The following is a 115,343-nucleotide window of genomic DNA, read 5'->3' as shown; positions in this document are numbered from 1 at the left end:
TACCGGCAAAGGGCGCCTCCAAAATAATAAAATATATAGGGGCCGGTGGTATGTTTTTTGCTTTTTTAATAGCAACCCCATTGCACGATATCATGATTACTATCGCTAGTACAATGTTTCTTATAGGGATGTTTTATATCACTGTTTTTGTTTTAAAGTCAAGGCTGCATTTATTTAAATGGCTATGTATTGTTTGGCTCCTTGTGTTTTATTATACGCTATACCTTTACGGCTCTGGTAGTGTTAAGTATTTACCAATAATGCAGAAAATTACGTTTGCCACTACAATAGCCCTAATTTTAGGGCTGGCATATTTTACGAAAAAAGAAGATTTTCAACAGATCAATCAGGGCAAATAAAACAGTTGTGAAGAAGTATGGGCCGTTAACATGGGCGCACTTTTCATTACCATTTTGTTTATGGCTCTTTTTCTTTTTGCGGAAGGAAACATATAACAAAGAATCTCAACAAATATATTGCGTGAATTAGAAATTATCCTCCAAACCCACCGCACAACCCAAATCACCCATAAAATAGTTCGATTTTTGTATATAATGCCTACATTTAACTCATATGGGATTTTAATTCGAAAATATATTTTCAGGCGGGCTAATAGTCATTAAGTTTCGGGCCGGGAAGCGGTGCAGGAATTGATTTATGATATTCATTAGACCTCAATTGTTGTCTGCTTGAGTAATTTGACTATATTAGGTATTAATCTGATAATCAGTTTAAATTAACCGGCCTTTATGAATTCCTTTGAGACTTTTTTAAATGATGTCATCTTGTTTATCAAGAAGTTTTTCACCACGTTTTATGCACTGATGTTTAAACCGGGCGAAATCATAGCATCAACAGGCGATAATAAACCCCATCATTTCGTTAATCATACCATCTTCTTTTTCATAAGTCAGCTGATCTGTTTTGCTGTCTTAAAATCGCTGGCTGACGATGGAGTAATCAGCTTCATCCCATTGGCATTTTCTTCATTAAGCAACGATAGTTCGGTTGTAATATGCATGTTGTTGATCCCATGCTATTTTATCCTGTTAATCACAACGCTTGGATTAAACGCTATATTCAAAACTACGCAAAACGAGCAACAACTATTTGTAAGGTCATCTTTCTATTACGCTGCCGTGGGTATGATTATTTCGACGATAATAGTTTCTATCAGAAGTTATGTTTTACCACACTTTGATCCTTATTATATGATTGATGCCTTTGTTAATAGCGTGGATTGGGGCGGCGTAAATTATTATGTTCAAAAAATCGAATCAGACGTTTATCAATTAAAGCCATCAAATGCAGTAGAGCAATTTAGGAACTATAATCTTGTAGGTAATGTTTTCACCGCCATCGATAATATTATCTGTTTGTTAGTCCCCGCCATTTTTCTGGTTCGATACCGAAAAATAGTTGGCAAGTTTAGTCTGAAATATTTGATGCTCCTCCTGTTTTGCCTGGGTGCCTATCAAGTCAACGATTTTTTCATCAGATTTTATTATCCCCAGATTTATTCTGGCAGTGCAAATGCCGGTTTAGCATCGGTGAAATCAAACCACTCAGGCTACTTCTCAAGAAAAGTAAATATCAAGCTTAGCGAGGCGAATAAGGTTGGCCAACGTAAATTAACCTTAAATTTCTATTTCAATAATAAAACAAAAAATAAAATCTACCTGAAAAACGACATTGATGTGATGTTATTATTAAAGAGAAATGGCCCGGAAAATGACAAAGACAGCTTGCGGGAAGTTCGGTATGAAGGATTTAAATTGGATTCTGCCAATAAAAGTGACATTATCGGCTGTGATGCTCAATCCGTGTCTAATTTTCAACCCTATGACATCGCCAAGTCATTTGATTCTTATAATCTGGAAAATTGTTGCGATCGCCTCTATAATGGAAAAAAAGACAATATATATGCTTGTCTTATTAAAGTTACGGTAATAGATCTGTTTTCAGAGGAGAGGGAAATCATTACTATATTTTTTAATCCAAATGTTGCTCCTCAAAAACTATGATTTTGGAAATTCTTATTTGAACGTATAAAGTAAGGGAGATATTCAGCCGGTTTAGACATCCAATCAGGAATAGCAAAAGTGCTGGTGTAAAAACCGACTTAGTTTGATCTAATCATTTCTCCAAACCCTCCGCACAATCCAAATCATTCATAAAAGAGTTCGAGTTTTGTAGTTTAAGGACCACATTTCAACCCATCCATGTGAACGGCATGGGAAAGATTATTTGAAAGCTCTTAGATCGAAATCTAAGGGCTTTTTATTTTAGATTTCTTTATTAACTTGGTGGTATGCATAAATACCTGCTAAATATAATATCTCAAAAAGTTTTGTTAACCGAAGCTGATAATGATTTATGCAAAGCGTATTTTGAGCCGGTGCTGTTGCCTAAAAACAGAATTGTTGAGCAATCCGGCTACATACCCCAATATTTGTATTTTGTTGTAAAAGGCTTTATGCGCATTTTTCATTACAATGAAAGTGGTGACGAAGTAACAACTCATATTAATTGTCCCCCGGGCTTTTTAACATCTTACTTTCATTTTATTAATCAAACTAAATCTGATGAAAGTGTAGAATGCATTACGGAATGTGAATTACTTAGGATCACAAAGCCCAATTTAGACTGGCTTACGAGTCAAAGCGCAGCCTTTAAAGATTTTAGCATACAGATATTTCAGCAATCAATAACATATAATGAAACCCGGTCAAGAGAATTAGCCACATTGACTGCGGAACAGCGGTATAAAAAACTGATTGAGCACTATCCTGTTATCATCCACCATGTACCGGTGCAATATATAGCGTCCTTTTTGGGTATGAAACCGGAAAGCTTGAGCCGCATACGCAAACGGATGCTTTCCTAACATTTGTCAAGTGGATTAGCTTTCATAGTTGGCAGATTTGAACCATTAATTATTAAAAAAATAAGAAATGGAAAATCAACAACTATCATTAGTTAACGGTGCAAATGGGCACCTTGGCAACAATTTAGTACGATTGCTTATCAGTAAAGGTATTCGGGTACGTGCATCGGTACGGGATATTAGTAATAAAAAGCCCTTCGAAGGACTGGATTGCGAAGTAGTTCAATCGGACATTACAGATAAACAGTCCCTGGTAAGGGCATTGAAAGGCGTGGACACTTTTTATGCTGTTGGCGCTGCGTTTAAACTATGGGCAAAAGACCCTCAAAAAGAGCTATATGACATAAACCTTAATGGTACCCGTAATATTGTTGAAGCAGCCGCCGAAGCCGGGGTTAAGCGGATTGTATATATAAGCTCGATAGCTGCGTTAAATTATACCAATATCCCCGTAAGAGAAAGCTATGGTTATAATCCCGATCGCAGGGATTTGTACTACAACTCTAAAAACGATGGCGAAAAGTTAGCTTTTGAACTTGCAAAAAAGCATAATATTGAGTTAGTAGCTGTGTTGCCATCAGCAATGATTGGAGGCGAGGCATTTGCACCATTAAACGTATCATACAATATCATAAAGCTAATTTTGCAAAAGGAGATTCCCGTAGAAACCAATATTGCACCTAATTGGATAGATGTGAAAGACGTTGCTGAAGGCTGTTATTTGGCAGCAACCAAAGGCGTAAACGGGGAAAGGTATATACTGGCGAATGAAAAATGCACCTCCATTAAGGACACTACTAAAATAGCACAGCAACTTTTTCCTGATTTGAAAATTAAATTACCTGTTGCCGTACCGAAAATAATTTTATTCGGTATAGCTGGTTTAATGGAATTGGGGAGTAAAATAAATGGCAGAGCTCCGTTACTAAGTATTAAAGACATCGCGATGTTTTCAGGATTGCAGCAGGACTTTGACGGAACAAAAGCAAGAAAGGAGCTGGGCTTTAATCCTAAGCCTTCAGCGGAGGTTGTAAAGGAATCGATGCAATATTTGATACAGCATCAATTGGTGCAATTAAACGCATCTTAACCTCTTCGCTCAATACGGCTGGCGTGTCATTCCTCCAGATTTGCTGCATAATGCAAATCAGGCAGTCTAAGGACCACTAAGCGAACCTAACCGCTAAAAGCCACTAAAAAGTGGCGAAAAAACCTACAGACACTTAGTTTGTAGGTTTTTTATTAGCAGTTTTAAACATAGTCCGATGAGTAAATAGGGGAGTTGATTCCCCAATAATCGAACTCACCTGCTTCGATATATTTCCTCATATTTCAACTAATCCTTTTAATGGAAAGGCAGTTAATAATATTAACGCTTTTGTCTGGGTATTCCATTTCTTTAGTTTTTCATATCTTTGCAAAGAATGAAATATCTGGCTATCATATTCAGTTTATATTTTGTCCTGCTGGCTGTTCTGCCATGCCAGGACAGGGATGATATGATTGCGGGTGTAATTCATCAAACTATTCAAAAAGGTCATTCTGCTAATGACGAAAGAGGCCAGGAAACCTGTCCACCTTTTTGTACCTGTTCATGCTGTTCTACTGCAAAAACATTAACGACAACCATTACCACCGCCGTTTTCACCAGATCAGTTACACGTGAATATCCTGGTTACAGCATACCTGCTGTTCAGGAACAGCCGATCAAGATCTGGCAGCCTCCTCAAATAGCTTAATACGAAGTTTTTAGTCTTTTCGCCTGCAATCAAATTGCACGGCTTTCCGTATTCGTATTAATTTTTACAATTTATGTTTGACAAGATTATCGCGTTCTCTATCAGGAACAAGGTAACTATCGGTATCATGACACTGGTATTAATACTGGTGGGTGTTTACTCCGCGTACAACCTTCCGGTCGACGCGCAGCCGGATATTACCAATAACCAGGTACAGATCATTACACAAGCGCCGAGCTTAGGCGCACAAGAGGTGGAGCAGTTCATTACCGCTCCAATAGAATTATCCATGGCTAATATTGCCGGGATCATCGAAAAACGCTCCATATCCCGGTCGGGAATTTCCGTTATTACCATTGTATTTAAGGATGATATTGATATTTATTGGGCAAGGGCACAGGTTAATGCACAGCTCAAAGAAGCGGAAAATGGAGTTCCTACTGGTTTAGGTGAACCTATCCTAGCCCCAATTACTACAGGTCTTGGTGAAATATACCAGTATGTACTGCATGCTAAAAAGGGGTATGAAAAAAAATATACGGCAACAGATCTGCGTACCATTCAGGACTGGCTGATACGAACCCAATTGGCAGGAACGGTTGGCGTGGCCGAGGTAAGCGGCTGGGGTGGTTATGTGAAGCAATATGAAATTGCTCTGGATAATGATAAGCTCAATTCTCTGGGCCTGACCATCCCCGAGATCTTCGAAGCCCTGCAAAAAAATAACGAGAACACTGGCGGCTCTTATATTGAGCAGCAAAGCAATGCCTATTTTATCCGGGGATTGGGACAGGTGCAGAACCTGGATGATATTCGTAAGATCGTTGTCAAGAATGGCAAGGGCTCACCTATCCTTATCCGTGATATTGCAACGGTACAATTCGGCAGCGCGACCCGTTATGGTGCAGTGACCAGGAATGGTGAGGGCGAAGTGGTGGCTGGTGTTACCCTGATGCTAAAAGGCGAAAACTTTAGCCAGGTGATAGAGAATGTTAAAACCCGCATGGTGCAGATCCAAAAATCACTGCCTGAAGGCGTAGTGATAGAGCCATTTATCGACCGGACGGAACTGGTGGGCCGGGCAATCGGCACAGTAGAACGCAACCTGCTGGAGGGTGCGCTGATCGTTGTCTTTGTATTAGTGTTGCTTTTAGGAAACCTGCGAGCTGGACTGGTCGTAGCTTCAGTTATCCCCTTAGCCATGCTGTTCGCCTTTTCCATGATGCGTTTATTTAATGTTTCCGGCAACCTGATGAGTTTGGGCGCAATTGATTTTGGCCTGATAGTAGATGGCGCGGTAATTATTGTAGAAAGCGTGGTACATCATATTACCACGGGCAGTTATAAGCAAAAAGGGGTTGAAAAACTAACCACGGCTCAAATGGATGTGGAGATTAGGGACAGTGCCAGTAAACTAATGAAGTCTGCCGCGTTCGGGCAAATCATTATCCTGATCGTTTACCTGCCGCTTTTATCTTTAGTCGGTATCGAAGGAAAAATGTTCCGGCCTATGGCGCAAACTGTAGCCTTTGCCATTTTAGGCGCTTTTATATTGTCCTTAACCTATGTGCCGATGGCCAGTGCTTTGTTTTTAAGCAAAAAGACCTCCCATAAGCCGAATATTTCTGACCGTATTATAGGGTTCCTGCAAAGGATTTATCAAAAGGCGTTGGTAGTAGTGCTTAAAGCCAAGGTGATTACAGTTACTATAGTGTTTATCTTATTTGGTATTTCCATATGGGCGTTCAGCCGCATGGGCGGCGAGTTTATTCCTACGCTTGAGGAAGGCGATCTGACCGTGGAGATCTCCATGATGCAAGGCACTTCCTTGACCGAGGTTGTCAAGACCTTTGGTAAAGCGGAGAAAATATTGAAAGACAAATTCCCAGAGATCAAACAAGCAGTCACGCGCATCGGCAGCTCGGAAATTCCCACTGATCCGATGCCAATGGAAAAGGGCGATATGATGCTGGCCATGAAACCTAAAGGAGAATGGAAGACGGCTAAAACCCGTGAAGAAATGACGGAGAAAATGGAAGAAGCACTATCCATTATTCCAGGTATTAACATAGAGATATCCCAACCGATGCAAATGCGTTTTAATGAACTCATGACCGGTATCCGGCAGGATGTAGCTATCAAAATATACGGGGACGACCTGGATATACTGGCTACACAAGCTAATAAAATTGCCAAGATCATTGCGCCTGTCAAAGGCGTAAGCGAACCATATGTAGAAAAGGTAAGTGGTTTGCCGCAAATCCAGGTGGCCTATAACCGCGATAAAATGGCGCAGTATGGTTTGAATATCAGCGATGTAAATATGATCCTGAAAACGGCCTTTGCAGGCAGTGTGGCAGGTGTCGTGTTCGAGGGTGAAAAGCGATTTGATATGGTCGTTCGACTGAATCGTGACCTTAGGGAAAACATATCTGGTGTAGAGAACCTGCTCATACCCTTACCATCAGGCAACAAAGTGCCTTTAAGCCAGGTGGCTGACATTTCCTTTAAGGATGCCCCGGCGCAGGTTTCCCGCGAAGATGGTAAACGCCGCATCTATGTCGGCTTTAATGTAAAAGACCGGGATGTGGAAACAACAGTTAAGGAAATACAGGCCAAACTGAACAATGGTTTAAAACTGCCATCGGGATATTACCTCACTTATGGCGGCCAGTTCCAGAATTTACAAGCTGCTAAAGCCCGTTTATCTATTGCTGTTCCGGCAGCATTATTATTTATCCTGATCCTGCTTTATGTTACATTCCGTTCAGTAAAACAAAGCCTGCTCATCTTTACCGCAGTGCCGCTGGCCTCGATGGGTGGCGTAGCTGCTTTATTATTACGGGGTATGCCATTCAGTATATCGGCTGGTGTTGGCTTTATCGCCTTATTTGGCGTGGCAGTGCTCAATGGTATCGTCCTGATCGGTTACTTTAACCAGTTGAAGGAAGAAGGCATGGACAATATTTATGACCGGGTATTGGAGGGAACCAGGACCAGGCTGCGCCCGGTACTGATGACCGCTTCGGTGGCGTCACTCGGTTTTTTGCCAATGGCTTTATCTGGCAGCGCCGGAGCCGAAGTACAAAAGCCATTAGCTACGGTCGTGATTGGCGGACTGATCACAGCTACATTTCTTACCCTGTTTGTGCTGCCTTGCCTGTATTTATTATTTAACCGGAAAGAAACGATAAAGGTGAAAGTGCCCGGCGTACCCAAAGTGCTGGTTGTTTTAATAATGATCGGCGCTGGAATGCTGTTTCAGCCCTCAGTTGCACATGCGCAAAGTGGTGTGCCGCTGACTTTAGACAGTGCAATTGCCAAGGCACTGCGGAATAATTTACAAGTACGCTCAGCCGGGCTTTCCGTCGAACAATCGAGGGCATTGCAAAAATCGGGTACAGATATTCCTAAAACAGAATTGATGATCACCCAAGACCCGACCAGTGGCGGCAATATGGATAATTCCATTGGCGTCATTCAAAATATTGCCTGGCCGGGGCTGTATAAGCACCAGCGCAAACTCCTGAACCAGCAAACCATACTTGCGGAAAGAACAGGCAATATTACCCGTGCGGAAATTACACGTAATGTCAGGAATGCATATTACGCTTACCTGCTTAACCGGGAAACATTGCGAATCCTGAATTACCAGGACAGCATCTACAACGGCTTTGTAAAACGGGCTGAGATCAGGTTAAAGACCGGGGAAACATCCAACCTTGAACTTTTCAGCGCTAAAAATAAATACCAGGAAGTGCAGGCGTTAAAGATAGGCGTGCAAGCGGACCTGAAGAGCAATGAACTGGCTTTAAAGCAATTGCTTAACACGAGCGAACCGATCATCGTTGCCGAAAGTAAACTGCCTTTATTGCTGACGTTACCGGCGGATACCTTGAACACTGCGCGTAACGCGCAGGTAAATGCCGAATTGCAAAATATCGAAGTGGCGAATGCACGTCTCGCAGTAGAAAGATCAAAAGGAATGCCCGACCTGAAGATCGGTTACAACCAGCAATTGGTGATCTCCGGTTTTAACCCGGCAGGTATAGACCGCAGCTATTCTACCGGCACTCGCATCGCTGGTTTGCAACTTGGAGTGGCTGTACCGATCTTCAACGGGGCCAACCGTTCACGGGTAAAAGCAGAAAAAATATCCGGACAGATCGCACAAACCAATTATGAGAATGCCCAAAGCCAGGTTCGACTGCAATACGAACAGGAACTGCAGCAATACCAGAAATATCGGCAATCGGCAGAATACTATACTTCCGGTGGGCTAAAACAGGCGGATGAGCAGCTGCGCATTACGCAGGTTTCCTTTAACCTCGGCGAGATTGGCTATATCGAGTATATCTCGAACATATCTGCCGCCGTGCAAATCAAATTAGCGTATATCGAGACGGTCAGCAGGTTAAATCAATCCGCTATTCAATTACAATTTTTAAGAGGAGAATAAACATGAAATATCTAACCTATAGAGTATATATAAACGTCCTTCTGATTGCCGGGACACTATTGGCTTCCTGTTCCGGAGGTTCAGAAAAAGCGGGTAAAAAAGAGAAGGACACTACTAAAACCGAAAACAAAGAAAGCGGACTGGAATTGAGCGCCGAACAAATGAGATCTGTCGGGATTGTGACCGGCCCTATTGAGCAAAAGAACCTGGATGCGGTTGTCAGGGCGAATGGGCAGTTGGCCGTTCCGCCACAAAATAAGGCCGATGTCAGTATTTTATCTGGCGGCATTATCAGCAATATAGATGTATTGGAAGGACAGCAAGTGCACAAAGGCCAGGTATTGGCAACCATTAAAAATCAGGACTTGATCAAGCTGCAACAGGATTATTTAGCGGCCAAAAACAATTTTACTTATGTGCAGGCAGAATACGACCGCCAAAGCCAGCTAAAGGCCGCCGGGGCCGGAACGGGTAAATCATTCCAGGCTTCGGAAGCGACTTATAATGCCGAACATTCCCGGCTTACCGCTTATGAAAGTCAACTACAGCAATTGGGTGTATCGCCGGGCAGGATCAGTAACGGCCATATCGTTTCCCAATTCCCGGTCACTTCACCGATTAGCGGCACCGTTGGCTCCATCACTGCTAACATTGGGGCATACGTTCAGCCAGGTACCTCGATCATGGAAGTGGTGGATAACTCCAAGATCCATTGTGATCTTACCGTTTTTGAAAAAGACCTGATGTTGGTAAAGGTTGGCCAGAAAGTGAGTTTTCAACTGACCAACCAGGATAACGAGATCATCACAGGTGTAATCAATGGCGTTAACAAATCTTTTGAGAATGAAAGCAAGGGGGTGATAGTTCACGCGGTGATAAATAATAAGCAACACCAGAACCTGATCCCCGGTATGTATGTGACCGCCCTGATCAGTACCGGCAGCAAACTAACCGCCGCCGTACCTGTTGATGCGGTAATCCGTTCGGAGGGTAAGCAATACATTTTTGTCTCATCGATGCATAATAAAAATGGTAAAACCATATTTACTAAAATGGAAGTAACGACAGGTGTGTCAGAATTGGGTTATATCCAGGTCACGCCCTTAACCGCTTTACCAACGAATGTACAGATCGCGACCAAAGGCGCATTTTATTTACAGTCTAAGGCTGCCGGTGGTGCTGGGGAAGAATAAGAGATCATCAAAATGGAAAACGAGCACTACGCCAAATAGCAACAAAGAAATAACCGAGAGCTGATACCGGGCGCGGCCAACGCTATTGTTAAATATCAGATGTTTAAGTGATAGGCGTCATTTTAAAAAGGACTCCCAAAACCGAGCTTCGTAGGGAAGAGAATCCTGTTATGAAAAATATCCTGGTACTGACCGATTTTTCTGCATGCGCCAAGCGCGCGGCCGAGACAGCATTGCCGATCGCCGTAAAGCTCGGCGCCGATGTGCTGCTGGTGAATGTTTATCCCATTACACCTTATTTGCCGCCAGTGGATTCAGCCGTTTTGCCGGAAAGTAGTGCAGGAGCAAAAAGGGGCGAAAGTACCACCTGCCTGAACCGGGAGGTCCGGCGGCTGGAAAAACGCCTGCGGGCCATGGAGCTACCCGGCCGCGCACCGGTCATCCGGCCTATACCGCTGGAAGGCCAGCTGGCAGAGCGTGTTTCCGCATTAGCCCGGCGGAAAAACAGCGTGATGGTCATGATGGGTGTTTCCGGTAGATCCTATGGCGACCTGCTCTTCGACGGCGAGGTCAAAGCCGTTCTTCGGAAGGTCGGTTGTCCTGTGTTTGTTATACCTTTGAGCTGGGCCGGGCCGGAAATACAGCATATACTATTTGCTACCGACCTCGCCGCAGCCGATGAAGGGGTGATAGGGGAACTGGTTGGTTTGTCCACCCGCTTGAAGTCCCGCTTGAGTTTGAGCCACGTGTCCAGACCGGTACTGATTCCGGATTTTGCAGAAGAAACGCGGACCTCGGCGTTTATGGAAAGAGTCAGGAGCCTTTATCCCGGTATCCGCTGCCATCTATCACGGGAGGCCAATATAATGGGAGCGCTGGAAAAGGTTGGCGCGGAGAAACATGCGGATGTGATTGCGCTTCGGTATCAAAAACATCCTTGTTGGTACCGGCTGTTCCATCAAAATCCCCTCAGGGAAGCAATCATACAAGGAAAAATGACTCTGCTGGTCTTTCCCGAAAATTCTCATAGCCATGACTAATTTCACCAGGACTTAAGGCAAGTTTTAGGTTATAATGCAAGGATCCCCGAAAATTTGAATGAATATTATCAGCCGGTTGAAAAAAGAATGTACCAGCCCGGCCAGGGTTGAAAAGCCGTTGCTCCAATTTTTAGTTATACCCAAGCTGCAAATCGCGAGATTTGCGGCTTTTTTTGTATCGTTCATCCGCCTGGCCTTATTGTTTAAAAACGGGATCCGTGCATCCCCTAAAGAACTTGTTGTAAACTAACACGGCTGTTTCTATTGACCGCCCCTAAAAAATGAGGTTCTTAATAAAAAAAATGAAAAACTATAATTGTTTCTGTGGTCAACTAGATAAAGAATTATTTTTTTCAAAGTCAGGTGGAAAGATTAAAACTGCTAAGCCGTGTTGAGCAATGGTCTCCTTTGTTTCACTATGACCAAATACCCGAAAAATAAAATCATGATGGCCAGGCGTCATCGCGAGCAAACAGGCACCGGTTTCGTGGCAGTAATCCTGCAGCCGTTGACTGATCCGGTCGCCAGATAGTTGCCTGTAAGTTATCTGGTAGCTATCCAGGTGGTTAAGATATTTCCGAAAAGCGACCTCCGGCTGAATTTCAGTAACCACTTCGCCGGGCCGAACAACATGCACGACCTCCAGTTTAAAACCGAGCGGCGGCGCTATCTCCAGCAAGTAGTTTACCGCGGAAATATCGGCGACGCCAAAATCTGTGGCAAAAACAACTTTTTTTAGCTCGGTAAGCTCCACTTTCTCCGGGATAATCAGCACCGGTTTCCTTGCTTTCCTGATTACAGCAGCGGTGTCGCTGCCGGTAATCAAGTGATCCAGCGCTCCGCCGGATCTGCCGCCCATAACCACTAGCCGAATATCCTGCTGACCGGAAAGCGCTTTAATATTTTCACTCAAGTCCCCCTCGCCATTTACATAGCTGATTCGCGGTTGGTAACCAGGGAAATTCTGTTCCAGTGATCTGAGCGATGCCGCCTCCCTGCTCAAGTTTTCTTCAGTGTCTTTGAAAAGTATACCTGCCGTTACTGTTACATAAGAACCAGCGTTATAATCAGGGACAACCGGAATGTATTGAACCGTATGATATAACAGTAAATCGGTGTTTAATTTTCCGCAAAGACGAACAGCAGCAATGGCGGCATGGGCCGCATTTGCTGTAAAATCAGTGAGTACAAGTAGCTTTTTCATTTGCTTTTCTTTTTTAATGCCCGCCATAATTTAAGTGCTTCCTTTTGCATTTTTTTCATATGTTCTATCCCGCGGGCTTGTTCGTCTTTTTCGCACAGGGGGTATTCCGTTTCCAGCGGACGCCTGCCGCCGACAGAAGGACTCGAGTTATTCCTGTTAAGCATAATCCTGAATTTGATACCTTCAAAGTTAACATGGGCGCTGGGTTGAAGAATGATGATCGACACGCAAATAACTGATCTTAAGCATATTAAGCCAATGTATGTCCCAATCAGTACGGAAAGCAATATCATTTTTCGCCATGAAGAACAGTCTTTTATTGTTAACCTTTTTTGGGGCCGCAGCTCTGATAAAAAGGAAATGGACCTGCGCTTGACCTCCCGCGGCCTGGCCGAGAACAATAGTGATGAGTATCAGAAAAGCGACTGACCGCTATCATGGTATAATTTGCTTATAGCACGGTACTTTGCCTGTAATTAATTACATCTTAAAAGATAGGTTATGAAAACAGACATTCAAATCCAAAAAGACGTGATGGACGAACTGAAATGGCAGCCATTTCTGAATTCATCCGAGATCGGGGTTGCCGTAAAAAACGGTATTGTAACCCTTTCAGGAATTGTTGATTCTTTCCCCAAAAAATTAAGCGCCGAAAGAGCGGCGAAAAAAGTATCCGGTGTTAAGGCGATAACCGAAGACATCCAGATCGGTGTGTCACCCGCTTATCGTAAAACAGATGCCGAAATCGCAGAAGCGGTGTTTAATGCCCTTAAATGGCATTCAGCCGTGCCAGAAGAAAAAATAAAAATAAAGGTGGAAGACGGAATTGTAACCCTGGAAGGCGAACTGCAATGGGAATACCAGCGGGCGAACGCCAGGACGGCCATCCAAAATCTTTCCGGTGTACGTTCGGTGGTTAACCTGATCTCCATCAAACCAAAACTGAATCCATTTGAACTTGAACAAAAGATCACGGCTGCGTTCCGCAGGAACGCTACTGTTGATGCCGGCAGGGTAAACGTGAGCACGATCGGCAACAAAGTCATTTTGACAGGTACCGTGCGCTCATTCGCCGAAAGCGAAGACGCTGAGGACGTGGCCTGGGCAGCGCCTGGTGTTTACCAGGTGGAAAACAACCTGGCCATTGAGGAACCGGAATTTGCGTTTTGATCCATTTAAAAGCTTCTGTTAGAGAATGGCGACAAGCGTATGAAGGTAAAACTTAACGAAAACGGGGAATTTATTTAAACCCCTGACTAAAACCAACTCACAAAATGGGGAAGCTTTCGCGAATACAGTTTGCGGGAGCTTCTTTTTAAACATAAATTCTATGAAAAAGTTAATGATTGCGATAGAAGCAGAAAAACCGGACCAGCAAAGCATTGCATTCGGCTGTTATCTTGCCCGGCTCAGCCGGTCCGGGCTAACAGGTATTTTTCTGGAGAATCTTCCTGCCGAACTTACACCCGGCGTAAAATTCGCGTATGGCAGCGTCTTTGTGGAAACAATCGATAACCGCGATCTGCCTGAAACAGAATTTAAGAACCGGGCCAGCACGGAAAGTATCCGGACATTTAAAACTGTGTGCGAAGCGCAAGGCATCGCCTGTCGGGTCCACCGCGATCAGGGCATCCCAGCGGAAGAATTGATCGCCGAAAGCCGGTATGCGGATATTATTATTACCGGACCAATGGTATTCGCATCCTCGCCTTTGGATAAGCCTGCCGGTTTGGTAAAAGAGCTGTTGACTAAGGCTGAATGCCCCGTGATTGTCGCTTCTTACCAATCTAAACCGATTGACAAGATCCTATTTGCCTATGATGGGAACGCTTCATCTGTATTTGCGATCAAGCAATTCACGTATTTATTTCCTGAACTGAAGGACGCTGAAATTACAGTACTACAGGCCGACAAAGACGCGGCATTCAGCGAAGGGCAAAAGGAAAAATTGTATGAATACCTGAAGGAACATTACAGCCGGATCAATTTTAAGGACCTGCACGGAAAACCGGAGGATGAACTGTTTGATTATACGCTGCGCCAGATTAACGCATGCCTGGTGATGGGCGCGTTCGGACGGAACTGGCTATCCAGTCTTTTTAAAGCAAGCACGGCTGAAATGGTAATCAAAATTAATAACTTGCCGGTATTCATCGCCCACCGGTAAACATGATGGCGATGAGAGATCAAACTAACAAAGTTGATGAAGGGGCAAATCGCTCGGGGCTTAGGGATACCGGCGAGTGTTCAAGCCCTTTTAGGCAAGGGTATTGACCTGCCCGGAACCCTCCAGCAATATGAAAAAGAAGACAGCCGTTAAGTATTTTGACCGCGAGTGGAAAGGGATGAAAAGTTGCCTCAAATCTTATTTGAAGATAGGGGAGCAGGAGGACCTGCACAAGTTCCGGGTACAGGTCAAAAAATTGCAAGCCTTGTTGATTTTGTCGGATCAAACGAGCCATCATGCAAAACTTGTCCCCTGTTTTAAGCCGGTCAAAAAAGTTTTTAAACAGGCCGGCGAGTTGCGAAATGTGTATATCGCCGGGGAGTTGACGCAGCGACGCCAGCCGGCTGATAAAGCCGCCCAAAGCTTCCGCTTATTGGTCGATAAACATTTGAAGGACATCAAAAAAGTGCGCCACGAGCTTAAAACAAAATTGAAATCCATCAGAAATAAACAGATCCGCCTATTTTACGAAAGCCAGCTGCGGCAAATAGCACGCGACCTGGCGGCACAGCCATCAGCTGAGTATCTGCATACATGCCGCAAGCGGATCAAAGTGCTGTTGTACAATTATCAGGCGGTCCGGACAGTGGTTGCCATCAGTCTGGATACAGCGTACCTAAACCAGGTACAGGAAACGATCGGTAGATGGCATGATCAAATATTGAGCGTGGGGCTGCCCGATAACGATGCAGCCATCATCGGCCAATTGGAAGAACAACAATGCCTGTTAAAAGCAGCTATCGAGGCTCTAACCAATAATTTCTACCTTCGGGCTACAGGCCACTGAAATCCAGCAGCATCTCTAAACAAAGCTTGTTTCAGGTATCTCTTTAGGCCGTTTCAAATACTTTGATTGCTAATTATTTAAACCGTTTTCGCCTAATCCGCAATCGCCAAATAATGACGCGGGTCATTTTTTTTAAAACCAGCATTAGCTACATTCAAAAGAAATTCGTTGCCTTAAATTAATTGTGAATGTCTGAATATATACATAAAAACCTCATTGAAATGGGATTCGATGTGGCAGAACATACGAATGCAATGTTGGCCTATTGGGACAGAAACCTGGTTTGCAAGTTTGCTAACAACGCTTATAAAACCTGGTTTGGGGTTTCACCCGAAGAAATGATAGATAAAATGAATATCCGGCAATTATTGGGTCCGTTATATGAAAAAAATTTGGTTTACATTGATGCGGCGTTAAAAGGAAAAACGCAGGTCTTTAATCGTACCATAACGCTTCCATCTGGTGAGATCAGAAATTCAAGAGCAAGCTATTTTCCTGATTATAACGGTGGTACAGTAGTCGGTTTTTATGTTCATGTCGCCGATATTAGTCCATTGCACAGCGGAAATCAAAGTAATCGTAACTCACAATCGGACGAACCCGAAGACTTCCTACGGGTACAAAACAAATTTTTAGATGGTGTATTGGAAACCTTGAAGGCATCACTTTTAACTGGTTTTCCGGGAATAACGCGACTTGCAAAAATGCATTTCGTTTCTGAATCGAAGCTTAAACGGGATTTTAAAGAAGAATTTGATTTGACGGTTTTTGCCTATTTCCGAAATCTTCAAATGGAGCTTGCCCACAACTACTTTACAAAAAAAAAGTGTAACAAAAGCCAGATGGCCTTAATGCTTAATTTTTCTAACCCTTCGAATTTTTCTGCTTGCTACAAAAAATTTGTCAAAGAGAACGCTGAAAAAAATAAAATTCTTGAAATTCAAAAGGAGAATGACGAAAGGTACCGCACCTTCATTGAGCAATGTCCAATGGCAATTGCTATGCTTGATAACGAATTGCGCTTTTTAGCAATATCGCAAAAGTGGATAACGGAATTTGATCTGCGTGAGAAGAATCTTATAGGGCAACATGCTTATGATTTGCTTCCGGGATTTGAGTCGAAATACGACGAAATGCTTAAATGGTGCCTGGCTGATAATATTAAAAGCAACAGAGAAGATTTTATAGTAATGGAAGATGGGACACATGCCTGGATGAAGTGGGATGTTCGCCCATGGTATCAACGGAATAAGGAAGTAGGAGGATTAATAGTTCTCGCTGAAAATATTACCGAATTAAAAAATAAGGAGGATGAGAATAAGAAAATCTCGATTATACTAAATAAAACTAGTGAGCTGGCAAGGATTGGTGTATGGAAAAAAAATTTCAAAGTTAATACCGGCATCTGGAGCAAAGTTTTAAAGGAAATTCTTGAAGTGCCTGATAGTTTTGACCCGGGAGTTAACCTCGCTTTAAATTTTTATAAGGAAGGGGATAGTCGTAACCGGGCCAAAAAAATGTTAAAAAACGCCCTGGAAGATGGAGATGAGTTTGATTTTGAAGCCGAAATAATTACAGCTAAAGGCAATTTAAAAAGAGTTAGAGTAATTGGTTATCCTGAAATGTATAACGGGAAATGCGAAAAGATATCAGGCATATTACAGGACATTACCGATTATTTCCATATTTCGAAGTCTTCAACCTCTTAGGATACCCAAGCTTGCAATGGCTTGTGAATTTTACTTTTTAAGTATTTGTTTATCAGTGTCTTCTATAGGTAAAAAAGGGTCTTCTATAGGTTGTTAATTTCAGCCTGCAAAGCTTAATTTCACAAACGTTTGTTGATCTAAATTAGTGCGCCATGAGGAAAAGCATATTGGTTGTAGAAGAGGATAAAGTGATAAGAGAAAATATTTCTGAGCGTTTGACACTTGAGGGATATGATGTCATTAAAGCAGACAATGGCGATAAAGCCATTCAACTTGCTAACGAAAAACTGCCGAATTTGGTAATATGTGAATTAAACCTGGAGGGATTAAGTTGTTACGACGTTTTTTTATCGTTGTTCAGCAAACTATTTGCTAATCAAATTCCTTTTATATACTTCATGACAATTTACCGGGATAAATCCCAGGAAAAGGTTGAATACGTTAGTCTCGAAAATTACCTTGAAAACCGGTTTTATGACCCTAATTTATTTGTCTGCGTAAAAAACTGCCTGGCATTTACACGATAGTTGATACCGGTCGTTATGTTCATATTGATCTGCGGCCTTGTTATATAGCGGATGTGCTCATTCCTGGAAGGATAAAGGGAGGGGCTATTTGGTACAAGCATAATCCTTTATAGATTGAAATGTCTTATAAAGTTAAAAATAGGCCCTTAATAGGTAGGATTGGATTAGCAATACACGGTATTTTTAAACTCAATTTTTCTTAACTATAATTAAATGACAGTAAAATGAAGGCATACATTAAGCGCACTTTTGGAATGGCTATAAATATTTTAGCTTTTGCAGTGATAGTTTTTTTTGGAATTTTGCTTTTTTTCCTCGTGATTAATGCTGCGATCTAAACCAGCGCAACCAGCCCGGTTCCAATATTTCGCAATTTATATCAATAAATTATCCTTTCTTCCCGAAAAGAATATCAACCCAGCCCGTCCAGAATAAATTGATTCCCAAAATCGAATGATTGGGTGCCATTAAGAAGCATAAATAATATGCCGGGTTGTGGCTCATTGGCGCAAAATATTTTTTTGGTAATTTGTCATGCGGTGAAATGGGCCTGCCGTGCTAAGAAGTGATAACGATCACTTCTTAGCATGTTGATGATCAGGGAAATATAAAGTAGGTTGTTGGATTTTTGTGATAAGTAATATTTACTCCCACAAAAAAATTGATCATGAAAAAACTGCATTTATTATTATTAATGGTACTAACGCTTACGACAGGTGTTGTTACCGGCGCACTAGGGCAAACCACGTTGGATTCGGCTCACAAAGTTTTTATTAACGCCAAAGGAGGGATGTACAACCACGGTGGTACAAAACTTGGGTATATTGACAAGAACGGGATTGTCCGGAACAATAAGGGGCAAAAACTATATTTTGTTGATAAGGATGGGAATGTAACCAGTGCCGACGGCACAAAACTTGGAAAGGCTAAAAAGAATGGGGATTACTATAATATAGATGGAGAAGTTGTACTTCAGCTAAAAAATGCCGACGCAGACAAGTGCGAAATTTTAGACCCCAAAGGTCATAGTTTGGGATATGTTCACAAAAATTACAAGCTTCATGCTTGTGCCGCTCATTGTTATTGGTTAGAGCAGGCAAAATTAAAGAAGGAAAAAGAGGCACAACCAAAAACGAATTAAAAGCTCGTTGTCGTTGCTACTGACTCTTATGCTAATTTATTTTAGTCCGGCAGGTCTTTTCATAGCGAAATTCTAGCGGACTCTTTTTAAGACGAAACGCCTGTGGATATTTTCACGGGCGTTTCGGCTTTCTGTCCGTCATTTTTAATTAAATGCAGAACAGGCGATAAAGATACCTGAACTAATTTAGCTAACGGCCCAATTCGCCAATTAGAAGCCAAACCCACGCCCCGTCCATGGCAACTGAACGAGCAAGATTATCGAAACCTTTAGATGAAAATCTGGAGGTTTTTTAGTTAAATATCAAATTAAATCTCCGTATTTTAGATAACCCAATTATTACCAGCCTCTTGTAGCGTTTCCCTGAAGGCACAACCAATTTATTAAACCTGATAATTAATTCAAAAAAAATGGAACAGCAAACTAACCAGCCATCGCCTGAAAACATTATGAAAATTGGCACCGGATTTTGGGCCTCAAAAATTCTTTTGACCGCAGTGAGTTTTCAATTATTCACCAAACTTGCTGAAAAGAAAACGATGCAGGCCAAAGATGTCAAAGACATTTTAGCACTTAAATGTACAGACAGGAATGTTTATGATTTTTTAGATGCTTTAACCGTGTTTGGGTTTTTGAAGCGTGAAGGTATTTTAGATACAGCTGTTTATTCAAACACATCAGACACAGATATATTTTTAGATAAAAACAAGCCATCATATATTGGAGGAATCCTTGAAATGATGAACAATCGTTTATACGGATTTTGGGGTAACCTGGGTGAGGGGTTGCTTACCGGGCTTCCGCAAAACGAAGCAAAAAGGAGTGAGGATTTTTTCGGTCTGATATACAGTGACCCTGAAAAATTAAAGGAATTTACCAATGCAATGAGCGGCATCCAAATGGGTAATTTTATGACCTTTGCTCAAAAATTTGATTTTACAAAATACAAAACGTTAATTGATGTAGGCGGTTCGGCCGGGTTGCTTTCACTTATGGTTGCGAAGCATAACTCCCAAATGCATTGTACAAGTTTTGACCTGCCGCCGGTTGAGCCCATTGCCAGCGCTACCATACAGCAATTCGGGTTATCAGATCGTGTAAAAGCCGCAAGCGGTGATTTCTTCACTATGCCAATACCTGATGCTGACGTTGTGGTAATGGGAAATATCCTGCATGATTGGAACGAAGAAAATAAAATAGCATTAATGCGAAAAGCTTATGACGCACTCCCCGTCAACGGAGCATTTGTGGCTATTGAAGGCATAATAGATGATGAAAGAAAGCAAAACGTTTTTGGTATGATGATGAGTTTGAACATGCTTATTGAAACAGGAACAGGGTTTGATTACACATTTGCCGACTTTAACAGGTGGGCAAATATTGTCGGGTTTAAATCAACCTCACTGCTCCCTTTAGCAGGGCCATCAAGCGCGGCAATAGCATATAAATAAAACCGCGTTAATATTTGCTGTTGACGAAGGGTACTGTAACGATATTCTTAAGCAACATAATTGTCTTCCTCCACTCGTCTCACAATGCAAATCAACAATAAAAGTGTTCGGATTTTAGTCTAAAAACCTCTGATAGCTTTAAAATCTTTTAGATGAAATCCGAATGCGCTTTTTATTTATAACCGTTATGTTTAACTTAATAATTGCCAGATTATATAAATTATAACACAAAACCAGGTTTAATTTATATTTTACAGTCTGCAACAAAAAATAAATATGGCATCAGGTTTTTTTGCGATTTTGGATGATATCGGCGCTTTGATGGATGATGTGGCAGTTACAACTAAAGTGGCGGCAACTAAAACAACAGCCATATTGGGCGATGATTTGGCGGTGAATGCAGAAAAAGCTACCGGGTTTTTATCGTCGCGCGAATTGCCTGTGCTGTGGTCCATCACCAAAGGCTCATTGGTTAATAAGCTTATTATTGTACCCATTGCTTTATTATTAAGTGTATTTTTCCCGTTAGGTGTTAAAATCGCCCTGGTTTTAGGCGGTTTTTACCTGGCTTATGAGGGAGTTGAAAAAATAATTGAATACCTTTTTCATCGTTCAAAAGCGGCACACCAGGTAATTAAAGAAAGTGAACAAAATGACACCGGTGCCGAAAAAGCAAAGATTAAATCTGCTATTACAACCGACTTCATTCTGTCAATAGAGATCGTAATTATTGCGCTGGGGTCGGTCACAGGAAAGAGCCTGGTGATACAGGGAATAACTGTTTCGGTTGTTGCATTCCTGGCAACAATAGGCGTTTATGGCATAGTTGCAATTATTGTCAGGATGGATGATGCCGGCTATAAATTGATTAAGCGCTCTCGCAACAAAGGTTTTTTTTTAATCGTGGGTGTTTTACTGGTTAAATCGTTACCTGTTATTATTAAGCTGTTAGGCGTTGTCGGAACAATTGCTTTGGTCTTGGTTTCAGGTGGGATCTTCGCTCACAATATCGAATATTTACATCATTTATTGCCAAACCTGCCATCAATAGTCAGGGAGTTCATGTTAGGATTAGTTGCCGGTTTGATTGTGGTAGCAATTATAACCGGAGGCAAGAAAACGTTTTCCTTAATAAAGGGTTGATAAGGACCGGTGCTAAGTCAAGTCCGTTGGCGGCTTTACTATTGTTATCCTAATCAAAATAACCTATTTTGGTTACATTCACCCATTCAGTATTTACCAATAACGGATTTATGAAACAAACTGTGTTGAATTTCTCTGACCAGGAGCTAATCGAAACACTTAAAAGGGATACCATCAGCAGTTCGGCCATTCAGTTTTTGTACAGAAGCCATTATCCGGCCTTAAGCAATTATGTAAGGCTAAACCGTGGTTCGGAGCAGGATGCAGAAGATATTTTCCAGGAGGTTATTGTGAATTTTATCGAGATCGTGAGGAAGGAAAAATTCAGAGGGGAGGCAGGCATAGGCACATTTCTTTATTCGTTAAACCGGTTTACCTGGCTAAATGAATTGAAAAGGCGGAACAGGGCGCTGTTGCGCGAAGAGGTTTATGATAAAAAAAGCGGGGTGGATGAGAAAGATGTAAGCCAGTTTTTGGTGGAGCGGGAATCGAAAATGCTGGTTCTGTCGTTACTGGAAAAGCTGGGAGATGTGTGTAAACAAATCCTTACCAGCTTTTATTACGAGAACAAAGCGATGAAGGAGATTTTGCAGCTGGTGAATTTTGAAAATGAACAGGTGCTGCGGAATAAAAAGTATAAGTGTTTGAAAAGTTTGGAACAAATGCTGGCCGCTAATCCCGGTTTGGCACAGCGGTTTAAAAATGCGTTAGAATATGGACAGTAGCGAGCAACAAACAGAGAAAATTACCCGGTACATTGACGGGGAACTTACCGGAGATGAGCTGAAAGACTTTGAACTTTTGGTAAATAGTAATCCGGCGCTGCAATCCGAATTGCAAAACTTTGAACTGGCAAAAAAGGCAGTACGGCATTATGGGTTAAAGCAGCAGGTAGCCCTGGAACATGCAGTTATGATGCGTGAGCTGCGAGGCGGGGCAAATACCCCCGGAGGGTCTAAAATCATACCGTTTTTACGGTATACCATGCGTATTGCAGCCGTATTGCTGGTGATGATTATCGCCGTAAGCACGTACGAATTTTTGTCTGTATCGCCTAAAAATATATTATCGGCTTCAGAGCCTTATGCTTTAAGCATTGAGCGCGGCGCAGAACAAACTTCAGCAATTGAAAAAGCCTATGCCGAAAAAGCTTATCCCAATGTGATAGGTATTTTTGAGAAAGAAACACAGCCGGCAGCAAAAGATGAGTTCCTGGCGGGGGCTTCATTCCTTGCCCTCAACCAGCCTGCAAAAGCTGTCAGGGCGTTTGAGCCGGTAGTAAACGCTTCCACAACAAGTCCATACAAAGAGGATGCGGAATATTATTTGGGATTAAGCTACCTGCAAAATAATGAACCGGCTAAAGCGAAGACAATTTTGGAGAAGATCCACGGGGACAAAGACCACCTGTATCACGACAGGGTAAGTTATTTTACACTATTAAAGGTGGATCTGTTGATGCTTAAGTCGGGGAAATAAACTCATAATTAAAATCTTTTTTACAGTAACCAAAAAAAAAATAAAAAATATGGTTACATCCAATAGCGTAGCGGCTACTAATGTTAAAAGAAACAAATTATGAAAACTTCGAAAAATCAAAACATTAAAATCGCCATAGTTGCATTAGCATTGGCAACAAGTTTATTTAGCTGCAAAAAAGATAGCGGCGTATCGCCATCATCGTCGTCTCCCGCAAAAATCTCGTTTGGACTGAAAGCCGATAACCCATCTTTTTCATTGGCCTCAGCACCGGGGTTAACAATAAACTCAACAACATCTTCTGCCTCGGTCATCAACTGGACAGCCGGTACGGCAAACGTTTCCAAGTTCCAGTTTGAGGCAAAAAAGGCCGGCTCAAAGATTGAAATTGAAAGCACGGGCTTAAAAAATATCAACTTGTTTGCCATCGATCCGTCGTTTTTGCCGGTAAAAATTGATACCGGTACTTACAGCGAGATTGAAGTAAAATTAGTGCTGGCAAAATCCACGTCTGCAGCTATTCCGTTACAGCTTAAAGGTTCGTTCGCCACAGCGGGCGGAACAGTTGTGCCGGTTGAACTGGATGTTAATGACGACCTGGTGATCAAAACAGAGATCAAGAGTGTAGTTATTGATGCCACCACCGATCTGAAAACAACTTTTATGCTTCACCTCAACAAGATTTTCAGCGGAATTACTGCCGCAGATCTTGAAGCAGCAACACTTACATCAGGCACTATAGTAATCAGCAGTACCTCAAATGCTGCGTTGTTCAACAAGGCCAAAGCAAATGCTGTTAATATAGGCGGCCACGAAGTAGAAGGCGAGCACCACGGCCACAATGGCTCTGACGATAACGGAAACGACACCAGCGGAGAAGGCCACAGCGGCGAAGATCACTAGGGTTTAAGAATAAACGATTATTAATTGCTTTTTTTAGACCGGGGATTTTTTAAAAGTCCCCGGTTTTTTATGATCAGTATAACAGCTAAAGCAGTCAGGCTGATTACAAAAAACAATAGATAATTATTGCTCTTTGTTTTTTGAAAGCCGCCGATAACACGCAAATGGGCCCAATATCCGGGTTGTTTTTTTATGCCCGCGATAGCTGCATCGTCCAGGTAATCTATCCGGGCTTGTTGAAGCGCTTTGGTAATGCTGTAGCCACCCTGCAAATAGTGATGTAGTTTTATGGAAATATAGGCTGTGGAGGCATCGTCGGCTTTCCACATGCTGGTGATGATATTGTTACAGCCGGCATATGAAAACGCTCTCGATAGGCTCATTACTCCTTCGCCATTTACCAGCTCTCCTGCACCGCTTTCGCAGGCACTTAATATCACCAGCCGCGTTTTATCCAACTTTAAATTATAGATCTCCGGTAGATAAATTTTATAGCTGATATCGCTATCGCGAAGACCGGGGTAAAACGCAATGAATGATTGATCGGGATTTTTATCATTTGCATACGCGTGGGTGGCTAAGTGGATAAGATTGTAATGAGATGCGGCACTCAAAAATAATTGTTTGGTAGCCTTGATATCATAAACAGTAGTTCCACCCAATGCTTCTACTTCGTTTTTTGAAAATGGCAATCGGGCCCATGTACTGGATTGCGGCGTATTACTAAATGGGGCCATGCCCAGTTTAGTAGTGTAATTGTTGTCAGTCTCTGTGCTGTTTTGTAAAATAGTACACGAATAGTTATAAGTTATCGTGTAGTTGTAAAGCAGGCTTTTCCCTTCGTTGTTTAATAAAAGTTCAAAAGGCAGGTAATTAAGTTCGCCATCAGCAATGATCATAAGGTCGGTTTTACCGGATATAAAATTGTCCGCTGGTTTTATTAGTTGCCTGTATAAATCCTGCAAAGGAAGGCGAATTGCCCGGCTGGTATTGCCGGTGCGATATTGCACCTTTTTGTAAACGTCCTTAAGTTCCGCGTAAAAAGCCGGACTTAATGGCCTGGTAAAAAAATCAAATTTATCTTTTGTGATGACGAAGCACAGCAGGCTGTTATTGGTTAGGTGATACGATAAAACAGCGCTTTCGCCAGGGATAGTTTTTTGAAGTTTTGCAGCATCTATCCCTTTGCCGGCAATTTTCCTGACATCGTTACCAGCCAGGCTGTTTATTTTTCGTTGCACAGCCATCAACCGGATAGAATTATTGTTAAGATTCCGCCGGGCGCTCGTCAGTTTAATGCTGTCTGTTTGGGTCGAGGCTTGTAACGCCGTACGCGTAATACTTTCTTTCAGGGATTTTTCCTGCATTAAAAGTTTATTAGGTACACCACTTATCGCCTTATGCTGCGATTCTTCAAGGTAGAGCGATAGCGTATTGGCCTTATTTTCTTCGTCAAGCACGAAGGCTTGTGTTATATATTGCCTATTTTTAGTGAGGGAATATAACCGGAGGCAGATGGCAATTGGCTGCTGCCGCGATGCATACTTGCGGTCAGTTATCAGCATCCTCGATTCATCTGTTTCATAAAAACGCTGAATATGATCTGCCAGCCGATAAAAGGCAAGGTACGCCTGCAGGGCCGCTTCCAAATCTTTGATGTTATTGTTTTTGTTGTATAGTTGCTCAAACGCGTTTGCTTTGGCCAACAAGGTCTCCAATATTTCTATGCCATTAAAAGCGGTGTTAAAATTGGATGGATTGGTGTACATATCAACCGGTTTAAACCCCGGGAGTAAATTAGTTAAGGCCAGTTGGTAATAACCCATGGCTTTTGCCGGCTGGGATTGCCGCACATAAACATCCCCCATATATTTCAAAGTAATGCCGTGATCGCTATTTTGATGCGATTGGTTTAACCGGGCGTTTAGGCCAATGGCCTGCCGTAGGTAACCAAGCGCATTACTGTAATCTTTTTGCGCAAGGGAGGCTTTACCCAAATCGTTTAGTTTTTTTTGATCCTGGTATTTTACCTTTTTTAACCAGCTTATAGCATCTGCGTTTAACCCCATCGCCAGGTAAACTGCGCCGATGTTGTGGTACAATTTATCCGTCTCAAAGTTATAAGGCAATGTTTCTTTATAAAGCTTCAGCGACTCGTCATACCTTTTTAATTTACGGTATGCCGATGCCAGGTTGCTTTTGTAGGCCACCAATAAAGCGTTATCCACTCGTTTATTGGCCAGCAACGTGTTAAGCGCCTTTTGATAATAGGTAACGCTTTTGTTGTAATTGCCCGTGGAGTAGGCGATCACGCCCAGCGTGTTATATAATCTTTCCACCTCGCTTACCTGCGGGTATTTTTCTGCAATGATAAGTGCCTTATTGTACAGGTTCTCTGCCGAATCCAGGTGGTCCTGCTGGTAAAAGCTATTGCCGCAATAAACCAGCGGTTTAAACAATGCTGAGTCGGGTATACCCGGGGTATTTTCTTTCAGCCGGAATGCTTTTTTAAAATAAGGGATCGCCTCATTGCTGCGGTTAAGGGCCTGTAAAAAAGCGCCGGTGGCAATGTATGTTTTTAGCAGGAAAGGAGCATCGGTATTATTTACGGTTAGCAGGCTGATGACTTTATTATACGCTTCTAACGCTCGCTTGTCGGTGTTGTCGGTAGGTGAAGGCAGATTAGAAAGTTTTTCGGCTTCCTGGTAAAGCTTTTTGTATTGGGGTAATTGTTTTTCTGCAGCACTTGCCGGCAGGATAAGCAATTGCAATCCTAACAGCAGGCTGAAAAAAAACCGGGCATAACACATGGGTGAAATATACCCAAAAATTGGCCAATAGAAGTTAACGGCTTACTACAATTATACAGGGTGGCCGCGGTCTTGCCGGCCGTTTGGCATTCGTCGTCAGGCTGGCCAGCACGGGTGTATGGGCCGGGTTAATTGTTGCAACCTGGTTTGTGTTGAATATTATCTGCTTTCTTTCAGCTATCAGGTCGGTAAGGTATTGTGGTATTTCGCTTGCGGTGCGATAAAAATATATTTTTATTTCCAGTCCGTTCAACGCCTTGCCGCTGTTATCATTCATTCGGTAAGCAAGTTTAACTTGCTGCGTGGCACCGGTATCTATCCCCTGATTACGCACAGTTAAGGCCAGGTTTATTTTTGCATCGGCCCCATTAACTATAATGCCGGCATTTTTGCAACCGCCCGACTCGTCAAATATATTAGAACCGCCAGGGCCGGGTAATGCCAGTTTCGTGTCTGCATTGTAGATTGGCGCTGCAATGCTATCGCCCGCTGAAAGATTATAGATCTTGTCCTCGTAATTAATGCCCGATATAACCACCGTAGAAGTTTGCGCATTGCCCGTTGTTGGCGTAAATGTCACTTTATATTTTAAACCTGTTTCACTTTTGTTGGCGTCGATCTCGCCGGTAGACTCATCGATCTTTAACCCATCAGGTACGGCAGAATAGGTGCCGGACTGGGTTTTAACAGGTTTAATTAAAGCTGAATTGGCCTGGATAAAAAACAACGAATCAGCATAAATGCCTTTAGCAGTGGTACCGCCGTTATTGCCAGTTGTACCATTTGGCGTTGATTTGTCTTTTTTACACCCTAAAAAAAGGTAAATACAAGTGACGATAATAATGAATGCGCTCTTTCTCATCTTAAATTCCGCCGCGGTTAACGATTTCAAAGTTAGTAAACACTGTGGTGACTAATGTAACCAACGCCATTGATTATTTATAATGGATACGGGAATTATTAACGTTGGGTTGTTTGAAGTGATATTGAAATTCTGAGACATATTATCATACACTTAATGATTTTATTTATTTCCCTCATCATTTATTAATCATTACACCAATTTGTTTAAAACTGCTTATTTTTCATACAACCTTGATACCGCAGGCCATAATGTGCTGGTGCTATAGTATGGACGCCGGATAGGCCGGTCAAACTATGGAAGCTTAAACCCCCCGGAACTACAAAAGCCTTTAGATGGAGATCTAAAGGCTTTTGATTTATACACTACTATTTTTTACTTTGATGCTGTTAGCAAAATGGCTGCTAATTTATCGGGCATTGATATAAAAGGAGTGTGGCTGCTCGGCAATGAATATTCCTTGCTGATATGGCCATTGTTTTTCACCATGGTGTTTTGGAGTGAAAAGCTAACTGCATGATCATTTACAGTGTGGATGTAAACCTTCCTTACACTACCGAATTTCCCATCTGTTAAAGTAACCGGGGTTGCAAGAGGTGCTAACGGTTCCGGTTTAATGTTGTTGGCAATATACTCGCCAACCTGCGCAGGGGCATCGGCAGCAAATACATCAACTACGCCATCTTTTGCGACAATGGCAGAACCGGTAGCCTGGTCGATTTGTAAATATTTGCCGACATGGCTGTCTGCATCCTGCTTGGCAAGTGATAATAAACTTTCACCGTTTTTTGGCAGGTAAGCAGCCAGGTAAACTAATTCTTTGATCTGACCGGGGATTTCTTCTGCCACCTGGCTGATAACCAAACCTGCCATGCTATGACCCACCAAGATCACATTTTTTCTGTCGCCAATAGCATTTTTTACTACGTCTACATAAGATTGCAGGCTAATTTTTGCGAATGAAGTTGTATCGCTTCCGTGGCCCGGCAGGTTAACTGCGATCACTTCGTGCCCTTGTGCCTTCAATACGGGGATCACTGCCTGCCATGCGGTTGCATCGGCCCATGCGCCATGCACAAGAACGATAGTTGCTGAATTTTTGTTGTTTGTTTTTTGTGCCTGAGCAGTAAAACCTAATACGCTCATTGCCATAATTATTATTGCTGTTTTCATTTTGTTTAATGCCTAATTGTTTAGGACAGCACAAACATCGGGGTAAGCCGGCGGGATAATTTTAACCCAGGTTAAAATCGAAAAACGGGATGAAAAAAATATATACCAATAAAATAAAGGAAAATGGAGATTAGAAAGCCCGCTATTTGCCAACCATTCGTTTACGGATCCTGCTTAGCGATGGCCCCTGGATGCCGAGATAAGATGCTATATGATAAAGCGGCACGGAGTTAAAAATATTGGGGTGCTTTTCTATCATATCCCGGTAGCGATCTTCGGGTGTTTTAAACAGGAACCCTTCGGTACTGCGCATTACCTCGAAAAAAGCAGTTTCGGCAACCATCCTGCCAAACCGTTCCCATTGGTGCGACTGCCCGTAAAGCCCATTTAGTTGATCAACGTGGATATACAAGATATACGAATCGGACATGGCTTCCGTATAATACTCACATGCTGTTTGACTAAAGAAGCTGGTAAACGAAGTAACGAATTGATGGTCGGTAAAAAAAAGCATGTTCTTTTCCTCACCTGTGGTTTCATTTACACGATAGATCCTGAACACACCACTGATGATGAATCCAAGGTGTTTACAAACGTTTTTGTATTCGTTATAAAACTCTCCTTTTTTATAGTGCTTTAGTTTCCAATGCGGCACTGACAGGTTAAATTCTTCGGCCTTCATGCCGGTGGAAACCATTACGGTACGTAATAAATCTATCTCTGTTGCGCCGTTTAACATGCCATAAAAGTATCTCTTTAAATAACACCCTGCAACAATGGGCGCTATTTATTAAGTTAAGCGATCAAACTATATCGTAGCAAAACAACAATATTATCGTCGCTAATTTGGGGTGTGGTTATATCAGGTATTATACAAGCTAACATCGATGTTTTATTCAAAGCTTAAGTACTAAAGTCATCTATTAAGTGAACATTCCGACTGCCAAACCATTCTTCAATCTTATCCTGTTGGGGTAAACTGGCCCATTTGTGCCTGTATCCATCATTCGCCGAATCACAAGCATAATCCCTCATCCATTCCATGAAGTTTAAGCTGGTCTGCTCTATCGCATCCATAATGAAGTCAATTTCATGATTGGTCATCATCGGGTGAACGGAGAACCTGACCCAGCCGGGTTTGCTAAGCAGATCTCCTGCCCGAATAGCGTCCAGAATTTCATAAGATTCCTCTTGTCCCACCTTCAACAGCGCATGGCCATACGTGCCTGCACAGGAACAACCGCTCCTTGTTTGTATCCCAAAGCGGTCATTCAGCATTTGTGCGATCAAATGATGATGCGCGCCTTTAACGACGAAAGAGAATACTGCCAACCTGTCTTCGATATTTCCCTGCAGCAATTCAAGCCGCTCCATTGTCGCGAACCTCGAAAAGATCAGCTGTAACATTTCTTTTTCCCTTTGTTGTATATTTTCGGCACCCATCTGCTCCTTCAGCCGGATGCACATTGCTGCTTTGATCCCCTGCAATAAGGGTGGTGTACCACCATCTTCGCGCACTTCAATATCGGTAACATATTCACGTGCCTCCCAAGGATTGCTGTACGAAATAGTACCGCCTCCCGGCTGATCGGGAACTTTATTATGATAAAGTTTACTGTTGAAAATCAGCACACCGGGTGTACCGGGGCCACCCAAAAACTTGTGCATAGAAAAATAAACCGCATCCAATTGTGCGCCTTCTTCCGCAGGATGCATATCCATTTCAACATAAGGTGCAGAACATGCGAAGTCGACAAAACATAAACCGTTGTACCGATGGATCAGCTTGGCAATTTGATGATAAGGTGTTTGTATCCCTGTTACGTTAGAACATGCCGTAATAGCCGCTATTTTATTTTTCCTCTGTTTGTATTGGTCCAACAAATCCGCAAAATGGTCCAGGTCAACATAGCCGTCGGCGGTGCTGTTGATGATCTCTACGGTGGCAATGGTTTCCAACCAGCTGACATGGTTGCTGTGATGTTCCATATGTGTTACAAAAACAACCGGCCTTAAATCCTCATCAATCAATAACTCATTGCCATTACATAAATAATCTCTCGTGCGTTCCGGCATCCGCAGCCCTAACAGCCGCTGCAATTTATTAACCGCGTCCGTCATACCGCTGCCACAAAAGATCAGGACATCGTCATCGGAGGCGTTAACGTGCTGTTTAATAATCTTTTTAGCCTCTTCGTAAGCTTTTGACATCAGGGTGCCAGTTACCGTGGTGCTGGTATGGGTGTTGGCCCAAAAAGGCATCAATTCGTTTAGTAGCGTCTCTTCGATTGGGCGATAAGCGCGGCCACTGGCTGTCCAGTCGGCGTAAACGAGCTCTTTCCTGCCAAAGGGAGAATCAAAGGTTGCACCATAACCAATTGTATTTTCCCTGTAAACAGCGAAATAATCCTCCAACGCAGTTTTTACGCTCATATTATTTGGATTTTATAGCAAGTGCTTTAAACAGGGCGTGTGGCGTTGAAGTTAATTGCTTTTCGAAGAAATAGCCCATCAGGAAAATACAAGCCACAAAAGCAAGGACGATGAGCAACTGCGCGCCGGATGTTTTTTGGATGGGCTGTCTTGCTTTTACTTCGCAAATCTCACCAGGGCAATATTGCGCCTTTTCACCATAGATCAGCCGGTAAACTTTACATGCCAGGCAAATACCAAACACCGATTCAAAGAATAAAAAGATCAGGCACATCAGGCAGATGATCCCGGTAATGGGGCTGTAGGTATCCAGCACCACCATGAACAGGAACATTGTGCCGGATAAGCCAACGCCGACGATCCAGGCAAACTTTTTCTGTTTAGCGCCTACATATTCCGGCACCTGGTTTTTGACGATCAAACGCCCGATGATCAGCGTTGGTGAAAATTTGGGATTAATAAATACCCGGATGATAAAATCGCTAAGAAAAAGTGTGATGGCATATTTGGCCAGCGTAAAATCATTATTGAACATGATCAGCATTAAAGCCGTATAGATCACCAGGAATAAAAGACCAGCGGTCGCCCTTATTTCGCGTTCATTTAAAACCGGGATCTCGTAGCCCGGAACGTCTTCTCCAAATTGTATCACTTTTTCCATATCTGTTTTGGCTGTCTAATATTAAATGACCCGCAAAGGTCTTTGTTACAGCAACATAAAAATAAAGGCGAAGGGCAGTATAAAAAAATTTATGTGACAGGTCGCACAATTGTGCTGACAGTAGGTTCATTTCGCCGGAGATCAGGCAAGACGGGAAAATGCATATTTCCGGTTATCAAAGCAATGAGATATATTTATACTTATGTATTTGAAAAAACGCACTGTTTACGGACTTTTTTTCGTCGCTTATATCGGGGCTTTGCTTATCGAGAAGCCAAGCTACTCCGTTAACACGATAAGGGGCTGTTTTTCTTATATGTTTACGGTGATCGTTCACTTCTCGCTGTTTGCGTCGATGTTGTACGCAAATTATTCACTTTTAATACCCCGACTGCTGGAAAAGAAATGGTTCAGTGCTTACGCCGGGGCCCTGCTTACGCTCATTGCCTTCTACAGCTTCTTAACCGCCAATTACAACGGCTTTATACATGACCATCTTTTTCACGATCAACTGGTCCATACCCGCGCAGGTTTTTGGGACAATTTTGTGTACGGGCTTTGCTGTGCCCTTGTTTCCTCCATGTTGTATATTACCCAACGATGGACGGAACAGCAGGAACAGTTCAAGAATAGCCGCATCGATCAGCTGCAAACCGAGCTAAAATACCTGCGTTCACAGCTTAACCCTCACTTTTTGTTCAATGGCCTCAATACCGTTTACGGTTATATAGACATCGCTAACAACAAGGCCAGGGACATGATGGTGCAATTCTCAGATCTGCTGCGTTACAATTTATATGAAGCAGATGTGGATATGATTGCACTGGAAAAGGAACTGAAATACCTGCAGAACTATGTGGATTTACAAAAAGCCCGCAGCAATGACAATGTGCAAGTGAATTTGAAGATCGGGTATCAGAATCCGGCGGCTAAGATCGCCCCGCTCATCTTTATGACATTTGTAGAAAATGCGTTTAAATACGTAACCAGGGGCGATGATATGATCAATGAGATCACGATTTCATTGATAGAAAATGAGGGTCGGATAGATTTTAGCTGTCTTAATTCTTATGATGAGGCTGAGCCTTCTAAAGGGGGTATTGGTTTAAACAACGCCACGCGGCGGCTGGAGCTGTTGTATAAAGACCGGTACCAACTGGAGTTAAAAAAGGGGGACAACAAATACGAAGTTCATTTGACACTTATCTTATGAAAAAACTCAACTGTATTATTGTTGATGATGAACCTGTAGCCAGGAAGATACTGCATGAATTTGTGGAGCAGGTGCCTTTTTTAAACATGCAGGGAAAATTTGAGAATGCGGCAAAGGCTGAACTGTTTTTAAGAAATAACAATGTAGATCTTATTTTCCTGGATATCGAAATGCCCAAGACGTCTGGTCTCCAATTTCTGCAAAAGATGGAGTTTGAGTCCACTATGGCTATCCTGACTACAGCCTTCCCGCAATACGCCCTGGAAGGGTACGAATTGGATATTATCGATTACCTGTTGAAGCCCTTTGCCTTTAACCGTTTTCTGAAAGCGGTACACAAGGCCCGGGATTTTTATCAAATGAGAGCCGGAAGCAGTACCCCACAATCCTATATTTTTATCAAAAGTGAAAAGCGGATAGAAAAATTGGAGCTGGCAGACATCATGTATGCAGAAAGCACGGGAAACTATGTGAGCATTTTTACAGAAAACCAAAAGGTCATCGCCTACCTCACAATGAAAAGCCTCGAATGCCAGCTGCCTGAGAAAATGTTTATCAAAATCCATCAGTCCTATCTTGTCAATTGTGACAGGATCCAGGCGATCGAAGGCAATGAAATCAAGATAGGCAACAGATCATTGCCTATGAGCCGCAATTACCGCGACAACGTGATGAATATTGTTCAGCAGCGCCTGTTAAAAAGGTAAGTCCGGTTGTAACTATAAGGTAGCACTTCCGATAGTCTGCTGCATCAATATCTTCACCGGATAATAAACACATTACTTCAAACACCCAGTGCATTTTAGTTAAAGGACAGTACAGGATGGTTATGTTTACCCAACGCTTAAATTTGCGCAACGTAAATGTTACATTAAAAGTGTTGTTGTATATTTTTAATGTGGCAAGCTGCTTTGTTGAACCAGGAAATTATAAGTCCGAATCTTTAATTACCTCAACAGGCGCCTTTGCAATTAACCAATTATTGATCCTGTTTAAATTTTTGTTTCAGCCACACGGTCGCACTGTTTCTTGAACTGCCGGTTTAAGGCAAATTGTTTAAGGTTGAACTAACTAGATATTTATGCTTAATAAAGATCATATTCTTTGTTCGGATGATAGGTTGCTGGAATTATTATTGGAAGATAATAAGGACGCGTTTAACCTGATTTATGCCCGGTACTGGGAACAGCTTTATGTATATGTAGCTAAAGTTGTAACTGATAAAGACGAGGCTAAGGACATTGTACAGGAAATTTTTGTTTCGCTTTGGTCACGGCGCATGAGCCTGAATGATATTATATCCCTAAAGGCTTACTTGTTTACAGCAGCTCGGTACAAGGGATTGAGCTTTATTAAGGATAACATCAACAAAAGCAAATACCTGGAGTCGCTTACAGCATTTTTTGAATATGAGAACGATTCGGTTAATGAGCAGCTTGCAGCCAATGAACTTAGTTTAATTATTGATCGGGAAATTGATAACCTGCCAACTAAAATGCGGGAGGTATTTATTTTAAGTCGCAAGGAAAACCTGTCGCACAAACTGATCTCTGAAAAATTGATGATTTCTGACAAAACCGTTAAAAAGCAGATAAATAACGTTCTGAAGCATTTTAGACTTAAGCTGGCCGAGAAGTAATTCCTTGCAGGCCAACACATCCAAAAATTTCTTAGCAATACATAGCTTATTATTTAATAATATAATTCGCATGAAAATTTATTGGCTGATTTTAAGCTAATTGCAATTTGTTTTACTTTTTATCTACTACCAACCAACCCTATTTAAGACTTACCATTAGAACCCAAACAATGACCAACAAAGAAGCAAAGGAACTTTTAAATCGCTACAAAAGCGGCAACTGTACCCCTGAAGAAAAAGACAGGTTAGAGGCCTGGTACGATATGCTTGCGGAGTCGGGAAAATTGGAGTGGGATGCCGGGGAAAAGCAACAGGTAAATGATGAGCTGAAAAGTGCTATTGATGCCCAAATAGGCAGCCCCACGTGGCGTGTTACCAATTTGAAATTAATGATTGCCGCAGCTTCTATATTGTTTTTTTGTGGATTAGGTTGGCTTGCAATAAAGTACCGGGACGCGATCAGGAGTAGCTTTAACCGGGAAGCGTATATAGAAACCTATGTGCAGCCTGGAAAAAAAATAAGGCTCACCTTGAGCGATAGCTCAACAATTATTCTCAGCGGCGGGAGCCGGATAAAATATCCGGAGAGCTTTAACCATAAAATTCGTGAAGTTGATTTATTGGAGGGCGAGGCTTACTTTGATATTAAGCACGACGCACACAAACCTTTTATTGTTGATGTAGCGGGAACCCAGATAAATGTACTGGGCACGGCCTTTAACGTACGCGCCTATAAGTTTTTAAAAAATGTTCAAATAACGGTAACGCGGGGTAAGGTATCGGTACGGGGACTTGCCAATGTTAAATATGAAAAGGCAAAGCAAGTGGTTTTGCTGCCTAATGAGCAGGTAACCATTGGGAAGGTAAACGGCGAGATTGCTAAAAGGCATATCAACGCCAATGATTTTACAGGCTGGATCCAGGGCAAATATAAATTTGATGATGAAACCCTGGCCAATGTAGCTGGTATGCTTGAATCGTATTATAAAGTGAAGGTCCGTTTTGCGGCGGAGGATCTGAAAAGCATCCGTTTTAGTTCGGAGTTTGACAGTACCGACAAGCTGGAAGACCTGCTTTTTGCAATTTGTAAGGCTAATAATTTAACCTATACCATAAGTGGACAGGATATTTTATTGAGCACTAAACCCTGACAACTAATCTGACAATAAATAAACCTTTATTAACCCTTTAAAGAGAAGATATATGAGATAAAAACTACAAACCCACCTAATAAAAAACCGGTATGAATTTAGATTCCACACCGGTTAAGTCAATTGAATAATCAGGTCTGTAACGCCAATCACTCCCTGGTTATCAATGCGAGTTAGTAAACATTTAATATTCACTTAAACACATTCAAAGGTATGGAAAAATATACCAACTACCTCTTGCCGTTAACTTTACGCATCATGAAATTTACATTCTATATGGTCATGGTTGTTGCTTTGGGTACCCAGCTACTTTGGGCGAGCAATTCAGCCGGGCAGATATTAGAAAAAACGAAAATAAATATCCGGGCGGATAATAAAAGCCTGAAGGATATTTTAAAGGATATTGAAGGTAAAAGCAATATTCGCTTTACCTACAATGAAAAGCTGATAAAGCAATATCAGCATTTAAATGTAAACGAAACCGACCAAACGGTAGCTTCAATTTTGCAAGGCATTTTTGATAACGTGGACCTCAGTTACATTGAAAAAAAGAACAAGGTAATTATTGTTGAAAAGCAAAAGCCCGAGGTACAATTACTGGACGGAACGGAGAATGCCGCTGCAACAATAACCGTTAAGGGAAAGGTAAGCGACGATAAAGGCGAGGCCCTGCCTGGTGTAAATGTAGTGGTTAAAGGTACAACTACAGGTACAACTACCAGTGTAAATGGCGAATTTGCGCTTAAGCTTGTTGATACTACCGGCGCAAAATTGGTGTTTTCTTACCTGGGCTTCGAACCTAAAGAAGTATCGTTAAACGGGCGTACCGTAATAAATGTAAGTCTCACGCCATCTTCCAACGGTTTAAAGGAGGTGGTAGTAGTAAGTTACGGAACGCAAAGTAAGCGCGAGATCACCGGGGCAATAAGCCAGATAAAAATATCGGAGGTAAAGGATATGCCGGTGGCCAATATCGGGCAAAAACTGCAGGGTAAACTGGCAGGTGTACAAATCAACGAAAATTCAGGAACGCCTGGCGCCGAAATGAGTTTTAGGATCAGGGGGGCCGCATCCATTAATGCCGGTAATAATCCATTGATTGTGATTGATGGATTTCCGTCGCAAAGCGGGCTGCAGAGTTTAAGCCCTGACGAAATTGAATCCATTACCGTATTGAAGGATGCATCATCGGCCGCCTTATATGGCTCAAGGGCTGCCAATGGCGTTATATTGGTAACCACAAAGCAGGCAAAAGTAGGCCAAAAAAGCATTGAGTTTAGTGCCTATACCGGCGTTCAGTCGGTACCCGACCGTGGGAAGCCGGACCTGATGAATCCCGAGCAATTTGCAGAATATAAAAAGGAATATTACGAAGACGCCATAAAGTACGAAGGTTATTCAGGGGGAATCCCCGCCGTTTACGCCAACCCCAGTCAGTATGCAGGGCAAAAGGGCACCAATTGGTTCGATATTTTGTTGCGAAATGCAGTAAGCCAAAATTATAACCTGGCGATCACCTCGGGTACTACTGATTTAAAATCGGTGGTAAACCTTAACTATAATAAGCAAGAGGGTGTGATGCTTAATTCATACGACGAGCGTTTTACGGCGCGCAGCAACAATATTTACACCGCTTCGGACAGGTTAACCCTGGGTGTAAACTTAGAGCTGTCGTATGGCAACAACCAGGTAGTGCCTGGGCTGGACAACGGGCGTAACATTATTGAGAACGCGTTTTTGATGGATCCAACGTTAAACTACAAGAATGCGGATGGTTCCTATCCACTGTCATTTTCACAACCGGGAATGTTTCCTAATCCCAACTATTACCTTGTGTTAACGCAAATTGTTAACAAAAGCAAGGCTGCCAGGGTACTGGCAAACGGCTGGGCCGAAGTTAAAATTATCGATGGGTTAAAGTTTAAATCGGCGATAAATGTAAATACCGATAATACGGTCAACCGGCAGTTTACGCCTTCCACAGCACAGGGTGGATTGGGAAGCGCGCCGCCAAACCCGGCATCTGGTAGTTACAACACCAGTAATTTTGTAACCTGGCTGAGTGAAAACACCTTAAACTATAAGAAAACAATAGGCGGTAAACATAATTTTGATGTGCTGGCAGGTTATACCGCTCAAAAGTATTCTTTTGAAAATAGTAACATTGATGGGAGCCAGTTTCCTGATGATAACATCCAGTGGATAAACGCGGCTACTACCCGGATAGGGAACGTTGGGGCTACCCAATGGTCGTACCTGAGGTATATAGGGCGATTTAACTACAATTACGATCAAAAATATTTGTTACAGGTAGCCTTTGCAAGGGATGGTTCGTCGAAATTTGGTAACAATACCAAATACGGAAATTTCCCTTCTGTTAACGTGGGCTGGGTTGTATCGGATGAGGCATTTATGAAAAATATAAAAGCCATTAACTTCCTGAAAATAAGGGCCAGCTATGGAAAAGTTGGTAACAATAATATCGGCGATTATTCATACTTAGCATCGGTAAATACCACCAATTATGTTTTCAGCAACCAGGTAGTCCCTGGAAAGGTGTTGAGCGGAATAGGCAACAACAACCTAACCTGGGAAACCACAACCGGGTATGACCTTGGCTTAGACCTGGAGCTGTTTGACGGCCGGGTTTCATTTACCTATGATTATTACAAGAAAAAAACCGACGGCTTATTATACGGTATTGATATCCCCGTACAATCGGGATTTTCAACCATTACCTCGAATATTGGCCGGTTTGATTTCTGGGGACACGAATTCACTGTCAACACCCGGAATTTAACAGGTGATTTGAAATGGAACACCGGGTTTAATATTTCATTCGATCGTAACATTGTTAAGCAGTTGGGTACCAACAATGCACCAATTGGCGGCTATGGCGAATATTGGGACGATAACCGCACCGCAGTTGGCCATCCAATCGGGTTGTTTTACGGGTATATAAATACCGGTGTGTATATGACCCAGGCGCAGTTTGATTCGGAACCACATGACGCAACAGCCATGGTTGGAACAGCACGGTTTAAAGACGTTAGCGGACCTAACGGCGTTCCGGACGGAAAGATCGACAGCTATGACAGAACCTGGATCGGGAACCCGAACCCTACTTTTACTTATGGCATAACCAACAGTTTTTCGTACAAAAACCTTGACTTAAGCATTGTTATGGCAGGATCGGTAGGAAATGATATTGCCGACGATGCATTTCAATCAACAGAAAACCTTGACGGTGTGTTTAACGTGAGACAAGGCGTTGCTAACCGCTGGAGATCAGAACAAGACCCGGGCGATGGGATTTACCCAAGAACAAGGAGCGGCACCACTGCTGATTTCCGCAATTTCACCAGCAGGCAAGTATTTAAGGCAACGTACCTTGCGGTAAAAAACATAACCTTCGGTTACACCTTACCGATCAAAAAAACCAAGTATTTTAAAAGCTTCAGGGCTTATGTGAGCGCGCAAAACGCATTTATATTCACTAAATATCCGGGCATGAATCCCGAAGCCGGAATTGCGGGGCTAAACGGGCTAAACCAGGGTCGTGATTTTACCGGCTACCCAATCCCAAGGGTGCTTTCGCTGGGTATTAATGCAGGTTTTTAAGGTAATTTATTTAAAGCAACAAAAAATGAAAAAGATATCATATATATTATTGGCGGTAATGGGGTTGGTATCCTGTAAAAAGGATTTCCTCGACCTGGTTCCGCAAACAACACTAAGCTCCGCAACGTTTTTCAAAAATACGGCCGAGTTCAACCAGGCATTAACCGGGGCTTACACCAATTTAAGAGGAGTAGCCTTTACAGGCATTTACATGGATGAAATGCGGTCTGACAATACGTTTTTTACCATATACTCCGCCGACAGGGGTACATCCACAAGCGCCGAAGCCATGGCTGAATTTATTGATAATAACATATCGAGCCAGGAGCCAAATAACCCGGGGAACCGTTATGGGAATGATTATTCAGGTATTGCCACAGTAAATACCGTATTATCACGACTGCCTAAATCCAGCCTGACACAGGCAGATAAGGACCAGGTAAGTGGCGAAGCCTTGTTTTTAAGGGCATTTTACTATTATGACCTGGTGCAGCATTACGGCGGCGTACCATTACAATTGACGGAAGTTACTGATGTGGCCGGCGCGTTTTTGCCAAGGAGTTCGGCCGATGAGGTTTATGCACAAATTATAAACGATTTGAATACTGCTATACCGCTGTTACCTATTCCAAAAACTTTCCCGCAATCGGGCAGGGCAACCCAGGGATCGGCGAAAATGTTGCTGGCTTATGCGTGTATGTCGAAAACTACAAAAGATTATGCAAAGGCCGAAGCCGCATTAACCGATATTACTAAAATGAATTATGCACTGTTAGCCAAATATGCTGACGTGTTCGACCCGGTAAATAAAAACAGTTCAGAGTCGATATTCGAAGTTCAATATAAGGCGGGTAATGACGGGCAGCAGAGTGATTTTATTTGGCGGTTTATACCCAAAACCACTAATTCTGAAGCCATACTTGGCTTGCACGGTACCAATGCCCGTGGCGGACTGGCCAGCGGTGGATGGAATGTTCCTACAAAAGAACTGGTAGACTCGTACGAATCCGGCGACTTACGCCTCCCGGCTTCAATTGCCGTTGCTGAAGGTACAGTTGCGAACGAAGTGCTTACAACTACAGCCGTAAAAAGCCCTGTTAATTACACACCTACACCTGGTTTAGGATACTATTATTTTATAAAAAAGTACCTGCATCCACCATACCAGGTTGAGTATAACACGGACGACAACTGGCCCGTTTACCGCTACTCGGGCGCGTTGCTATTGCTGGCCGAATGCCTTGTTGATGAAGGTAAGGCAGGTGAGGCCTTGCCCTATTTAAACCAGGTTAGAGCGAGAGCCGGCTTGCCGGCGGTAGCTGTAGCTAACAAGCTAAATGTCTCCAACGAAATGCGTCATGAGCTTGCCTTTGAAAACCATCGCTGGACCGACCTTATACGCTATGGCACTGCTATCGATGTTTTGAACGCAAAAGGGGTTACGGAGAAGGCGCTGAACCCGTGGTTGTTACCTATTACGTTTAACGTTACCGCCGACAGGCTGATATACGCAATTCCGTTCCGGGAAATACAGATAAATAGTAAACTGACCCAAAACCCGGGATACTAATCATTTGTCTTAAATCTATCACCGTAAACGGGTAAACAAGTGAAAATTTGTTTACCCGTTTTAGTTACTAACTTTTCTAACATTAAAATTATATCTTAAACTGTAACTAAATTTAGCCTATGAATAAAATGCCTTTTCGCCAACTGAGCTTCCTGATATTTTTATTGGCACTTTTTGTTTTAAATGCCCCGAAGGTCAGCCAGGCGCAGCAAAATAAAAATGGCATTAAAAAGAATGCTTTAGGTACCGATACGTTGTTGACTTTATTTCATATGCCACCAGATTCAGCAAAGCCAAGAATTTATTGGTTTTGGGAATTCAACCGGGTAACCAAAGAAGGAATTACACGGGATCTGGAGCAGTTTAAGGTTAAAGGAATCAGTGGCGTTAACATGATTTGTACAGGAGGATATGCAGGGAAAGAACCACTTTTTGGTGTGGAGTTTCTGGGTGAGGAATGGCGTGCGCTTTTTCGTCACGCTGTTAGGGAAGCTAAAAGATTACACATAGAAATGGGATTTAACCTGGCCGGAGGGTGGACGATGATGGGGCCATCCGTTACCAAAGATAATGCCATGAAAAAGGTAATATCTGCTGAGTTGCGGGTTGATGGAGGTGCTAAATTTTCGGGCTTGCTGCCTCAACCTAAGATAGTAGATAACTATTACCACGATATTATGGTGCAGGCGTTCCCGGCGCCGGATAGCAATAAAATAATCGACCCTAAAACCATTGTTGATTTAACAGACAAGCTGCGTGCCGACGGCCATTTTGAATGGAACGTTCCTGAAGGGAAATGGGTGATTTTACGAACCGGGTACACGCTTACCGGCGCTCCATGGAGTAAATGGCATGCCTACCCCGAAGGCGATACTTTTAAAGGCGGAGAAGGCTACGAGATAGATTATTTAAGCAAGGCAGCATTAGACGATTACTTCGCCCATTTGGGTAAAACTGTGATTGAGGAAGCTAAGAAGGCAGGCGGCCATTTGGATTATTTATGGTCTGACAGCTGGGAATGTGGAAAGCTTACCTGGACACAGGATTTTCCTAACCAGTTTAACAGGTTCAGGGGATATGACTTAAAGAGTTACATGCCCGCCCTGGCCGGCTACAATGTCGTTGATGCAGATGTATCATCAAGGTTTCGTGATGATTTTGACCGTACTATCCAGGATTGTATTGCAGAGAATTATTACGGCCATTTTGAAGAATTGTGCCATGAGAACGGGATGAAGGTTGGGAATGAAGCCGGGGGGCCGAACGACATTCCACCCCAGGATGTATTGAAGAATTTCGGCCATTGTGATATCCTTTCGGGAGAGTTTTGGGTAAACGGGAACCGTAATGCACCGGGTGGGTACAATAAAAGCCCGATGGAGCGGCTCAACTTAAAACAAACTGCAACCGCTGCCCATATGTACGGCAAGACGCAGGCAGAGGCAGAAGCATTTACTGAGCAGGATAAGGACGCCACACACTGGTCCCTTGGGCCGTCAGATCTGAAGCCTTACGCTAATGACGCATTTTGCGAGGGAATCAATCGGTTTATGCTTCACCAGGCCACCTGCCAGCCGCCGTCAGATGGCAAGCCTGGATATGAATTTTGTGCGGGGCAGCATTTTACACCTAATATTACCTGGTGGGAACAATCGCCGGCATTTTTTACGTACCTCTCCCGTTGCCAGTTTATGCTGCAACAGGGAAAATTCGTAGGCGATGTTTGTTTCTACCTGGGTGAAAGGCCACCGCTGTTGGCTCCTCCCAAATATGATATCCCTTCGCTTGGCCCCGGCTATGACTGCGATTACGCCAACCCGGAAGTATTGTTGACCCGGATGAGCGTAAAGAATGGACGTGTTATTTTACCTGATGGCATGAGTTATAAACTTTTGGTGTTGCAGAATTGTGTTTCGCCGGTACCGGAAATTACAAAGCAAGTTGGCGATTACCAGGGTTTGTCGGTATCCCCGGTCCCGTCCAATGCGATGTCATTACCGGTGATTAAAAAGATCAGGGAATTAATTATGATGGGTGCAACAGTTGTTGGCCCGCCGCCTGCCGCATCCGCAGAATTGAAAAACTACCCGGATTGTGATGTTGAGGTGAGAAAAGTAGCCGCTGAAATTTGGGGCGATCTTGACGGTAAAATCCGTACCGAACGCCGTTTGGGAAAGGGGCGTATAATTTGGGGCAAAACACCAAGAGAGATTCTGGTTGCTGACGGCGTTACCCAGGACTTTACTTTTACCGGACAGACCGAAGATTCGGACCAATTCGATTATATCCACCGTACGAGTGGTGAAGACGAGATCTATTTCGTAATTAACCGCACTAATCAACATCAAAACCGTGACTTTACCTTCCGTGTGACAGGGAAACAACCCGAAATATGGGATGCGGTATCCGGTAAAACCATTAAAGCCAGTGCCTATCACCAGGCCGGTTCAGGTACAACCTTACCGCTGGAGATGGATGCATTTAGTTCTTATTTCGTCGTTTTTCGCAAGCCTGTTGCGATAAATGCAAAAGGGAAATCTGAGAGCAACTTCCCAAAACTTGCGGAAATCCGAAAGTTGGATGGCCCATGGAATGCGGCATTTGATCCAAAATGGGGCGGCCCGGCTAAAGCCAAATTTCCTGAATTGATAAGCTGGACCAAAAGATCAGAAGAAGGCATTAAATATTATTCAGGTACGGCCACGTATACCAAAACCTTTGATTTGACTAAACGCGCCGGCAGAATATTTCTTGACCTGGGAGATGTTAAGGATGTTGCAGAAGTCCGATTAAACGGGAAGAAGCTTGGGGTGTTGTGGTGCGCACCGTGGCGCGTTGAAATCACCGATGCGGTAAAGCTAACGGGCAATATATTACAGGTTGATGTGATCAATTTATGGGCAAATCGTGTAGTACATGATCTAAGTCTGCCAAAAGAAAAAAAGATCACTAAAACACATGACGCCTTCCGTTTTGACATGCTCAATGTAAATACGCCATTGCTTGAATCCGGATTACTGGGGCCTGTTAAACTGTATTCGGCGACTGACTAGTGTTGAATCACTTATAAACTGAAGTCTAGCTAATAGTATTTTTAAGAAAGTGGGTTTACACTTATTTAAGAAAAAACTATACAAGCTGTTGATTTTAAGTAATTTAAGCAAGGGTTTACATTGAATTATGTAAACCCTTGTAAACCCCCTCTTTGTTAGTTGGAAATATCTGACGCGCTGAAGGCTTTTTCAGATAGACAGTTAGCTTTTTGGTGTTAACACTTATCCTGTTGCACTTTAAAGAGGAATAAGCATAATCCAGCAGCCACCGCTGTTCCCCGGTATGTAATCGTTATAAAAAGGCCCAACCCAAAGGTCAGGCCCCAACCTCACTAGCCGATACTGATGAATGAGTAGCTAAGGGTAATCAAGTTAGCAGCAACTTATTAAGCGCCGTTTGCCTGGATCTTATCAAGCTCTTTTTGCGTTTTCTCTATCTGTTCCATTAGTTTTTTTATTTTTTTGCGATCGTGTTCCAGTTGTTTGGCCGCATCCTCGGCTTCACTGGTTTGTTTAGTGGCCTTTTTGGCCTGCTTTTCAGCCGACTTTACATCGCCCATATCGCCATCAACCGCCTGTTCCGAGCGTTTTTTACTTTTAACCTGTGCCGCATGTGACTGGGCAAGGGTACTTTCCATTTTCATGGAATCAACGGGGACCTGGTTTCGCGTTTCGCTGAGCTGCGAGTTAAGGTCCGCCAGTTTTGAACTAAGTTTTTTTACCTGCTTGTTAACTTCAGCAGTATCTGTTTGTGGTTTCCTATATGTTAAGGAGGCATTTGCGTGTGACTGGGAGGCGTAAAGCCCTATAGCCAGTATTAAAATTAACTTTTTCATGTTGTTTTTAATTTAAGAAATGATCATTGATATCTATTATAAATGAAGTACCTACTCCGGTCTCGCTTTTAACCGACAACCGTCCGTGGTATTTTTCAAGAAGTTCTTTAGCGAACAGGAGGCCCAGCCCGAAGCCGTCGGTTACGTTTCGGGGAGATTTGCGATTCCCTTGGTTGCCGTTCATTTGGGCTACCTGTTCGGCGGGCATTCCCGGCCCGGTATCGCTTATAATTAGCTGTGCATAACCCGTCAACCTTTTGAATGAAACATGGATTGCTCCATTGTTTCCCGTGAATTTTATGGCGTTGTCTAACAAATTACGGCAGATCACGTCTAAAATACCCGCATCATAATTAATGGTTGTATCGTCTTTTAAATCCAGGAACAGGCTGATGTCCTGGTTCGTTAAGCGTTCTTTATAAAACACTGGATATTTTAAAAAGAAACTTTTAAGGTTGATAGGCTCGTGGTGTGGTATAAACCGGCCCCGTTCGTCGCTATTACGAATCAATATTGAATTAACGATGTTAAAAACGTGATCCACCTGGCTGTTCATTCTAAAAAACAATTCTTCAACATCGTTTTCGCTTAGATTTATTTTTTCGTAACCGCTAACAATTTGTTTGATGCTGCTCAGCGGGCTTCTTACATCGTGGGCGATAATGCATAGTTGTGTTTCCTTTTGCTGCGCTACCTCGGTAAGATCTTCGGTTTGTCTTTTCAGTTCATCCACATTCAAAAAAGTGACTGCATGTTTGGTACCTATGGTATGGTGGTGGATTTCAAACCACCTGGACACCCCATCGGCGCAGCATATTTTAGATAGGAGGTGAGCAGATGCATCGTCGCTGATTGAGGCAGCTGCCGCAGCATCATCCCAATTTTCCATAACCTTTTCGCGGTAATCAGGATTAGGATATGCTTTTATAAGCCAGCTGTTGTGGTCCGGGATTTCGTTTAAGGTATAACCAACCTGCGATAGAAAGGCCCGGTTGATATACGCAGGTGTATTCACTTCATTGGTCAGCATCATAGGCATGATCATCTGGTCCAAAGTTTGATTTGGTTCGTTAAGTTCAATTGTGTGCTTCATGTTATAGGTTGAATACAAGCTCATGGCATTGTTTTTTTAGTTGATGCAAAATGAGTTTATGCCGATACAAAGAAACCCGGTTGGGATGTATGATGAAGAAAATTTGACTACGCACATCTACATTCGTAAATTTAATTTGTTGATAGTCAATGAAAAATAGATGTTTGGTGATTCGTTGAACCGGATAAATATGGTCTTTGGCAGTGCTCCCGGTCTTGAATTTATGCGAAATGTGTAGATGTGAGTAGTTTTTTTATGAGCTGATTTCGTTGTAAGTTGCTCTTTTTGTACATTGATAATAAAGTTGATAGCTTACAGGGCAAATAGATGAATGTGACTTATACAAAAAGACTGGGAAGAAAGATCCTTTTGGTTTTCCTGGTATTTACTATTATTTTTTCGGTGACCGCGCTAGTGGTGCAAAAGAACATTACCAAAACGCTGCGTGAGGTTTCCAATTTAGCAACAGACGTTGAACATGGCCAGTCGAAACCGGAGCAAGCCCTGTTGCTGCTTCACCAGGCGGAGGATGATTTCCAGGAAGCGCTGTTTACTACCAATCCACGTAAAATTTCGGACTACAAAATAAAATTGTCAAAAGCCTTTAATGAGATTGACACTTTATTGAGAAATAGAACCGATACCTCCCGGCTAACCCCGGCCCAGAATAACCAGGTGAAATCATGGTATAAAAGGAAAATTGAATTGTCGGATAAGCTTTATGCGCTAAGGCATAGTTTTGATTCCCTGCTTGCCGTTTACACTAACCTGCATGATCAAACCGATAAAGATGCGCTTACATTTAATGCGGGTGTTAACTCTCTTCAAAAGAATACAGAAAATAGCAGTGTAGATACCAGCCGGATAATAAAAAAAAGTGGTCTGCTGAAAAGAATAAAGGATGCGATCGTTAATAAAAACACTACATCCTCGCTGGAGATAAACAGGTATAAAAACTCAAACACCATTGACGCCCGAACCCAAAAAATACTAGCAGGGAATAAGGATGCTTACGCAGCAAAATTGCAGAAGCTTCAACAACAAAACATCAAACTGCTGACAATGCAACGGCAGCTAAACAGGCTGAACACCTACATAAGTACCGAAATGGAGGGTATTATTGGCCAGGTTAAGGACATTAACTATAACATGGCAATGGGGTTTAAAGAAATGGCGCTAAAAAATTACCAGGAAACCACCAGCATACTGAACAGTTTTTACATGGCAGCTTTGTTTCTTTTGCTGGCGTTCGCCATCTCGCTCATCGTTTTTATAAATCAGTTAAATAAAGCCGAAATGCTTTTACGGAAGGAAAGCGAACTGTCGGTACACGCCGCGCAGCAAAAAATAGACGAGCTATTGAAAAAGATAACGCGGGACGAAGACAAACATTCTCCTGCAAAAATGGAGGAGCTAAAAGAAATTGTTGAACTGGCGGTTAACAATAACCCGGCATTTTTAATCAAGTTCAATGAATTCGACCCTGAATTCAGTAAAAAACTTTTAAATATGGCCCCCAACCTGGTGGCGAGTGAAATTGAATTTTGTGCATTACTAAGGCTAAATTTCGAAACCAAGGAAATAGCCCGCTATACTAAATCATCCGTGCGGGCAGCAGAGGGGAAAAAATACAGGATCAGAAAAAAGCTAAACATACCATCTGACCAGGATATCAATATTTGGATGGCACAGATTTAATGTTTCTTTTCTTTAATAAAATTAGCGCGGTGTTACATTCAATATCAGCCTATCAAATCAGTATTGAGGATGAGCCCGTTTTCCTTCCGTTCCGGAAAAACCGCAAATGTTTTATTATTACAGGTCCCGGCGGGGAACAGCAGGAGTTAACCAGATATTATAAAGGTGGCAAATCTCATTTGGGCTGAATTTAAATGTCCAGCTATTTATTATTTACTGTATCCCTTAACCTTCGTTTTTTATATTTATTTACCACCAATAACAGGCAACCTGTTCGCGCCCTTTCAATAAACTTTTTGACAGAATCCTTACCGACGACGGAGAGGCCCTTAGGAAACTCCGCTTTTATCCTGAATGCTAAACAGTCCACGTATTCGGGCTTGGCGGCGGCGGGTAGAAGCTTGGTTTCGGGATACGAATATAGTTGTAGCTTTAGCTGTTGCACAAGTTCGGGCTGCCACACATTTATGCGTTTTGTAAGTTCGGATGAACATTCGGCGCCTATTTTCATTATCGCAATTTTTACGCTATCAGTCATTTCGGTAAGGTTCATGCTCGCCAGGCCATTCGGAAACAGCGCTTTGATTTTTGATACTGCACAATCCGCATAGGCGGCTTTGGAACTATCGTCAGTAACAATATTTGCTGCTTGCGAATAAAACACATCGCGCATTTGCGCCTCCAGAGCAGGCGTCCAGGTATGTTCAAACTGGTATTGTTTAACCTGGCGGTTGTGACACTTGCTGAGTGCCAGTATTACAGAAAACAAAGTAAAGCATAAAGCGATAACGGTTCGGGTTGTAGTGTTCATAATTTAAACAGTGTTTATAAACACCTAAATAATTCGATTAATATAGGGGATGGGGTTTGAAAAAGCAAGGGGTATACAATATGTTAAAGTTAACAAAATAACAAGACTTATAGGATTAAATAACGCCCTGTTTACGTCAGGACACACGTGCCGTAAAAATGCCGTAAACAAGTCGTAAAGTAAAAATACTATCTTACAATACATTTGCCGGTACCAAACAAACAGTAAAATGAAGAACATTGATTTAGCAAAAAAAATTAAGGAACTGCGTACCCGCAAAGGATTTAGCCAGGATGAGTTAGCTGAAACCGCGCAAATAAATTTAAGAACAGTTCAACGAATTGAGGGCGGCGAAACTGAACCAAGGGGCGATACACTTAAGAGACTCGCTAATGCTTTAACCGTTACCCCTGATGAATTAATAGACTGGGCTGAACAGGAAGATAAGGGAGTCTTAATATTGCTCAACCTGTCGGCGTTAAGCTTTATCGCCTTTCCAATCCTCGGAATTATTGTTCCACTGGCATTATGGTTTTTAAAAAAAGATAAAATAAAAAACCTGAGTGAGATGGGTAAAAGACTCCTGAATTTTCAGATCTCGTGGTGTATGCTTATATTTTTGTGCTATGGCCTTACTGTAGCAGGTTTGATTTTTGGGATAAAGGTTGTAAGCTTTTCGATCCTGGGTTACAGTGACCTGGAAATATTTATATTCATGATCCCTGTTTTATACATTGCAAACGGAATATTCGTCATCATTAACACATACCGAAGTTATAAAGGCAAAACAGTTTTTTACAAGCCTGCAATAAGATTTTTAAGATGATAGGTACTAAGGGAGAAAAGGCGGCTTTACCAGGTGATGCGGCTTTTTTTCCTTAGGGAGAATACATTAAAATCGTTTTAGCGTTACTTAGCTGCCTTTATAGCAATGTTTTACAGCCAGTTGGATGAAGTTTTATGGCGAAAAATAGAGGACCCGAATCATAGCATTGCGGGCATTAAAATTTTCAAATTAACTTGATTTGGATATATTTACACGGAGTTCAGCACTTTGCTACCTGCAATAAGTGTTATATAAACAATTATAAATATTAAATGAGGGTCTTCAAGGTTGGCGTGTTTTTGTTTACACTTTTAATGGTGCAAACCGGGTATGCTCAATTTAGCAGGCCCAAAAACAGCGATGTGCCGGAGCTCAGCAGCTACGCCATAAAAACTTACAATATAAATAACGGCCTCCCTTCTAATAGCACCACCTGCGCCATAAAAGATAGAAAAGGCTTCCTTTGGGTTGGTACTCAAAATGGTCTTTGCAGGTTTGATGGGTATAATTTTAAAACATTTATTAATATCCCGGGCGACAGCACCAGCCTAACAAATAACTACATCAATACCATTACCGAGGATAAAAACGGAAGAATTTGGGTGGGCACGCTTGACGGCTTAAACCTGCTTGATCCGCTTACCGAAGAGTTTAAAAGGTTTAGTCACCAGGACAAGGTACCTGCATCACTGAGTAATAACAAGATTTGGTCGCTGCTTGCTGATAGCGAAAATAATATATGGATAGGCACAGATGATGGCTTTGACCGGTTTATTGAAAAAACTAAAAGCTTTGAAATTTTTCAACCCAATCCCTCCGATAAAAATGCAATAAAAGGGAAGTCTGTAAATGCAATTGTTGAAGATCGCGAAAATAACCTTTGGCTCGGTAACTGGAGCGGCGGTTTAAATCGGTTTGACAAGCGGACTAAAAAGTTTGTGAATTTTCCACAGGCCCAAAGCGCCAACGACAAGAATCCAAACGACGTATGGAGTATTTGTTTGGACGACGATGGAAGCATCTGGGTGGGGACGTATTGGAAGGGCTTGTTTAAGTTCGACACCAAATCTGCTAAGTTTACGGCCTATCCATCCCCTGATAACGAAGATCAGGGCGTTTTTAGAATTTTAAATTTAGGCCATCATTTAATGGTCTTAGGAGGTAATGAGGGCTTTTATTGGTTCAATTCCCTAACTAATACCTGGCAAAAAATTAATGATTTGACAAGTTTTCAGCAAGCCGGGCTGATGCAGGATAATAATGGCATTATCTGGGTCTGTTCTATGGAGGGCTTGACCAAGCTGGATAAGCAGCAGTATAAATTTGCATTTTATCCTTTTTTTAACGGAAAGCGGATAGTAAAGAGTATTCTTGTTAAAGACCAGGCAGTTTGGGTAGGAACCAATAACGGATTAACAACCATTCAGCTAAATACAAAGGCATCTAATACCTTTTTTCATTCAGAAGACCCCAAAAGTATCGGGAGCAATGCGACAAATAAATTGTACCTGGATTCTTCGGGAAAATTATGGGCGCTAACGGAATTTGGATTTGATGAGTATAATGAAAAAACCGGGGCATTTACACATCATGCCCATCATTCAAGCCTGGGCAGCTTTTTTAATGAAGATGTATTCAGGGATATTTTAGAAGTGAGCCCAGGAGAATACTGGCTTGCAACCGATGCCGGGCTCAAGATTTTCCATAGTAAAACCAACACCTACACTCATTACTATAATCAAAAGAACAAGCCCTACTCGCTAAGCAGTAATCATTTATATTGCCTGTTGAAGGATGAGAAAAATAGCGTTTGGATAGGTACAGAGGGTGGCGGTTTAAATAGATTTGACCAGGCATCGCAACAGTTTTATAATTACCAGGCAAACGATAAGAAGAACGGCAGCATTAGCAATAATGAAATACATCATATATTTCTCGATTCGCATAACAATATCTGGATCTGTACCCAGGATGGGTTAAATAAGTACAATAAGCACACAGACTCATTCCGGGTTTTCTCAAAGAAGGATGGTTTTGCCAGTAATGTTTTTAAACAGATGGTAGAAGACAGTGAGGGTAATTTGTGGATAGCAACCGAAACCGGGGTATCGTGTTTTAATCCGCAATCGCTAAAAGTAATCAACTTTGATGATGGCGACGGGGTATTTGTCAACTCCGTTATCTACAAGGTGAATGATCATCAAATATTGTTAGGCGGCAATAAAGGCCTGGTTTCTTTTGATCCGTTGGCTGTTAATTATAATAAGGTTGCGCCGCAGGTATATTTTTCCGATCTCCAGGTATTTAACAAATCAATTGTTCCGGGCAATAACAGCCCGCTTAAAGAGCCTATCCAAAATGCCCGCGAAATAGTTTTAAAATATAACCAAAGTGTATTTTCAATAGAGTTTGTTGCACTTAATTACACGCATACTGAAAAGAACAGCTACGCCTACAAGCTGGAAAACTTTGATGCGAAATGGAACTACGTTGGCGGCCAGCGCAAGGCAACTTATACAAACTTAAGCCCGGGCAAATATATTTTTCGGGTAAAGGCCTCAAATAATGATGGCGTATGGAATGAAGTTGGAAAATCATTAACCATAATCATAACGCCACCGTGGTATATGACCTGGTGGGCATACCTGGTTTACTTCTCGTTATTTTCTGCGGCTGTTTACGGGTATATTTATTACAACAACAGGCAGGCTAAACTTAAATACGAAGTTAAGCTGGCCCATATTGAAACAGAAAAGGAAAAGGAGCTACACGAGAAGAAACTCTCCTTCTTTACCAATATTTCGCACGAGTTCAGGACGCCCTTAACGCTGATCATTAACCCCTTAAAGGAAATACTATATAAGGGTGGGAATGATATAGACCAGCAGAACCTCAATACCATTAACCGTAATGCTAAAAGGTTGTTAAGCCTTGTTGACCAGTTGTTGTTATTCAGGAAGGCAGATGCTGCCGCAGATGAACTAAAACTGGCCAGGATTAATATTGCTGAGCTAAGTAAGGAAGTGTTTTTGTGCTTTACCCACCAGGCAAAATCAAAAATGCTGCGCTTTGAATATTTTTGTACCGACGATAACATCGAAATGATAGCCGACCGGGAGAAGATAGAGATCGTACTATTTAATCTATTATCAAACGCAATTAAGTTTACCGAACCGGGTGGCGAAGTTATAATGCGCGTAGAACAATCAGAAAACAAGCTGAATATACAGGTTAAGGATACCGGGTGCGGGATAGGGCAAACGGCCGGCGATAAACTTTATAACAAGTACTACCAGGAATATCAGCATAGCACCCTTTCTAAAGGTGGGTTGGGGATCGGTTTGTTCCTTGTGAAAAATTATGTTGAGCAGCATAGTGGAAAAATAAGCTATGAAAGTGAAGCCGGACAGGGAACCGTTTTTAGCCTGGAACTACTCAAGGGGAGAGATCATTTTGAATCAGCAACTATAATGGACGTTACGGCCAAAAGGTCGGTGTTTTTTGATGAACTGATTGAAGAAGACACAGCGGGCGACGCCACTTGTAAGACCGACAAGGATAAACCTGCATCAGCCGAACTCACTGCTGATTTGAAGGCAATGCTGATCATTGAGGATAATAAGGAAATCAGTGAGTATATTAAACAGGTTTTCATGTCCGACTATATCGTATACGAAGCCGATAACGGGGAATCCGGGTTGAAAATGGTCAGGGAATTGATGCCAGACATTATCATCAGCGACGTAATGATGCCCGGAATGAGCGGTATAGAGTTGTGTACACTTATAAAGGAAGATCCGGAACTTAATCACATTCCGGTTATACTGCTTACCGCGATTACCTCGCCCGAAATAAAATTAAAGGGTATAGAGGGCGGTGCCGATGACTATATCAGCAAGCCTTTTGAAAAGGAAATGCTGATAGCCCGGGTAAAGGGTTTGCTAAAAACAAGAAATAATCTTCAGCGATATTTTTTCAATGAGATCACCCTAAAGCCCAATAATCTGAAAATCTCGCAGGAGTATAAGGAGTTTTTACAAAAATGCCTCGATATTGTTGAGCATCACCTGAATGATCCTGATTTTAGTATAAAAACCCTTGCCGACGCGATGGGGATGAGCCATTCCAATGTTTACCGGAAGATCAAATCTATTTCCGGGCAGTCAATAAACAGTTTTATACGCTTCATTCGTTTACGCAAGGCTGCCGAGATCTTTTTAACTACTGATAGTACAGTGTCAGAAACAGCCTATAAAGTTGGCTTTCACGATCCTAAGCATTTTCGTGAACAGTTCGCCAAACTGTTTGGATTAAATCCGTCTGATTATATCAAGAAATTTCGTGACCCCTTCCATAAAGACCAAACAATGAACCGCGATGTTATGAAAAAGAATAAGGTCAGCCGGGTATAACAAGAAAGTGTTTTAAGATAGATTTAGCTTTATTCGCTTAATTTCCCCCGCTTGATTGCCGAGTTTGCCCCCGTTTATTTATTATTATTTTCTTCATATTAGCTACGTAATTAACCAGTTAAAACCGTTCCGGGTATTAAAATGCAAACGCAGGAAGTGACCTAAGGGTTATCCGTTTTTAATGACCGGGTAAACCTTTAATGCTTCGCTTTATCGATGGCTTGCCATCAAAAAGTCGCTTTTGTTAACAAAACGCCAATTGCTGGAAAATTAGGCTTTAGCAGGTTAGTTACACATGTTAACATTGATGTTTGCTAATAATATGAGTTCAAAAAAAGCCCTGTCGTTTGTTTGGTTTTATCGCATAAGTGGGTTACTGGTTGTTTTGGGGTTTTGCGGTTGCAGTTCAAATTCTTTAAAGAACGAAAGAGCTTCGGATACCTTATTCAAACTTTTATCGCCCGCGCAAACAAACATCAGCTTCAGCAACGATTTAACAGAGGGGCTAAACACCAATGTGCTGATGTACGAATATTTTTACAACGGAGGCGGGGTGGCCGTTGGCGATGTAAATGGCGACGGACTCCAGGATATATATTTTACCGGAAACATGACCGATAACAAGCTGTATTTGAACCAGGGTAGAATGCAGTTTAAGGACATAACAGCCGAAGCCGGAGTGGCCGGACGCCCCGGACCCTGGAAAACGGGTGTGACCATGGTTGACATCAATGGTGATGGTAAACTGGATATCTACGTTTGCTATTCGGGAAAATTAAGGCCCGAAAAGAGAGTAAACCAGTTGCTTATAAACCAGGGGAACGATAGCCAGGGCGTACCGCAATTTAAGGAGATGGCGGCAGATTACGGGCTTGATTTCGCGTCATCCAGCACACAGGCTTATTTTTTTGATTATGACAGGGATGGCGATCTTGATCTGCTCCTGGTTAACCACAACCCGAAACGGATCAGCAGCCTTGACGATATATCAGTTAAGGACTTAATGAACAAGCCAGACAGTGAAACAGGCATCAGAATGTTCAGGAATGATAACGGACATTTTACCGATGTGACCGCAAAATCAGGAATAATAAATACTTCATTGTCATATGGTTTGAGCGCCGGCATTGCCGATGTTAACGGTGACGGCTGGCCGGATATTTATATTTCCAATGACTATAGTGTGCCCGACAGGCTTTACTCGAACAACGGCGATGGCACGTTTTCGGATAAGCTTCCTCAACAGATAGGGCACACGTCGCTATACTCGATGGGCGACGATATTGCCGATATCAATAATGACGGGCTGCCGGATATCTTTACGCTCGATATGCTTCCGGAGGACAATAAAAGACAAAAACTATTATTTGGAGGCGATAATTACGAATCATTCGCCCTGAATTTACGCTCCGGTTTTTATTACCAGTATATGCGTAATATGCTGCACGTAAATAATGGCAATAATACCTTTAGTGAAATTGGCCAGGTTTCGGGCATCTCCAATACGGATTGGAGTTGGGCGCCCCTATTTGCAGATTACGATAACGATGGCTGGAAGGACCTGTTTGTGACCAATGGTTTTACCCGCGATTACACCAATATGGATTTCCTGAAGTTTATGGGAGATAATCTTCGGGACCGAAGCGTAATGCGACAGGACCTGCTCAATATTGTTAGCAAGATGCCATCATCGGAGGTAGAAAGTTATTTTTTCAGGAACAATGGCAACCTGACCTTTACCAACACAAGTGCCGCCTGGGGAATAGATCAACCCTCAAACAGCAACGGTGCGGCATATGCGGATCTGAACAATGACGGAAACCTTGACGTAGTGGTTAATAACATTAACAAGCCTGCCTTTGTCTATAAAAACCGGGGAACCACCCAAAACAAAAATCATTATTTGGAGATCGATCTAAAGGGTGCCGATAAAAATACCCAGGGAATAGGAGCTAAGGTGATTATTTATAGTGGAAGTAAAAAACAATACCTGGAGCAAATGCCTACCCGGGGTTACCAGTCGAGTGTATCGCCGGTGTTGCATTTCGGTTTGGGGACTGATAAGGGGATTGATTCGCTGCGGGTGATCTGGCAGCGGGGCAAAACCCAATTGCTGCGAAATATACAGGGAGACAAGAAAATCAGCTTAAATGAAAAAGACGCCACTGGTGATTATAAAAAGCCTGAAGCTTCAGCGTCCTTGTTCGCAGAGGCAAAATCGCCGGTAGCTTATAGCAGTGTGCAAAACACAACCAACGATTTTAAACGTCAGCCGTTATTGGTGAACCCGCTATCGTTCTCCGGGCCATGTGTGATAAAGGGGGACGTGAACGGCGATGGACTGGAGGATGTATTTGTGGGTGGAGAAAACGGCAAGGCAGGAAGCTTGTATATCCAGCAAAAGAATAAAAACTTTATTTTAAAGCCGGAGGCTGCTTTTGAAGCCGACAAGAAAAGTACGGATGCAGCCGCGGTTTTCGTTGATATAAACGGAGATGGCAAGCCAGATCTGTACGTGTGTTCAGGCGGGTATGGCGATTACCTGCCCGGCGATCCGTTATTACAGGACCGGCTTTACATCAACGATGGCAAGGGGAGTTTTACCAAATTGAAGGATGCATTGCCGCACATGTTAAGCAGTAAAGGCTGTGTAAAGGCGGCGGATATAAACGGCGACGGTTATCCCGACCTTTTTGTGGGAGGCAGGGTAGTGCCGGGCCGTTACCCCGAAACACCTGAAAGTTACATCCTGATCAACGATGGCAAAGGGCATTTTACCGATCAAACCGCCAAATATAACCCGGCATTAAAAAACATAGGCATGGTAACCGATGCTGCCTGGGTAGATATGAACGGCGATAAAAAGCCCGACCTGGTTGTTGTTGGAGAATGGATGCCAATAACTGTTTTTGAAAACAGCAACGGAAGGCTTGTTGACGCTACCGCCAAATATTTTGACAAAAAATACGCCGGCTGGTGGAACTGCCTGCAGGTGAGCGACATTAACCACGACGGACATCCTGATCTTGTTGTTGGTAACCTGGGCTTAAATTCGCAATGTAAGGCCTCAGATCAGGAGCCCGCCGAGATGTATTATAAGGATTTTGATGACAATGGTTCGGTCGATCCGATATTGTGTTTTTACATTCAGCATAAAAGCTATCCCAGCGTAACCCGTGATGAACTGCTGGACCAGATCAGCATGATGCGCTCCCGTTTTCCGGATTATAAAAGCTATGCAGATGCTACTATAAACGAGATATTTACTCCCCAGGAAATGCAGGGGGCAAAGCACTTGTCTGCAAACATCTTGTCAACGGTTTTATTCATTAGTGACGGTCATGGTAAACTGCACCAGGCAGCCCTGCCATTACAAGCGCAATACTCGCCGGTATTTACCATAACCACACTGGATTATGACGGGGATGGAAACGATGACCTCTTACTGTGTGGCAACATGAACCACGCACGCATCCACTTTGGAAAATACGATGCCAATTATGGCATATTACTAAAAGGGGATGGCAAGGGTAAATTCACCTATGTAGATCAGCAGCGATCGGGCTTTAAGCTGACAGGGGATGTGAGGAGCGTACTGAATATCAACAATACCTTACTTTTTGGTATTAACGGGCAAGGGGTATCAGCCTATAAAAAGCGGTAAACAAATGAAAAAAATCTATTTTATCCTGCTGGTAATCTCTTGTAAATTAACATTTTGCCACCAAAATCGGCAAAATGTATCACTGAGCAGTGCGGATATCGGTAAGGTGATCCACCAGATGACCTCGTTGTGTCGGAAAATGATAGCGGCACCCTCAACATGCATGGCGTGTTAAATCGATACCCGGTGATTACTAAACAAAAGCAATTAACCGGATACAGTTATGAGCTAGCGGCAGTGTTAGCCATGTATAAAACAGCCGAAAAACTACAGCCATCGGGTAGTAACTTAATATTAAAGAATGAGCAAAAGGCTAATCTGCCTTAAAACTTTCAGAATAAATTAGAAAATCACCTGATAACTTTTACACCTGCAATCGCCAAGGTCATAAACGGCAATGATATGTTGTGCCGATAAAACAAATAAGAGGGGCAATATCGATAAAAATGCGTTTTAAGCCTGATTTCAGCATTTTCTGCTCAATTACCCCCGTTCAATTGCAGAGTTTGCCCCTAACACATCTCTTGAAAATCTTCCAATTTAGCCTTTCAATAAACCAATTGAAGCCGACGGCGCTAAAACATCAAATACATTGAAGCCTGAGTAATCGTAATTTTTACTTTTCTCATCAGTGAATTATATTTTTTCCGCTCATCGGTGAAATTTTAAACCAATTAATAAATTATATGAAATCAACATTACAAATTGTGAGTTCCCCTCACGGGAAAAAATTTCCCGGTCGTTTATTTCTGCTAACCGGTATGCTTATCGCCTGCTGGATAGCATTCGTACAGCCCTCATCGGCGTCTGTTAAGGCCACTGCCTCAAAGCAAATATCCAATGTGCAGGTAACCGGAAGGGTAACTGATGAGAAAGGTCTTGCACTTCCAGGTGTGAGTGTGTCATTAAAGGGCACCAGCATTGGAGGTGTTACTGATGTAACCGGTAATTTCTCCATCAATGTGCCGGATGCTGCATCCGGTGTGCTGGTATTCACCTATGTTGGCTACCTGACCCAGGAAGTAAGCTTAGCAGGGCGCACAACAGTAAATATTAGCCTTAAGGAGGATTCAAGGTCGCTGAATGAAGTTGTTGTGGTTGGTTACGGAACGCAAAAGAAGGCTACCTTAACCGGCTCTATTTCGGTGATCAAGGGCGGCGACCTGGTTAAAAGCCCCGAGCCGGATCTTTCCAATTCATTTGCGGGCCGCGTGTCGGGTGTTATTGCCAATAACACTTCGGGCGAACCCGGTTATGATGGTTCAGGTATTTTAATAAGAGGGCTGGCAACCACAGGTAGCAACAATGTACTGGTGGTTGTTGACGGTGTGCCCGGCCAAATTGGGGGACTTGAGCGCCTTGATCCAAACGACGTTGAAAGTGTCTCGGTTTTGAAGGACGGTACTGCTGCTATTTATGGTAACAGGGCGGCAAACGGTGTAATTTTAATTACCACAAAACATGGTAAAGCAGGCAAGCCAACCATTACATATAGCTTTAACCAGGGCTTCGATTCGCCTACACGTTTGCCAAAATTGGCAGATGCAGCTACCTATGCGCAGATAGTTAATGACATCAGTTACTATGATTCACCTACTAACGGGCATAACTATGTATACAGCGCCGCCCAGATCCAAAAATTTAAAGATGGATCAGACCCGGTTAATTATCCTAACACGGATTGGGAAAAACTAACCCTAAAAAATGTGGCCCTCCAAAATCAGAATAGTTTAACACTATCAGGCGGATCTGACGATGTGAAATATTTTACTTCGGTAGGCACGGTATACCAAGATGGGCTTTATAAAAATGGCGCGACCAATTACCATCAATATAACTTCAGGTCTAATATAGACGCGAATGTTACCAAAGGATTTAAAGTCGGCTTATCATTGTCGGGCCGGGAAGAAGACAGGCAGTATCCGATCACCGGTGCCGGTACTATCTTCCGTACAATTTACAGGTCATATCCAACCTCGGCCGGTTTTTATCCTAATGGATTGCCTACAGCAGGAATTGACCAGGAAAACCCTGCGTTAATTGGAACCAGTATTGGAGGAACTAATGTGAATCCGAGATTAACGTTTAATGGCATTTTAAAGGCCAGCTATGAGATCCCGGGAGTTACCGGCTTATCAATTGATGGCTTTTATTCCGTAGATAAATCAGGAGCTGCTGACAAGGCTTTTTCTGTTCCTTATAGTGTTTATACCTATAACAAAGCTACCGATATCTACACGCCAAGTATTGAAGGCGGCGGACCAAATGGGCTGGCTTCACTTTATCAGTCCCAGCTTAATCAGTCCTTGATAACTGAAAATATAAAATTGAACTATGCAAGGCGATTTGGCAAGCATGATGTAAACGCCTTTGTAGGTTATGAGCAAAGCAAAAATACGTACAGCTTCTTTTGGGCACAGAAAAATGATTTCCCAACAACTCTTACTCCTGAGCTATCAGACGGTGGAACTGCCGCTGCAGATGCCACAAATGGCGGGAGCAGCAGCGACAATAACGGAAATTTTGATTACAACCGCCGGAGCGTAATTAGCAGGCTGGCCTATAATTATGATGAAAAGTACCTGTTGGAAGGGCAGTTTAGGGCTGACGGATCTTCTTTATTTGCACCAGGCCATCAATGGGGTTACTTCCCTTCAATATCTGCAGGTTACAGAATTTCAAAGGAAAACTGGTTTGCTGGCAATGTGAAGTTTATAAATGATCTGAAGATCAGGGCCTCATACGGCGTTTTAGGTGATGATATTATTTCGCCATTCCAATACTTTGATAACTTTTCGTTAGTGAACGTCGCCGTGACGGACAACGGTAGCGGAGCTGCAGTTCAGCCGGGTATTAATTTAACCAAGCTTGCAAATCCGGATATTACCTGGGAAACTGCGAAAAAAACCGATATAGGTATCAATGCGGTGTTTTTAAATAACTTTACCTTAGAGGCCATTTATTTTAAACAGGTTAGGTCAAACATCCTGGGTTATAAAAATGCTTCTATTCCGGCAACCTCGGGCATCGTAAACCCATATAACGGCAATCTAGTGCCTGCTCAAAATATTGACAAGGTGAACAGCAATGGTTTTGAAGCTACATTGGGCTATAATCATCCCGGTAAATTTACCTGGGGGATCTCAGGAAACATCACCTACGCGAAGAGCAAGATCATTTATACCGACGAAGCAGTTGGTACCCTTCCTTATCAATCAAAAATAGGCGGGCCATTAAATAATTACCTGTTGTACAATGCAATCGGGATTTTTAGAACCCAGGCACAACTGGATGCAACACCCCATGTACCCGGTGCGATAGTTGGTGATTTGATATACCAGGATTATAACAAGGACGGCAAGATTACGGCTGCCGACCAGGTAAGGACTAAATACGGGAACATTCCACAAATTGTTTATGGCTTTAACTTCAACGCAGGTTATAAGAATTTCGATTTGTCGGTATTATTCGCTGGCCAGGCAGAAGTAAGCCAATATGTGCTGCCTGAATCAGGTACAATTGGTAACTATTACAGCTCCTGGGCCAATAATGCCTGGAGCCCATCTAATCCCAACGGAACTTATCCCCGTGTATCAGACAGGGCTTCGGACGCCGTAAGCGGTGGTTCGTTTCCAAGTACTTTTTGGCTGAACAACGCTGCCTTTTTAAGGCTTAAGAATGCGCAATTAGGTTACACACTTCCACAATCAGCAACGTCATTGCTGCATATTTCATCGCTTAGGGTGTTTGTAGGCGGGTTTAACCTGTTCACACTTACCAAAGTGAAGGATTATGACCCGGAGGGAACCAGCGGTTCAGCGCAGTTTTATCCTCAGCAAAAAATTATCAATGTAGGCGTAAATGTTAAATTATAAAATTTATACAATGAAGTTCATAAAAAAATTATCCTGCTGTTTGGTCCTTTTTGGACTGCTATTTTCAGCTTGTAAGAAAGATTTTCTTGTGGTTAACCCGACAGATAGGTTAACAAATGCATCCATTACAACCGATACCTCGTTATTCGAATCCTATGTAATAAACAGGTACCTGGGGGAACAGGTGGGCCAGAATGAGGGCGAAGGATCGCCTCCGGGTTTTGGACGGGGCTTTGAATATGCTATGGCAAGTTCTGTTACCGATGAGTCGATGTACAATACCGATAATGGCTCGTGGTTAATTGAGCAAGGACAGATGGCCGCGAACAATACAGGCTTTTTAGGTACGTTATGGGCCCGCAGTTATGGAGGCATACGCGACTGTAATTACGCATTGAGTGTTATTAAAAGCATTAATATGAGCGCGGCTCACAAAACCAGGCTAATAGGTGAACTGGAATTTATCCGGGCATACAGATACCAGGATTTGATCCGTAACTATGGCAAAATTGTCCTGGTTGGCGACCAGGTTACCCAGTTAACTGATAACATGCAAAACCCGGCGCTTTTTGCGCAGGTAAGCATCCAGGCGTCTATTGCCTACGCCACAGCCCAGCTTGATGACGCGGCAGCAAAACTGCCTTTGAATAATAGTTCCACATGGGCGTTGGGACGCGCTACAAAGGGTGCTGCTCTGGCACTTAAATCAAGGTTGTTGCTGTATGCGGCCAGCCCTTTATATGCTGCGGGTACCTGGGCGGACGCCGCTGCCGCTGCCAAGGTGGTGATGGATATGGGAAAATATACCTTATCTCAAAATGGATATTCGCAATTGTTCTTATCTCCTAACGACAATGAGATCATTTTTGAGCGCTTATTTGTACCAAACGTTGCCCCGCATGTTCGCATGGAAATATCAAACGGCCCTAATGGCTATGATGGCTGGGCCGGGAATACGCCGTTCCAAAACCTGGTAGATGATTATGAAATGGACAATGGTAAGGCGATCACCGATCCGGCATCAGGGTATGATCCGCAAAATCCTTATGTGAAGCGCGATCCCCGTTTTTACGCCACCATCCTTTATAATGGGGCTCCATACAGAGGTAGCACAGTGCAGGTATTCCTGCCCGGTGGAAAGGATAGCAACCAGGGACCATCAAACTGGAACGCCAGCCAAACAGGATATTACCTGAAGAAATTCATGAACGACAGCTATCCGATTGATAACCCGTGGAGCGTAGCGGGAGGACAGCCGTGGATCTATATGAGGTATGCTGAAATACTGCTTAACTATGCCGAGGCACAAAATGAAGCCGCTGGCCCGGATGGGACTGTTTATGCGGCCGTTAATAGTATCAGGGCAAGAGCTTCTGTAAATATGCCGCCGTTACCCGGTGGGCTATCAAAAGATGATATGCGGACAGCTATCCAAAATGAAAGACGAATAGAACTTGCGTTTGAAGAACACCGTTTTTACGATGTTCGCAGATGGAAAATTGCCATGCAAACAGAGAACGTGCCGGCTTACGGCATTAGCGTAACTGTTAACCCGGCAAACCCATCAGGTTATACTTACACCAGGAAGGTATCCCTGGCTAACCGTTCCTTTCTGCCGCAACATTACTGGCTGCCTATACCTTTAGCCGAAATCCAGGCATCAGGCGGACAGCTTAAACAAAACACAGGGTATAATTAATAAACCCTTAATCATTACATAGTCATAAGGTAGCTCATTTGAGCTACCTTATGACTATGTTTTTATCCACCTACTGTTAAACAACTCCAAATGACTGGAAGAACGTTTTTTTTTATTTTATGTGCCGGTTTTTTTTTGATAAGCTGTAAAAAAGAGGCTGCCCAAAAAAGTACGACGTCAGTAGTAACCACGGACACGACAACGACGATAGCCGGGACATTACCGTTTGTGCCGGCCGATTCACTCCGGGGTGTTAACTGGGCTTGCGATGGTGATAATTTCAGCGATGGTATATTGGTATTAAGCGGTTTAACATCGGCAGATAGTTATGCTACCGTGCGTGCCAAAGCAACTGTTATCCTTTCGGGCATTCAGGCTAATACCGGTGCCAACACCGTGAGGATCCCGGTTAACTACTTTACGGTATCAACCAGCTGGTGGAACGCTTATGCCGGCGTGATTGACGCCGCTACCGGTAAAGGAATGAATGTAATATTGGGCTGCTGGGAGGGCGTTGCTGCCAAAGATGGTAAAATAGACAACGTTGACCAATTTTTTTCGATGTGGCAAATTATTGTAAAAAAGTATAGCAGTAACCCGCATGTTTTTTTTGAGATATTTAATGAGCCCCATGGTTATTCGCTTAGCGACTGGGCGGCGATTTGCGCAAATTGGCTGAATAAAAATCCTGCTGCGTCGCAAACTCACGTCCTTGTTGACGGCACTTCTTATGCCCAGGACATTACTGGTGTGGGTGCTGACAGCCGTTTAACGAAGTGTTTATTATCAATTCACGACTATGCATTTTTTAGTGATGGCTCCCTTAAAACTGCTGCCCAATGGGAAAACAGGTTAAAAACTAACGTAGGCAGCTATGGCAGCCGGGCAGTACTCACCGAATTTGGCGACGTTATGAACAACGGCACTGACTATACAGGGGCAATAAATGGGAGTGCCGATATAGCCTCCATACTAGGGCTAACCAACGAAGTGCGGGCTTTAGGAATGGGCTCGGTTTACTGGCCGGGAATCCGTACTGGTGATAGCTATGCTATTCAATCGCTCGGTGGAACTGCCGCCAGCCCAACGGTAATAGTTACCAACGCCTCGGGTATTAGCCGTTTAAAGTATGCATGGGGAATAGGCGCAGGTGGTACGGATGTTTTTTATACAGGAGCTTATTACCGCTTGCTTAATTTAAACAGCGGCGATGCAATGGATGTAAATGGCTCCTCAACTTTGACCGGGGCCAGTGTTATTCAATGGCCGCAAAATGGCGGCAATAACCAGCAATGGATAATTACCGATAATGGCGGCGGTTATTATAAGATAACTAACCGTAACAGCGGATACGCGCTCGATGTTAACGGTGCTTCAACTGCAACAGGCACTCCCGTAATCCAATCCGCATGGGTTGGGGGTAACAACCAGCAGTGGCAGCTTACAAAGGTTTCAACCGGTGTTTACAAAGTAACTAACCGCAACAGCGGTCTTACGCTTGATGTAACGGGCGCTTCAACAACCAGTGGGGCTGCGCTTATACAGTCGACATGGAGTAGTGTAACAAATCAGCAATGGCAAATTGTACAACAATAAATAAAACACAGTACGGTAACCCCGGAAAACAAACTGATTACCGTACTTTTAAGCTATTATGATAACAATTTCTACCATAAAAAAAGTTATCCCAGCATCAGCACTATTATTGCTATGCGTTATTTCTGCGAAAAGTCAGCCGGCAACGGTTTCAGTAAATATCGACTTGTCAAAAACCTATCAGCGCATAGATAATTTTGGTGCATCGGATGCCTGGTCATGCCAGTTCATCGGCAAATGGCCGGGAGAAAAAAAAGAGAAGATAGCTGATCTCTTTTTTAGCAGGGATACACTTGCAGACGGTTCGCCGAAGGGGATTGCGTTGTCATTATGGCGATTTAATATAGGAGCAGGCAGTTCAGCCCGGGCTGATCAGAGCGGGATTAAGGACGAGTGGCGCAGGGCGGAATCATTTTTAAATAGTGATGGCACATATAACTGGCAAAGCCAGGCGGGGCAAATGTGGTTTTTGTCGGCGGCAAAAAAACGTGGTGTTGATCAATTTTTAGGTTTTGTAAACAGTCCGCCGGTAAACCTGACAATTAATGGCAAGGCTTATGCCGATTCGGGAAGATCGAATATAGCTGCTGATAAATACTCCGCCTTTGCAGATTATCTTTCCACGGTTGAAAAGGGGATAAAAAAACTGAGCGGTATTACCCTGGCTTATATTAGCCCGGTTAATGAGCCTCAATGGGCTTGGAGTGATGGGGGCCAGGAGGGGTGCCCATATACCAATAGCGAAATTGCCGGCCTGGTAAGAAGTATTGATGCAAGCTTTTCAAAAAAATCTGTTCCGTCGAAAGTAGTGATAGCCGAGGCCGGTAGCCTCGCTTACCTGTTTTCGGCTGTTGGTAAATCCGCTAAGGGAAATCAGATCAACGATTTTTTTAAACAGGGCTCAACCAACTACATCGGTGACCTGAAGAGCGTAAAAAAAACCATCTTAGGGCACAGCTACTTTACTACTTCGCCTATTTCATCAGCCATAAAAACACGACAATTGCTTGCACAAAATGTTAATGATATTAATGAGTTATCATTCTGGCAATCGGAATACTGTATACTTGGCGATAACGCAGGTGAAATTAACGGGAACAAGCGCGACCTTGGCATCGACGCAGCCTTGTACCTGGCAAAGGTTATCCATACAGATTTAACAGCGGCTAATGCATCTGCCTGGCAATGGTGGACGGCCATTTCAGCATATGATTATAAGGATGGGCTTATTTATGTAGATAAAAATAAAACCGATGGAAATTACTATGTCAGCAAAATGCTATGGGCTATGGGAAATTACAGCAGGTTCATCAGGCCGGGAGCAATAAGGGTTGACGCAAATATTATGGAAGAGTCGCCGCTTAAAAGCTCATTGCTTATTTCGGCCTTTAAAAACGGGAAGAATTTTACAGTGGTGGTTATTAACAACAACACCGAAAATGTAAATATCAGGCTGAATATGGGGAATAGTAAGCTTACAAACACAAAGGTGTTTACTACGTCTGCATCAGCAGATCTTCATGCAGAAGCCCCGGCCGATGCAAATAGTGCAGTTTCGGTTATGGGCAGATCAATTACCACCATAACGGCGCTTATTAAATAGGAGATATACACGCTCATGAAAAATAAAAAAACCTATATCTTTTACTTGTTTATCATCTTAAACCGGCAAGCGTTCAATTAACTATTCAGTAATACTTTATCACATATACGCACTACATAACATGACTATTAAAAAAGCACTGCTACTATCTTTTATTCTATTCTCACATATTTGTCTCAAAGCGCAAAAAGTAACGCATTCTTTTACTTTGAGCGATTCGTCCTTTATGTTGGATGGCAAGCCGTTCCAGATGATTTCCGGCGAAATGCATTATCCCCGTGTACCCCGGGAGGCGTGGCGGGCACGTATGAAGATGGCGAAGGCAATGGGACTTAATACGATAGGGACCTACGTATTTTGGAATTTGCATGAACCCCAGAAGGGTAAGTTTGATTTCAGCGGGAATAATGATGTTGCTGAATTTGTTAAAATAGCAAAGGAGGAAGGCTTATGGGTAATACTAAGGCCCAGTCCATATGTTTGCGCCGAATGGGAATTTGGTGGCTATCCGTACTGGCTGCAAAATGAAAGGGGATTGGTGGTGCGCAGTAAGGAAGAAAAGTATCTTAAGGAATACGAAACCTATATCAAAGAAGTAGGCCGGCAACTTGCGCCATTACAGGTTAACCATGGCGGAAATATTTTAATGATACAAATTGAAAACGAATATGGGTCATACGGCGGCGATAAGGACTATTTGAAAATAAATCAGCGGTTATTTAAGGAAGCCGGTTTTGACGGGCTACTATATACCTGCGATCCGCCGGAGGCGATTGCAAACGGGCACTTACCCGGTTTGCTGGCAGCTGTTAACGGTATTGATAATCCGGGACGAGTAAAGAAGATCATCCGTGAAAATCATGGTGGGAAAGGGCCCTTTTATGTTGCCGAGTGGTACCCGGCCTGGTTTGATTGGTGGGGGACTGCACACCACACCGTACCTGCCGAAAATTACACAGGCAGATTGGATAGTGTGTTATCCGCAGGCATTTCAATTAACATGTACATGTTTCACGGAGGCACAACACGCGGTTTTATGAACGGCGCTAATTATGATGATAAACACCCTTTTGAGCCCCAGATTAGCAGTTACGATTATGATGCACCGCTGGATGAAGCAGGAAATGCAACCCATAAGTTTATGTTGTTCCGGAAGGTGATCGCCAAACATTTACCTGTCGGGATGACCTTGCCACCGATACCTGCCGCCAAGCCAACTATCGCGATAAATAATATCAAGCTGAATGAATCGGCCGGGATCCTGGATATTTTACCAAAGCCTGTACTAAACAAAACACCTTTAACTTTTGAGGCGCTGAACCAGGATTATGGGTTTGTATTATACCATACCACTGTAACCGGCGGCAAAACTGGCATACTTAAGCTTAACGAACTGCGTGATTATGCGGTGATAATGGTAAATGGCAAGCGTGTTGGCGTACTTGATCGCCGGCATAAGCAGGACAGCATCAAACTAACTTTGCCGGTAGGCAAGGTGAGGTTAGATCTCCTGGTTGAAAATTTAGGACGCATCAACTTCGGGCCATATCTTCTTAAAAACAAAAAGGGTATAACAGAAAGTGTGGTGTTTAATGGCAAGGTTATTTATAACTGGGCCATGTATAGTTTGCCATTTAACCGGGTTAGTGGCATCGCGTTCAAACCCGCAAAAGCAGTAAACTCCCCTGTAGTGAAAAAAGGCACCTTTACCCTTTCGAAAGTTGCGGATACCTATTTGAATATGGAAGGTTGGGGAAAGGGCGTGGTTTGGGTAAATGGGCATAATTTGGGCAGGTACTGGTCAACAGGCCCGCAGCAAACGCTTTATTTACCGGCCGAGTGGTTAAAAAAGGGACGGAACGATATTGTTGTGCTTGAACTGCTGAAGAGCGATGTAAATAGCTTAAATGGTAGTAAAACGCCTGTATTAAACAAATTGCAATAAGCTGGGACAGGCAACGCCATTTTGAATTAATGCTAAAATAATGACCGGGGTGCAACAAATGTGCCCCGGTTAATTTTTAACTTTATTTCAGCTCATGAAACAATTATTGTTAACAGCTTTAGCCATTTTATTTACTGCCGGTGTAAATGCCCAGATTAACACACCGAGGGAGTTGCAATGCACGGAAGAGGCGTTCACCTTTAAAGCCAGTTTAAGCTCCGGCTGGCATTTCAGCAAGGTAATTATGGGGCATCCGGAGATGGTAACCAGCACCCCTGATTTTGTTCCTGTTAGCTCTTTGGAACTTAACGAAGTGCTGCAAAAAAAGCAACTACCGGAAACGATTCAAAAGCAGCTGAGTGAAATGCGCTTTAGGTATATGCTTAACCAAAGCACACAAAATAAGGTGCTGTTTCCGTACCCGTTTAATGTTAATGAACAGCAAAATTATCTATATCCTTATACCCTTACTTTCCAGCCGTCTTTTAACTACAAAGGCATAAAGCCCGCCGTTCCGGTTAATTGAAATAATCTAATTTGGTAGTGCCACAAACCAGCCTTCAAATAATAGCAATTAACGGCCAATTACTCCCTCATAATTACTAAATGACGTGAGTTCGACATAAAGCTGGTAGTAATAATTGATTATCAGCTACTGGTTTTTATACGGCCAAGCGCAATCAATTATTCGCTGGTAAAAAATGAATATATTGATAATGAGGATGTTTCATAGTGTTCCGGGTGTTCCATGTGTAAAAATGGAACGCTTTGCCGGCGTGTCTCGTCTTGAAAAAAGAATCCACAAAAAAATATTTTTTTACCCAACGTTTCGCAAACCTTATCCGAAGAGCTATTGTAGCACTCAAAATATTTAATTTTAACACCATCAATTTAAACGATTGTCACAATGAACCTGATCAAAAAACTGTTTTTATCGGCACTCTTTTTATGCCTTTTTTCTGTTTCGTATGCACAAATAGAAGTTGCTCACCTTTCGTCAAAAAACTTTTCCGCAACGGGTTTCGGCGGGTTTCTTAATTTTTCCATCCCGATTAGCCAGACTGACGCTGCTATTGTGGAGGGCGGCGTTTATGTTTTCAGCAGTGGTGGCTATCATGAGGCTGTCGCGCCGGTATTGGCAGGGTACAGGCATTTATTTTCGGCTTATGACGATTACGGGTTTTATGTAGAACCAGTGGTCGGCTATACCTTCGGCGGCACCGATATCCAGGCTTACAAAGGGGACACGCCACTTTATAAACCCAACGGCGACCAGTTGGATCAAAAAGTTTCAGGGCCTGATGCCGGGCTCGGCTTTGGCTACCTGTTCCAGGAATCGGGTCGCATCAGGTTCAATATTAGTTTGCGTTATGAGCATGCCTTTGTCACCGGCGGCGATCCGTCATTAAATATAATCGCACTTCGCATTTCACACAGCTTTTCATTCTGATTATTCAGCTATATTCATCAAATATATTTATTGCAGACGACGGATAACAGAGGCTTGCACATGGAATGAAGCTAACAAAAAGGCAAACGCAAAAATTAGTTAAGGCATGTACGCAGAATGACCGCAGCGCCCAGGAGGCGCTGTACAAGCTTTACTATGCTGATATGCTGCGGGTTTGCCTGAGTTACCTTGCCGATGAAGAACTTGCCCGGGAGGCGTTTAACACCGGGTTTTTAAAAGTATTCGAGTCTATTCAAAATTTTGATGGTGAAAAGGGCGAGCTGGGCGGCTGGATCCGAAGAATAATGATTTGTTCATCGATAGACTTGTATCGGGCGGAGTTGAAATTCGGCAGCTTAACGGTTAGTTTTCCCGAGCACGAAACGGAATTTATACCTCCGTCGGTCTTAGAAAAACTATACTTCGAGGATATCCTGCGACAGATCCGCACGCTGCCTCAATCCACGCAAACGGTGTTCAATTTGTCGGTGCTGGACGGATTTTCGCACAAAGAGATAAGCGAGCAGCTAAACATAAGCGAGGGCACCTCGCGTTGGCATTTGTCTGAGGCAAAAAAACAATTACGAGGGCTGTTGGATGGCACAACGTATGCCGACCGGCCAATGGAAAGGGGGGAAAGAAATTGAAAAGGATATTGAGGTACAGCGAGCTTTGGCAGAAAAAAAGACGCGAGCTGCCCGTTAAGGGCAACCCTGATATGGACTGGCTACAAATGAGCTCCATCCTGGACAAGCAAATGCCTGTACCTGGTATAATTAAAAAACCTTTCCGTTTCAAGATGCCGAAATGGGGACTTCACGTGTTTGTGGGCGTTTCATCAGTGGCAGCGGTATATGTTGGTAGTCAGTTATATTACCCGAAGAAACATCACGACCAGCTAATACTACACACCCGGCAAATGCATCAAGATTCTATTGTCCCGGCAGCGAACGATACATCACCGGCACAGGATACTGTCAAACCCTTAATCGGGATCAGTCCCGTAATTCACAGTGCCGATCCTTCGGTTATGAATCAAACAAAACTTAATAGTGACAGTACTCAAAAACGGGAAGAGAAGATAATTGATTCAATTAAAGCGCCGGCCGCCTTGAACATCCCTATACGTCTCGACAGCTCGATAGTCCCTATGAAGGCTACCCTGCAGAAAGCAGCTCGCGATTCGACGGGGGCTGTAAGTTCCGATAAAAAGGATATTCAAAAAGACACCTCAAAGACCGACAAAAAGTTATTGAAAAAGAAAAAGCGATCAAGGTTCAGCGTCTTTTTTTAGCACCTCGTCCAAACTCAAATAATGATTTCGTACCATTTTTTAAGTTTATTCATCAGATCTTCCAGTTTAACGGGCTTGCTGATATAATCGTTCATCCCGGCTGCAAAGCAACTTTCTTTATCATCCGTCATTACATTGGCAGTAAGGGCAATAATAACAGGTTGTTTTATAACAGTTTGACGAATGATTTTTGTGGCTTCCAGCCCGTCTATATCGGGCATTTGCATATCCATTAGTATTATCCCATAATCCTTTTGATTTGCTGCTTCAATAGCTTCCTGTCCATTTTTAACCAGGTCCGGCTGATATCCCAATTTATTCAAAATATGCATGATCACACGCTGATTCATCGGGTTATCTTCTGCTATTAGCATGGTGAACGGATAATTCCCGCCGAAATCAGCGGATAGCTTATTCCTGATAACTTTTTCTTCATTAACGGAGATTTGCCGGCGCAGTGCATTAAGGACCTGTTTGCTCAGGATATGTTGCTTAATCGGTTTTGACATGACGGAAATAAAGAGATGGCGCTGGTCGTTTTTAAATTCCACCTCAACGGAACTCAAAAGGATAATGGGAATAGACGGGTATTCTTCCTTGATGAGATCTGCGAGCATCATTCCATCCATGCCCGGCATTTGCATATCCGTAATTACAAGGTCTACTTCAATGTTTTTTGATAAGATTGTTAAAGCCTCCTGGCCGGAGTTTGCCGGGATTGACTGTAACTTCCAATGTTCAAATTGGCGGTTCAATATGGCAAGATTAGTTAAATTATCGTCGACAATCAGGATCCTGGCGCCTTCAATGTCTGCCATATTGTAGTATACATAGGGTTCCAATACTTTAGTTCCTGGCATGGTCATAACAGTAAACGAAAAGGTTGATCCTTTATCAGGTTTGCTTTTAACACTGATTCCGCCACCCATTAATGTGATCAGTTTTTCAGAGATTGCCAAGCCCAGCCCGGTACCCCCATATTTCCTCGTGGTCGATGAATCTACTTGTGAAAAAGCTTTAAAAAGGCGGTTTAATTTATCTTCGGGTATCCCAATACCTGTGTCCAACACGTCGAACCTCAATTCAATCTTGCCGTCAACGCTTATTTTTTGTAAGTATACGAATATGCAAATTTCTCCCCTTTCAGTAAATTTCATGGCATTGCCCACAAGGTTGATTAAAATCTGGCGAAGACGTAAGTGATCTCCAACAATCTGCAAGGGTACATTTTCCTTAATTTGATAAAATAATTCCAACCCTATTTGTGCCGCCCTGATGCTGAAGATATCAATTACATCCTCTAAGCAGTTGCGGAGATCAAAATCCTCGGTTTCAAGTTCAATGTTGCCTGATTCAATTTTAGAAAAATCCAAAACATCATTGATAACATTGATCAGCGTTTCGCCGCAAGTAGCAATTGTCCCGGTAAACATCCTTTGTTCATCTGTTAACTCAGTTTCATTCAACAAGGCGGCCATCCCAATAACGCCGTTCATCGGGGTGCGGATCTCATGGCTCATGGTAGCCAGGAATATACTCTTCGCCTGGTTAGCCTGATCCGCTTCCTGGCGGGCTTTTTCAAGGTCCTGGTTTGACTTTCTGAGTTGTTGGTTAGATTTTTCAAGGGCATCCCGTTCATGCTCAATAGAAAGTCTTACCTGCTCTTGAAGCTCAGTCATTTGCGTGGTCTGAAGGATCTGAATTTCGTTATATTTTTTTAGCTGATAGGCCCACAATCCGCAGATAAAAAATATCACTGCGGCCAGTAGAATATGAATAATAAAAGTCTGGATGGTAAAATAATCGAGTTGTGTGAAATAAACGTTGGAAAAGCCGATGTTTTGCAGATACCCTAAGGAGGCGTGATGGACAACCACAACCACCAGTAGTGGGATCTGTAGCTTCCATTTTTGGTAGGTAATGAGTATGGCACTGCCGATAAAGGCAAAAAAATGCATTTCAAACAGCCCATGCATCTGGTAAATAAACTGGGACATGAAAATACCTAATACAATACTTAATACATATTGATATAGGGAGGAATCGGGTAGGGCTATCTTTGCAGAATAGTAGGCCAGCAGTGAAAGGCCGCCTATTCCAAATGCAATCAGCCAGGTGTCATAAAAGAAGGCCAACGCCAGTCCAACTAAAAAATGGCCGATCAGGAAGTAGTTCATCAACCCATCCGATCTTTCTTTTATTTCATATTGAAAAGCGGTGGTTTGGTTGTCGAATGCTACGGGTTTAATACTCATAATGATAACGTTAGGTAAAGGTTATTAGTTGGTGCATTTTGGCAGGCGACAACCATATGCCCTTAACGCCAGTTGGTTAAACAATATTTTTTCATGATTATGAAGCAGCCCCTCCAGTGCTATTTTTGCATAGCTGGTTTTTTCATCCGTACAATAACGGCTGCTGTTATAATTTCCTCTATAATATAATTTATGGTCCTGGTCAAGCAAGACAGCCTGTGGCGTAGAATAAACCCCGCACGAGGCTGCAAGAGAAGCATCGAATAAAACAGGCAGATCTAAATCAAATTTATCCCGGATCTGACTGGCAGAGTAGAAATCATGGTTCATCACCACGATAACAAATTTTACCCGGTTGCCGTACCTTCTTACCAACGATTTGAAATTTGTAATATTAAACCGGGAACATGGACAATCCGGATTAAAGAAATGAAGAAACAGCGGTTTTGAGTGGTCAGATTCCAGCGAATCGTTTAATTTAATAAGTTTTCCCTGGCTTACTGGTTTGTAATTTTCAGGAACAGGGGTTGGCAAATGGTATACCCATTCGTTATACCAAAACAGGGTCCCCACAGCAAAAAGAAGAAGCAACAGCCAAATTGTTAGGAGCAATTTTTTCATTTTACCTGTACTTAAATTTTCTTACGTATTTCGCTGGGAAAAGGTTCGGACAAAAAAACTAAAAAAATAGAGGCTGCTACAGCGGAGGAAGCAAATCAATTTTGAGAACTTTTAGTTGCGGGTGTCAAAAGAATGAAAAATAGGCAGTGGCTTTATATTCAGCTACTTCAGGTAGCACTTGGCGGAAAGTATCCAAACTATTTTTTGTGCGGTCTGAAAAAGGATTGGGGAATATTTATGGTTAAAGCCATGGTCTTATTGTAACGCTTAAAACAACAACACTGCTGGATTCTTATCTTGTCAAACTTCATGGTTTGTCACAAATAAATGTTGACAATCTGAACAAAAAGGGGCTTTGATGTGCTGCCAGGATGCTGTTTGAGGCTCGTTTTAAACGTTACCCCTTGTAGATTCTCTTTTTATCAGGTTGGATTTTAAAATTATAGTTTCATTCGGCTCATACCACCGTTTATTAAATATTTTAAATAGTATGCCTGCCGCTTCCACGCCTATTTCAAAAGCGGGCTGGTTAATGGTAGTAAGCGATGGATTAAGCAACTCAGCGTGTGCAAGATTTGAGTAGCTGATGAGTTTTAAATCACGGGGTATATTTAATTTCAGTTCCTTACAGGCATAGTAACAGGGCATGGCAAGATCCTCAATAGACGATAATATACCATCGGGTTTTTGTTCAGCTATAAGATTTTTAATGAGCGCGTAGTTTTCATCACTGTTTGCACCACTTTCCATAATCAAATTCTTGTCGTCCGGAAAATTATTGTATTTTAAGGCGTCAAGATAACCCTGCAGTCGTTTATTGCCGGTTGATAAAGTATTGAGTGCTAGTAAGTAAGCTATTTTTTTGCAGCCGTTTTCAACAAGATGCTGCACTGCATTATAGGCACTTTCATAATCGTCGGTTGCAATTTTCATCCCTTCAATGTCATCATGCACCCTATCAAAAAAAACTACAGGTAATTGATCGCTTACTTTTTTAATGTGTTCTTTGTCAACAGTTTCACAGGCAAGAGATATTAAAATGCCATCAACGCGACCGCTTAAAAGGCGCATCAGAAAAGATGTTTCAATTTCGCTGCTTTCGTGCGTTTGGTAAATCAGCACATGATAATCCAGCTTACGCGCCACATCTTCAATGCCATTAATAGCAAGCGAAAAAAAGTTATTGGCTATTTCAGGTACTATTACAGCAATTGTTTTACTTTTTTGCCCCCGCAGGTTACTTGCGAATGGATTGGGTTCGTAGTTAAGTTTTTTGGCCATTTCAAGTACCCTGGCCTTGGTTTCACTGCTGATCTCGTGACTATCGCGGAGAGCTCTTGAAACAGTTGCCGCTGATAAATTCAGCTCACAGGCAAGCTTTTTTATATTGATTTCTCCCATTTTTTTAGGACGGTTTAATTGGTTTATTAGTGTGTAATATACTATTATTCCGTAAACGTTTACGTAAATAAATACTCCCGATTTGATAAAAGCAAGTTTTTATTTTTTCACTTTTAAACACTTAATAACTTAAATATCATACGAGAGCGAGTTTCAAATGATAGTTGTTTAACCTAAAAATGCATTGATAAAGCTTTTATTTGTGATTAATAATTGTAATAAACATTTATTAATTGTTTGTATAACATTTATTAATGACGCTTTTATGAAAATTAAATTAACCTGTAATAGCCACCAATTAAATTAACCAATATGATGACAATTAGACACAAATTATTTATTACAAGATATCTGGTTGGTATCTTGCTCATGTTATTGCTCTTTTGCTTTAGCAACGCCTGGGCGCAAACCGGCGTCGTTAAGGGAACCGTAAAGGACACAAAAGGGAACCCGTTACCGGGTGTAACGATACAGGTAAAGGGCACTAACAACTCAACGTCAACATCAGTTGACGGAAATTTTTCCATCAATGCGAATAAGGGAAGTGTACTACTGGTCCGTTTTCTCGGCTATCAACCTTTTGATGCAACGGTGGGTGATGCAGGCCACATTGACATAACGCTTAACGAAAGCCAAACAACACTTAACGATGTAGTAGTTGTAGGTTACGGCACCACTTCTAAGAAGGAACTAACAAGCGCCATTACAACGGTTAAAGCAGAAAATTTTAACGCGGGTGTTGTAGCCACACCAGCCGACCTGCTTGAAGGTAAGGTTGCGGGCCTTAACATTACCAATGACGGCAATCCTAATGGCCAGGCAACAGTTACGCTCAGGGGGCCATCAACATTACGCGCAGGTGCAGCGTCATCTCCGTTTTATGTTATTGACGGGGTTCCTGATGCTGATATTAACCTCATTGCGCCGTCGGATATTCTTTCAATGGATGTTTTAAAAGATGCTTCGGCATCGGCTATTTATGGTAGCAGGGCCACCAACGGCGTTATTATTGTTACCACAAAGAAAGCCAAAGCAGGCCAGTTAAGAATGACCTATGATGCCTATGCAGGAATAGAAAAGATAGCCAAACAGTTCCAGGTGGCCAGCGCAGCGCAGCTAAAAACCTTTTTGGCGGCTAACGGGCAGAGCTTAACCCCTGCCAATAACAATGGAACTACCGATTGGGAAAAAGAAATTGAACGAAACCAGGGCTTTTCTCAAAATCATAATTTATCATTTGGAGGCGGTACCGATAAGAGTGTATTTGGTGGAAGCATCAATTATCTGGAAAACCAGGGTATTGTTAAAACCAGCGGATTGAGCAGGTTTATCGGGCGGCTTAACTTATCGCAAAAGGCGTTAAATAATAAATTAAAGCTTGATTTTTCCTTAAGCAATTCAATAACCAGCCAGGATCTTTTTGTAAACGATATCCCTTTATATAGTGCAAATGGCGCTAATCCTAATGTATTCAGGTCTGCAATACAGGCGCTTCCTACGCGCGCTGTATATAATGCTGATGGTTCTTTTTATAACGATCCAACCTTAGTATTGGGCTATAATCCTTTAGGCTTGCTTGAAACCAACACCTACAAACAAAAAGTTAATCTTTTACTGGCCAACGCCAAGGCCGAATTGCAATTGCCATTTGGTTTACTATATAACTTGAATTTTGCCTACCAGGACAGGAATACAACCGGCAACACTTATCTTAACTCACAATCTGAACTGGCCCAAAACCTTGGAGGTGTAGCTACCCGTTCGCAAGATGAGGATACTAAAAAGTTGTTTGAAAACTACCTGAGTTATGCGCATAACTGGAATAACAAACACGATTTTAAAATCTTGTTCGGTTATTCGTTCGATCAGACAGAAACCGGCAACGGATTTCAATCAAGTAATGAAAACTTTATTTCCGATGCAACAAGCTATCATAACCTTGCCTTAGGTACGGCCCCGGCAGGTTATGTTCCTAACTATGGCGGTTATTTGGACGAAACGCTTCGCTTAATTTCATTCTATTCGCGCTTAAACTATAGCTATGAAGGCAAATACATATTCCAGGCCTCCATTCGCCGCGATGGTTCAAATGCATTTGGAACGAACAACCGGTGGGGTTATTTCCCGGCAGTATCAGGCGCCTGGAGAATTATTGATGAGTCATTCATGAAATCGCAAAACCTGTTTGATGATCTTAAACTTCGCATAGGTTATGGCAAAACGGGTAATTCCCTTGGGTTTGATGCTTATACACCATTAACCCAATATGGCACTACCGGCTCATTTTATTACAATGGTAATTGGATAGGTGCTATTGGCCCTACCCAAAACCCCAATCCAAACCTGAAATGGGAAACTACAGCAACCCTCAACTTAGGGATTGATTTTACCTTGCTGAAGGGCAGGTTAGGTGGTACGGTTGACGTGTACAATAAAAAAACAACCAATATGATCTATTCTATACCTGTTTCAACGGTTACCTATTTAGTAAATAGTTTAACTGCAAATGTTGGCAGCATGAGTAACAAAGGGGTTGAAATAAGCTTGAACGGCACCCCGGTGAAGGGAAGTGATTTCACATGGGAGAGCTACGGAAATATTTCCTTTAACAAGAACAAAATAACGTCGCTGGGTAACAATCTTTCTCAAATTTTTGCCGGGGATCCTGAAGGACCGGGTCAAAGCGGGATCAAAGTTTCAATCATCAAGGCAGGTTATCCGCTTGGCGAGTTTTACACCCTTAAATACTTAGGGATGACTAACGGGGTATCTACCTATTTAGGTGCCAATGGCCAGCCTACAACCAACCCTGCCAGTACCGACCAAACCTATGCAGGTAACGCACAGCCAACCTACACATTTGGCTGGGGAAATACTGTTACGTATAAAAAATTTAGCTTTAACTTCTTCTTCCGCGGCCAGGGAGGGAATAAAATAATGGATGCTTCGCTGGCAGATTTTAATACGCCGTATTCGGCCACAACGCATAATGTGCCGTTAATAACTTTAAGTGAGCCCGTTACTGATGTAAATGCAAACAAGTACTCTACCCGATACCTTGAAAGCGGCGCATTTATCAGGTTAAGTAATGCAACACTATCTTACAGAATAAAGGTACCCGGCAATTATATACATGGCTTACGCATTTATGCTACCGGAACAAACTTGTTTATTATTACCAAATACAAAGGTGTTGACCCTGAATTGAATTTGACCCTTAATAACCAGGCAAGCGGGCAGTTTATTGGAGTTGATGCCAATAACTATTATCCAAAAACACGGACATTCCTGGCCGGCCTACAAGTAGATTTATAATTAACCCTCAAAATCAATAAGATGAAACGTTTTAAACTATATATAATTTTGAGCTTTATAGCTCTAAGTACGGGCGCAGTTTACCTGTCGGGCTGTACAAAGCTTGATGTAAAGCCTGTTTCCACACTTACACCGGCTAATTTTCCAACCACTCCGGCGCAATTTGTGGCCGCTACCGGCCCTATTTATACGGCGTTTGCAAGTGGCGGCTCAGGCAGGCAATGGTGGTTGGTTGAAAATTTAAGTACCGATATGGAGGTTTTAGTTGCACGTGGCGGAAACTGGTTTGATGGCGGGAGTTATTCTACCCTAAACCTTCATACCTATACTGCTGACAATGGCAATCTTGAGTCGCTCTGGTATTGGGGGTTCTCAACCATTAGCAGCTGCAACCAGGTTTTATCGCTATTTAATTCAGTGCCAGCCAGTACCAGTAAAAGCCAAACAGTTGCCGAGATAAAAACTATGCGTGCGCTTTGTTATTATTTTATGATGGATAATTTTGGAAACGTTCCAATTTCAACAACGTTTGGAGATACTACCAATTTGGGTACACAATCAAGGGCTAAGGTTTTTGCATTTATTGAAAGTGAGTTGCTGGCCCAGATCCCAAATCTTAGCAGTACAGTGGGGGTTTCAACCTACGGCAGACCTACTAAGTACCTGGCTTATGCTATTTTGGCTAAAATGTATCTTAATGCTGCTTCCTATACAGGTACAGCCAGGTACCAGGATTGTGTTACCATGTGTGATAATATTATACAAGGTGGCCAGTATGATTTAGATGCTGATTATTTGGGCGAGTTTAAGCCAAGCAACGGGCCGCAAATAAAGGATTTTATTTTTGCTATTCCCTTTGATGGTGTACATGCTGCATATATGTATTATGCCCGCTGGACCTTACACCCGGCTTTGCAAAAAAAATACAGCATGCCTTACGCGCCTGACGGACCGGTTTATACCTATCCTTCATATTATGCTTATTTCAATGATCCGAACGATATCCGTAAGGGGCAATACCTAACCGGGAAGCAATATTACAATGATGGAACCCCTATTACTATAACAACTACAAATATCGGGCTTGATGCGAGTTACAGCGGGCCAAGTCCAAATGCCACTGTGGTACACCAATTGGAATTTACGCCAAATATTGTGTGGAAAAACAATGCAACATTTGATATTGGCAATGATGAGCTTGCCAATGAGGAAGGTTACCGGAATAATAAATTCTACCCGGATAGCCTTGCACCTACCCGCGCCCAGGGTAATGATGTGCCGCTTTTCAGGTATGCAGATGTGCTGTTAGAAAAAGGCGAAGCAATATTAAGAGGAGCGAGTGTTACCAATGGCCAAACAGCATTGTCATTAGTAAACCAGGTTCGTGCCAGGGCAAAAGCCACCGCCTTTGCATCGGTAACTTTAACAACCCTGCTGGAAGAACGCGCAAGAGAACTTGCCGATGAGGGCTGGCGCAGGAATGATTTGATAAGGTACGGGATGTATGAAAACGCATGGGGCATAAAAACCGATGCTGATCCTAATAAACGGATCTTCCCTATCCCAACCCCAGAGTTACAGTTAAACAGTAAGCTGGTACAAAATCCGGGGTATTAATAAAAATGGCGTTTGATTGATTGTTTGAGATAATGCAGAATGTGGGCTCCGGCCCATATTCTGTATATTCTTAACTGATATTTAATAACTTAGTATCCGATCATATCGATACACCTGTTTTACGCTGCCTGCTCATGAAAAAAAATAACCTGCTTCATTGCTTAAAATTCGTTATCGCGTTTTTGCTTGTTGTTGCTTTAAATAATAGCACCGTATTTGCGCAGGTTAATATTCCCGCATCTTATGCCCTTATAAAAAGGGTAATTCCGCAACGGGCTTCTGCATTTGTGGTTGAACAGTTGCCTGTTAAGGATAAAGACGCTTTTGAAATAGAAAGCCGTAATGGCAAGATCATTCTCAGAGGAACGAACGGTGTTTCAGTTGCTTCAGCCTTATATGATTACCTTACCAACTATGCACATTGCCAGCTAACCTGGAATGGGGTTAATTTGAATTTGCCTGTGAAATTGCCTCTGGTTAAAACCCGTGTGCATAAAAACACACCCTACCAGTACCGCTATTATCTTAATTATTGCACCTTTAATTACAGCATGAGCTGGTGGGACTGGGAAAGATGGCAAAAAGAGATTGACTGGATGGCGCTGCATGGCATCAATATGCCGCTGGCGTTAACCGGCCAGGAATATACCTGGTATGAGGTTTACAAAAACATAGGCTTTTCTGATACCGATCTGAATGAGTTCTTCTGCGGTCCTGCTTATTTCTCCTGGTTTTGGATGGGCAACCTTGATGGCTGGGGTGGCCCGCTACCGCTAAGCTGGATGCAGAGTCACCGCGATTTGCAGCAAAAAATAGTGCGGCGCGAACGCGACCTGGGCATGAAACCCATTTTACAATCCTTCACAGGGCATGTGCCGCCATCATTTCGGGAACATTTCCCGGCATCAAAGCTTAAAAAGGTTAACTGGACCAACGGGTTTGCCGATACCTATGTACTGGATACTGAAGACCCGCTTTTTGCCGAAATTGGCCGCAAGTTTATTGAAACACAAACCCGGCTTTATGGAACAGATCATTTATATTCTGCTGATACCTTTAATGAGAACGAACCGCCAACCAACGACACAACTTATCTTTCGGCGTTAAGTTCACGGGTGTACCAGGGCATGAGCAATGCCGACCCAAAAGCAACCTGGGTAATGCAGGGATGGTTGTTTTATAATGATAGAAAGTTTTGGAAGGCCCCCCAGATTAAAGCCTTGCTGGACGCTGTACCCAACGAGCATATGATAATTCTGGACCTGGCCGCCGAAATTGAACCGGTTTGGAAACGTACCGATGCTTTTTACGGCAAACCCTGGATCTGGAATATGCTGCACAACTTTGGCGGCAACATTGTGCTTTTTGGCCGTATGAATGAAGTGGCCAATGGCCCGGCAGCAGCGTTGAACGATCCAAAATCAAAACAGCTGGAGGGTATAGGTCTTACCATGGAAGCCATTGAACAAAACCCGGTACTTTATGAGCTCATGACCGCTAATACCTGGCGGGATAAACCCATCAACCTTGATGAATGGATAAAAAAATACCAGTTAAACCGTTATGGCCATATTAATAAATACACTGAACAAGCCTGGAAGGTACTACGCAATACCGTTTACAGCGGGGGAAAGATCATACGGGATGGTTCGGAATCTATTATCACTGGGAGGCCAACGCTTGATTCAAATACCGCATGGACACGCACAACATTTAATTACAAACCCAAGGAGTTTTTGCCCGCGTGGGATGCGATGATGAAAGCTATTCCAACCTGCAGCAATAGTGACGGCTTTAGGTACGATTTGGTTGACATAACCCGGCAGGTGCTTGCCAACTATGCTTTGCCAATGCAAAGCAAGTGGGTAAATGCTTATCGCCAAAAAGATATAGCCGGGTTTAAGAAATACAGCCGAGAATACCTGCAGCTTATTGGTGACATGGATGCGCTGTTAGTAACCCGTAAGGATTTTTTATTGGGGCCATGGCTGGCTGATGCCCGTAACCAAGGCACTACAAAGGCCGAAAAAGATCTGTATGAACGCAATGCCCGCGACCTGGTCACCCTTTGGGGCGATGCCAATAGTCCGTTGCATGAGTACTCGTGCAGGCAGTGGAGTGGTTTGCTCAATGATTTTTATAAAACCCGTTGGGAGAAGTTTTTCGCCTTGCTGGATGACGCGCTACAACAGGGCAAGGAGGCTGACATAAAAGGCTTTGATAAATCGATCAGCCAATGGGAATGGCAGTGGGTAAACAGCCATAAAAGTTACCCATTGCAAGCAAGTGGCAGCAGCGTAAGCCAGGCCAATGCTATTTATAATAAATATCGTGAACGGATAGCTGCGGCTTATAAATAATGAATGCCCAAAAAATGACAACTCCATCACCTATACAACCAATAAAACGCCTGGTCTCTCTTGATGCGCTTCGTGGGTTTGATATGTTCTGGATCATGAGCGGCGAGCAGATCATCCATACGCTGGCAAAGGTTACCCAATGGCCCGTGCTTTTATGGTTTTCGGGCCAGCTGCACCATACGGTATGGAATGGCATCACTTTTTACGATATGATCTTTCCATTGTTCCTGTTCATCGCCGGTGTATCAATGCCTTATTCCATGAGCAATAAAATTGCTAAAGCGGATGTTCAATCTGCCAACCAGCTTTCTGCAAAAACTAAGCGGGGTATTTACCTTTCCATGTTGCGGCGCACATTGATACTTATACTGCTGGGTATGGTGGTAAACGGCGCGCTTAAATTTAACGGGTATGAAAACACACGTTTTGCCAGCGTATTGGGGCGTATAGGTTTGGCCTGGTTTTTTGCGGGCCTCATCTATCTCAACTTTAACTTACGCGGGCAAATACTTTGGCTTGCCGGGATCCTGATTGGTTACTGGGCTGCCATGTTGTTTATCCCCGTGCCCGGATACGGAGCCGGTGTATTAACTATGCAGGGTTCGCTGGAATCGTATATTGACAGGCTGTTGCTGCCCGGCAGGCTGCATGATAAAATACATGATCCCGAGGGGGTACTTTCAACAATCCCGGCAATAGGCACTGCGTTGCTTGGCGTATTTACGGGGAGCTTTTTAAAATTGGATTCGCCCCGCTGGTCCATGCTCAAAAAAGGGCTGTTAATTTTCGGGGCAGGTATCGTGTTAATTGGATTGGGCTGGCTATGGAATCCGGAGTTTCCCATTAATAAACGTTTATGGTCAAGCTCGTTTGTGTTATATGTGGGCGGCTGGAGCATGGTCTTTTTGTCGGTGTTTTACCTGGTAATCGATGTAGCGGGGTTTAAAAAATGGGCTATTCCTTTTTTATGGATAGGAACCAATTCTATCTTGATCTACCTCTGTTCAGAAGGCCTGGTTGATTTTGGTCATACCGCTGGCTATCTGTTCGACGGGCTTGTTCACCTTACCCCGGTGGCATGGCAAGCAGTGTGGACAGCCGTAAGTGTAACCCTGGTGCAACTCCTGTTCTTATACCTCCTGTATAGCAATAAGTTATTTTTAAAAGTTTAATCAATTATATCACCTGTTAGATGAAATACTTTTTCAAAATATTCTTCGCCGTTTTGTTACCCGGTTTTACCAGTATAACCGTATCGGCACAAATAAAAACCTATAATATTAAACATTATGGGGCTATAGCGGATGTTAAAATTAACAATACAGCAGCTATTCAAAAGGCTATTGATGAAGCATCGGCCAATGGAGGCGGCCGGGTTTTAGTTCCTGCCGGGAAGTTTGTTACCGGGGTTATCAACCTCAAATCAAACGTCGAACTGCATATAGACAAAAACGCATTTTTGCTGGGCAGCGCCATTCGGGCCGATTATGGCGAAGGCAAGGCGTCTCCGCTCATTGTATCAAATAATCAGCGGCATATTGCCATAACCGGGCAGGGAACTATTGACGGACAGGGGCTGGATCTGTTAAAAGATATTTACCGCCGATTAAACGCGGGTACCTTAGCAGATACTGAATGGCGCAAGCCCAATCCCTGGCACCAGATGCGGCCAACGGAGGATAATCGCCCTAAGCTTATTGAATTTAAAGGCTGCGATGATATAAATATTAAAGACATAACCATTAAAAACGGATTATGCTGGATTCAGAATTACAAAAACTGTTCAAACCTGGTGATTGACAGTATAAAGGTGGAAAGTGTTACCTATTGGAATAACGACGGAATTGATATTGTTGATTGTAAAAATGTAAAGCTAACCAATAGTTTTTTTAATGCTGCTGATGACGGGATTTGCCTGAAGTCGGAAGACCGGGATGGCGCCTGCGAAAATATTTACGTTGCCAACTGCAGGGTACGCTCAAGCGCGAGCGCAGTAAAATTCGGTACTGCTTCACACGGCGCATTTAAAAAGATCACGATCAGGAACATCAGCGTTTATGATACTTACCGCTCGGCCATAGCAATTGAAACGGTTGACGGCGCAACACTTGAAGATATTGACATTCGCGATATTACCGCCACCAATACTGGTAATGCGCTTGTGATTAGGCTGGGCCATCGTAACCAGAAGGTGCCAGCAGGGATTTTGCGCAGGGTATATATTGGCAATGTAAAAGTTGATGTGCCGGCCGGTAAACCCGATGCGGGTTACACAATGGAGGGCCCGCTTGTAACCATTCCGCATAATGTTTTCCCCTCATCTATTACAGGCATTCCCGGCAGCCGGGTGGAAGATGTAACCCTTGAAAATATCACCATTAATTATGCGGGCGGAGCAAAAAAAGAACGGGCATATTTCGGTATAGATACGCTTGAAAAAGTACCCGAAAGAATACCTAATTACCCTGAATTCTCCATGTTTGGCGAGTTACCTGCATGGGGCTTTTACATCAGGCATGCTGATGGTATTATGATTAAGAACATGGTGCTGACCTGTAAAGGAACTGATTATCGCCCGGCTTTTATTGCCGATGATGTAAAAGGACTCAGCCTAACTGGATTAAGCATCCCGCAGGTAAAAAGGACGCCGGTAATATTGCTCAATAAGGTAAGCGGCCTGGTCTTAAAAAACATCAGGATCCCCGGTAACGCCGAAAAAAATATAAAGGCGCAATAGCCTCCACCGGTTTACCATTGTTACGTAAACGATTACGTAAATAAAAGACGACGATCAATCATATATCGGCTTAAATTTTATCAACTTTAAATTATCCGGTTAAACCTGTTGTAAATGAACCATCGTTCAGGATACAGCTATACAGTTTTCTTTATTTATCCTGGCAGTAGTATAAGGGTTCCTGGAAAAGTAACAATGCTAACCAAAAAAGTATTTATCAAACAATTAAAAAAGTTATGACAAAACTACCTAAAGATGAAATGTCGCCTTTAAACAGTCTTGAAGATTGGGACGAGGATGTACTTAAAAGATATCCGGAGGCCGGGCAGCCAGCCAAGGAAAAGGACGAATTCAGAAACTATGACAGCCCGGAGATAGACGGTGTGCGCGAGTTTTACAGGCTTAATCATAAATATCAAACTTATGATAATGTTTTAGCCAAAAAAGCTAACTTTTTGAAGTTTGATAAGATGGAAATGCCGTGGTGGTCAGCAATGGAATACCTTAACACACTGATAGATGATTCGGACCCCGATCTGCAGCTTGACCAGCTGCAACACCTGCTGCAAACGGCCGAAGCCATACGTGCGGACGGGCATCCGGACTGGTTTGTGCTTACCGGTTTTATACACGACCTGGGTAAAGTGCTTTGCCTGTTTGGCGAGCCGCAATGGAATGTTGTGGGCGATTCATACCCGGTAGGGTGCAAGTTTTCGGACAAAATAGTTTATCCTGAATTTTTTGCGGATAATCCTGATATAAATGATGAACGCTACAATACCAAATATGGTGTTTACTCGCATCACTGCGGAATGGACAACGTGAATTTATCATGGGGGCATGACGAGTACATGTATCATTTAACAAAGGATTACCTGCCTGAACCAGCCCTGTACATGATTCGCTATCACTCGTTTTATTCGCAGCACCGCGAGCATGCTTATGATCATTTGCTGAACGCGCATGACCACGAAATGTTTAAATGGGTGGATAAATTTAACCCGTATGACCTGTATTCAAAAAGCCCGGTAACGCCGGTGGTTTCTGAGTTAAAGCCTTATTATGAGGATCTGATTGCCAAATACCTTCCGGCAACTGTTAAATTATAGATTTTATTCCATGCTGCTTAGCTAACTAAACAGCATGGAATACTGTTGCCACATAAAAATCAAGATTAATCTTCACTCCGACTAGTAAGGATGTTAAATGCACGTGTATTTTTATTAATACTATTATCTACGATATGCGCAGGCGCATTTGCACAGGAGCCGAACCTTGTTAAACATGTTAATCCCTTATCCGGAACGGCAAGCAGTACTACACCATCCGCTCTAAAACTAGGCTCGGCGCAGGAAAACTTTGCCAATACAATACCATCGGTGTGCACCCCGTTTGCCATGACGCAATGGACACCACAGACGCAGGCATCCGAATCAAAATGTACGCCGCCGTATTATTATAAAGATGATTTTTTTAGCGGGTTTAGGGGCTCACATTGGATAAGTGGTTCATGCATGCAGGATTATGGCAGCTTAACCATAATGCCGGCAACAGGCAGTTTGAAAACCGTAAATTATGCTGCAAAATTCGATCATAAGGATGAGCAATCAACACCCTATGTTTATCACCTTAAACTTTTTTCATACAAAATACATGCTGCTGTTACCGCCACACCACGTTGCGGCATGATGGAATTTACTGCTGATGCAGCGGATAGCCTCTACCTTTTAATTACCCCAAATAGCGATTACGGAGAAGGCTATATTAAAATTGATGCTAAAAGGGGAGAGATCTATGGCTATAACCCCGTACATCGCATTTACCAGGGCTGGGGGAAATCTGCAGGTTTTAACGGTTATTTTGTTGTTAAAGTAAGCAGGGCGCTGGCCGCTAGAGGCACATTTGCCGGCGATAAAATTTTTATAAAAGACAGTATCAGTGCGCAGAAAAACATAGGCGCGTTTATAGGCTTTAAAATGCAGAAAGGCGAAAAACTGCATGTAAAGGTGGGTACTTCCTTTAGCAGCCTTGAAGGTGCACGCCGAAACCTTGATGCTGAGCTGCCGGGATGGGATTTTGATAATACCGTGGCCAAATGCAGGCAAACGTGGCAGCAGGCTTTAAAGCAGATCGCGGTAGTTGCCACTAACCAAACTGATAAGCGTATTTTTTATACAGCATTTTATCATGCTATGCAGCAGCCTCGTTTATATAATGATGTTGACGGTGTTTACCCCCGGTTTGCAAGTAATTACCGGTTAGAAAAGATTACTAAGGGGAATTATTATGACGATTTTTCGTTATGGGATATTTACCGGGCGCAGGTGTCGCTTTTTGAAATACTCCGTCCCCGGTTGGTTAATGATCTTGTTCAATCGTTGATATTAAAGGGAAAGCAGGGTGGCTGGCTGCCAATTTTCCCATGCTGGAATAACTACACATCCGAAATGATAGGCGATCATACAACATCTATCATTACATCAGCATATTTAAAGGGCATCAGCAACACCGATGTTCATGAAGCTTACCGTTTAATGCGGCAGAACGCATTCGATTTACCGGAAAAACAGCAGGATTATAAAGATGGTAAAGGCAGGCGGGCATTAACATCGTATATTAAATATGGCTACATACCATTGGAAGACAGCGTGAAGGATGCCTTTCATAAAATGGAGCAGGTAAGCCGGACCATGGAATATGCTTATGATGATTATGCGTTGTCGCAATTATCGAAAAAATTAGGGTTTGATGCGGATTACAGGTCATTGATAAAAAGGGCGGGTAACTACAAAAATGTATTTGATCCAGCCGCGGGTTTTGTAAAGGGACGAATGCAAAATGGCGATTGGACTAAGGTTTTCGATCCGGATGTGAGGCAAACTTATATCACCGAGGGAACGCCCAGGCAGTATACTTTTTATGTTCCGCAAGATGTACCCGGCCTTGCCCGGTTAATGGGCGGACGCAAAATACTCGAAGCCGCGCTTGACAGTATTTTTATTAAAAATGAGTATTGGCACGGTAATGAGCCCGGACACCAAATACCATTTATGTACAACTATACCGGCAATTGTTGGAAAACACAAAAACAGGTAAGAGCAATTTTGGCTACTGAATACAGTGATGGCCCCGGAGGACTTGGGGGTAATGACGATGCAGGGCAAATGTCGGCCTGGTATATGTTTGCTGCAATGGGGTTCTATCCGCTCAATCCAATATCCGGCGAATATTTGTTATGCTCACCTATATTTAAACAGGTATCAATTAATTTACAGGGAGGCAAAACCTTACTGATCCGGACTCATAAAAAATCAAAGAGCGCCATATACATCAACGCCGTTAAATGGAACGGGCATGTTTACACCAAAAATTACATTAATTATGAAAGCCTTATAAAAGGCGGCAAGCTCGACATATACTTACAGGATGCACCAAACAAAAACTGGGCTTCAAAAACTGAAGACCAGCCAAAGGGGTTGTCGTTTAACTTAGACCACTAATAGGGCAGCATTCTGCTGCAAAATAAAAAAGCCGGTCTACTTTCGTAAAGTGGCTTCTTAGCCCGTAAGGTTCGCCCATTTAATTCAAGTGCCTGTACTCGCTTGGAGATTTTCCCGTCTTTGATTTAAAGATCTTTGTAAAGTGCGAAGGGTGTTCGAAACCAAGCCCATATGCAATTTCACTAATAGAATTATTCGTGCCCCACAACAACGATTTGGCTTTGTCTACCAGTTCCAGGTGGATATGCTCCTGCGTGGTTTTACCGGTAAATTTATTTAAAAGGTCGGACAAGTAATTAGGCGACAAGTTGAGCTGCGATGCAAAATATTTAACATTCGGCAGGCCTGTTTCAATCAGGGTGTCTTGTGAAAAATAATCTTTTAATATTTTTTCAAACTGTTGCACCACATCTGAGTTTACTTTTGCCCGGGTGTAAAATTGCCGGTCGTAAAAACGATTGCAGTAATTTAACAACAGTTCAATGTTGCTGACGATGAGGCCTTGCGAGTGCTTGTCAATATTTTGCGAATACTCCTTTTCAATCTTTGTTATACAATCTTTAATGATCAGTTTCTCGTCCTCCGAAATATGCAGCGCCTCATTAGCCTCATAATTAAAAAAGGTATACTGGTGCATCTTCCTGCCCAGATCAGTACCATGGATCAGGTCGGGATGAATGAACAGCGCCCAGCCTTCATCAACCGTAACATCCGGACCCGGCGCTAAGACCTGCCCGGGTGCGGTGAATAACAAGGAGCCTTCACTGAAGTCATAATATCCCTTACCATATTTCAACAGGCCCTCAAATTTTTTGCAGGAAATGGTATAAAAGCCAAAACGGTAAAAAGCATTATTCTCTTTAGGGCGCTTTGCATAAAAATCGGCATGGTCTATCACGCTTATCAGGGGGTGTTTCGGTGGCGCGTATTTTACCAGTTTGTGCAGGTCGCTGATAGATTGAAGATCGATGTATTTGTCCGGCATGTTTTTTAATTGTTATAAAGTTACCATAAAAAAATCCGGCTGCCCAAATCCGGGCAGCCGGATTTTTTTAGATGCCTGTTTGGGCAGCCATCATTTTTTTAAAATCCACATCATCCATTTGCTTTTTGGCTTCTATTAATTGTGCGGCGTCGTGTCCTACGGGATAACGTAATTTTTCAGTGCCATCTGTTGCTGCTTCATAAATGGCATCAGCTACCTCACCAATATTTTCAGACATCGGCCAATGCTCTAACATGCCCATGAATTTATTAAATGCGGGTTGATAATCAGCCAAACCATCAAGGCTGAAAAGCGTTAGCGAACGCCCTGCAAACTCGGTTTTATAGCCCCCGGGTTCAACTATTTTTAAGTTTATGCCGAGTGGATTTAGTTCATATTGCATAGATTCTGTCAAACCTTCAACCGCAAATTTAGTTGCATGATAGAGTGAAGAGAACGGAAAGGTAACCCTGCCACCAACCGAGGATACGTTGATGATAGTACCGGATTTTTGTTGCCGCATACCTGGCAATACGGCTTTTGTTACTGCTATCAACCCAAACAAATTCACGTCGAATTGCTGTTTAACTTGTTCTTCGGTCGCTGCTTCAAGTGCACCAAGCGCACCGTATCCCGCATTGTTTACCAATACGTCAATTTTGCCAAATTTTTCTATACCGGCTGCCACCGCGCTTTGTATGCTTAGCTTATCGGTTACATCCAATTTGCTGATAAAAACATTGCCAAGTGTAGATAGTTCTGTTTCTTTTTCGGGAGAACGCATGGTTGCGATCACGTTCCAGTTGTTGGTATGAAATAGTTTAACGGCTGCTTTTCCGAACCCGGATGAAGCACCCGTAATTAATACTGTCTTTTTCATTTGCTTTATATTTTTAATTTCTAAAGCAAAGTTCTGGTTAATGGTGCTGCCTGATTTATATGTTTCAACTGATTGCTTATACATTTCAGGGATAAAGGGTTATTGTGCTTGCAAACAAAAAAGGCCGCTCTACATTCGTAAAGCGGCTTAGTGGCTCAAATTTACAAAGCCTGAATTTTTTGAAAATGACCGGCAGTTGGCAACAGCAATTAACGATTATAGATGGACCACCTAATCAGGTTGAACGCCCGGGTTGTCCGGGAATGCACTTTCAATTGTCGCGTTACCCTTTTCTTATGAGCGTTCTTCATCACGATATTTAACTACGTATTTCACGACGCATAAAAAGGTAATAAGCAAGTGCAAAACACCCTAGGGTTGATGCCATCAAACCGCTTACTTGCGGCCATACGATCATGACACTTTCTTTAAACTGTAATGGCGCGGGTATGGCGCCTGCCATTTGCTCCATTGTTATGGGGCCAAGGCTGCGTACCGAAGGCATCAGCAGCGTGGTGACTGCATCTGAGTAAAGCTGGTTCGGGGCTATGCGTTGCAGATTCAAAATAAGATCATTATAACCTATAATTTCGGCTTGGGTAAGATAGGCCGGATCAGGTAAAAAGGACTTGATAATAAGGTTGATGATGATCGGGTAAAATATCGTAAAGAACAACCAGATTCCGATTGCCGTAAGCGCGGAAGTTGCCGTTTGCTTAAACAAAATGGATAGCATGATAGACAAGCTCAACCAAAAAGCGACATAGGCAATAGTGATCACAATAAATCCGAATATCCGGAGTAGTTCCTGCGGTTCCATGCGTACGCCGGTAAGGACTAATCCGCCGCCTATCATCAGCAAAGCCAATGCTAAAAACAAACCGCTCACGATCACCAGGGCGCTTACAAATTTGGCCAGCAACAGATTATCACGGTAGATGGGCTGCGCCATCAGGCGAGTCAAGGTGCCGCTGTTCTGTTCGGAATTGACCGCGTCAAACCCTAAACTGATGCCCAGTAAAGGCGCCAGAAAACTCAGGAATACATGAAATGGTGGGATGGAGTTGTCGGTGGTTGTTAACAGTTTCAGGTATAAAAATAAATGATCGGGGTCTTTTGTATTACCTATTGCCGATTTGATGTTTGCCAGCGACACGTACATGGCGGCGATAAAAGTAAGAACAATGAGCGCAATCAGTATGCTGAAACGCCAGCTGCGTATATGATCCGCTATTTCCTTGTGAACCATGACGCTGAAAGGCCCCGGGTCAGGAGATTGACTTTTCATAGTTTGTGTTTTTTGTAATGTCGGATTCAAAATATTTTTGATAGATATCGTCCAGGCCGTAATTTTTTTGATTGACGCTAATGACGTCATAGTCTTTTTTAACCAGGAAGCGAACCAGTGCCGCCGTCATATTACGGCTACAGGTAAATTCCAGTTCGTTGTTGTTAATACTAATTTCGGTGATGGCCTCCCATGCCTGGAGTTCCGGCTCCAACGGCCAGGGCTGTGAAATGGGCTGTGCTACCGCGATGGAAGTAATATGGCTGTTGGCGCCAAATAACTGACCGGACAGCTCACCGATGCCTCCCTGCGCGAGCAATTTGCCATTCACAAAGATCCCGACACGATCGCACACTTGCTGGACATGGTGTAAATGGTGCGATGAAAGTAAAACAGTGAGCCCTTGTTGCCGGCTCAACTGCTTGATGAGCGCCAAAAAGTCTCTCACCCCGGTAGGGTCGATGCCGAGTGTTGGCTCATCGAGGATAATGACATCTGGATTTTTGATCAGCACGTCGGCCAGGCCCAGCCGCTGTTTCATGCCGCGGGAGAAGGTCGAAGTTCTTTTGTGTTGATCTGCGGTCAGCCCTACTATTTCCAGCACCTCTGCCGAACGTTTTTGCAGCTCAATTTCAGGTACACTGTTCAGCCTGCCGATATACAACAGGTTTTCCAGCGCGGTCATATTGTCGTAAAAACCAACGCTGTCGGGCATATAGCCCACTTTCCTTTTCACCTGGATTGGGTTACTGGTAGCATTATGCCCGCAAACAAGGGCGGTGCAGCTTGTCGGATCAGTAAGCCCGAGCATCATTAATATGGTGGTGGTTTTGCCCGCCCCGTTTGGCCCCAGCAATCCGAAGATCTCGCCCTGATAAATATCAAGGTTCAACTCATCGACCGCTTTAACGGAACCATAGTGTTTGGTTAAACCCTTTAGCTGTATGATGGGATCTTTCATTTGTAAAAACTGGAATGGATACTTTATCTTCTGCCATATTTACGAATGAGGTAATAGACGATGCCAATGGCCAGCAAAATGACCAGGACGCCGATCCAGCCGGAAAGCAAGGACGTTTTGACTGCCAGCCGGAAAGCGATCTGCGAGTTACTGTTACTATTCGTTGCCGTAAAATTGGCGGCATAATCACCGGCGATGGTTTTCTCCGGAACTTTTACAGTTGCTTTGACGTCAATTGTTTTCCCTGCTTCCAGTTGCTTGATATTGGCCGGCTCAAAAGAAGATTCCCAGCCGGTAGGCAATTGTGCGGTAACCTGCAGGTCATTCAATGGCAGCGTGCCAGTGTTCTTGATAACCAGCTGCAGTTCCTTTTGACTGCCGGAAGTTACTTCGTCACTCAATCTTCCTGTAGGCGTAGTTAGCGTAATGCTATACGAGCCTTTGACCACAGCCTCCAGGTTCAGCGATAAGGTATCCGAGTTGGATATGGCCTTTACAGGAATTGTGTATTTTTTCGGTGTGGCAGTGATCGTGGAATTGATTTCGATAGCAATATCCTGTGTTTTGCCGGCATCCATATTGATGGAGGTGACCTGGCTGCCGTCCACTTTGTAGGCGATCATCCAGCCAACCGGCAGGTCGGCCTTCAATTCGTAGATGCGTGCACTGGCTGAACCATTATGCAGGGTGGTACTGTAACGAAATACCTCATTGGTGGCCGCCTCGATGTTCATCAGTTTGGCAGTGAAGCCTGATTTGCCGGCCGGCCAGGTGACCGGTTGCTGCTGTGCCTGCGATACGAAGGCGGATGTCAGAAATAAGAAAAGAAATGTGAAGCCGCGTGCTGCGCTCAAACGGGGGATAATGAATTTGGGTAACATGATCTAACAACTAAAATAATTAATGATAGCTTTCAAAAAATGCTTTTTTCGATAATTGGTTTAATGTTTAAAATTGACTGTTCAAAGAAAAAAAGCTGTCAAAAAATTTCCAATAGCTTTAACATTTTTTAACAAATTTGAACGCGGGATCTGTATTGCAAATGGACATTTTGTTCTTTGAGGGTTATCAATATAATAATGGGTAGACTGCGACTTGTTTACTATGTAAAGCAGATATTCAAAATTGCAAAGTGTTGGTAGGAGAAGCGACCCGAACCAAAATGAGTATTCAATTTGATTTACACATAGGTGGAAAAATGACCGAAAGCCTCGCGGTCGGAAGTTTACAAATCGGACGGCTATGCCAGTAAATTATTGAAGGCTCCTAAGACGCCCTACTTTCGTAAAGCGGCTTAGGAGCCTTAAGTGGCAGCTTCCCGAATTTTTTTCTCCGGGATTTGAAACGGTTAGTGAATTTTTGAGGGTTGAAACATAAAATTTTGGCAGAGCAACCACGATATTGGTCGAAATTTTATGTAAAAAACTTGAAATTAAGTGATTTAAGCTTATCGCGAATTAATAAATAAGTTTATTTTGTGCATGCTGTAAATCCCGGATAAAAAATTACAGCATAGCAATCTAATGAATTTAACCCGCCGTAAGTTCTTACAATCCCTGTCCATTGGCGTCGTTTTAACAACAACAAAAGGTTGGGCAAACAAGGCTCCCGCTAAAGCAATTGAACGCCGGGACCTCTTTCCGCAAGGTGTAGCGTCAGGCGACCCTACAGCTGACACAGTGATCTTGTGGACGAGGCGTCCGCCGGTAAATGGAAATTCAGCCAATAAGCTGACCGTTGAAATATCGGCCAGCCCGGAATTCAGGAAAATTATGGCGGGCGGCACGACAAATATTGGTGCCGATTCAGATTGGACGTGCCGTTTCATGGCTACAGATCTCAAACCTAATCGCGAGTACTGGTACCGCTTTGTTGATGAGCACGGTTTCGCAAGCCGGATCGGGCGCACCATTACAGCACCTGCCGATGATTCGGATGCACCTGTTCGTTTTACGGCTGTATGCTGTCAATGCCCTAACGAAGCGGCCATGAATGCTTACCGGAAGATGATATTTGAAGATGAAGCACGCCCGAAAGAGCAACGGCTTAATTTTGTGCTGCACCTGGGCGATTTTATTTACGAGGTGACCTGGTATGCCGAAGATAACCCGAACGGAAACCGTGGCCGCCGCATCAGGAACCTGTATAAGTTTCCGCAGGGCCGAAAGGTCAGCAATTTTCACCTGCCTGCTACCCTGGAGGATTACCGCACACTCTACCGGGCCTATTTGGAGGATCCTGACTTACAGGACGCCCGCGCCCGCTGGCCATTTGTGTGTATTTGGGATAACCACGAATTTGCCTGGGCCGGATACCAGAGCCAGTATGTGGCAGGCGGTGGCTACAGCGCCCCGGCGCAAAACCAAAAAATCTCTGCCAACCAGGCCTGGTGGGAGTTCATGCCTGCAATGGTTAAACAACCGAGTAACCCCAAACTGGAACATTTTATTGCTCCCGCGGTGGTGGACACCCCCATGGAAAAATTCAACGAAGACGGGCTTTCAGAAGAACCTAATAACCTGAAGGCGATCCACAGCCTGGACATCCGGCGTGTATTGCGTTGGGGCAAAAACGTAGACTTACTGCTGACTGATAATTGGTCATTCCGTTCTCCTGATATGTCGACTGATGATTTTAATGTACCGGAATACCCGAGGGTAGACGCGCAGATACCTTTTGAGATCATGAATTATGGCCGTCATTACAATGGCGATAAACCACCGGAAACCATACAATTTAACGGCAAAGCGATCCCGAACCCTACAAAAAATGTTCATGCCCAAACTTACCTGGGCAGCGAGCAGAGAAACTGGTTCCTGGAACAGCTCGGGGCGTCAAATGCGCGCTGGAAAATATGGGGACACGGTTTTGGCACCATGGAAGTGCGCAGCGATTATCAAAATTTACCCGGCGAATTAGGCGTTAAGTGGCCTAAAGATGTAGGATATGCGGTAATAGACAACCGGTTTCTTCGTGATAAAGACATTATATTTGATTATATTAAAGACCATAAAGTCACAGGTTTTTGCGTTGTTGGGGGCGATCGTCACGCGTTTCATGCAGGCTTAGCTTCTAAAGCGCTGCCGCCGAAGAAATACGAACCACTGGGCGTGGAATTCATTACCGGTTCCGTATCGCAGCAGGGGCTCTTCGAAGTATTAGAAGTAACCATGGCCAAAGACCATCCGAAACGCGTGCTGTACCTGATCGATCAGCCGGATGGCACCGTGATCCCTTCTATGAACGTTACCGCTCTGCATGGGGTGCTTTCGACACTAAAGTTAAAAGAGACCGGGGATATGGCGCAAGCCCGTGCCGTGCGCAACCCGGACGTAGCGCCGCATTTGTCATTGCTCGATTTCGGCGGCCATGGTTATGTAATGATGACTGCCACTGCCGAGCAGCTTTCGGCAGAGTTCGTATGCATCCCCCGCCCATTGGAACGCAGCGAGCGTGCCGACGGTGGCCCTTTGGTATATCGTGTTTTGCACCGCACAAATTTGTGGAAGGCTGGCGAGGCACCTAAGCTTAAGCAGGAGGTACTTGAAGGGGATCCGCGGTATTGTATTTGAGGGGTTGATTGTGTACGGGGGACCACCAACCTGATATCCTTGCCGGTTTTAACCGCAAAGTCATTTTGAAATGATCAGGTTGGCTATATAAGCGATAGCAATAAGTCCTGAAATGTACTCAATTAATAAACAGATCGTAACGTCAAGTCGCTTCGTTTTCAGCTGGGCAAAATCTAGTTTTATACCGTAGAAAATAATGGATGTGTACATTAAACTTAAAATCAAATAGCGGCTATGCTTAAATTTCACCGTAGCAGTAATTTCCCACGCATTCTTAACTCCGGCTACATCATATTGATCCAAAAAAAGGTCCATGAATAGTAGGTTTACAAAAAAAAAGATTCCCAAAATCAATAAAGATGATGTGACTGCTTTTCCCTTATCAAATCCATAATCGTTCCACCATACCTTCAACCCAATAAACGGTCGCGCATACCACGTGTAATAATCCTGAAATTCATTTAATGCGATAGTACTAGCTTTGATACCCTGTATATTATTGAGGCGAGTTTGAGAGGCTATAATACTATTGTAAATACTTACTACATCCGAATACCATTCATTCTGATCTTTATAAGACCTGACATCAAAAGGAGCGAATTCAAAGTGTGAATAGTCAAAATCGAATTTTGATAAATCAACTTTACGTAAAAATAAAATTGCTCCTGGACGAGCGTTATCGAGGTTGGCGATGACGTTTGCAGCTTTAAATTTAACATTATTAAATATAAGTGCGCTTGCTGAACTACAAGCCACGTGCACAGTGTCGCTCCACAAACAGGAATCTAATCTGAGTACATTTATATACGGTGAAATTACATTGCGTACTGAGTGATAATAAATGGATAATTGTTTGATAGAGTCTTTTGTTTTTGCCTGTGTTACAGGAAGTTGCTCGGGATCAACAAGGGGGTCGAAAACAAAATCAATGTTTTGAGGAGTTTTGCCAAGCGGAGTACCGATGATTTGCAGCAAACGAAGATTGACATTTTCGAGGTCAAAGCGACTTATACGATCTCCTCTGTATGCCATGTGATCTGCGGATAGAGAACGAATCAAAACGTCGGTAAAATCTATAGTTCGATTAGATTGATAATAGTCAGGTTTCCAGCCGGTAGTATCCACTAACACTAAATCAATCCAATTCTCACTAGGTGGAGTGACTAGTTCAGAACGAACATAAGATGTAACAGATCCGAAATTCGCGTAACTGAAATCGTCGTGATGAAGGAACTTTTCACCGCCTATAACAAGATGACCTGTATTGCCATATTTTAGCGTATCTGTGTAAACGTCGCGGCTTTGCAAACCTTTTACAAGAATTTCCTGGCACATATTTACTTTGCCGCCTGGTATAGGCTCAGGACTTGGAAGCCAATTAATATGAAGAGATGGCGGGTCAATCTTTTTTAAAGACGATTCGTTAGGAAATTTAATAGGAGCATATTTGCGATAATCGGAACATAAGACAATGAGGATGATGGAAAATGCGATTAAATAAAACAGTGGTGAACTAAGGACTATCTTAAGTTGGCTAAAAAGATATCGATAAGTGACTTTTAAAAATAAAGAAAGTTTTCTCACTGGTTTTTAACGCATTTTGGTGATTGTATAGGTTTTAAAACGAGCCTTTAAATTGCGGTGGACTAACATTACAAATTGGTCATATCACAAGGATAGGTTGTCCCAGTTTGCCGCAAGCGTCTCGTGGCTGTTGCGCGACGCTTGCGGCAGCCTGGCCTGCAGGTGTTCCATTTTTGCGTGCACGGAACAGATGAAACACTGTAAAACATGCTGATTATCAACATGTTTAATCTTTAGACTTTGTAAGTAGTTCATATTCAATTGTGCCGAAATTTACGTTTTAAGACGCGATCTTATAATTTTCTTATAATCAGCCTGCTTCAGTCTTTTGTTGACAAAAAATCCAGATCTCATCGCGAAAGAATTTACACTTTTAGTAATTAATGCTGTTTTGGCTCTACAGAGAGGCGGTTTCGCAAGCTTCTGCTTGCGAAACTTTGGTCGAAATTACGCTGCGCTAAACTTCGACCAAAGCGAAAACTTCGGACAGCAAGTCAATAATCATCATGATGATGCCGGCCCCGGTCGAAAATAGGAAACCAGTTGCCATCGTTAATCGTGTCGACCTCCAAATCCGCATCTTCCAAATCTTCGTCAAACTCGACAACAACACTCAACTTAACCTCTTGGCTGTCTTTAACAGTAAAAGTGCTATGCTCAACAAAATGCCAACGGTCATCTTCTTTATCATACCAGGCTTCGGATTTGTCGTCGACCGCAATGTCGATTTCGTAGGCAAAATTAGCCGAACATTCTAAAGTTGCCTCGCCGTCACCCAACGAAATAATTGAAAAGTCTGTGATATCGATGTCGCTCAAATCCAAATGTTCCATAGTGTCAACCTCCATTCCATTGATTTCTCCAAGATGCCAGACCTCTTTTTCGATATAATCAGCGATCATCTTTTTAGCGCGCTCTTTTATTTTTTTCTTGTCACGCTCGAACATCAGGTTAATAAATTCCGGGGCTTTAGAGCTTTTTTCTTCTTCAAATCGGATAATGGCATCTAATGCAATAGCAGCGTTTTCAATTGGCTGAACAATTTCTTTTGGTAAATCATCAAAATCTTTGTCGCCAGTAACCAAATAACACTTATCTCCGATCTTTTCAAAATATTCTTTCGTTGCTAGGTAACTGAAAGCATCAGGAAACTCACTTTTCTTTTCACCGCCTCCGAAAGGGGCTGTGCTTTTAAAGTAGTCGTCCATGATTTTTTCAATCGTTAAGTGGCCGGTTTTGATAATTTTCATCTTGGCTTCTTTAACATATTGGTCGAACTTGACTTGAAAATCAGCGCATACTTGGTCGAGATCAATGGATGGGAGCTTGGAATATGCGTCATAGGCTGGCGAATTTTTTAATACTCGAAGGTCTTTGGCAATTTGATTTTGAATATTACGAGTTTTCTCAACCTCTGGTGACAAGCGCTTACGAAAACGCGAAAAAACCTCCCGATAATTAATGTCGGTCATAAAAAGGTTGGCCCAACCTTTACGACTCATCTTTTTTAATTCAGTCATCGCCTTACCTCCAAGGAAATTCTGTTTTTCAATGAATGAAGTATCCAAAACAATATTTCTAATCGGCGCTGACATATTGTAAAAATAATAATAAAATAATTTCAAACCCCGCTGCCGCGTTTATTGTGCAGCTTTTTTAATGAACCATGACGTCCATTGTATCGAATAATTTTGTGCTTCTGGAATTGATTTCACTTTTTAATAATGACTAAATATTTAATATACGTAATTTGCAATTTAAATAAACAATGAGCAGTCATCAAAAACATTGGCCGGAGGATATTACCCATTGGGATAAAATAACTCAAAAAAGCGCAGAGTTGACACTCGCACAAACAGAAAAACTGCTTGTCCACTCTATTGAGTCAGCGAAGTCCATAAGAGAAAAGGCTGATAAACTTACTTCGTTATTAGTACCACTAATAACCGGCTTAGGTGTCTATATATTAACAGACTTAAAAAAGATTCCCGATTTTCCGCATTTTACAGCACTATGTTGCTTGCTAACGCTTTTTATCGCTTTCGTTGTACTATTTCGAAATTTGACTCCTTACACCATTAGGATTCCCGGCAATCAACCCGAAACTTTGATTAATAATAATATGATCAATGCAGAGGATACACCTGACGAACAATACCTTCAAATCATACTACACGTTTGTAAAGAGAACAAAGTACGCAGTGAAAAGAATGATGCGTTGAACCTAACAATGTCTAGCAGAAATCAGTGGGCATTAAAAATTACGGTAATTGGTTTGCTTTTATCCCCGATCATCGGATTCATTTTGGGCGCATATGCGCACCATTCATAACTTTTACTACGTCAGTCACTGGCTGCGTCTTGATAGCTTTTACCTGTACATTAACAGCAACTATTTTTGTTTGTTCCTTCGCCATGATCAATTACAATTTGATATCTGGTATAAACGTATCGCCTCTCACATTTTTAATGTCAGTGGGTGGCTGCACCTTAATCGGCTTGGTGGTGGAAACAACTTGAGCTTTTACCATCTTAGCCACATCCTTGATATTTATATGTTGTTTAGCCATTATTTAATAAATATAAGAAGATAATAAACTTAATAAAAATGCTATTTTTCCACAATGTGTTGTTTGTAAATAAGCTTCCCGCCCTGTTAAGCGCCCACGCTTAACTGAAATAATTGCGAGTGTCCACACTCGCGATACATACATATGCAAAAAGCCGCTTTACTTTCGTAAAGCGGCTCCGTAGCTCGTAGCGTGTTCCAGGTTTTCCGCTGCCCATTCACTATAATTTGGGGGCGGCGCGGGGGGTTAGCGAACCGATTATTTCGAAATAGAGGCGGGCGGCTTTCCTATCGCCGGTGCAGGCGAGCTCATAAATTTTTGACAGCACCGTCGGGGCCATGTTTTTCAACTGTTCCACCCCGCACCGTAAGGCGGGTTGGCTTCCATATCCCTTCCGGTGCTTGATAATGGTTTGGCGGCTCAGGCCGGTTTCGCGGGCCAGGGCACTATGGGAGGGCATAGCGCCGGTTTCACAAACCAGCTTTTCAATGGCGCTGTTGATTTGCGAATGATTGTGCTCCCATGCTTCCTTGTTTGATCTGCCGGACAGCAGCGGCTGTATCTTGCGGGTGAACCGATCCCGCTCTTCGCCCTCCAGACTGTAATAGGTTTGGCTGATTTGCTCATACAGGTAGTCGGTTTCCACCCGGGTGAGGTTTTCCAGATCTTTTTTACTGATACGCGGTAAGGCCAAAACATCGTCGGCTTTTTTCTTGCCGGCGAGGTAATCGTCCAGGAGGTCAAGGCTCAAGTTCGCATTCATATATCTTTATTATTTATGTAAAAATAAAGATATAAATTGAAATATACAAATTATTCTGTAAATTTGAGTGGGTTTACAGTTGCAAAGCCCGTTATTTTATAATATTTTGGATACCAGTAAGTTACTACTGTTCCAGACTATACTGTAAACCCAGCCTGTAAACCCTGAATTAAATCTCTGATTATCAGGGAGTTTCAAAAGTAGTAAATTAAAGAGGATTGATAATCAGCGTGTTCCGATATATCAAGGGTGTTCCGTGCGGAAAAATGGAACGCTTAGTGATCTTGAAATGCCCCTCCGCCCGGCTAAGCGCTCACGCTTAACTAAAAATAATTGCGGGTGTCCACACATGCGATATACCCGTAAACAAAAAGCCGCTCTACTTTCGTAAAGCGGCTTAGTAGCCCGTAGGGGAATCGAACCCCTGTTTCTAGAATGAAAATCTAACGTCCTAACCCCTAGACGAACGGGCCTTTTTAAGGCTTTTTTCCAAAGCTTTGAGATATATTATCCCTCATTTTGGGATTGCAAAGATATACGTTTATCGATAAATTAAAAATATTTTTTTCAAAAAATTTTACTCGGAAAGTCTGAGCGTCCGAAAAGTCCGAAAGAAGCAGCATTTTGAGTAGAAAACGTGACTTTGCCGCAGTAATTTGCTGGCTTGTGTACTTTCCCATCTTTCGGACTTTACTGACTTTTCCGACTTCACCCAACTAAAAATCCAATTAACCACTTATCTTTATGCTAAATTACAATCCACCAATATGAAAGCTACATGGAATAACCAGGTAATTGCTGAAAGCAATGATACCGTTGTGGTTGAAAATAATCACTATTTTCCTATCGAAAGCGTTAAGGCTGAGTACCTGAAGCCATCGCCAACACACACCACTTGCCCCTGGAAGGGCCTGGCTTCTTATTATAGCCTGGATGTGGACGGTATGCATAACCCGGATGCCGCCTGGTATTACCCCGAACCAAAACCTGCCGCCGCAAACATAACCGGCCACGTCGCGTTTTGGAAGGGAGTGAAAGTAACAGAATAGACGCATGAAGCAATACGATGCAATTATAATTGGCGCGGGCCAGGCCGGCGGACCGTTAGCAAAAAAACTGGCGGAGGCCGGCAAAAAAACAGCCGTAATTGAAAAACGCTGGGTTGGCGGCACCTGCGTTAACGACGGATGCACGCCTACAAAAACCATGGTTGCATCAGCTAAAATGGCATATATGGCTGCTAATGGCGGGCCATTGGGCGTTAAGATAAAAAGCTTTTCGGTCGATCTGCCTAAGATCAAAAAGCGAAAGGACGATATTGTTCACAAATTTCGCGAGGGCGGCCAGAAAGGTCTTGAGAAAACCCAAAACCTCGACCTGCTTTTTGGCGAAGCCTCCTTTACTGCCGATAAAACCATCACCGTAAAAATGAACAGCGGACGGGAAAAGGAATTAAAAGCAGATCTGATCTTCATTAATACGGGCGCCAAACCCTTCATCCCCGAAATTGAGGGAATAGATGAGATTGGTTATTTGGATTCTACATCCATTATGGAATTGAACGAAATTCCTGAGCATTTGGTGGTAGTGGGCGGCAATTATATCGGGCTGGAGTTTGGGCAAATGTTCCGTCGCTTTGGCAGTAAGGTTACGGTAATTGAAAAATCGGGCAGGATAGTTTCGAGAGAGGATGAAGATGTTTCTCAGGAATTGACGAAAATTCTGGAAGCAGAAAATATCACTATCCATACCAACGCAATTACCACTAAATTTAAAAAGAAGACCGGCGGAAAGATTAACATCACTCTTACAAAAAACGGTAAAGAAGAAAAAATCAAATGTTCGCATGTGCTGATGGCTGTTGGACGTACACCGCAATCAAGGGCTTTAAATCTTGATTCAACGGGTGTAAAGGTAGATGAAAAAGGTTTTATCACCGTGAACGATAAGCTGGAAACCAATGTAAAGGGCATTTATGCTTTGGGTGATGTAAAGCCCGGCCCGGCATTTACGCACATCAGCTATAACGACTATACCATTGTATACCGCAATTTGATACAGAAGCAAGAGCTTTCGATCAAAGATCGCCCGGTTCCCTATTGTATGTTTACCGATCCGCAATTAGGCCATGTCGGGATTAGTGAAACCGAAGCGAAGAAGCGGGGCATCAAATATAAAGTGGCCAAATTGCCTATGACCTACGTTGCGCGTGCCATTGAAACCGGCGATACCCGTGGATTTATGAAGGCCATTGTTGATCCGGATACTAAAAAAATTCTTGGGGCAACGGTTTTAGGGCCTGAAGGCGGCGAGATTATGACCGTGCTGCAAATGGCGATGATGGGTGATATCACTTACGACAGGATCCGTTATTGCGTTTTCGCTCACCCGCTTTATTCAGAGTCGTTAAATAACCTTTTCATGAGCCTGGAAGATTAAGCAGCGATGATAAAGGTTCAAAGGCTAAGCAAACATTTCGGCAAGGTAAAGGCTGTCGACGAAATCTCTTTCGAAGTGGCGGAGCATGAGAACCTTATTATTTTGGGCACCAGTGGCTGCGGTAAAACTACTACGCTGAAAATGATCAACCGGCTGATAGAGCCAACTGCGGGTAAGATCTTTATCGACGGCAAAAATATCCTTGAGCAATCATCGGAGATCCTGAGGCGAGGCATTGGCTATGTGCTGCAAAATAATGGCCTGTTCCCCCATTATACAGTAGCTGAAAATATTGCTATTGTTCCGCAATTGTTAAAATGGGATAAGAAACGCATAGAAAAGCGGGTTGATGAACTCATGGAAAAGTTGCACCTCACAAAAGATTATCTCAATGTTTATCCGAATGAGCTAAGTGGCGGGCAGCAGCAGCGTATTGGCCTGGCGAGGGCTTTGGTGGCTGATCCGGCGGTGCTGTTGATGGACGAACCCTTTGGGGCGCTGGACAACGTTACCCGCTCAAAGATTCATGCTGAATTTAAGGCGCTTGATGAATTGAAAAGAAAAACCATCATTATGGTTACCCACGATGTGCAGGAAGCCTTTGAGCTTGGTGATCATATCTGCCTGATGGATCAGGGAAAAATTGTGCAGGATGGCACACCTGCCGACTTGCTGTTTAATCCCAAAAACAGTTTTGTAAGAGGGTTTCTTCAGGAACAGAAATTGCAGCTGGAATTTAAAACTATCAAATTGGCTCAAGCCCCCCGGCCCCCTAAAGGGGGAGTAAAAAAAGAAGCGGTAAAAAAGGGGATTAGCATTTCTGCTGATGTTAGCTTTTGGAGTGCTTTGGAGCATTTTAAATTTGATGGAGTAGATGAACTGAATATCATCGATAAAGAGAATAATGAAAGCTGGACGGCGAATTTTGAAGAGTTGATGTCGGCCTTTTATCAATATAAAAAACAACAAACCCATGAATGAGCACCAGCAAACTTTATGGGAATTTATGCAGCAACAAAGCGATAAGCTGCTTACGCAAACCCTGCAGCACATCGGGTTGACGTTTATATCGCTGTTTATTGCGGTGCTGATTGGCTTGCCACTTGGCATTTTTATCACGCGGAAAAAGCAATTCTCCGGCGCTGTACTAGGCGTTGCCGGGATACTGCAAACGGTGCCGAGCATAGCGCTTTTAGGCTTTATGATCCCCCTGCTGGGCATTGGTGCAAAGCCGGCTATTGTGGCATTACTATTATATGCTTTGCTGCCAATTATTCGTAACACGTTTACCGGGATAACGGGTGTCGACCCCGCGGTAAAAGAAGCTGCCACGGCTATGGGCATGAGCAAATGGCAGGTGTTATTTAAGGTAGAATTACCACTGGCGATGCCTGTAATATTTGCCGGCATTCGCACGGCTACGGTAATAACGGTTGGTGTGGCTACGCTTGCTTCGTATATCGCTGCCGGTGGTTTGGGCGAGTTTATTTTTGGCGGTATCTCCCTTAACAATACTAACATGATCCTGGCGGGAGCTATCCCCGCAGCCTTGCTGGCTATTGTTTTTGATTTTTTGCTGTCGCGATTGCAAAAGCTTAATATAAAAAAACTAAAAACCGCTACTGTTGTCTTGCCACTGCTCCTAATTTTGCTTTCTTCCTTCTATCTTCTTCCATCTGCTTATGGCAGTAAATTAAAAGCCGGATTTACACCTGAGTTTATGGGACGGCAGGACGGTAATCTTGGCCTCATCGGCAAGTATGGCTTAAAGATACAAACACTGGTTATAAACGATGCGGTAATGTACAAAGCCGCTTATGAAAAGCAGCTGGATGTGATCAGCGGCTACTCCACCGATGGCAGGTTAAAGGCATATGATTTAGTGGTTTTGGATGATGACAAATTTATCTTCCCACCTTATTATGCTGCACCGATCGTTCGTGAGGATGCTTTGAAAAAGTTCCCGGAGCTAGAAGTGACACTAAATTTACTTTCCGGCAAAATTAATGACAGCATCATGACCGCACTTAATTACCGGACCGACTATCTTCACCAAAGCCCGGAGAGAGTAGCGAAGGACTTTTTGGAGGCTAATAAATTATATAAACCTGCCCGCAACGGCAATGCAGGAACTGTACGCATCGGCTCGAAGATTTTTGGCGAGCAATATATTTTGGCAAGCATGTACAGCATGCTGATAAAAGGCTATACTGATTATGATGCGAGCACAAAAACAGGGTTGGGCGGCACAAAAATTTGTTTTGATGCGCTAACCAATAACCAGATTGATTTTTACCCGGAATATACCGGAACCGGTTTGCTGGCGATTTTGCAGCCATCGCCAAAAACAATTGATTCATTAACGCATAGTAAAGATGAAACTTATAATTATGTACAAAAGGAATTTGAGTCAAAGTATAGCATAAAGTGGCTAAAGCCGATTGGGTTTAATAATGCTTATGCAATAATGATGAGAAGGAAACAGGCAAAAGACTTAAATATTAAAACAATTTCTAACCTTAAACGATATTTAGAAAGCAAATAATTTAATGGACATCGCCGACTGTTACATAAAAGTTCGTAAACGAACGGAGGAAATATGCTGGCCCTTGCAGACCGAGGACTATGTGGTTCAGCCCGTGGTTGATGTTAGTCCACCAAAATGGCACATTGGCCATGTTACCTGGTTTTTTGAAACCTTTATCCTAAAGCCCTATTTTATGGGCTACCAGGAATACAATCCCGACTACAACTACGTTTTCAATAGCTACTATGAAACAGTAGGCAACCGCGTTATTCGTACTGACAGGGGCAACTTAAGTCGCCCAACTGTGGCCGAGATCTATGCCTATCGTAAGTATGTTGATGATGCCATGGCTAAGTTTTTATGCGAGGAGCCGGGGGAGGATGTGAAAGAGTTGCTGATACTGGGCTTTAACCACGAGGAGCAGCACCAGGAGCTATTGTATACCGATATCAAATTCATTTTGGGGCATAACCCGCTTTTCCCGGCTTATTCTCACGACTATGTTTCACCAAAAGTGGATTGGGTTGAAAGCGGGGAATTTATAAAGCTGCCGGAAGGGATCTATGAAATAGGTTTTAAAGGCGAGGGCTTTTGCTTTGATAACGAGTTGAACCCGCATAAAGTTTACCTGAATGAATTTGAGATTAGCCCGAATTTGGTTACCAACGGTGAGTATCTTGAATTCATAAACAGCGGTGGCTATCACGATTTCCGTCACTGGCACGCCGAGGGTTGGGATTGGGTAAAAACCAATAAGGTGGAGGCGCCGCTTTACTGGCACAATATTGACGAGCAATGGCACCATTATACCTTCCATGGCTTGGAACCATTGAGTTTAAAGGAGCCGGTTTGTCACATCAGCTACTTTGAAGCCTACGCCTACGCAGCGTGGAAAGGTTTGCGGTTACCTACTGAATTTGAATGGGAAGCTGCAGCAACGCAATTTAGCTGGGGCAAAAGCTGGGAATGGACCGAAAGCTCCTACCTGCCCTACCCGGGATTTGCCAAGGCACCCGGCGCAATTGGGGAGTATAACGGCAAATTTATGGTGAATCAAAAAGTATTGCGGGGCGCATCGGAAGTTACATCGCCGGGGCATAGCCGCATAACTTATAGAAACTTTTTTCAAACCAATTTACGATGGCAATTTACCGGCATAAGGCTGGCTAAGTAATACATACCTACTTTACTATAGGTGAATTCATCACGAGTGGACTTAAATCAAAACACTCATGATAACTTCATCGCCAATGAAAAACAAGCACTACCGATGAAAAACACTGAAACAGCACCAGCAGAAGAAAAAATGGGCATATTTTCAAATTGCAGAACAGGCAAGTTTTATTACGATGTAAGCTGCGGACTGAACGCAAGCCCTAAGTATTTAAGCTCGATGTATTTTTATGATGCCGTTGGCGATAAGCTTTTCCAGGACCTTATGAACTGCGAAGAGTACTACCCAACCAATTGCGAGCTGGAGATCTTCTCTGAAAAAACCGCCGAGATCTGCAACGCCATCATTGGCGAGGGCGATGCGTTCGACCTAATAGAACTGGGTGCCGGTGACGCAACTAAATCTACTTATCTGCTGAAATATCTGTTGGAGAACAATGCGGACTTCAGCTATTTGCCTATAGATATTTCATCAAACGTAATCTCATATCTTAACATCACATTGCCCGTAACATTGCCCGGCTTGCAAATTACCGGCCTTAATGGCGAGTATTTCGATATGCTTACCAAGGCTTCTGCTATTTCCAATAAACGCAAGGTGGTAATGTTTTTGGGCTCAAACGTAGGCAATATGCCAGTTGACGAAGCCGCACAATTTTGTGCCGATGTGCGCAGCCATTTATCGCCTGGCGATATGCTGTTGATCGGCGTCGACCTAAAAAAGAACCCGGCGACAGTTTTGGCTGCCTATAATGATAAGGAGGGCATTACCAGGCGCTTTAATCTTAATTTACTGGAGCGCATAAATCGTGAACTGAATGCTGATTTTAATATCGACAAGTTCGAACACTATCCGACGTACGACCCGGAGACCGGTGCCTGCAAAAGCTATTTAGTAAGCCTTATTGAACAGGATGTAAACATTAACGGAATGGAAACCATTCATTTTGAAAAGGACGAATATATTTTTATGGAGATTTCCCAAAAATTCACCGTTCAGCAAATTAATGATATGGCCACAAAGGCTTCCTTTAAACCGGTTGACCACTTTTTTGACAGCAAACACTGGTTTACGGATGCCATTTGGGTAGCGGAGTGAGCGTAATTTACTTTGTATACAATTCATTCATATTCAGCTGTACACAATAGTCGGTAGCCCAGGCACCTGCGGCATCTACATATAAGACATTGGGTTTATTGATCTTATTGATGGTTTTGTTTGCGAGCCATTCATTAACGACCAGCAAAACAGACTGGTTACCGATTTTTGCCAGATCAATGATGCTATGGTGTTTGCGGATTGCACTGGTTAACGCCATTACTCCGCTAAAAAGCGGATTGATGCTTTCATCCTGGAAGCTGTTACAAACCATGGCGGCTTCGTCGTGACCCTGGGTTAGTTGCCAGTCAAGCCGTACCAGGTCGTTATATTTTAATGGGCTGCCCATCCCTGTAAAAAACGTCTTTTCCTTTAGTTTTAAATTATCCAGGTTGTTGGTAGCGGCATATTCCCGTTTAAAATTAATGAAGCTATTTGATGTTGCAGCAATGGTACAGGAGTCGATCAGCTTATCTGGTGTTGCGTAGCCCTCAAAAACCATTATCGCTTTGCCTGCAAGCTCATTAAGGGTTACATCGCTTAGTTTTTTTCCGCCGTTAGCGTAGATGTGTTCTTTCCCCAGGCTGTCTATAATAAATTGGGCAATCTTAGCCATCGACGCTTCCTTAGTACAAAAATGACTGAACGACAAAACAACTGTTTCTTTCTTATTAGTGTTCAGGAAATCCTTAAGGTCGTGCAAGATGGTGCTGAATTTTTCGCCGAAGCCCCCGCCGATCGCATCATCCATACAATCGGACGATGCGTGTTTTGCATATAGCGAATCCTTATACAAGCCAATCCGCAGGTCGAACATTCGCATGCCGGAATTTAGCTGGCCTTTTATGTTTTGAATTTGGGTGAGTACGTTACATTCATTTATGGTGCCTTTTTGTTGTCCGCCTGTTGCCGTCAAAACCGACATGCCGGCATCATGCGAGCCCGGCATAATAATATCTTTTAAGCTATAATTGGCCTTTTTCGGAAAAAGTGTTTGCTCCATCCATTTAGCCGGGTTATAATTAACAAATGCCGAAAGATATATTTTGTCATCAGGGCCGGCATAGGCCACATAAAAATTGTTTTTATCAGCAACACAAATAGAAACTGCACTATGCACATTCAAATACCCGGGTAACTGGATATTGAAATTTTTCCTGTCACCGTTATCCATGGTGTAGTACAATCGGGTGTCTTTTTTAATCCCTCTCGAAATATAAAAAACGGCAGTTGAGTTTTGATTATGTAAAACAGCGGGCGATGTTCCGCTTTGAATCCCATTCAACTTTTTCGCCTTTGTCCACTTGTTAGCATTAAAATCACCATTGGCATAATAGATATCCTGGTCTTTATTGCCACGCCAGGTTAAACGTACTGAATCTGCCAAAGCTACAACCGCCGGATAATCGGTGCTTTTAAATGAGAGATCTTTGGTTTCGCCGCCGGTAAGCAATCCATCGGTGCCAATAGCGGCTACGGTGTAAATTAGTACATCCCTGCTTTCGCTACGCGATGCAATTAACATGTTGTTACCAACCACAGCGCAGGACAGTCCAATTGATGCGCCGGTTATTTCAAGACTATCAACCTTACTATTTTTAAAGCAGTTGTCGCTGGTATTGACCACATAGTTAAGCCCGCCATCATGGTTTATCCATAAAACATAAAGATGATTGGGAGTGACGCAAAAAATCGGCGCGAAATTGCTTTGTGCGCTATCAATCAAATCGTCATTTCTTACCGAACCTTTTAACGGTTGTTTGCCTAAATCAGCCACATGAATTTTGCCCGCTTTTTTATCGATCCATGCTACAAAAAAGTTGTCTTTAAAGTAGGCGATGCAGGGCGTTTTGTTACTGGTTGCCGCCGGTAAAATATTTACCGGTGTGCCAAAACTCAGGCTTTGTGCATCCGCTTTCCCAAATATGAATGCTAATAATAAGCCGCCAAAGAAGAGGTAAAACCCTGTTTGTTTAATATTAAAGCAATTTTTCACCTTGGGATAATTTTTTATAACTATATAAAAGTATTATTTTTAGGCAAACAATATCGCCTTGAAAAAACTTTACCTCACAATTATTTTGTTCGGCGCGTGCTTTTATTATGCTCAGGCGCAGGATGCCAACTATTGGTCAGCACAGTATAATCCCGCCGGAATTTTAACACCCGGCTCCGCGGTTGCATTTACAAGAGACAGCGGCCTGCTTTACTTTAACCCGGCGCTACTGGCTTATAATACCAAAAATTCCGCATCAATAAGCGGCTCTGTTTACCAGCTAAACTCATTCAAAGTAAAGGATGGGGTAGGTGCCGGGCTCAACCTAAAATCCTCGAATGTAAGTATCGTGCCGGTAATGGCGTCGGGTGTATTGGCTATGAAAGGTAGCAAAAAATTCAGCGTAGGCTATGCCATTATACAAAACCCGGTGATAAACTACCAGGCCACGCAGCAGCTCGATCGTAAATTTAATGTGCTCAATGACGCTTACAGCCCTGGGGATGAAAGCTTTCTCGGGCAGTATAACGGCCAGAATACGATAAACGAAACAAGCGCTTTGTTAAGCACAGGTTTTAAACTTTCACCGAAGTTGGCTTTCGGCTTTTCGACCCAGGGGCAATATCGCACGCAAACTTTACAGGAAAATTACAGCGCAAGGGCAATTATCAATCAAACCACCGGTTCAGGATCGGAGCCGATCACAAATTTGCAATCGTCTTACCAGGTATCCCACTACAATGTGAGCCTTAAATTTAAGGTTGGATTTGCTTATGATGATGGCAGAAGCCACTTAGGCTTAAACTTTACTTCGCCATTGGTTAAACTAAAAAGCAGTGCAGAACTATTAAGCGACAATTTGATTACGGATTTACATGTTGACCCCACTGATACGACAAACTTATTGGCCAGTAATAGGCAAACCAAGCTTAGTGAAAACTACAAAATGCCCCTGAGCCTTGCGTTGGGATATGCTTATGATTTAAATAAGGGACAGATCTACATCAGTGCGGAATATTTTAATAGTGTCAGCCAGTATAGTATTATCACACCGCGGAGCACTGATTTTATCAGGTCGAATGAGGGGAATGATAATACTTTTACATCTGAGATTTTGAAGCTTAAGGATGCCCGCAGGTCCATTATAAACTATGGTATCGGGTTTACCTATGAGTTAAAACCCGATGTTACCGGCTTTATTTCGGCGCGTACCGATTTTACTTATTATGATCAAAAAAAATACAAGGACGACGACGGAAATATCTCAAATATATCCAACTATAACATTTACCATATGCAAATAGGCGGCAACCTGAAACGACGAAAGTTCAACCTGCGGACAGGCTTATTGTTCGACTATGGGCATACCTCGGCCTATCCCCAGTTTGCAGACATGACCTCTGCAAATGATGGTAATTTTTTACAGGGAGATACACATAATGTAAAGGCCACCTATTTTTCAGTAGGGTTAATGTTTGCCTATATTTATAATCTGTAGCCGGGATACATTAGAAACACTTATAATCATTTAGGCTGATCAAAGGAGAGGTCTTGTCTACTCTGGCGGCATATACTCCAGTCGCTTTTTAAAATAAGTGTCCCAACTTTGCTGCTGTACCCGGTTCCGCATGTGGTTGGTGTCGGCATCGTAGTCCAGGTTTAGTTGCCTGTATTTGGCATCTATCCTGTCGAAGATACTTTGCGCCACATACTGGTAATCGGCATAAAAAACGGTTTTGCCAACCGTGCGTAATAGCTCCTGTTGCTCCATAAACGCGATGGCATAATGGCCCTGCTCGTGTTTTAAAACTTCAGCAAGCATTTCATTAGTGCTTACGTGCTGCTTATCCATCCACGACTTATAGTTATTCATGGTGAGCCGGATATCGAAATTCAGCCGGTAATAAGTCCGCTCACGGTGCGCCTCATAATGGAAATATATCGAGCAATTGGTATAAGCTATCTTGCCCTGTTCGGGGTGCGGTACCCCCTGGAAATCATAAGCAGTTAGTTGCCGGTATGCTTGCGCCGACGCACTGTTAGTAATAAAAAGCCATGCCGCTGCAAGGCAGATCAATCGCACAAATCCCAATTTCATTAGCTGTTAAAGTAAATTTTTTACTTTTTGACTGGCTGCGCATGCATTTGGTTTAACGCCATCATTTCCTTCATGGTTTGTTGCATCGCATCGGTTGATCCGTCGAGGAAAATTACGTTGCCTTGTGAATTTTCAGCAAAGTGCTTTATAGATTCTGTCCACATAGTAAACAAGATTACCGAAGTGTCCATATTGGCATCCTTCATCTCCTTTGCAGCTACAGACATACCCTTAGCCACTTCCTCGCGGAACAAAGCCACACCCTGGCCACGTAATTGTGATGCCTGGCGCTCGGCCTCGGCAGAGATCTTTATTGCGTTACCCTCAGCTTCGGCCGCCTTGGTTTTGGTGATCAGTAACGCCTGTCCCTCGTTTTCAGCAGCAGCTTTAAGGTTGTTTGAGGCAACCACCTGGCTCATCGATTTCATGATCACATCGTCGAAGGTAATGTCATTCAATTGCAGATCCTGCAGATGATAGCCCCAGCCTTCCAGTATTACATCAAGCTGTTCCTTAACGTGCTCGACAATGTCGCGGCGGAGTATCAATACTTCCGACTGACGTTTGGTAGCCACAAACGCTCTTATCGAGCCTTCAACCGTACGGATCAACGCCTGCATCAGGTTCCTGTCATCAACAAACTTAAAGGCAACGTTTTTAATGGTTTCCTCCTGCTGGTCCAATACCGAATACAGCAGCATCGCCTTAAAATAAACATTTGCCTGGTCAAAAGTTACGGCCTGGAACTCCAATTCTACCGATCTGTTCTGAATGGAGATCTTGGAATAGATGTTTTCGATGAACGGAATCTTGAAGTTTAAGCCTGGAGTTAGAATGCGGCGGTACTTGCCAAACACTGTAATTACTACTATAGTGCCTTGTTTTACAGACACAAATGATGAAAATATGATCACCAATATGATGAACACAACAATAAAAAAGCCTATTTGGGGGGTCATAGCGGATAAAATTTAATATTATAAATGTATGATTATTTATTGGTGTGCTATTTGTTTTTAACAAAAAGCTTACAAAACAGCAAATACTACCATGAACTTAAAAAGAACCTTCGGCGCTATCCTTACAGTATTAGGGATTATCGGCCTTATTTACACAGGTGTTGAAATTATTAACCATGCAGGCAACATTACTACGCTTGTAGTAATAGGCATTATATCCGTCCTTTTTTTCTTTACGGGGATAAGCCTCGTACGAACTACAAAGGATGAAGTATAACTAAGATTTTTCACAATTGCGTCATTGCGAGGAACGAAGCAACCTCTGAACTATGCAGATTATGGAGAATATTATTGTGTTGACCTAACAGCGGCTTTAAGGTGCCTGCAACATTTGGGTTTATTGATTGTCCTTAGCAGAGGTTGCTTCGTTCCTCGCAATGACGATCTGATAACATATCACTCCTTCGTCAAAGTAATTCTTCCATCATCACTAATACTTACACCCGCATCCGGGAAATCAGTTTCGGTTAGTTGTTTTATGCGGATGGCGGCTTTGTTTAAGGTGTCCAGTTGCAAGCCATTATAATGGGTTTGGATTCCTGAGATGATCTGTCCGCTTAAAAATTCACCCTTTTTGTTGATGTTAACCTTTAGGATGGGGGCGTAGCCGCACGGGCCTGCCACACTCACGCTGGTATATGTGCAAAAGTTGCCCAGACTATAGGCGATTAATCTATCGTTGTAAAGCTCCAGTGCGCGGCAAACATGGGGGCCGTTGCCAAATACCAGGTCGGCGCCGGCATCAATAGCTGCGTGGGCAAAGGCATTTACATCGCCCCGCTTTTCGTTAACAAAGGTTTCCATCACAAAAGGCACGTGTTCGAAGCCAACACCCTCGCCACCGCCATGAAACGATACAATCACCACATCGCATTTTTGTTTCAGATCGCTAATGATCCGGGCTGCATTTTTCAGATCGAGAATAGACAAGGTATAGCCATTGGGCGCAAAGGCACAAAAGCCGTAAGTAACTCCTTTGAGCTTAAATATTGATGATGGATGACTTACCTGCCCGCCATACTTTATCCCCAGGCTATCCAGTACCTTCATCGTGCTTTTGCGACCACGGTCATCAAAATCGCCAATATGGTTGTTGGCCAGGCTGAGGACCTTAAAGCCTGCATCCTTTAAAATACCGCCATAGCTTTCCGGCATCCGGAACAACCACGGCCTGATCAGTTGATGGAGCCGGTAATTGGCCGGCGCGCCGGTATCGAGCAATGTGCCCTCCAGGTTGCCGAATGTAAGGTCGGCGTCACGGAGTTGCTGCAACACGTTTTTGAAGCTGCCTTTTGCGCTGTCGGGCGGTAAGGTTTTATTGTCGGGGTAGGAGGTGCCCAACATAATATCGCCAACAGCCGCTATGCAGAAGGAATCGCGTTCAGCCGTATCACGTTTAATTGTGTCGCGTTTTATAATTACAGTTTTTTTTATCGGGGGATGATACACCTCCGGCGGCGGGCGGTGTTGCCTGCAAGATGTGAAAAAAAGAATTGCTGCTGCTATAAAAAGCAGCATCAGTTGTTTCAGCCAGCTTGATGGCACCAATATATTTTTCTTATCCTTCAATTGTGATTAGGTTATCTCCTTGTTTTTTACATAAATCTTTCTTCCCCTCTTTGCGCAGCAGAGAGGGGTGACGAGCGAAGCGATGTCGGGGTGAGTCAACCCGCGTGCATTAGCGCCAATGCATTAGCGTTAACGCC

87 protein-coding genes and 1 tRNA gene (1 of these 88 cut by a window edge) are annotated in these 115,343 nt (G+C 43.0%); 60 read left to right on the top strand and 28 right to left on the bottom strand.

Going from position 1 to position 115,343, the window contains the following annotated elements; translation table 11 throughout:
- The 9 genes from KXD93_RS09180 to KXD93_RS09140 all read left to right on the top strand — a co-directional run.
- Window positions 1-359, top strand: the 3' portion of a protein-coding gene (locus KXD93_RS09180; RefSeq protein WP_258136737.1) for a hypothetical protein. The gene continues 259 nt to the left of window position 1, outside the view; only the last 359 of its 618 coding nucleotides appear in the window; its start codon lies off the left edge, out of view; its stop codon occupies window positions 357-359.
- A 390-nt stretch (window positions 360-749) separates the two neighbouring features.
- Window positions 750-2,024, top strand: a complete 1,275-nt coding sequence (locus KXD93_RS09175; RefSeq protein WP_258136735.1) for a hypothetical protein — start codon at window positions 750-752, stop codon at window positions 2,022-2,024.
- A 287-nt stretch (window positions 2,025-2,311) separates the two neighbouring features.
- The gene (locus KXD93_RS09170; RefSeq protein ID WP_258136734.1) at window positions 2,312-2,887 is read left to right on the top strand and encodes a Crp/Fnr family transcriptional regulator; all 576 of its coding nucleotides are present in this window, start codon (window positions 2,312-2,314) and stop codon (window positions 2,885-2,887) included.
- Window positions 2,888-2,954: 67 nt separating this feature from the next.
- On the top strand, window positions 2,955-3,977 hold the full coding sequence (locus KXD93_RS09165; RefSeq protein ID WP_258136733.1) for an NAD-dependent epimerase/dehydratase family protein: 1,023 nt from the start codon (window positions 2,955-2,957) through the stop codon (window positions 3,975-3,977).
- Between the two features lie 334 nt (window positions 3,978-4,311).
- Window positions 4,312-4,626 (top strand): DUF6660 family protein, encoded by a 315-nt coding sequence (locus tag KXD93_RS09160; protein WP_258136732.1) that lies wholly within the window; start codon window positions 4,312-4,314, stop codon window positions 4,624-4,626.
- A gap of 73 nt (window positions 4,627-4,699) precedes the next feature.
- Complete coding sequence (locus KXD93_RS09155) at window positions 4,700-9,085, top strand: CusA/CzcA family heavy metal efflux RND transporter (RefSeq protein ID WP_258136731.1); 4,386 nt, start codon at window positions 4,700-4,702, stop codon at window positions 9,083-9,085.
- Window positions 9,086-9,087: 2 nt separating this feature from the next.
- Complete coding sequence (locus tag KXD93_RS09150) at window positions 9,088-10,278, top strand: efflux RND transporter periplasmic adaptor subunit (protein ID WP_258136730.1); 1,191 nt, start codon at window positions 9,088-9,090, stop codon at window positions 10,276-10,278.
- Window positions 10,279-10,448: 170 nt separating this feature from the next.
- The gene (locus KXD93_RS09145; protein ID WP_258136729.1) at window positions 10,449-11,318 is read left to right on the top strand and encodes a universal stress protein; all 870 of its coding nucleotides are present in this window, start codon (window positions 10,449-10,451) and stop codon (window positions 11,316-11,318) included.
- Window positions 11,319-11,376: 58 nt separating this feature from the next.
- Window positions 11,377-11,568: a hypothetical protein gene (locus KXD93_RS09140; RefSeq protein WP_258136728.1), complete on the top strand. Its 192-nt coding sequence runs from the start codon at window positions 11,377-11,379 to the stop codon at window positions 11,566-11,568.
- 78 nt (window positions 11,569-11,646) lie between these two features.
- Here the strand turns inward: KXD93_RS09140 and KXD93_RS09135 are convergent, their stop codons facing one another.
- Together KXD93_RS09135 and KXD93_RS09130 are read right to left on the bottom strand one after the other, a co-directional pair.
- On the bottom strand, window positions 11,647-12,522 hold the full coding sequence (locus tag KXD93_RS09135) for a universal stress protein (protein ID WP_258136727.1): 876 nt from the start codon (window positions 12,520-12,522) through the stop codon (window positions 11,647-11,649).
- Window positions 12,519-12,686: a hypothetical protein gene (locus KXD93_RS09130; RefSeq protein ID WP_258136725.1), complete on the bottom strand. Its 168-nt coding sequence runs from the start codon at window positions 12,684-12,686 to the stop codon at window positions 12,519-12,521. Before KXD93_RS09130 ends, KXD93_RS09135 begins: the two co-directional genes overlap by 4 nt.
- A gap of 94 nt (window positions 12,687-12,780) precedes the next feature.
- Here KXD93_RS09130 and KXD93_RS09125 point away from each other — a divergent pair, with 94 nt between their 5' ends.
- From KXD93_RS09125 to KXD93_RS09070, 12 genes are all read left to right on the top strand, one after another.
- Window positions 12,781-12,951, top strand: a complete 171-nt coding sequence (locus KXD93_RS09125) for a hypothetical protein (RefSeq protein WP_258136724.1) — start codon at window positions 12,781-12,783, stop codon at window positions 12,949-12,951.
- A 72-nt stretch (window positions 12,952-13,023) separates the two neighbouring features.
- Window positions 13,024-13,692 (top strand): BON domain-containing protein, encoded by a 669-nt coding sequence (locus KXD93_RS09120; protein ID WP_258136723.1) that lies wholly within the window; start codon window positions 13,024-13,026, stop codon window positions 13,690-13,692.
- A 160-nt stretch (window positions 13,693-13,852) separates the two neighbouring features.
- Window positions 13,853-14,689, top strand: coding sequence for a putative universal stress family protein (locus KXD93_RS09115; RefSeq protein ID WP_258136722.1), 837 nt, complete (start codon window positions 13,853-13,855; stop codon window positions 14,687-14,689).
- Between the two features lie 130 nt (window positions 14,690-14,819).
- Window positions 14,820-15,536, top strand: a complete 717-nt coding sequence (locus KXD93_RS09110; protein ID WP_258136720.1) for a CHAD domain-containing protein — start codon at window positions 14,820-14,822, stop codon at window positions 15,534-15,536.
- A gap of 188 nt (window positions 15,537-15,724) precedes the next feature.
- Window positions 15,725-17,245: a PAS domain S-box protein gene (locus KXD93_RS09105; protein WP_258136719.1), complete on the top strand. Its 1,521-nt coding sequence runs from the start codon at window positions 15,725-15,727 to the stop codon at window positions 17,243-17,245.
- A 152-nt stretch (window positions 17,246-17,397) separates the two neighbouring features.
- Window positions 17,398-17,772: a response regulator gene (locus KXD93_RS09100; protein WP_258136717.1), complete on the top strand. Its 375-nt coding sequence runs from the start codon at window positions 17,398-17,400 to the stop codon at window positions 17,770-17,772.
- A 667-nt stretch (window positions 17,773-18,439) separates the two neighbouring features.
- Entirely contained in the window at window positions 18,440-18,913 is a 474-nt protein-coding gene (locus tag KXD93_RS09095; protein ID WP_258136716.1) for a 5-fold beta-flower protein, read from the top strand.
- 410 nt (window positions 18,914-19,323) lie between these two features.
- Complete coding sequence (locus KXD93_RS09090) at window positions 19,324-20,364, top strand: methyltransferase (protein WP_258136715.1); 1,041 nt, start codon at window positions 19,324-19,326, stop codon at window positions 20,362-20,364.
- A gap of 276 nt (window positions 20,365-20,640) precedes the next feature.
- On the top strand, window positions 20,641-21,507 hold the full coding sequence (locus tag KXD93_RS09085; protein ID WP_258136714.1) for a DUF808 family protein: 867 nt from the start codon (window positions 20,641-20,643) through the stop codon (window positions 21,505-21,507).
- Between the two features lie 110 nt (window positions 21,508-21,617).
- The gene (locus KXD93_RS09080; RefSeq protein ID WP_258136713.1) at window positions 21,618-22,232 is read left to right on the top strand and encodes an RNA polymerase sigma factor; all 615 of its coding nucleotides are present in this window, start codon (window positions 21,618-21,620) and stop codon (window positions 22,230-22,232) included.
- Window positions 22,222-22,986 carry a tetratricopeptide repeat protein gene (locus KXD93_RS09075; protein WP_258136712.1) on the top strand — a complete coding sequence of 255 codons (765 nt, stop codon included), beginning with the start codon at window positions 22,222-22,224 and terminating at the stop codon, window positions 22,984-22,986. The genes KXD93_RS09080 and KXD93_RS09075 overlap by 11 nt, the downstream gene beginning before the upstream one ends.
- Before the next feature lie 99 nt (window positions 22,987-23,085).
- A complete protein-coding gene (locus KXD93_RS09070; RefSeq protein WP_258136711.1) occupies window positions 23,086-23,889 on the top strand; it encodes a hypothetical protein in 804 nt (267 codons plus the stop codon).
- A gap of 20 nt (window positions 23,890-23,909) precedes the next feature.
- On the opposite strand, the gene KXD93_RS09065 is transcribed toward KXD93_RS09070, so the two are convergent.
- The 6 genes from KXD93_RS09065 to KXD93_RS09040 all read right to left on the bottom strand — a co-directional run bounded on the left by KXD93_RS09065 (window position 23,910) and on the right by KXD93_RS09040 (window position 31,828).
- Window positions 23,910-26,699: a CHAT domain-containing protein gene (locus tag KXD93_RS09065; protein WP_258136710.1), complete on the bottom strand. Its 2,790-nt coding sequence runs from the start codon at window positions 26,697-26,699 to the stop codon at window positions 23,910-23,912.
- A 34-nt stretch (window positions 26,700-26,733) separates the two neighbouring features.
- A complete protein-coding gene (locus KXD93_RS09060) occupies window positions 26,734-27,561 on the bottom strand; it encodes a hypothetical protein (RefSeq protein ID WP_258136709.1) in 828 nt (275 codons plus the stop codon).
- 375 nt (window positions 27,562-27,936) lie between these two features.
- The gene (locus tag KXD93_RS09055; protein ID WP_258136708.1) at window positions 27,937-28,734 is read right to left on the bottom strand and encodes an alpha/beta fold hydrolase; all 798 of its coding nucleotides are present in this window, start codon (window positions 28,732-28,734) and stop codon (window positions 27,937-27,939) included.
- Between the two features lie 142 nt (window positions 28,735-28,876).
- Window positions 28,877-29,473: a Crp/Fnr family transcriptional regulator gene (locus tag KXD93_RS09050; protein WP_258136707.1), complete on the bottom strand. Its 597-nt coding sequence runs from the start codon at window positions 29,471-29,473 to the stop codon at window positions 28,877-28,879.
- A gap of 164 nt (window positions 29,474-29,637) precedes the next feature.
- Window positions 29,638-31,167 (bottom strand): aminotransferase class V-fold PLP-dependent enzyme, encoded by a 1,530-nt coding sequence (locus KXD93_RS09045; protein ID WP_258136706.1) that lies wholly within the window; start codon window positions 31,165-31,167, stop codon window positions 29,638-29,640.
- A 1-nt stretch (window position 31,168) separates the two neighbouring features.
- Entirely contained in the window at window positions 31,169-31,828 is a 660-nt protein-coding gene (locus KXD93_RS09040) for a DUF4395 domain-containing protein (RefSeq protein ID WP_258136705.1), read from the bottom strand.
- Between the two features lie 202 nt (window positions 31,829-32,030).
- On the opposite strand from KXD93_RS09040, the gene KXD93_RS09035 reads away from it, so the two are divergent.
- The 7 genes from KXD93_RS09035 (at window position 32,031) to KXD93_RS09005 (ending at window position 44,075) form a co-directional block, all read left to right on the top strand.
- Window positions 32,031-33,041 (top strand): sensor histidine kinase, encoded by a 1,011-nt coding sequence (locus tag KXD93_RS09035; protein ID WP_258136703.1) that lies wholly within the window; start codon window positions 32,031-32,033, stop codon window positions 33,039-33,041.
- Window positions 33,038-33,748: a LytR/AlgR family response regulator transcription factor gene (locus tag KXD93_RS09030; RefSeq protein ID WP_258136702.1), complete on the top strand. Its 711-nt coding sequence runs from the start codon at window positions 33,038-33,040 to the stop codon at window positions 33,746-33,748. The genes KXD93_RS09035 and KXD93_RS09030 overlap by 4 nt, the downstream gene beginning before the upstream one ends.
- Window positions 33,749-34,122: 374 nt before the next feature.
- Window positions 34,123-34,680, top strand: a complete 558-nt coding sequence (locus KXD93_RS09025; RefSeq protein WP_258136701.1) for an RNA polymerase sigma-70 factor — start codon at window positions 34,123-34,125, stop codon at window positions 34,678-34,680.
- A gap of 170 nt (window positions 34,681-34,850) precedes the next feature.
- Window positions 34,851-35,831, top strand: a complete 981-nt coding sequence (locus tag KXD93_RS09020; protein WP_258136700.1) for a FecR family protein — start codon at window positions 34,851-34,853, stop codon at window positions 35,829-35,831.
- Between the two features lie 213 nt (window positions 35,832-36,044).
- Window positions 36,045-39,452: a SusC/RagA family TonB-linked outer membrane protein gene (locus KXD93_RS09015; RefSeq protein WP_258136699.1), complete on the top strand. Its 3,408-nt coding sequence runs from the start codon at window positions 36,045-36,047 to the stop codon at window positions 39,450-39,452.
- Between the two features lie 25 nt (window positions 39,453-39,477).
- The gene (locus KXD93_RS09010) at window positions 39,478-41,022 is read left to right on the top strand and encodes a RagB/SusD family nutrient uptake outer membrane protein (RefSeq protein WP_258136698.1); all 1,545 of its coding nucleotides are present in this window, start codon (window positions 39,478-39,480) and stop codon (window positions 41,020-41,022) included.
- Window positions 41,023-41,141: 119 nt separating this feature from the next.
- The gene (locus tag KXD93_RS09005; protein WP_258136697.1) at window positions 41,142-44,075 is read left to right on the top strand and encodes a glycosyl hydrolase; all 2,934 of its coding nucleotides are present in this window, start codon (window positions 41,142-41,144) and stop codon (window positions 44,073-44,075) included.
- A gap of 386 nt (window positions 44,076-44,461) precedes the next feature.
- On the opposite strand, the gene KXD93_RS09000 is transcribed toward KXD93_RS09005, so the two are convergent.
- Window positions 44,462-44,911: a hypothetical protein gene (locus tag KXD93_RS09000; protein WP_258136696.1), complete on the bottom strand. Its 450-nt coding sequence runs from the start codon at window positions 44,909-44,911 to the stop codon at window positions 44,462-44,464.
- Window positions 44,912-44,918: 7 nt separating this feature from the next.
- Complete coding sequence (locus KXD93_RS08995; protein ID WP_258136695.1) at window positions 44,919-46,004, bottom strand: sensor histidine kinase; 1,086 nt, start codon at window positions 46,002-46,004, stop codon at window positions 44,919-44,921.
- A 327-nt stretch (window positions 46,005-46,331) separates the two neighbouring features.
- On the opposite strand from KXD93_RS08995, the gene KXD93_RS08990 reads away from it, so the two are divergent.
- The gene (locus KXD93_RS08990) at window positions 46,332-47,702 is read left to right on the top strand and encodes a helix-turn-helix transcriptional regulator (RefSeq protein WP_258136694.1); all 1,371 of its coding nucleotides are present in this window, start codon (window positions 46,332-46,334) and stop codon (window positions 47,700-47,702) included.
- Between the two features lie 202 nt (window positions 47,703-47,904).
- On the opposite strand, the gene KXD93_RS08985 is transcribed toward KXD93_RS08990, so the two are convergent.
- Window positions 47,905-48,513, bottom strand: a complete 609-nt coding sequence (locus tag KXD93_RS08985) for a hypothetical protein (RefSeq protein WP_258136693.1) — start codon at window positions 48,511-48,513, stop codon at window positions 47,905-47,907.
- A 229-nt stretch (window positions 48,514-48,742) separates the two neighbouring features.
- Here KXD93_RS08985 and KXD93_RS08980 point away from each other — a divergent pair, with 229 nt between their 5' ends.
- The 13 genes from KXD93_RS08980 to KXD93_RS08920 all read left to right on the top strand — a co-directional run bounded on the left by KXD93_RS08980 (window position 48,743) and on the right by KXD93_RS08920 (window position 70,877).
- A complete protein-coding gene (locus KXD93_RS08980; RefSeq protein WP_258136692.1) occupies window positions 48,743-49,339 on the top strand; it encodes a helix-turn-helix domain-containing protein in 597 nt (198 codons plus the stop codon).
- 272 nt (window positions 49,340-49,611) lie between these two features.
- On the top strand, window positions 49,612-53,751 hold the full coding sequence (locus KXD93_RS08975; protein WP_258136691.1) for a two-component regulator propeller domain-containing protein: 4,140 nt from the start codon (window positions 49,612-49,614) through the stop codon (window positions 53,749-53,751).
- Between the two features lie 322 nt (window positions 53,752-54,073).
- Window positions 54,074-57,415, top strand: coding sequence for a VCBS repeat-containing protein (locus KXD93_RS08970; RefSeq protein ID WP_258136690.1), 3,342 nt, complete (start codon window positions 54,074-54,076; stop codon window positions 57,413-57,415).
- Window positions 57,416-57,601: 186 nt separating this feature from the next.
- Complete coding sequence (locus KXD93_RS08965; RefSeq protein WP_258136689.1) at window positions 57,602-57,742, top strand: hypothetical protein; 141 nt, start codon at window positions 57,602-57,604, stop codon at window positions 57,740-57,742.
- Between the two features lie 359 nt (window positions 57,743-58,101).
- Window positions 58,102-61,290, top strand: coding sequence for a SusC/RagA family TonB-linked outer membrane protein (locus tag KXD93_RS08960; protein ID WP_258136688.1), 3,189 nt, complete (start codon window positions 58,102-58,104; stop codon window positions 61,288-61,290).
- A gap of 10 nt (window positions 61,291-61,300) precedes the next feature.
- Window positions 61,301-62,989, top strand: coding sequence for a RagB/SusD family nutrient uptake outer membrane protein (locus tag KXD93_RS08955; RefSeq protein WP_258136686.1), 1,689 nt, complete (start codon window positions 61,301-61,303; stop codon window positions 62,987-62,989).
- Between the two features lie 90 nt (window positions 62,990-63,079).
- A complete protein-coding gene (locus tag KXD93_RS08950) occupies window positions 63,080-64,585 on the top strand; it encodes an RICIN domain-containing protein (RefSeq protein ID WP_258136685.1) in 1,506 nt (501 codons plus the stop codon).
- Between the two features lie 58 nt (window positions 64,586-64,643).
- Window positions 64,644-66,188, top strand: a complete 1,545-nt coding sequence (locus KXD93_RS08945; RefSeq protein WP_258136684.1) for a glycoside hydrolase — start codon at window positions 64,644-64,646, stop codon at window positions 66,186-66,188.
- Between the two features lie 121 nt (window positions 66,189-66,309).
- On the top strand, window positions 66,310-68,133 hold the full coding sequence (locus KXD93_RS08940) for a glycoside hydrolase family 35 protein (protein WP_258136683.1): 1,824 nt from the start codon (window positions 66,310-66,312) through the stop codon (window positions 68,131-68,133).
- A gap of 94 nt (window positions 68,134-68,227) precedes the next feature.
- Window positions 68,228-68,659: a hypothetical protein gene (locus tag KXD93_RS08935; protein ID WP_258136682.1), complete on the top strand. Its 432-nt coding sequence runs from the start codon at window positions 68,228-68,230 to the stop codon at window positions 68,657-68,659.
- A gap of 381 nt (window positions 68,660-69,040) precedes the next feature.
- The gene (locus tag KXD93_RS08930; protein ID WP_258136681.1) at window positions 69,041-69,583 is read left to right on the top strand and encodes a hypothetical protein; all 543 of its coding nucleotides are present in this window, start codon (window positions 69,041-69,043) and stop codon (window positions 69,581-69,583) included.
- 65 nt (window positions 69,584-69,648) lie between these two features.
- Entirely contained in the window at window positions 69,649-70,230 is a 582-nt protein-coding gene (locus KXD93_RS08925) for an RNA polymerase sigma factor (protein WP_258136680.1), read from the top strand.
- Window positions 70,227-70,877: a hypothetical protein gene (locus KXD93_RS08920; RefSeq protein WP_258136679.1), complete on the top strand. Its 651-nt coding sequence runs from the start codon at window positions 70,227-70,229 to the stop codon at window positions 70,875-70,877. The genes KXD93_RS08925 and KXD93_RS08920 overlap by 4 nt, the downstream gene beginning before the upstream one ends.
- Window positions 70,878-70,891: 14 nt before the next feature.
- On the opposite strand, the gene KXD93_RS08915 is transcribed toward KXD93_RS08920, so the two are convergent.
- Together KXD93_RS08915 and KXD93_RS08910 are read right to left on the bottom strand one after the other, a co-directional pair.
- Window positions 70,892-73,132, bottom strand: coding sequence for a response regulator (locus tag KXD93_RS08915; protein WP_258136678.1), 2,241 nt, complete (start codon window positions 73,130-73,132; stop codon window positions 70,892-70,894).
- Window positions 73,133-73,156: 24 nt separating this feature from the next.
- A complete protein-coding gene (locus KXD93_RS08910; protein ID WP_258136677.1) occupies window positions 73,157-73,753 on the bottom strand; it encodes a DUF6436 domain-containing protein in 597 nt (198 codons plus the stop codon).
- 132 nt (window positions 73,754-73,885) lie between these two features.
- Here KXD93_RS08910 and KXD93_RS08905 point away from each other — a divergent pair, with 132 nt between their 5' ends.
- On the top strand, window positions 73,886-74,017 hold the full coding sequence (locus KXD93_RS08905; RefSeq protein ID WP_258136676.1) for a hypothetical protein: 132 nt from the start codon (window positions 73,886-73,888) through the stop codon (window positions 74,015-74,017).
- A 126-nt stretch (window positions 74,018-74,143) separates the two neighbouring features.
- Here KXD93_RS08905 and KXD93_RS08900 read toward each other — a convergent pair whose 3' ends face one another.
- Window positions 74,144-75,154, bottom strand: a complete 1,011-nt coding sequence (locus tag KXD93_RS08900; RefSeq protein WP_258136675.1) for a LacI family DNA-binding transcriptional regulator — start codon at window positions 75,152-75,154, stop codon at window positions 74,144-74,146.
- A 369-nt stretch (window positions 75,155-75,523) separates the two neighbouring features.
- On the opposite strand from KXD93_RS08900, the gene KXD93_RS08895 reads away from it, so the two are divergent.
- The 7 genes from KXD93_RS08895 (at window position 75,524) to KXD93_RS08865 (ending at window position 88,683) form a co-directional block, all read left to right on the top strand.
- Complete coding sequence (locus KXD93_RS08895) at window positions 75,524-78,469, top strand: SusC/RagA family TonB-linked outer membrane protein (RefSeq protein WP_258136674.1); 2,946 nt, start codon at window positions 75,524-75,526, stop codon at window positions 78,467-78,469.
- 21 nt (window positions 78,470-78,490) lie between these two features.
- The gene (locus KXD93_RS08890) at window positions 78,491-80,086 is read left to right on the top strand and encodes a RagB/SusD family nutrient uptake outer membrane protein (protein ID WP_258136673.1); all 1,596 of its coding nucleotides are present in this window, start codon (window positions 78,491-78,493) and stop codon (window positions 80,084-80,086) included.
- A gap of 134 nt (window positions 80,087-80,220) precedes the next feature.
- On the top strand, window positions 80,221-82,446 hold the full coding sequence (locus KXD93_RS08885) for an alpha-N-acetylglucosaminidase (RefSeq protein WP_258136672.1): 2,226 nt from the start codon (window positions 80,221-80,223) through the stop codon (window positions 82,444-82,446).
- 14 nt (window positions 82,447-82,460) lie between these two features.
- Window positions 82,461-83,618, top strand: a complete 1,158-nt coding sequence (locus tag KXD93_RS08880) for an acyltransferase family protein (RefSeq protein WP_258136671.1) — start codon at window positions 82,461-82,463, stop codon at window positions 83,616-83,618.
- Window positions 83,619-83,638: 20 nt separating this feature from the next.
- On the top strand, window positions 83,639-85,183 hold the full coding sequence (locus KXD93_RS08875) for a glycoside hydrolase family 28 protein (protein WP_258136670.1): 1,545 nt from the start codon (window positions 83,639-83,641) through the stop codon (window positions 85,181-85,183).
- A 236-nt stretch (window positions 85,184-85,419) separates the two neighbouring features.
- On the top strand, window positions 85,420-86,292 hold the full coding sequence (locus tag KXD93_RS08870; RefSeq protein ID WP_258136669.1) for an inositol oxygenase family protein: 873 nt from the start codon (window positions 85,420-85,422) through the stop codon (window positions 86,290-86,292).
- Between the two features lie 90 nt (window positions 86,293-86,382).
- Window positions 86,383-88,683 (top strand): GH92 family glycosyl hydrolase, encoded by a 2,301-nt coding sequence (locus KXD93_RS08865; RefSeq protein ID WP_258136668.1) that lies wholly within the window; start codon window positions 86,383-86,385, stop codon window positions 88,681-88,683.
- Between the two features lie 79 nt (window positions 88,684-88,762).
- On the opposite strand, the gene KXD93_RS08860 is transcribed toward KXD93_RS08865, so the two are convergent.
- From KXD93_RS08860 to KXD93_RS08840, 5 genes are all read right to left on the bottom strand, one after another.
- Complete coding sequence (locus KXD93_RS08860) at window positions 88,763-89,668, bottom strand: helix-turn-helix domain-containing protein (RefSeq protein ID WP_258136667.1); 906 nt, start codon at window positions 89,666-89,668, stop codon at window positions 88,763-88,765.
- A gap of 67 nt (window positions 89,669-89,735) precedes the next feature.
- Window positions 89,736-90,632, bottom strand: coding sequence for an SDR family oxidoreductase (locus KXD93_RS08855; RefSeq protein ID WP_258136666.1), 897 nt, complete (start codon window positions 90,630-90,632; stop codon window positions 89,736-89,738).
- Between the two features lie 235 nt (window positions 90,633-90,867).
- The gene (locus tag KXD93_RS08850; protein ID WP_258136665.1) at window positions 90,868-91,836 is read right to left on the bottom strand and encodes an ABC transporter permease; all 969 of its coding nucleotides are present in this window, start codon (window positions 91,834-91,836) and stop codon (window positions 90,868-90,870) included.
- Window positions 91,817-92,797: an ABC transporter ATP-binding protein gene (locus tag KXD93_RS08845; protein WP_258136664.1), complete on the bottom strand. Its 981-nt coding sequence runs from the start codon at window positions 92,795-92,797 to the stop codon at window positions 91,817-91,819. The genes KXD93_RS08850 and KXD93_RS08845 overlap by 20 nt, the downstream gene beginning before the upstream one ends.
- Before the next feature lie 23 nt (window positions 92,798-92,820).
- Window positions 92,821-93,678 (bottom strand): COG1470 family protein, encoded by an 858-nt coding sequence (locus KXD93_RS08840; RefSeq protein ID WP_258136663.1) that lies wholly within the window; start codon window positions 93,676-93,678, stop codon window positions 92,821-92,823.
- Window positions 93,679-94,320: 642 nt separating this feature from the next.
- On the opposite strand from KXD93_RS08840, the gene KXD93_RS08835 reads away from it, so the two are divergent.
- A complete protein-coding gene (locus KXD93_RS08835) occupies window positions 94,321-96,369 on the top strand; it encodes an alkaline phosphatase D family protein (protein WP_258136662.1) in 2,049 nt (682 codons plus the stop codon).
- Between the two features lie 60 nt (window positions 96,370-96,429).
- Here the strand turns inward: KXD93_RS08835 and KXD93_RS08830 are convergent, their stop codons facing one another.
- Window positions 96,430-97,953 carry a hypothetical protein gene (locus tag KXD93_RS08830; protein ID WP_258136661.1) on the bottom strand — a complete coding sequence of 508 codons (1,524 nt, stop codon included), beginning with the start codon at window positions 97,951-97,953 and terminating at the stop codon, window positions 96,430-96,432.
- A gap of 494 nt (window positions 97,954-98,447) precedes the next feature.
- Window positions 98,448-99,548, bottom strand: a complete 1,101-nt coding sequence (locus KXD93_RS08825) for a PIN domain-containing protein (protein WP_258136660.1) — start codon at window positions 99,546-99,548, stop codon at window positions 98,448-98,450.
- 173 nt (window positions 99,549-99,721) lie between these two features.
- On the opposite strand from KXD93_RS08825, the gene KXD93_RS08820 reads away from it, so the two are divergent.
- Window positions 99,722-100,285, top strand: coding sequence for a hypothetical protein (locus KXD93_RS08820; protein WP_258136659.1), 564 nt, complete (start codon window positions 99,722-99,724; stop codon window positions 100,283-100,285).
- 91 nt (window positions 100,286-100,376) lie between these two features.
- Here the strand turns inward: KXD93_RS08820 and KXD93_RS08815 are convergent, their stop codons facing one another.
- From KXD93_RS08815 to KXD93_RS08805, 3 genes are all read right to left on the bottom strand, one after another.
- The gene (locus KXD93_RS08815; protein ID WP_258136658.1) at window positions 100,377-100,523 is read right to left on the bottom strand and encodes a hypothetical protein; all 147 of its coding nucleotides are present in this window, start codon (window positions 100,521-100,523) and stop codon (window positions 100,377-100,379) included.
- 220 nt (window positions 100,524-100,743) lie between these two features.
- Complete coding sequence (locus tag KXD93_RS08810; RefSeq protein WP_258136657.1) at window positions 100,744-101,286, bottom strand: hypothetical protein; 543 nt, start codon at window positions 101,284-101,286, stop codon at window positions 100,744-100,746.
- 401 nt (window positions 101,287-101,687) lie between these two features.
- Window positions 101,688-101,759 (bottom strand) — tRNA-Glu (locus tag KXD93_RS08805).
- A gap of 294 nt (window positions 101,760-102,053) precedes the next feature.
- Between KXD93_RS08805 and KXD93_RS08800 the strand changes: the two genes are divergently transcribed.
- The 6 genes from KXD93_RS08800 (at window position 102,054) to KXD93_RS08775 (ending at window position 108,524) form a co-directional block, all read left to right on the top strand.
- Window positions 102,054-102,335 (top strand): DUF427 domain-containing protein, encoded by a 282-nt coding sequence (locus KXD93_RS08800; RefSeq protein ID WP_258136656.1) that lies wholly within the window; start codon window positions 102,054-102,056, stop codon window positions 102,333-102,335.
- A 4-nt stretch (window positions 102,336-102,339) separates the two neighbouring features.
- A complete protein-coding gene (locus tag KXD93_RS08795; protein WP_258136655.1) occupies window positions 102,340-103,725 on the top strand; it encodes a mercuric reductase in 1,386 nt (461 codons plus the stop codon).
- A 6-nt stretch (window positions 103,726-103,731) separates the two neighbouring features.
- Window positions 103,732-104,706: an ABC transporter ATP-binding protein gene (locus KXD93_RS08790; RefSeq protein WP_258136654.1), complete on the top strand. Its 975-nt coding sequence runs from the start codon at window positions 103,732-103,734 to the stop codon at window positions 104,704-104,706.
- Window positions 104,699-106,270 (top strand): ABC transporter permease/substrate-binding protein, encoded by a 1,572-nt coding sequence (locus tag KXD93_RS08785; protein ID WP_258136653.1) that lies wholly within the window; start codon window positions 104,699-104,701, stop codon window positions 106,268-106,270. The genes KXD93_RS08790 and KXD93_RS08785 overlap by 8 nt, the downstream gene beginning before the upstream one ends.
- Before the next feature lie 4 nt (window positions 106,271-106,274).
- The gene (egtB, locus tag KXD93_RS08780) at window positions 106,275-107,426 is read left to right on the top strand and encodes an ergothioneine biosynthesis protein EgtB (protein ID WP_258136651.1); all 1,152 of its coding nucleotides are present in this window, start codon (window positions 106,275-106,277) and stop codon (window positions 107,424-107,426) included.
- Window positions 107,427-107,522: 96 nt separating this feature from the next.
- Window positions 107,523-108,524, top strand: a complete 1,002-nt coding sequence (locus tag KXD93_RS08775) for an L-histidine N(alpha)-methyltransferase (RefSeq protein ID WP_258136650.1) — start codon at window positions 107,523-107,525, stop codon at window positions 108,522-108,524.
- 7 nt (window positions 108,525-108,531) lie between these two features.
- Here the strand turns inward: KXD93_RS08775 and KXD93_RS08770 are convergent, their stop codons facing one another.
- Window positions 108,532-110,520, bottom strand: a complete 1,989-nt coding sequence (locus KXD93_RS08770) for a phosphatidylinositol-specific phospholipase C domain-containing protein (RefSeq protein WP_258136648.1) — start codon at window positions 110,518-110,520, stop codon at window positions 108,532-108,534.
- Window positions 110,521-110,578: 58 nt separating this feature from the next.
- Between KXD93_RS08770 and KXD93_RS08765 the strand changes: the two genes are divergently transcribed.
- Window positions 110,579-112,018: a hypothetical protein gene (locus KXD93_RS08765; RefSeq protein ID WP_258136646.1), complete on the top strand. Its 1,440-nt coding sequence runs from the start codon at window positions 110,579-110,581 to the stop codon at window positions 112,016-112,018.
- 57 nt (window positions 112,019-112,075) lie between these two features.
- Here the strand turns inward: KXD93_RS08765 and KXD93_RS08760 are convergent, their stop codons facing one another.
- Entirely contained in the window at window positions 112,076-112,618 is a 543-nt protein-coding gene (locus KXD93_RS08760; protein ID WP_258136645.1) for a DUF922 domain-containing protein, read from the bottom strand.
- Between the two features lie 20 nt (window positions 112,619-112,638).
- Entirely contained in the window at window positions 112,639-113,577 is a 939-nt protein-coding gene (locus tag KXD93_RS08755; protein WP_258136643.1) for an SPFH domain-containing protein, read from the bottom strand.
- 91 nt (window positions 113,578-113,668) lie between these two features.
- Here KXD93_RS08755 and KXD93_RS08750 point away from each other — a divergent pair, with 91 nt between their 5' ends.
- Complete coding sequence (locus KXD93_RS08750) at window positions 113,669-113,854, top strand: hypothetical protein (protein ID WP_258136641.1); 186 nt, start codon at window positions 113,669-113,671, stop codon at window positions 113,852-113,854.
- 179 nt (window positions 113,855-114,033) lie between these two features.
- Here KXD93_RS08750 and KXD93_RS08745 read toward each other — a convergent pair whose 3' ends face one another.
- A complete protein-coding gene (locus tag KXD93_RS08745; protein ID WP_258136639.1) occupies window positions 114,034-115,206 on the bottom strand; it encodes a CapA family protein in 1,173 nt (390 codons plus the stop codon).
- Between the last annotated feature and the right edge of the window lie 137 nt (window positions 115,207-115,343).

The sequence above is a fragment of the Mucilaginibacter phenanthrenivorans genome (assembly GCF_024721155.1).
GTDB lineage: Bacteria > Bacteroidota > Bacteroidia > Sphingobacteriales > Sphingobacteriaceae > Mucilaginibacter > Mucilaginibacter phenanthrenivorans.
Note: the sequence above shows the minus strand (reverse complement) of the source record. Positions and strands in the feature narration are given on the sequence as shown.

Bases quoted from the DNA above. Each gene is read 5' to 3' on its own strand.
- KXD93_RS09175 (WP_258136735.1), top strand. From the start codon at position 750: ATGAATTCCTTTGAGACTTTTTTAAATGATGTCATCTTGTTTATCAAG.
- KXD93_RS09170 (WP_258136734.1), top strand. From the start codon at position 2,312: ATGCATAAATACCTGCTAAATATAATATCTCAAAAAGTTTTGTTAACC.
- KXD93_RS09165 (WP_258136733.1), top strand. From the start codon at position 2,955: ATGGAAAATCAACAACTATCATTAGTTAACGGTGCAAATGGGCACCTT.
- KXD93_RS09160 (WP_258136732.1), top strand. From the start codon at position 4,312: ATGAAATATCTGGCTATCATATTCAGTTTATATTTTGTCCTGCTGGCT.
- KXD93_RS09155 (WP_258136731.1), top strand. From the start codon at position 4,700: ATGTTTGACAAGATTATCGCGTTCTCTATCAGGAACAAGGTAACTATC.
- KXD93_RS09150 (WP_258136730.1), top strand. From the start codon at position 9,088: ATGAAATATCTAACCTATAGAGTATATATAAACGTCCTTCTGATTGCC.
- KXD93_RS09145 (WP_258136729.1), top strand. From the start codon at position 10,449: ATGAAAAATATCCTGGTACTGACCGATTTTTCTGCATGCGCCAAGCGC.
- KXD93_RS09140 (WP_258136728.1), top strand. From the start codon at position 11,377: ATGAATATTATCAGCCGGTTGAAAAAAGAATGTACCAGCCCGGCCAGG.
- KXD93_RS09135 (WP_258136727.1), bottom strand. From the start codon at position 12,522: ATGAAAAAGCTACTTGTACTCACTGATTTTACAGCAAATGCGGCCCAT.
- KXD93_RS09130 (WP_258136725.1), bottom strand. From the start codon at position 12,686: ATGCTTAACAGGAATAACTCGAGTCCTTCTGTCGGCGGCAGGCGTCCG.
- KXD93_RS09125 (WP_258136724.1), top strand. From the start codon at position 12,781: ATGTATGTCCCAATCAGTACGGAAAGCAATATCATTTTTCGCCATGAA.
- KXD93_RS09120 (WP_258136723.1), top strand. From the start codon at position 13,024: ATGAAAACAGACATTCAAATCCAAAAAGACGTGATGGACGAACTGAAA.
- KXD93_RS09115 (WP_258136722.1), top strand. From the start codon at position 13,853: ATGAAAAAGTTAATGATTGCGATAGAAGCAGAAAAACCGGACCAGCAA.
- KXD93_RS09110 (WP_258136720.1), top strand. From the start codon at position 14,820: ATGAAAAAGAAGACAGCCGTTAAGTATTTTGACCGCGAGTGGAAAGGG.
- KXD93_RS09105 (WP_258136719.1), top strand. From the start codon at position 15,725: ATGTCTGAATATATACATAAAAACCTCATTGAAATGGGATTCGATGTG.
- KXD93_RS09100 (WP_258136717.1), top strand. From the start codon at position 17,398: ATGAGGAAAAGCATATTGGTTGTAGAAGAGGATAAAGTGATAAGAGAA.
- KXD93_RS09095 (WP_258136716.1), top strand. From the start codon at position 18,440: ATGAAAAAACTGCATTTATTATTATTAATGGTACTAACGCTTACGACA.
- KXD93_RS09090 (WP_258136715.1), top strand. From the start codon at position 19,324: ATGGAACAGCAAACTAACCAGCCATCGCCTGAAAACATTATGAAAATT.
- KXD93_RS09085 (WP_258136714.1), top strand. From the start codon at position 20,641: ATGGCATCAGGTTTTTTTGCGATTTTGGATGATATCGGCGCTTTGATG.
- KXD93_RS09080 (WP_258136713.1), top strand. From the start codon at position 21,618: ATGAAACAAACTGTGTTGAATTTCTCTGACCAGGAGCTAATCGAAACA.
- KXD93_RS09075 (WP_258136712.1), top strand. From the start codon at position 22,222: ATGGACAGTAGCGAGCAACAAACAGAGAAAATTACCCGGTACATTGAC.
- KXD93_RS09070 (WP_258136711.1), top strand. From the start codon at position 23,086: ATGAAAACTTCGAAAAATCAAAACATTAAAATCGCCATAGTTGCATTA.
- KXD93_RS09065 (WP_258136710.1), bottom strand. From the start codon at position 26,699: ATGTGTTATGCCCGGTTTTTTTTCAGCCTGCTGTTAGGATTGCAATTG.
- KXD93_RS09060 (WP_258136709.1), bottom strand. From the start codon at position 27,561: ATGAGAAAGAGCGCATTCATTATTATCGTCACTTGTATTTACCTTTTT.
- KXD93_RS09055 (WP_258136708.1), bottom strand. From the start codon at position 28,734: ATGAAAACAGCAATAATAATTATGGCAATGAGCGTATTAGGTTTTACT.
- KXD93_RS09050 (WP_258136707.1), bottom strand. From the start codon at position 29,473: ATGTTAAACGGCGCAACAGAGATAGATTTATTACGTACCGTAATGGTT.
- KXD93_RS09045 (WP_258136706.1), bottom strand. From the start codon at position 31,167: ATGAGCGTAAAAACTGCGTTGGAGGATTATTTCGCTGTTTACAGGGAA.
- KXD93_RS09040 (WP_258136705.1), bottom strand. From the start codon at position 31,828: ATGGAAAAAGTGATACAATTTGGAGAAGACGTTCCGGGCTACGAGATC.
- KXD93_RS09035 (WP_258136703.1), top strand. From the start codon at position 32,031: ATGTATTTGAAAAAACGCACTGTTTACGGACTTTTTTTCGTCGCTTAT.
- KXD93_RS09030 (WP_258136702.1), top strand. From the start codon at position 33,038: ATGAAAAAACTCAACTGTATTATTGTTGATGATGAACCTGTAGCCAGG.
- KXD93_RS09025 (WP_258136701.1), top strand. From the start codon at position 34,123: ATGCTTAATAAAGATCATATTCTTTGTTCGGATGATAGGTTGCTGGAA.
- KXD93_RS09020 (WP_258136700.1), top strand. From the start codon at position 34,851: ATGACCAACAAAGAAGCAAAGGAACTTTTAAATCGCTACAAAAGCGGC.
- KXD93_RS09015 (WP_258136699.1), top strand. From the start codon at position 36,045: ATGGAAAAATATACCAACTACCTCTTGCCGTTAACTTTACGCATCATG.
- KXD93_RS09010 (WP_258136698.1), top strand. From the start codon at position 39,478: ATGAAAAAGATATCATATATATTATTGGCGGTAATGGGGTTGGTATCC.
- KXD93_RS09005 (WP_258136697.1), top strand. From the start codon at position 41,142: ATGAATAAAATGCCTTTTCGCCAACTGAGCTTCCTGATATTTTTATTG.
- KXD93_RS09000 (WP_258136696.1), bottom strand. From the start codon at position 44,911: ATGAAAAAGTTAATTTTAATACTGGCTATAGGGCTTTACGCCTCCCAG.
- KXD93_RS08995 (WP_258136695.1), bottom strand. From the start codon at position 46,004: ATGAAGCACACAATTGAACTTAACGAACCAAATCAAACTTTGGACCAG.
- KXD93_RS08990 (WP_258136694.1), top strand. From the start codon at position 46,332: ATGAATGTGACTTATACAAAAAGACTGGGAAGAAAGATCCTTTTGGTT.
- KXD93_RS08985 (WP_258136693.1), bottom strand. From the start codon at position 48,513: ATGAACACTACAACCCGAACCGTTATCGCTTTATGCTTTACTTTGTTT.
- KXD93_RS08980 (WP_258136692.1), top strand. From the start codon at position 48,743: ATGAAGAACATTGATTTAGCAAAAAAAATTAAGGAACTGCGTACCCGC.
- KXD93_RS08975 (WP_258136691.1), top strand. From the start codon at position 49,612: ATGAGGGTCTTCAAGGTTGGCGTGTTTTTGTTTACACTTTTAATGGTG.
- KXD93_RS08970 (WP_258136690.1), top strand. From the start codon at position 54,074: ATGAGTTCAAAAAAAGCCCTGTCGTTTGTTTGGTTTTATCGCATAAGT.
- KXD93_RS08960 (WP_258136688.1), top strand. From the start codon at position 58,102: ATGAAATCAACATTACAAATTGTGAGTTCCCCTCACGGGAAAAAATTT.
- KXD93_RS08955 (WP_258136686.1), top strand. From the start codon at position 61,301: ATGAAGTTCATAAAAAAATTATCCTGCTGTTTGGTCCTTTTTGGACTG.
- KXD93_RS08950 (WP_258136685.1), top strand. From the start codon at position 63,080: ATGACTGGAAGAACGTTTTTTTTTATTTTATGTGCCGGTTTTTTTTTG.
- KXD93_RS08945 (WP_258136684.1), top strand. From the start codon at position 64,644: ATGATAACAATTTCTACCATAAAAAAAGTTATCCCAGCATCAGCACTA.
- KXD93_RS08940 (WP_258136683.1), top strand. From the start codon at position 66,310: ATGACTATTAAAAAAGCACTGCTACTATCTTTTATTCTATTCTCACAT.
- KXD93_RS08935 (WP_258136682.1), top strand. From the start codon at position 68,228: ATGAAACAATTATTGTTAACAGCTTTAGCCATTTTATTTACTGCCGGT.
- KXD93_RS08930 (WP_258136681.1), top strand. From the start codon at position 69,041: ATGAACCTGATCAAAAAACTGTTTTTATCGGCACTCTTTTTATGCCTT.
- KXD93_RS08925 (WP_258136680.1), top strand. From the start codon at position 69,649: ATGAAGCTAACAAAAAGGCAAACGCAAAAATTAGTTAAGGCATGTACG.
- KXD93_RS08915 (WP_258136678.1), bottom strand. From the start codon at position 73,132: ATGAGTATTAAACCCGTAGCATTCGACAACCAAACCACCGCTTTTCAA.
- KXD93_RS08910 (WP_258136677.1), bottom strand. From the start codon at position 73,753: ATGAAAAAATTGCTCCTAACAATTTGGCTGTTGCTTCTTCTTTTTGCT.
- KXD93_RS08905 (WP_258136676.1), top strand. From the start codon at position 73,886: ATGAAAAATAGGCAGTGGCTTTATATTCAGCTACTTCAGGTAGCACTT.
- KXD93_RS08900 (WP_258136675.1), bottom strand. From the start codon at position 75,154: ATGGGAGAAATCAATATAAAAAAGCTTGCCTGTGAGCTGAATTTATCA.
- KXD93_RS08895 (WP_258136674.1), top strand. From the start codon at position 75,524: ATGTTATTGCTCTTTTGCTTTAGCAACGCCTGGGCGCAAACCGGCGTC.
- KXD93_RS08890 (WP_258136673.1), top strand. From the start codon at position 78,491: ATGAAACGTTTTAAACTATATATAATTTTGAGCTTTATAGCTCTAAGT.
- KXD93_RS08885 (WP_258136672.1), top strand. From the start codon at position 80,221: ATGAAAAAAAATAACCTGCTTCATTGCTTAAAATTCGTTATCGCGTTT.
- KXD93_RS08880 (WP_258136671.1), top strand. From the start codon at position 82,461: ATGACAACTCCATCACCTATACAACCAATAAAACGCCTGGTCTCTCTT.
- KXD93_RS08875 (WP_258136670.1), top strand. From the start codon at position 83,639: ATGAAATACTTTTTCAAAATATTCTTCGCCGTTTTGTTACCCGGTTTT.
- KXD93_RS08870 (WP_258136669.1), top strand. From the start codon at position 85,420: ATGACAAAACTACCTAAAGATGAAATGTCGCCTTTAAACAGTCTTGAA.
- KXD93_RS08865 (WP_258136668.1), top strand. From the start codon at position 86,383: ATGTTAAATGCACGTGTATTTTTATTAATACTATTATCTACGATATGC.
- KXD93_RS08860 (WP_258136667.1), bottom strand. From the start codon at position 89,668: ATGCCGGACAAATACATCGATCTTCAATCTATCAGCGACCTGCACAAA.
- KXD93_RS08855 (WP_258136666.1), bottom strand. From the start codon at position 90,632: ATGTATAAGCAATCAGTTGAAACATATAAATCAGGCAGCACCATTAAC.
- KXD93_RS08850 (WP_258136665.1), bottom strand. From the start codon at position 91,836: ATGAAAAGTCAATCTCCTGACCCGGGGCCTTTCAGCGTCATGGTTCAC.
- KXD93_RS08845 (WP_258136664.1), bottom strand. From the start codon at position 92,797: ATGAAAGATCCCATCATACAGCTAAAGGGTTTAACCAAACACTATGGT.
- KXD93_RS08840 (WP_258136663.1), bottom strand. From the start codon at position 93,678: ATGTTACCCAAATTCATTATCCCCCGTTTGAGCGCAGCACGCGGCTTC.
- KXD93_RS08835 (WP_258136662.1), top strand. From the start codon at position 94,321: ATGAATTTAACCCGCCGTAAGTTCTTACAATCCCTGTCCATTGGCGTC.
- KXD93_RS08825 (WP_258136660.1), bottom strand. From the start codon at position 99,548: ATGTCAGCGCCGATTAGAAATATTGTTTTGGATACTTCATTCATTGAA.
- KXD93_RS08820 (WP_258136659.1), top strand. From the start codon at position 99,722: ATGAGCAGTCATCAAAAACATTGGCCGGAGGATATTACCCATTGGGAT.
- KXD93_RS08815 (WP_258136658.1), bottom strand. From the start codon at position 100,523: ATGGCTAAACAACATATAAATATCAAGGATGTGGCTAAGATGGTAAAA.
- KXD93_RS08810 (WP_258136657.1), bottom strand. From the start codon at position 101,286: ATGAATGCGAACTTGAGCCTTGACCTCCTGGACGATTACCTCGCCGGC.
- KXD93_RS08800 (WP_258136656.1), top strand. From the start codon at position 102,054: ATGAAAGCTACATGGAATAACCAGGTAATTGCTGAAAGCAATGATACC.
- KXD93_RS08795 (WP_258136655.1), top strand. From the start codon at position 102,340: ATGAAGCAATACGATGCAATTATAATTGGCGCGGGCCAGGCCGGCGGA.
- KXD93_RS08790 (WP_258136654.1), top strand. From the start codon at position 103,732: ATGATAAAGGTTCAAAGGCTAAGCAAACATTTCGGCAAGGTAAAGGCT.
- KXD93_RS08785 (WP_258136653.1), top strand. From the start codon at position 104,699: ATGAATGAGCACCAGCAAACTTTATGGGAATTTATGCAGCAACAAAGC.
- egtB (WP_258136651.1), top strand. From the start codon at position 106,275: ATGGACATCGCCGACTGTTACATAAAAGTTCGTAAACGAACGGAGGAA.
- KXD93_RS08775 (WP_258136650.1), top strand. From the start codon at position 107,523: ATGAAAAACACTGAAACAGCACCAGCAGAAGAAAAAATGGGCATATTT.
- KXD93_RS08760 (WP_258136645.1), bottom strand. From the start codon at position 112,618: ATGAAATTGGGATTTGTGCGATTGATCTGCCTTGCAGCGGCATGGCTT.
- KXD93_RS08755 (WP_258136643.1), bottom strand. From the start codon at position 113,577: ATGACCCCCCAAATAGGCTTTTTTATTGTTGTGTTCATCATATTGGTG.
- KXD93_RS08750 (WP_258136641.1), top strand. From the start codon at position 113,669: ATGAACTTAAAAAGAACCTTCGGCGCTATCCTTACAGTATTAGGGATT.